The 115,343-nt window shown below is 59.1% G+C and carries 102 protein-coding genes, 2 tRNA genes and 1 riboswitch (2 of these 105 only partly in view); of the genes, 50 read left to right on the top strand and 54 right to left on the bottom strand.

The features are described from left to right. The 3 genes from I6L40_RS10470 to I6L40_RS10460 all read right to left on the bottom strand — a co-directional run. Positions 1-3,342, bottom strand: the 5' portion of a protein-coding gene (locus I6L40_RS10470; protein WP_216995391.1) for an alpha-2-macroglobulin. The gene continues 1,548 nt to the left of window position 1, outside the view; 3,342 of the gene's 4,890 nt are visible here — the first part of the coding sequence; its start codon is at positions 3,340-3,342; the stop codon falls past the left edge of the window. A 166-nt stretch (positions 3,343-3,508) separates the two neighbouring features. Beyond that, on the bottom strand, positions 3,509-4,171 hold the full coding sequence (locus I6L40_RS10465) for a DedA family protein (RefSeq protein WP_215807707.1): 663 nt from the start codon (positions 4,169-4,171) through the stop codon (positions 3,509-3,511). Positions 4,172-4,357: 186 nt separating this feature from the next. Beyond that, on the bottom strand, positions 4,358-6,046 hold the full coding sequence (locus I6L40_RS10460; protein ID WP_216995390.1) for an FAD-dependent oxidoreductase: 1,689 nt from the start codon (positions 6,044-6,046) through the stop codon (positions 4,358-4,360). 135 nt (positions 6,047-6,181) lie between these two features. Here I6L40_RS10460 and I6L40_RS10455 point away from each other — a divergent pair, with 135 nt between their 5' ends. From I6L40_RS10455 to I6L40_RS10445, 3 genes are all read left to right on the top strand, one after another. Further along, the gene (locus I6L40_RS10455) at positions 6,182-9,118 is read left to right on the top strand and encodes an EAL domain-containing protein (protein ID WP_216995389.1); all 2,937 of its coding nucleotides are present in this window, start codon (positions 6,182-6,184) and stop codon (positions 9,116-9,118) included. Between the two features lie 65 nt (positions 9,119-9,183). Beyond that, entirely contained in the window at positions 9,184-9,981 is a 798-nt protein-coding gene (pflA, locus tag I6L40_RS10450; RefSeq protein ID WP_042033423.1) for a pyruvate formate lyase 1-activating protein, read from the top strand. Between the two features lie 95 nt (positions 9,982-10,076). Next, a complete protein-coding gene (locus I6L40_RS10445; protein ID WP_042033493.1) occupies positions 10,077-10,718 on the top strand; it encodes an energy-coupling factor ABC transporter permease in 642 nt (213 codons plus the stop codon). An 82-nt stretch (positions 10,719-10,800) separates the two neighbouring features. On the opposite strand, the gene I6L40_RS10440 is transcribed toward I6L40_RS10445, so the two are convergent. Further along, positions 10,801-12,093: an NAD(P)/FAD-dependent oxidoreductase gene (locus I6L40_RS10440; protein ID WP_033113394.1), complete on the bottom strand. Its 1,293-nt coding sequence runs from the start codon at positions 12,091-12,093 to the stop codon at positions 10,801-10,803. A 75-nt stretch (positions 12,094-12,168) separates the two neighbouring features. Then, on the bottom strand, positions 12,169-12,708 hold the full coding sequence (gene ycfP / locus I6L40_RS10435; protein ID WP_033113393.1) for an alpha/beta hydrolase YcfP: 540 nt from the start codon (positions 12,706-12,708) through the stop codon (positions 12,169-12,171). A gap of 479 nt (positions 12,709-13,187) precedes the next feature. Here ycfP and I6L40_RS10430 point away from each other — a divergent pair, with 479 nt between their 5' ends. Then, on the top strand, positions 13,188-14,594 hold the full coding sequence (locus I6L40_RS10430; protein WP_071911567.1) for a nucleobase:cation symporter-2 family protein: 1,407 nt from the start codon (positions 13,188-13,190) through the stop codon (positions 14,592-14,594). Positions 14,595-14,650: 56 nt separating this feature from the next. Here I6L40_RS10430 and I6L40_RS10425 read toward each other — a convergent pair whose 3' ends face one another. Both I6L40_RS10425 and I6L40_RS10420 read right to left on the bottom strand, forming a co-directional pair. Next, complete coding sequence (locus I6L40_RS10425; protein WP_216995388.1) at positions 14,651-16,453, bottom strand: M3 family oligoendopeptidase; 1,803 nt, start codon at positions 16,451-16,453, stop codon at positions 14,651-14,653. Between the two features lie 84 nt (positions 16,454-16,537). Continuing rightward, positions 16,538-17,452 (bottom strand): DUF808 domain-containing protein, encoded by a 915-nt coding sequence (locus I6L40_RS10420; protein WP_156852071.1) that lies wholly within the window; start codon positions 17,450-17,452, stop codon positions 16,538-16,540. A gap of 251 nt (positions 17,453-17,703) precedes the next feature. On the opposite strand from I6L40_RS10420, the gene I6L40_RS10415 reads away from it, so the two are divergent. Then, the gene (locus tag I6L40_RS10415; protein ID WP_216995387.1) at positions 17,704-18,306 is read left to right on the top strand and encodes a DUF924 family protein; all 603 of its coding nucleotides are present in this window, start codon (positions 17,704-17,706) and stop codon (positions 18,304-18,306) included. A gap of 88 nt (positions 18,307-18,394) precedes the next feature. Here the strand turns inward: I6L40_RS10415 and I6L40_RS10410 are convergent, their stop codons facing one another. From I6L40_RS10410 to I6L40_RS10395, 4 genes are all read right to left on the bottom strand, one after another. Further along, entirely contained in the window at positions 18,395-19,654 is a 1,260-nt protein-coding gene (locus I6L40_RS10410; RefSeq protein WP_124242816.1) for a dicarboxylate/amino acid:cation symporter, read from the bottom strand. 204 nt (positions 19,655-19,858) lie between these two features. Further along, complete coding sequence (locus I6L40_RS10405; protein ID WP_216995422.1) at positions 19,859-20,290, bottom strand: hypothetical protein; 432 nt, start codon at positions 20,288-20,290, stop codon at positions 19,859-19,861. 168 nt (positions 20,291-20,458) lie between these two features. Further along, positions 20,459-20,535, bottom strand: a tRNA-Pro gene (locus I6L40_RS10400). A 113-nt stretch (positions 20,536-20,648) separates the two neighbouring features. After that, entirely contained in the window at positions 20,649-21,992 is a 1,344-nt protein-coding gene (locus tag I6L40_RS10395; RefSeq protein WP_042033408.1) for a dihydroorotase, read from the bottom strand. An 80-nt stretch (positions 21,993-22,072) separates the two neighbouring features. Between I6L40_RS10395 and I6L40_RS10390 the strand changes: the two genes are divergently transcribed. Next, positions 22,073-22,948, top strand: coding sequence for a 6-carboxytetrahydropterin synthase (locus I6L40_RS10390; protein WP_201967564.1), 876 nt, complete (start codon positions 22,073-22,075; stop codon positions 22,946-22,948). Positions 22,949-23,017: 69 nt separating this feature from the next. Here I6L40_RS10390 and I6L40_RS10385 read toward each other — a convergent pair whose 3' ends face one another. Beyond that, positions 23,018-25,030, bottom strand: coding sequence for a methyl-accepting chemotaxis protein (locus I6L40_RS10385; RefSeq protein WP_216995386.1), 2,013 nt, complete (start codon positions 25,028-25,030; stop codon positions 23,018-23,020). A gap of 240 nt (positions 25,031-25,270) precedes the next feature. Here I6L40_RS10385 and hinT point away from each other — a divergent pair, with 240 nt between their 5' ends. The 12 genes from hinT to tyrA all read left to right on the top strand — a co-directional run bounded on the left by hinT (position 25,271) and on the right by tyrA (position 37,553). Further along, positions 25,271-25,621: a purine nucleoside phosphoramidase gene (hinT, locus tag I6L40_RS10380; protein ID WP_071911579.1), complete on the top strand. Its 351-nt coding sequence runs from the start codon at positions 25,271-25,273 to the stop codon at positions 25,619-25,621. Continuing rightward, positions 25,621-27,057, top strand: coding sequence for a COG3014 family protein (locus I6L40_RS10375; RefSeq protein ID WP_071911581.1), 1,437 nt, complete (start codon positions 25,621-25,623; stop codon positions 27,055-27,057). Before hinT ends, I6L40_RS10375 begins: the two co-directional genes overlap by 1 nt. A gap of 62 nt (positions 27,058-27,119) precedes the next feature. Then, positions 27,120-27,518, top strand: a complete 399-nt coding sequence (locus I6L40_RS10370) for a YcfL family protein (RefSeq protein ID WP_071911584.1) — start codon at positions 27,120-27,122, stop codon at positions 27,516-27,518. After that, a complete protein-coding gene (lpoB, locus tag I6L40_RS10365; protein ID WP_033113381.1) occupies positions 27,518-28,114 on the top strand; it encodes a penicillin-binding protein activator LpoB in 597 nt (198 codons plus the stop codon). Before I6L40_RS10370 ends, lpoB begins: the two co-directional genes overlap by 1 nt. Then, positions 28,104-28,949, top strand: coding sequence for a phosphotransferase (locus I6L40_RS10360; protein ID WP_239693807.1), 846 nt, complete (start codon positions 28,104-28,106; stop codon positions 28,947-28,949). Before lpoB ends, I6L40_RS10360 begins: the two co-directional genes overlap by 11 nt. 3 nt (positions 28,950-28,952) lie before the next feature. Further along, the gene (locus tag I6L40_RS10355) at positions 28,953-29,810 is read left to right on the top strand and encodes a DUF6279 family lipoprotein (protein WP_071911588.1); all 858 of its coding nucleotides are present in this window, start codon (positions 28,953-28,955) and stop codon (positions 29,808-29,810) included. A 97-nt stretch (positions 29,811-29,907) separates the two neighbouring features. Further along, positions 29,908-30,327 (top strand): hypothetical protein, encoded by a 420-nt coding sequence (locus I6L40_RS10350; protein WP_071911590.1) that lies wholly within the window; start codon positions 29,908-29,910, stop codon positions 30,325-30,327. 157 nt (positions 30,328-30,484) lie between these two features. Beyond that, the gene (gene secD / locus I6L40_RS10345; RefSeq protein ID WP_071911592.1) at positions 30,485-32,287 is read left to right on the top strand and encodes a protein translocase subunit SecD; all 1,803 of its coding nucleotides are present in this window, start codon (positions 30,485-30,487) and stop codon (positions 32,285-32,287) included. A gap of 155 nt (positions 32,288-32,442) precedes the next feature. Then, positions 32,443-33,360: a protein translocase subunit SecF gene (gene secF, locus I6L40_RS10340; protein WP_192849737.1), complete on the top strand. Its 918-nt coding sequence runs from the start codon at positions 32,443-32,445 to the stop codon at positions 33,358-33,360. A gap of 288 nt (positions 33,361-33,648) precedes the next feature. Further along, positions 33,649-34,926 (top strand): glucose-1-phosphate adenylyltransferase, encoded by a 1,278-nt coding sequence (gene glgC / locus I6L40_RS10335; protein ID WP_071911594.1) that lies wholly within the window; start codon positions 33,649-33,651, stop codon positions 34,924-34,926. A 355-nt stretch (positions 34,927-35,281) separates the two neighbouring features. Further along, entirely contained in the window at positions 35,282-36,355 is a 1,074-nt protein-coding gene (locus I6L40_RS10330; RefSeq protein WP_071911596.1) for a 3-deoxy-7-phosphoheptulonate synthase, read from the top strand. Positions 36,356-36,425: 70 nt separating this feature from the next. After that, positions 36,426-37,553 carry a bifunctional chorismate mutase/prephenate dehydrogenase gene (gene tyrA / locus I6L40_RS10325; RefSeq protein ID WP_071911598.1) on the top strand — a complete coding sequence of 376 codons (1,128 nt, stop codon included), beginning with the start codon at positions 36,426-36,428 and terminating at the stop codon, positions 37,551-37,553. 950 nt (positions 37,554-38,503) lie between these two features. On the opposite strand, the gene I6L40_RS10320 is transcribed toward tyrA, so the two are convergent. Beyond that, positions 38,504-39,541: a porin gene (locus I6L40_RS10320; protein WP_216995385.1), complete on the bottom strand. Its 1,038-nt coding sequence runs from the start codon at positions 39,539-39,541 to the stop codon at positions 38,504-38,506. A gap of 400 nt (positions 39,542-39,941) precedes the next feature. On the opposite strand from I6L40_RS10320, the gene dinG reads away from it, so the two are divergent. The 4 genes from dinG to I6L40_RS10300 all read left to right on the top strand — a co-directional run bounded on the left by dinG (position 39,942) and on the right by I6L40_RS10300 (position 43,810). After that, positions 39,942-42,014, top strand: a complete 2,073-nt coding sequence (gene dinG, locus I6L40_RS10315; RefSeq protein ID WP_071911602.1) for an ATP-dependent DNA helicase DinG — start codon at positions 39,942-39,944, stop codon at positions 42,012-42,014. Continuing rightward, the gene (locus tag I6L40_RS10310) at positions 42,011-42,154 is read left to right on the top strand and encodes a hypothetical protein (protein WP_158025281.1); all 144 of its coding nucleotides are present in this window, start codon (positions 42,011-42,013) and stop codon (positions 42,152-42,154) included. Before dinG ends, I6L40_RS10310 begins: the two co-directional genes overlap by 4 nt. Positions 42,155-42,171: 17 nt before the next feature. Beyond that, a complete protein-coding gene (locus I6L40_RS10305; protein ID WP_071911604.1) occupies positions 42,172-42,831 on the top strand; it encodes a DUF2057 domain-containing protein in 660 nt (219 codons plus the stop codon). 82 nt (positions 42,832-42,913) lie between these two features. Continuing rightward, positions 42,914-43,810 (top strand): histone deacetylase, encoded by an 897-nt coding sequence (locus I6L40_RS10300; protein WP_071911606.1) that lies wholly within the window; start codon positions 42,914-42,916, stop codon positions 43,808-43,810. A gap of 134 nt (positions 43,811-43,944) precedes the next feature. Here the strand turns inward: I6L40_RS10300 and I6L40_RS10295 are convergent, their stop codons facing one another. Together I6L40_RS10295 and ylqF are read right to left on the bottom strand one after the other, a co-directional pair. Then, positions 43,945-45,093, bottom strand: a complete 1,149-nt coding sequence (locus tag I6L40_RS10295; protein WP_216995384.1) for an MFS transporter — start codon at positions 45,091-45,093, stop codon at positions 43,945-43,947. Positions 45,094-45,387: 294 nt separating this feature from the next. Further along, entirely contained in the window at positions 45,388-46,338 is a 951-nt protein-coding gene (gene ylqF, locus I6L40_RS10290; protein ID WP_203977751.1) for a ribosome biogenesis GTPase YlqF, read from the bottom strand. Between the two features lie 332 nt (positions 46,339-46,670). Between ylqF and I6L40_RS10285 the strand changes: the two genes are divergently transcribed. The 8 genes from I6L40_RS10285 (at position 46,671) to I6L40_RS10250 (ending at position 55,301) form a co-directional block, all read left to right on the top strand. Continuing rightward, positions 46,671-48,068 carry an alkaline phosphatase gene (locus I6L40_RS10285; protein WP_216995383.1) on the top strand — a complete coding sequence of 466 codons (1,398 nt, stop codon included), beginning with the start codon at positions 46,671-46,673 and terminating at the stop codon, positions 48,066-48,068. A 23-nt stretch (positions 48,069-48,091) separates the two neighbouring features. Further along, on the top strand, positions 48,092-49,486 hold the full coding sequence (locus I6L40_RS10280; RefSeq protein ID WP_216995421.1) for an alkaline phosphatase: 1,395 nt from the start codon (positions 48,092-48,094) through the stop codon (positions 49,484-49,486). Positions 49,487-49,536: 50 nt separating this feature from the next. After that, positions 49,537-50,220, top strand: coding sequence for a hypothetical protein (locus tag I6L40_RS10275; protein ID WP_216995382.1), 684 nt, complete (start codon positions 49,537-49,539; stop codon positions 50,218-50,220). Between the two features lie 76 nt (positions 50,221-50,296). Beyond that, the gene (locus I6L40_RS10270) at positions 50,297-51,028 is read left to right on the top strand and encodes an ABC transporter substrate-binding protein (RefSeq protein WP_216995381.1); all 732 of its coding nucleotides are present in this window, start codon (positions 50,297-50,299) and stop codon (positions 51,026-51,028) included. 226 nt (positions 51,029-51,254) lie between these two features. Beyond that, positions 51,255-51,650, top strand: a complete 396-nt coding sequence (gene rnk / locus I6L40_RS10265) for a nucleoside diphosphate kinase regulator (protein WP_005334070.1) — start codon at positions 51,255-51,257, stop codon at positions 51,648-51,650. Between the two features lie 181 nt (positions 51,651-51,831). Beyond that, the gene (uhpA, locus tag I6L40_RS10260; protein WP_033114395.1) at positions 51,832-52,422 is read left to right on the top strand and encodes a transcriptional regulator UhpA; all 591 of its coding nucleotides are present in this window, start codon (positions 51,832-51,834) and stop codon (positions 52,420-52,422) included. Then, positions 52,419-53,939, top strand: a complete 1,521-nt coding sequence (gene uhpB / locus I6L40_RS10255) for a signal transduction histidine-protein kinase/phosphatase UhpB (RefSeq protein WP_216995380.1) — start codon at positions 52,419-52,421, stop codon at positions 53,937-53,939. The genes uhpA and uhpB overlap by 4 nt, the downstream gene beginning before the upstream one ends. A 27-nt stretch (positions 53,940-53,966) precedes the next feature. Then, positions 53,967-55,301 carry an MFS transporter gene (locus I6L40_RS10250; protein ID WP_216995379.1) on the top strand — a complete coding sequence of 445 codons (1,335 nt, stop codon included), beginning with the start codon at positions 53,967-53,969 and terminating at the stop codon, positions 55,299-55,301. 18 nt (positions 55,302-55,319) lie between these two features. Here the strand turns inward: I6L40_RS10250 and I6L40_RS10245 are convergent, their stop codons facing one another. Then, the gene (locus I6L40_RS10245; protein ID WP_216995378.1) at positions 55,320-56,456 is read right to left on the bottom strand and encodes a GGDEF domain-containing protein; all 1,137 of its coding nucleotides are present in this window, start codon (positions 56,454-56,456) and stop codon (positions 55,320-55,322) included. 499 nt (positions 56,457-56,955) lie between these two features. Here I6L40_RS10245 and I6L40_RS10240 point away from each other — a divergent pair, with 499 nt between their 5' ends. The 4 genes from I6L40_RS10240 (at position 56,956) to I6L40_RS10230 (ending at position 59,645) form a co-directional block, all read left to right on the top strand. Next, positions 56,956-57,756, top strand: a complete 801-nt coding sequence (locus I6L40_RS10240; protein ID WP_041209881.1) for a transporter substrate-binding domain-containing protein — start codon at positions 56,956-56,958, stop codon at positions 57,754-57,756. Positions 57,757-57,852: 96 nt separating this feature from the next. Continuing rightward, a complete protein-coding gene (locus I6L40_RS10235; RefSeq protein WP_033114390.1) occupies positions 57,853-58,812 on the top strand; it encodes an amino acid ABC transporter permease in 960 nt (319 codons plus the stop codon). Next, positions 58,796-58,918 (top strand): hypothetical protein, encoded by a 123-nt coding sequence (locus tag I6L40_RS21115; protein WP_255933075.1) that lies wholly within the window; start codon positions 58,796-58,798, stop codon positions 58,916-58,918. Before I6L40_RS10235 ends, I6L40_RS21115 begins: the two co-directional genes overlap by 17 nt. Further along, positions 58,902-59,645 (top strand): amino acid ABC transporter ATP-binding protein, encoded by a 744-nt coding sequence (locus I6L40_RS10230; protein WP_071911625.1) that lies wholly within the window; start codon positions 58,902-58,904, stop codon positions 59,643-59,645. Before I6L40_RS21115 ends, I6L40_RS10230 begins: the two co-directional genes overlap by 17 nt. Before the next feature lie 130 nt (positions 59,646-59,775). Here the strand turns inward: I6L40_RS10230 and I6L40_RS10225 are convergent, their stop codons facing one another. Next, positions 59,776-60,567 (bottom strand): ABC transporter substrate-binding protein, encoded by a 792-nt coding sequence (locus tag I6L40_RS10225; RefSeq protein ID WP_071911627.1) that lies wholly within the window; start codon positions 60,565-60,567, stop codon positions 59,776-59,778. Positions 60,568-60,748: 181 nt separating this feature from the next. Here I6L40_RS10225 and I6L40_RS10220 point away from each other — a divergent pair, with 181 nt between their 5' ends. After that, positions 60,749-61,588, top strand: a complete 840-nt coding sequence (locus tag I6L40_RS10220; protein ID WP_071911629.1) for a sterol desaturase family protein — start codon at positions 60,749-60,751, stop codon at positions 61,586-61,588. A gap of 97 nt (positions 61,589-61,685) precedes the next feature. Here the strand turns inward: I6L40_RS10220 and I6L40_RS10215 are convergent, their stop codons facing one another. The 9 genes from I6L40_RS10215 to tadA form a co-directional block, all read right to left on the bottom strand. Further along, a complete protein-coding gene (locus tag I6L40_RS10215; RefSeq protein ID WP_071911632.1) occupies positions 61,686-63,101 on the bottom strand; it encodes a basic amino acid/polyamine antiporter in 1,416 nt (471 codons plus the stop codon). 9 nt (positions 63,102-63,110) lie between these two features. Continuing rightward, positions 63,111-64,013 carry a homocysteine S-methyltransferase family protein gene (locus tag I6L40_RS10210; RefSeq protein ID WP_071911634.1) on the bottom strand — a complete coding sequence of 301 codons (903 nt, stop codon included), beginning with the start codon at positions 64,011-64,013 and terminating at the stop codon, positions 63,111-63,113. A gap of 272 nt (positions 64,014-64,285) precedes the next feature. Further along, positions 64,286-64,828 (bottom strand): hypothetical protein, encoded by a 543-nt coding sequence (locus I6L40_RS10205; RefSeq protein ID WP_071911637.1) that lies wholly within the window; start codon positions 64,826-64,828, stop codon positions 64,286-64,288. Between the two features lie 18 nt (positions 64,829-64,846). Continuing rightward, on the bottom strand, positions 64,847-66,169 hold the full coding sequence (locus I6L40_RS10200; RefSeq protein ID WP_041209873.1) for a hemolysin family protein: 1,323 nt from the start codon (positions 66,167-66,169) through the stop codon (positions 64,847-64,849). A 192-nt stretch (positions 66,170-66,361) separates the two neighbouring features. After that, entirely contained in the window at positions 66,362-67,072 is a 711-nt protein-coding gene (phoU, locus tag I6L40_RS10195; RefSeq protein WP_033114383.1) for a phosphate signaling complex protein PhoU, read from the bottom strand. Between the two features lie 84 nt (positions 67,073-67,156). Then, on the bottom strand, positions 67,157-67,975 hold the full coding sequence (pstB, locus tag I6L40_RS10190; protein WP_033114382.1) for a phosphate ABC transporter ATP-binding protein PstB: 819 nt from the start codon (positions 67,973-67,975) through the stop codon (positions 67,157-67,159). Between the two features lie 109 nt (positions 67,976-68,084). Beyond that, positions 68,085-69,734, bottom strand: a complete 1,650-nt coding sequence (pstA, locus tag I6L40_RS10185) for a phosphate ABC transporter permease PstA (protein WP_033114381.1) — start codon at positions 69,732-69,734, stop codon at positions 68,085-68,087. A 16-nt stretch (positions 69,735-69,750) separates the two neighbouring features. After that, positions 69,751-71,988: an ABC transporter permease subunit gene (locus I6L40_RS10180; protein ID WP_198506333.1), complete on the bottom strand. Its 2,238-nt coding sequence runs from the start codon at positions 71,986-71,988 to the stop codon at positions 69,751-69,753. A gap of 205 nt (positions 71,989-72,193) precedes the next feature. Beyond that, positions 72,194-72,676: a tRNA adenosine(34) deaminase TadA gene (gene tadA, locus I6L40_RS10175; protein WP_041209930.1), complete on the bottom strand. Its 483-nt coding sequence runs from the start codon at positions 72,674-72,676 to the stop codon at positions 72,194-72,196. Positions 72,677-72,986: 310 nt separating this feature from the next. Here tadA and I6L40_RS10170 point away from each other — a divergent pair. Next, positions 72,987-73,063 (top strand) — tRNA-Pro (locus I6L40_RS10170). Positions 73,064-73,322: 259 nt separating this feature from the next. Continuing rightward, positions 73,323-73,466 (top strand): hypothetical protein, encoded by a 144-nt coding sequence (locus I6L40_RS10165; RefSeq protein ID WP_198506334.1) that lies wholly within the window; start codon positions 73,323-73,325, stop codon positions 73,464-73,466. A gap of 209 nt (positions 73,467-73,675) precedes the next feature. On the opposite strand, the gene I6L40_RS10160 is transcribed toward I6L40_RS10165, so the two are convergent. After that, positions 73,676-73,846, bottom strand: a complete 171-nt coding sequence (locus I6L40_RS10160; protein ID WP_158025282.1) for a hypothetical protein — start codon at positions 73,844-73,846, stop codon at positions 73,676-73,678. Between the two features lie 315 nt (positions 73,847-74,161). On the opposite strand from I6L40_RS10160, the gene aceB reads away from it, so the two are divergent. Together aceB and aceA are read left to right on the top strand one after the other, a co-directional pair. Further along, a complete protein-coding gene (gene aceB / locus I6L40_RS10155; protein ID WP_216995377.1) occupies positions 74,162-75,769 on the top strand; it encodes a malate synthase A in 1,608 nt (535 codons plus the stop codon). Between the two features lie 73 nt (positions 75,770-75,842). Then, the gene (gene aceA / locus I6L40_RS10150; protein WP_005344572.1) at positions 75,843-77,156 is read left to right on the top strand and encodes an isocitrate lyase; all 1,314 of its coding nucleotides are present in this window, start codon (positions 75,843-75,845) and stop codon (positions 77,154-77,156) included. Positions 77,157-77,274: 118 nt separating this feature from the next. Here the strand turns inward: aceA and hda are convergent, their stop codons facing one another. The 3 genes from hda to upp all read right to left on the bottom strand — a co-directional run bounded on the left by hda (position 77,275) and on the right by upp (position 79,871). Next, on the bottom strand, positions 77,275-77,976 hold the full coding sequence (hda, locus tag I6L40_RS10145) for a DnaA inactivator Hda (protein WP_033114378.1): 702 nt from the start codon (positions 77,974-77,976) through the stop codon (positions 77,275-77,277). 102 nt (positions 77,977-78,078) lie between these two features. Then, complete coding sequence (locus I6L40_RS10140; RefSeq protein ID WP_124242399.1) at positions 78,079-79,098, bottom strand: DUF2066 domain-containing protein; 1,020 nt, start codon at positions 79,096-79,098, stop codon at positions 78,079-78,081. 146 nt (positions 79,099-79,244) lie between these two features. Beyond that, on the bottom strand, positions 79,245-79,871 hold the full coding sequence (upp, locus tag I6L40_RS10135; RefSeq protein WP_033114376.1) for a uracil phosphoribosyltransferase: 627 nt from the start codon (positions 79,869-79,871) through the stop codon (positions 79,245-79,247). 175 nt (positions 79,872-80,046) lie between these two features. On the opposite strand from upp, the gene purM reads away from it, so the two are divergent. Both purM and purN read left to right on the top strand, forming a co-directional pair. After that, entirely contained in the window at positions 80,047-81,084 is a 1,038-nt protein-coding gene (gene purM / locus I6L40_RS10130; RefSeq protein WP_071911649.1) for a phosphoribosylformylglycinamidine cyclo-ligase, read from the top strand. Beyond that, positions 81,081-81,719, top strand: a complete 639-nt coding sequence (gene purN / locus I6L40_RS10125) for a phosphoribosylglycinamide formyltransferase (RefSeq protein WP_216995376.1) — start codon at positions 81,081-81,083, stop codon at positions 81,717-81,719. Before purM ends, purN begins: the two co-directional genes overlap by 4 nt. A 112-nt stretch (positions 81,720-81,831) precedes the next feature. Here purN and I6L40_RS10120 read toward each other — a convergent pair whose 3' ends face one another. From I6L40_RS10120 to I6L40_RS10100, 5 genes are all read right to left on the bottom strand, one after another. After that, positions 81,832-82,593 (bottom strand): Nif3-like dinuclear metal center hexameric protein, encoded by a 762-nt coding sequence (locus I6L40_RS10120; protein WP_042033345.1) that lies wholly within the window; start codon positions 82,591-82,593, stop codon positions 81,832-81,834. Between the two features lie 158 nt (positions 82,594-82,751). Further along, positions 82,752-84,095 (bottom strand): sigma-54 dependent transcriptional regulator, encoded by a 1,344-nt coding sequence (locus tag I6L40_RS10115; protein ID WP_071911651.1) that lies wholly within the window; start codon positions 84,093-84,095, stop codon positions 82,752-82,754. A gap of 76 nt (positions 84,096-84,171) precedes the next feature. After that, positions 84,172-85,206, bottom strand: a complete 1,035-nt coding sequence (locus I6L40_RS10110; RefSeq protein ID WP_042033343.1) for a PAS domain-containing sensor histidine kinase — start codon at positions 85,204-85,206, stop codon at positions 84,172-84,174. A gap of 106 nt (positions 85,207-85,312) precedes the next feature. After that, positions 85,313-86,734, bottom strand: a complete 1,422-nt coding sequence (locus I6L40_RS10105) for a sigma-54 dependent transcriptional regulator (protein WP_041209864.1) — start codon at positions 86,732-86,734, stop codon at positions 85,313-85,315. Between the two features lie 242 nt (positions 86,735-86,976). Beyond that, on the bottom strand, positions 86,977-87,864 hold the full coding sequence (locus tag I6L40_RS10100) for a DUF2726 domain-containing protein (protein ID WP_071911653.1): 888 nt from the start codon (positions 87,862-87,864) through the stop codon (positions 86,977-86,979). A gap of 190 nt (positions 87,865-88,054) precedes the next feature. On the opposite strand from I6L40_RS10100, the gene I6L40_RS10095 reads away from it, so the two are divergent. The 3 genes from I6L40_RS10095 to ppx all read left to right on the top strand — a co-directional run bounded on the left by I6L40_RS10095 (position 88,055) and on the right by ppx (position 92,197). Next, positions 88,055-88,567, top strand: coding sequence for a glycine cleavage system protein R (locus I6L40_RS10095; RefSeq protein WP_033114369.1), 513 nt, complete (start codon positions 88,055-88,057; stop codon positions 88,565-88,567). A gap of 80 nt (positions 88,568-88,647) precedes the next feature. Further along, positions 88,648-90,717, top strand: coding sequence for a polyphosphate kinase 1 (gene ppk1, locus I6L40_RS10090; protein ID WP_041209862.1), 2,070 nt, complete (start codon positions 88,648-88,650; stop codon positions 90,715-90,717). Next, positions 90,707-92,197: an exopolyphosphatase gene (ppx, locus tag I6L40_RS10085; RefSeq protein ID WP_071911655.1), complete on the top strand. Its 1,491-nt coding sequence runs from the start codon at positions 90,707-90,709 to the stop codon at positions 92,195-92,197. The genes ppk1 and ppx overlap by 11 nt, the downstream gene beginning before the upstream one ends. 63 nt (positions 92,198-92,260) lie before the next feature. On the opposite strand, the gene mgtE is transcribed toward ppx, so the two are convergent. The 14 genes from mgtE to I6L40_RS10015 form a co-directional block, all read right to left on the bottom strand. Further along, positions 92,261-93,604 (bottom strand): magnesium transporter, encoded by a 1,344-nt coding sequence (gene mgtE / locus I6L40_RS10080; RefSeq protein ID WP_071911657.1) that lies wholly within the window; start codon positions 93,602-93,604, stop codon positions 92,261-92,263. A gap of 121 nt (positions 93,605-93,725) precedes the next feature. Then, positions 93,726-93,895, bottom strand: a riboswitch (M-box (ykoK) riboswitch). 183 nt (positions 93,896-94,078) lie between these two features. Next, the gene (gene flgL / locus I6L40_RS10075; protein WP_071911659.1) at positions 94,079-95,287 is read right to left on the bottom strand and encodes a flagellar hook-associated protein FlgL; all 1,209 of its coding nucleotides are present in this window, start codon (positions 95,285-95,287) and stop codon (positions 94,079-94,081) included. Positions 95,288-95,291: 4 nt separating this feature from the next. Next, positions 95,292-97,295 (bottom strand): flagellar basal body rod C-terminal domain-containing protein, encoded by a 2,004-nt coding sequence (locus tag I6L40_RS10070; RefSeq protein ID WP_071911661.1) that lies wholly within the window; start codon positions 97,293-97,295, stop codon positions 95,292-95,294. 3 nt (positions 97,296-97,298) lie between these two features. After that, positions 97,299-98,354 (bottom strand): flagellar assembly peptidoglycan hydrolase FlgJ, encoded by a 1,056-nt coding sequence (flgJ, locus tag I6L40_RS10065; RefSeq protein ID WP_071911663.1) that lies wholly within the window; start codon positions 98,352-98,354, stop codon positions 97,299-97,301. A gap of 43 nt (positions 98,355-98,397) precedes the next feature. Continuing rightward, positions 98,398-99,495, bottom strand: coding sequence for a flagellar basal body P-ring protein FlgI (locus I6L40_RS10060; RefSeq protein ID WP_071911665.1), 1,098 nt, complete (start codon positions 99,493-99,495; stop codon positions 98,398-98,400). 8 nt (positions 99,496-99,503) lie between these two features. Then, on the bottom strand, positions 99,504-100,175 hold the full coding sequence (flgH, locus tag I6L40_RS10055) for a flagellar basal body L-ring protein FlgH (protein WP_071911667.1): 672 nt from the start codon (positions 100,173-100,175) through the stop codon (positions 99,504-99,506). Between the two features lie 17 nt (positions 100,176-100,192). Then, positions 100,193-100,981 (bottom strand): flagellar basal-body rod protein FlgG, encoded by a 789-nt coding sequence (gene flgG, locus I6L40_RS10050; RefSeq protein WP_043850558.1) that lies wholly within the window; start codon positions 100,979-100,981, stop codon positions 100,193-100,195. Between the two features lie 14 nt (positions 100,982-100,995). Beyond that, positions 100,996-101,742: a flagellar basal-body rod protein FlgF gene (gene flgF / locus I6L40_RS10045; RefSeq protein WP_071911669.1), complete on the bottom strand. Its 747-nt coding sequence runs from the start codon at positions 101,740-101,742 to the stop codon at positions 100,996-100,998. A gap of 145 nt (positions 101,743-101,887) precedes the next feature. After that, positions 101,888-103,255, bottom strand: coding sequence for a flagellar hook protein FlgE (gene flgE / locus I6L40_RS10040; RefSeq protein WP_071911670.1), 1,368 nt, complete (start codon positions 103,253-103,255; stop codon positions 101,888-101,890). Between the two features lie 10 nt (positions 103,256-103,265). After that, positions 103,266-104,018: a flagellar hook assembly protein FlgD gene (locus tag I6L40_RS10035; RefSeq protein WP_043850556.1), complete on the bottom strand. Its 753-nt coding sequence runs from the start codon at positions 104,016-104,018 to the stop codon at positions 103,266-103,268. Positions 104,019-104,033: 15 nt separating this feature from the next. Further along, positions 104,034-104,453: a flagellar basal body rod protein FlgC gene (flgC, locus tag I6L40_RS10030; RefSeq protein WP_033114356.1), complete on the bottom strand. Its 420-nt coding sequence runs from the start codon at positions 104,451-104,453 to the stop codon at positions 104,034-104,036. After that, positions 104,453-104,854, bottom strand: coding sequence for a flagellar basal body rod protein FlgB (gene flgB, locus I6L40_RS10025; RefSeq protein WP_071911672.1), 402 nt, complete (start codon positions 104,852-104,854; stop codon positions 104,453-104,455). The genes flgC and flgB overlap by 1 nt, the downstream gene beginning before the upstream one ends. A gap of 243 nt (positions 104,855-105,097) precedes the next feature. Then, the gene (locus I6L40_RS10020) at positions 105,098-105,922 is read right to left on the bottom strand and encodes a protein-glutamate O-methyltransferase CheR (RefSeq protein ID WP_033114354.1); all 825 of its coding nucleotides are present in this window, start codon (positions 105,920-105,922) and stop codon (positions 105,098-105,100) included. A gap of 17 nt (positions 105,923-105,939) precedes the next feature. Then, on the bottom strand, positions 105,940-106,851 hold the full coding sequence (locus tag I6L40_RS10015) for a chemotaxis protein CheV (protein ID WP_033114353.1): 912 nt from the start codon (positions 106,849-106,851) through the stop codon (positions 105,940-105,942). A gap of 144 nt (positions 106,852-106,995) precedes the next feature. On the opposite strand from I6L40_RS10015, the gene flgA reads away from it, so the two are divergent. The 3 genes from flgA (at position 106,996) to I6L40_RS10000 (ending at position 108,515) form a co-directional block, all read left to right on the top strand. Next, entirely contained in the window at positions 106,996-107,679 is a 684-nt protein-coding gene (gene flgA / locus I6L40_RS10010; protein ID WP_083593419.1) for a flagellar basal body P-ring formation chaperone FlgA, read from the top strand. A 93-nt stretch (positions 107,680-107,772) separates the two neighbouring features. Then, on the top strand, positions 107,773-108,102 hold the full coding sequence (gene flgM, locus I6L40_RS10005) for a flagellar biosynthesis anti-sigma factor FlgM (RefSeq protein WP_033113408.1): 330 nt from the start codon (positions 107,773-107,775) through the stop codon (positions 108,100-108,102). Then, positions 108,099-108,515: a flagella synthesis protein FlgN gene (locus I6L40_RS10000; RefSeq protein WP_041209848.1), complete on the top strand. Its 417-nt coding sequence runs from the start codon at positions 108,099-108,101 to the stop codon at positions 108,513-108,515. The genes flgM and I6L40_RS10000 overlap by 4 nt, the downstream gene beginning before the upstream one ends. Positions 108,516-108,559: 44 nt before the next feature. On the opposite strand, the gene yfcE is transcribed toward I6L40_RS10000, so the two are convergent. Together yfcE and I6L40_RS09990 are read right to left on the bottom strand one after the other, a co-directional pair. Continuing rightward, complete coding sequence (yfcE, locus tag I6L40_RS09995; RefSeq protein ID WP_071911674.1) at positions 108,560-109,102, bottom strand: phosphodiesterase; 543 nt, start codon at positions 109,100-109,102, stop codon at positions 108,560-108,562. 10 nt (positions 109,103-109,112) lie between these two features. Beyond that, positions 109,113-110,750: a peptide ABC transporter substrate-binding protein gene (locus tag I6L40_RS09990; protein WP_216995375.1), complete on the bottom strand. Its 1,638-nt coding sequence runs from the start codon at positions 110,748-110,750 to the stop codon at positions 109,113-109,115. A gap of 156 nt (positions 110,751-110,906) precedes the next feature. Here I6L40_RS09990 and I6L40_RS09985 point away from each other — a divergent pair, with 156 nt between their 5' ends. Beyond that, positions 110,907-111,806 carry a DMT family transporter gene (locus tag I6L40_RS09985; RefSeq protein WP_201906910.1) on the top strand — a complete coding sequence of 300 codons (900 nt, stop codon included), beginning with the start codon at positions 110,907-110,909 and terminating at the stop codon, positions 111,804-111,806. 13 nt (positions 111,807-111,819) lie between these two features. Here I6L40_RS09985 and rsuA read toward each other — a convergent pair whose 3' ends face one another. After that, entirely contained in the window at positions 111,820-112,512 is a 693-nt protein-coding gene (gene rsuA, locus I6L40_RS09980) for a 16S rRNA pseudouridine(516) synthase RsuA (protein WP_216995374.1), read from the bottom strand. Positions 112,513-112,678: 166 nt separating this feature from the next. Here rsuA and I6L40_RS09975 point away from each other — a divergent pair, with 166 nt between their 5' ends. Next, positions 112,679-113,878 (top strand): HD-GYP domain-containing protein, encoded by a 1,200-nt coding sequence (locus tag I6L40_RS09975; protein ID WP_041209843.1) that lies wholly within the window; start codon positions 112,679-112,681, stop codon positions 113,876-113,878. Between the two features lie 11 nt (positions 113,879-113,889). On the opposite strand, the gene I6L40_RS09970 is transcribed toward I6L40_RS09975, so the two are convergent. Together I6L40_RS09970 and fsa are read right to left on the bottom strand one after the other, a co-directional pair. Beyond that, positions 113,890-114,078, bottom strand: coding sequence for a hypothetical protein (locus tag I6L40_RS09970; protein ID WP_043850551.1), 189 nt, complete (start codon positions 114,076-114,078; stop codon positions 113,890-113,892). A gap of 98 nt (positions 114,079-114,176) precedes the next feature. Further along, positions 114,177-114,827, bottom strand: a complete 651-nt coding sequence (gene fsa / locus I6L40_RS09965; RefSeq protein WP_216995373.1) for a fructose-6-phosphate aldolase — start codon at positions 114,825-114,827, stop codon at positions 114,177-114,179. Between the two features lie 128 nt (positions 114,828-114,955). Here fsa and I6L40_RS09960 point away from each other — a divergent pair, with 128 nt between their 5' ends. Next, positions 114,956-115,343, top strand: the beginning of a protein-coding gene (locus I6L40_RS09960) for a glycyl-radical enzyme activating protein (RefSeq protein ID WP_216995372.1). The gene runs 509 nt beyond the window's last position; 388 of the gene's 897 nt are visible here — the first part of the coding sequence; the start codon lies at positions 114,956-114,958; its stop codon lies off the right edge, out of view.

Here is a 115,343-nt window from a genome sequence, read left to right as displayed (position 1 = left end):
GTAACGCTGGCGAGTCTCGGCCGGCCAGGGGGAGCGCAGCGGCAAAGTCCAGTCGCGACTTATCGCAAAATCCTTGCCGCTGGCCGCCAACTGCAGGCTTGCTACGCCGCTCGCCCCGGTCACGGTGAGCGGCAGGGTCAGCCACTGCTCCTCGCCGTTTTTAAGGGAAAGGGTGCCGGGCAGCTCGCCATTTGCCTTGAGCCCGCCGTTGAGGGTCCAGACAAGGGAGAGGGTCTGATCCTCGCCGCTCATGTTGCGCAGCTGCACCAGCGCCCGGGTCTCATCGCCTCTGGCGCCAAAGCGCGGCCAGCCAATTTCGGCTACCAAGGGCGCTACTACCTTGACGGCGCGCTCGGCCTCCCCAACTTGCTGTTCGTTCCAGGCCAGCGCCATCAGCGCCAGTTCACCGTTGAAGTTGGGCAAATCGAGCGGGATCACCGCTTTGCCCTGCTGGTCAAAACTCACCTCGCCGCTCCACAGTGCGGCTATTTCGACCCGGCTCTCCAGCGCGCCTCCCTTTTTCAGCGGCGCCCGATCGCCGCCGTAGTTGAGGCGGGCCAGCTTGCCATCCTGCGGCGGGATCACCTGGCCGTAGTTGTCGAACAAATCTTGCGCGAAGCGCTTGCGGCCAAAGAAGATCTCGAACGGGTCGAGGGGCTGGTAGTCGCTGATATTGAGCACGCCCCGATCCACCGCCGCCAGCACCACCCGTCCCTGACTGTTGGGGGTGGAGGTAGCGGTCACTTCCAGCCGGGTAAGCGGCACCGCTTTATCAGGCGCGCTCAGGGTGAGCGGCAGACGGCGCGCTTCCCGATCCAGGGTGAGCGGCACCAGCCCGACCGAGCGCAGGCTCTGTCCCTGCTGGCTGCTGACCGGTTTGGAGGCGCTGTCTGGCGCGGCGATCTGGGCCGAGATATGCAGATCGTGGCGCTGCCACTCGGGGCTGACCGGGATCTCGAACTCGCCGCGGGCATCCTTGGCATCGCCACCGGCCCCCTTGAGTTCGATGCGCTGCCACCAGCGCAGGCCGTCGCCATCTTCCACTAGCAGCAAGCCCTTACCGGGGCGCGGCGCCACCAGAGTCACTTTGGCCTTGTCACCCGCCTGATAGGCGCGCTTGTCGAGAGTGATGGCAATCTTGTCGGGCCGTGCCTGCTCGCCACCGCCGCCCCAGGCGTAGCTGCCGATCTCTACCCGCAGGCTGGATTGATGGCCCTGACTGTTCTCCACCTCCAATCGATACCAGCCCGCCGCCAGTTGCAGCGTGAGCGGGGTCGGCCCCTTGCCATCCAGCTGCAGGGTCTGCTCCTGCTCCAGATAGGGCTGGCTGTTGAATTCGTACTTCCACCCCTCGCCATCGGCGTAGTGCCAGTAGTAGTCGCGGTACTCGTTGATAAGGCGCACTTTCACCGCCCCCGTCACCGGTTGGCCCTTGTCATCGAGGTTGAGGATCTGGAAGGGGAGCGGCTTGCCCCCCTCTACCCGATCGGCCACGAAATCGGCCTTGAGTGCCGGCCACTGGCTGCCTGCAGGCCAGCCATACTGGGTGCGGCTGCGATTGACAGCGCGGCCACCGGGCTCGGCGAGCGACACTCGATAGGCCACCTCCAGCGGCCCGAGACCGCGTACCCCATCGAGCTCATCAGCTAACGAAAAAGTCCCCTGCCCCTGCGCATCGAGGGTGAGATTGAGAGGTTCGAGATCCTTTGCCTGCTCGGCAAGCAGCACGTCACCCAGAGTGAACTCCTGCCACTGGGTAAAGGGCATGGTGGCGCGGCTAATCTTGACCTCAGCCTTGGCCTTGGTGGCACTGGCCGGCGCGCCGTAGAGATAGTCCCCTTGCAGTGGCAGGCTGAGGGCGGCGTCCAGACTCGTCACTTCCCCATCCGGCCCCTTGCCAAGCTGCAGTTTCAAGCGCTCAGGCAGAAATTCTTCCACCAAAAAGGGCCACTCGAAGCGGCTACCGGCGGCGGTCTTGAGGCTGATGGTCCAGCGCCCGAGCGGCGCATCATCCGGCAGGCGCAGACCGTAGTGGGCCGCGCCCAAATTGTCCGGCAGCAGCCGTTTCTGTTCGAGCAGCTGGCCGTCCGGCTGCTTCACCTCCAGCTCCACCGCCATGCCCGGCAGCAGCTGGCCATCCTGCCCCTTGAGCAGGATCTCGCTGTCGAGCCGCTCGCCGGGGCGATAGAGATCGCGCCCGCTAAAGAGGTACAACTGCTGGGCCTGCCAGGGCTGGGTGCCGAGATCGAAGGTGGAAAGATCGAGCGCCGCCCCATCGAGGCGCAGCACCGCCAGATGGTTGCCCTGTTCGGCCAGCAACAAGCGAGCACCCTGCACCTGATCGAAGCGACGATGGCCCTGCGGATCGGTGGTTTGCACCTGCAACCGGTTGCCCTTCTCGTCGAGCAGGGAGAGCTGCACATCCTTGAGCGGGTCGGCGCTGGCCAGGGAGCTCACGAACACCTCCAGCTGATCGCGGTAGCGGCGGGCACTGAGCCCCATGTCGCTCACCGCAAAATAGGTGGTCTCCTTGCGCCAGTCGTAGTTGCCAAGGGGCGACATCACCGCAAAGTAGACGCCAGCCTCCGCCAGCTGCGGCTCCTTCACATTGATGAGGCGGGTCTCGCGCCGGTTGGCATCGAGCTCCAGCGCATAGCGGCCGCTAAACACCCGCTTGGCCCGCTTGGTGATCTGCTCAAGCTCCCAGTTGCCCATGCCGGAACCGGGGCGATACTCGGCCAGGAAGCGGGGTAGATATTCGGCATCGACCCGGAAGAAGTCGATATTGACCTCATCCACGTTGACCGCGCTGATAGGCAGGCGCAGCTCGTCACGCAGCGGCAATACCATGCCGCTGGCAGTAAAGGATGCCCCCGCCTCCAGCGGCCGGGTCTTGAGGGTCCAGCTCTGGGGGGATGGGCCCAGCCCCGCCTTGAGGCTCACCTCGTAGCTTTTGTCGGGCTGGACGTTCGGAAAATAGAGGGTGCGACCATCTTCAGCGAGGATCCACTCCCCCTGCACCTGCTTGCCCCCTTCATTGACCGAGAGCCAGCTCTGCCAATTGGCCTTGGGCGCCAAGGGGCCGGAGAAGACCAGCGCCAGTGCCGGGGCATCCCGATATTGGCGGGCATTGGCTTGTACCACGGCGCTTGGCGCGCCCGCTTCCTGCTGCGCGGCAGGCTTTGTAGTCGGCCCATTGGCGACAGGCTTGTCGGGGCCGCAGCCGGCCAGCAGCAAACCGGCCAACCCGGATAGCAACAGGGCCGACCAGCGGCGACGATTCAGAGGGAGTGCTCCTTGGGCAGAGCGACGGGAAACCGGGCGAGCGTGAAAGAGGCGCATAGATTCCATCCTGGCTGGGATCCGCTGCAACAGCAGCGAGGCAGCAAACAGGATAAAGCATCGAGCGCCCCTGACACAAAGAGGATTCTCGCGACAACAGGCAGAAGCCACCTTGCTGCGACAACGGCCGCCCTTTCAGAGCGGCCAAACACTCAGCAGACCGAAATCAACGGAGGGGGGATTGCTCTCTTTTGGCACCGCCCTTGAACCAGCGAAAGAGGATGGCCGAGACGGCGATAAGGAAGAGCACCAGAGAGGTGATGAGCAGCATGCGGGTCAGCAGTTCGCTGTGTGCCACAAAAAAAGGCACCGTCATCGCCAGCTTGCCCACCAGACTCAGACAAAGTGCCCAGAGCACGGCGCTGGCAAAGCTCGCCACGCACATGCGCAGCACGCTCAGGCGACCTATCCCCATCAGCATGGGGGTCAGCACCCGGACGAACGGAATAAAGCGGGAGGCAAACATGGCCAGAAAACCATACCGGTTCAGCAGCCGGGTCGCTTTGGGCAAACTGTCTGGCGGCAACATCCGCTCGATATGCTCCATAAAGCGGGTACGCTGCAGCGCCCTGCCCTGCAGATAGGCAAGCACGGAGCCAAACCCCGCCGCCAGCGGCAGATAGATGAGCGTCACTTCCGTCCCCAGAACGCCCATTCCCACCAGTCCACCAGCCAGCAGCACCAAGCTGTCTCCCGGCAGGGGGAGAAAGACAAACGCCGACTCCAGCAACAGCACCAGCATCAGACAACAGATGAGCATGGGCACCGCCTGCATCTGGATCAGGGCATCAAAGTCCTGATGCCAAATGGCCATCAACATATCCAGCATCTCTTACTCCCTACCACAACGTTCACCGTGAACGAGGCAGGGGTTATAGCACTCCCCCCATGAACAAAACGTTAATTTTGTCTCGCAGAGAGAAAAAAATGCGGCGAAAAGGCGCCGGGCGGCAAAAAGAAAAAGCCCCTCATCTTGCGCGCACAAGGGAGAGGGGCAAACAGGCACAGAAAGGGGTTACTCGGCAGTAGCCATCTGCCAGGTTTTAAAGCCGCCGGAGAGGTTCTTCACCTTGAAGCCATGCTGGCTCAACAGGCGGCAAGCGACGTGACCGCGCAGCCCAACCTGACAGCTGATCAGTAGCTCCTTCTCCTTGGGCAGCTCATGGAGGCGACCACGCAGCTCGTCGAGCGGGATATGCATGGCCCCCGGAATGCGGCCCAGCTTGTCAAGCTCGGAGCCGTTGCGCACATCCACCACCTGCTGGTGAGGATTGCGAGCCTGCACCTCGGCCACATGGCAGAGCAGGGTATCCCCCTTCAGGTGGTTGCTTGCCACAAAGCCCGCCATGTTGATCACATCCTTGGCCGAGCCAAAGGGTGGCGCATAGGTGAGCTCCAGATCCTGCAGATCGAACACGGTGAGACCGGCGCGCTGGGCCACCGCCAACACATCGATGCGCTTGTCGATGCCATCCTTGCCCACTGCCTGGGCGCCGTAAATCTTGCCATCGGGGGCAAACAGCAGCTTGAGGCTGACCGGATGGGCGCCCGGGTAGTAACCGGCATGGCTGCCCGGGTGGACATAAGCCTTCTCGAACGGCAATCCCAGCTGCACCAGTCGCTTCTCGTTGAGCCCGGTGCTGGCCACCGCCAGATCGAACAGCTTGCAGATGGCTGTCCCTTGCGTCTTCTTGTAGGTTTCGGCTCGGCCCAGCATATTGTCGGCGGCGATGCGCCCCTGCCGGTTGGCCGGGCCCGCCAGCGGGATCAGCACAGATTCGCCGGTGACGAAGTCAATCTCCTCCACCGCATCCCCCACCGCATAGATAAAGGGATCCGAGGTGCGCATGCCGGCATCCACCTTGATACCTCCGCGTGGGCCCAGCTCCAGCCCTGCTTTGGCGGCGAGCAGGGTTTCCGGTTTGACGCCAATGGCGAGGATCAAGAGACCGGTATCAAGATGGGAACCATCATTGAGGATCAGGCGCAGGCCACCGCTGTTGGCGGTAGCCACGGCGGCGGTTTTCTCGGCAGGCAGATCCAGACTCTCGATGGCGGTGAGGCCGGTGCGCAGGCGCAGGTCGATCCCCTCTTCCCGGATGCGGGCATGGAGCATGTTGGCCATCTCCCTGTCCACCGGTGCCATCACCTGATCGGAGAGCTCCAGCAGAGTGACATCCAGCTTGCGCTGGTGCAGCGCCTCCATCATCTCCAACCCGATAAAGCCGCCGCCCACCACGGTGACGTGACGCGGTTGATCGTGGTGAAGGGAGGCCAGAATCCGGTCCATGTCGGGTATATTGCGCAGGGTATGCACCCGGGGGCTATCGATACCGGGGAAAGGCGGCCGGATCGGCGCGGCGCCCGGGCTCAGCAGCAGCACGTCATAGGGTTCGCGCTGCTCTTCACCGGTTTGCAGGTTGCGCACCAGCAATGTCTTGCCTGCCCTGTCTATCTCGATCACATCGTGAAAGACTCGCACATCGACGTTGAAACGGCGCTTGAAACTCTGGGGAGTCTGCAGCAGCAAGGCATCCCGATTGGGGATATCGCCACCTATGTGGTAGGGCAGACCGCAGTTGGCAAAGCTGACAAACTCGCCCCGCTCGAACATCACGATCTCAGCCTCTTCACTCAAACGACGAGCGCGAGCCGCCGCCGATGCGCCCCCCGCAACCCCACCGATAATCAGGATCCGTTTCATCTGCAAGACTCCTCCTAGAAGATAATGACCAATAAATTAGCAATCTCTAATTTAGATTTCAATGAAATTTTGTTTCCCTCGATTTTGCAGTATTCTTGCAGCCCCGACGGTTGCTTAACAGGATGTTGTTCGTTCATGTCGTCTACCGCTCTCAGTCATCTTCCCCCTGCCCTCCAGACTCCCCTTTTCTTTCGTCTGGACCTGCGCAGCCAACGGCTGGTCGCCCTGACCGACGTGATGCAAACGCCGCTCTACTGGCTCGACGAACCGCGCGCCCCCTGGCCTGCCCAACTGCCCGCCGATCTGCGCCTGCCCATCGAGCAGATGCTGGCCAATGGCCATGGCGGCAAACTCTCCCTGCGCTTTGGCGGCCAGCTCTGGCACATTGCCATCGCCCACGAGCAGGATGGCTTCTGGCTTATCTGCCTGCAGCACCGACACCTGGAGCCGGTCTCCGAACTGGCGCTGCAACTGCCGCGCCTTAGCCAGATGGCGAGCCAGCAACAGTATGCTCTCCTGCTGGAAACCCTCAAGGATAGTCTGGGCGCCGATCGACTCATTCTCTGGCACTATCAGGCCAACGGCGATCTGGGCTGCGAGCAGCTCACGCCCGTCTTTACTCTGGGTGTTGATGGCATCTATCCCATTCGTGGCGACAGCCGCTATATCCGTGCCCTGCGCACCCGCAAATCCCTGAGCTTCTCGGAAGCGGCCCATCAGCCGATGCTGAGCAACCACCTCTATCTGGCCAGTGCCGGCGTCAGCTCGCGCCTCGACGGTGCCATGCTGGAGCAGGACAAGCTCTTTGGCGTGCTCAGCATCGAATATCTTGACCCGACTCCTCTTGGCGACGAGATGCTGCAACTGGTGCGCCACTGCGCCCAACTGCTTGGTCACTGGCAACCGGTGCAGGAGGAGAGCGCAAGCGACCTCGCCCTGCCTGCCGAGCTGCACCAGCTCACCGGCATCGACTACTGCAAAACGTTGCTGCAATGGGCCAAAGCCGCCAGCGGTGCTCGTGCCGGCTGGATCGGCGAGTTCCAGCCACGAGGGCAGGATCTCTGGATTATTCCTCGCTGCGTCCTCAACGAGGAGACCTTCTCCGCTCTCAAGCCCCTGCAGATGGATCCGGGCCCCGGCAGGGAGCTGTTCCAGCACGGGCAGGCCATCTATGTGGAAGATCTGGCGCTGCGTTATCCCAAGGCACACCGTCTGCTGGCCCTCAATGCCAGGGCCTATATCGGCATCCCGCTGCACAACGCGGGTGGCACCCCGACCGGCCAGCTCACCCTGCTGCTCGACGAAACGCTGAGTGACCCGGAACCCCTGCTGGATCTCTTGAGCAGCCAGCACGAGCGGGCCGCCATCGAGCTCAAGCGCCTAGCTACCGACGACGCCCTACGCCTGGCCGAAGTGGCCTTCAATACCCACGATGGCCTGCTGGTAATGGATCACAACGGCATCATCCTCAAGGTGAACCACTCCTTTACCCGCATCACCGGATTTGGCGAGGTGGAGGTGGTTGGCCACTCCATCCGCAAGCTGCGCCCCACCTACTATGGTGATCACCTGAAAGAGGATGTCAGCCGTGCCGTGGCCGAACAGGAGTTCTGGCTGGGTGAGGAGCGCTGCCTGCATCAGGATGGCCACCTCTTCCCGGTGCGCCTGATGGTGAGCGGCGTGAAGGATGAGCGGGGTGAACTCAGCCACTTCATCTGCAGCTTCTACGACATCACCGAGGAGAAAGAGGCGGCCAGACACATAGAGCAGCTCGCCTACTACGACGATCTCTGCGGCCTGCACAATCGCCGCAGCCTCAACACCATTTTGCAGCGCACGCTGGAGACGTCCGATGGTCAGTGGGGGGCATTGCTGCTGGTCGATCTCGACAACTTCAAGTCGATCAACGACTCTCTCGGCCACGCCTGTGGCGATCTGCTGCTGCAGGCGGTGGTACGCCGCTTCAAGGAGCTGCCGCAGGACAATCTGGTACAGGCTCGCATCTCGGGGGATGAATTTGCCCTGCTCTTTACCCAGCTTGGACAGGGTGAAGTGACCGCCAAAATTCTGGCAGAGCACTTCGCCCGCGAGTTGATGGGGCTGTTTCGCACCCCGTTCGAAATAGCCGATCACAAGCTGCACTGCAGCGCCTCGGTCGGGATCAGCCTCTTTGCCGGCAACGGCATGGATCACCTCACCCTGATGCAACAGGCTGACACGGCCACTCACATGGCCAAGCGTGCCGGTCAGGGCAACTACGTCTTCTTTACCGAAGCGATGGCCGAGCAGGAGAAAAACCGCCTCACTCTCACCAACCAGTTGCGCGATGCCCTGCGCCACCACGAGCTGCAGTTGCACTATCAGCCGCAATATCGGGTGGATAACGGCACCCTCTCGGGGGTCGAGGCGCTGCTGCGCTGGCAGCGCAGCGATGGCACCATGGTGCCCCCCGGCGAATTTATCCCCATCGCCGAGGAGACCAGCCTGATCCTCGAAATCGGCTACTGGGTGATGAAAACCGCCTGCGCGCAATACAGCTTCTGGCTCAACCGCGGCCTGCAGATCCCTCACCTGTCGGTCAACGTCAGCGCCCGCCAGTTCCACACCCAGGGCTTCGTCCAGCAGGTGGAGTACATTCTGCGCGATACCGGCATCCCGCCCTCCCGCCTGCTGCTGGAGGTGACCGAATCCGTAGTGCTGGAGAATCGCATCGAGAGCATCGCCCGCATGCGCCAGCTCAAGGAGCTCGGTATCCTCATCTCCATCGATGACTTTGGCACCGGCTACTCGTCACTCGCCTATCTACGGGATCTGCCCGCCGATGAGGTGAAGCTCGACAGAAGCTTCATCCAGACCCTGGTGCACAGCGAACAAGACAGGGCCATCGTCAAGGCAATCCTCGATCTGGCTCAGGTATTCCGCTTTACCGTCACCGCCGAAGGGGTGGAAGAGGAGGCGCAACTGGCCATTCTTCGAGAGCTGGGATGTCAGCATTATCAAGGGTTCCTCACCAGCCGCCCGCTCACAATCAGGGAGCTGGAACAGCTGCTGGACGGCAACGGGCCGGACTAAAGGTGTAGGATCAATAGGGGTTTATGTAATAAAATAACGGCCTGCTCGAATCGTTGGAGTTGTCTATGTCAGTCATTAACCGGATCCCTGCCGTTGAAATCAGTGAACAAGCCGAGAGTCACGGCGCCATTGGCCGGATCCATTCCGTTGAAACCTGCGGTACCGTCGACGGTCCGGGAATACGCTTTATCGTATTCATGCAAGGATGCCTGATGCGCTGCAAGTACTGCCACAACCGCGATACCTGGGATACCGAGGGTGGCCGCGAAGTGACAGTGCCGGAGTTGATGAGTGACATCACCAGCTATCGCCACTTCATGAATGCCTCCGGTGGCGGTGTGACCGCATCCGGCGGTGAAGCCATGTTGCAACCGGCTTTCATCACCGAACTCTTTACTGCCTGCAAAGAGAAAGGGATCCATACCTGCCTCGATACCAACGGCTTCGTCCGTCATCTCGACGAACAGGTGGACAAGCTGCTCGACCAGACCGATCTGGTGCTGCTCGACATCAAGCAGATCAATGACGAAAAACATATTCCGCTGACCCACGTCAGCAACAGGTACACCCTGGAGTTTGCCCGCTATCTGGCAGCCAAAGGCAAGACCATGTGGATCCGCTATGTGGTGGTGCCGACCTGGAGCGACGACGACGAAAGCGCCGAAGGGCTGGGTCAGTTCATCGCCGAGCTGGGCGAGAGCGTCGAGAAGGTGGAGCTGCTCCCCTATCACGAACTCGGCAAACACAAGTGGGATGTGCTGGGTGATCCTTACGAGCTGAGCGGGATCAAGCCCCCCAGCAAGGAGACCATGGAGCGGGTCAAGGGGATCCTTGGCAAGTACCACAACAACGTGAAATATTGATGTGCAAGCAGGCTGACTCGTCAGCCTGCTCTGTTTTCGGGTGGCAGGGATCTGGCTGCCCGGCGTAATCCGACTGCCTCGTGAGTGAACGAATGATGAGTGAAGGACAACTCGCCGCTCTTCTGATCTGGCTGCTGCTACTGACTTTCAGCCTGCGCCGCCCCCTGTGGCAACTGCTTCATGACAACCCCCTCTACCAGCATCTGCTGCTGGGGAGCGCCATCGCCCTCATCCCGCTCTGGACTCTGCGCGCCGGTCTGCACGACGGACTGGAGGTGCATTTTCTCGGACTCACCACCCTCACCCTGCTGCTGGGCTGGCGGTTGGCCCTGCTCGCCCCCTGCCTGACCCTGCTGGTACTCGACTACTTTGGCGTGACCAATCTGGCCGACTTTGGCTGGCAGGCGCTGGTTGGCATTGCCCTGCCGGTAGCCAGCAGCTGGCTGCTGTTTCTGGCCAGCTGGGCCTGGCTGCCGCGCCATCTCTTTGTCTATATCTTCGTTGCCGCCTTTCTTGGCGGCGCCCTCGCCATCTCGGTCAAGGTGGCAGCCAGCGCCCTGCTGATGGGGATAAGCGGCAGCTACCCCTGGCATACCATCACGGCAGACTACCTCTCCATCTGGCCGCTGCTGCTGTTCCCCGAAGCGCTGCTCAACGGCATGGCGATGACGGTGCTCGCCATCTACCGCCCCCACTGGGTCAACACCTTCTTCGATCGCACCTATCTGGGCAAATAACTCCTTTCCTCGATCTGCGCGCATAAAAAAGGAGAGGCCGTGGCCTCTCCTTTTGCTATTCCGAATTGTGGCAAATCCCGGCTTAGTGCAGCTTCAGGGTCGGACGCAGTACCCGGTTGATGCGACCCACCAGCATGATGAGGCCGGTCTTGACGTAGCCATGCAGGGCGATCTGGTGCATCCGGTAGAGGGAGATGTACACCAGACGGGCGATGTAGCCTTCCACCATCATGGAGCCGCGCATCAGGTTGCCCATCAGGCTACCCACAGTGGAGAAGCGGCTGAGGGATACCAGCGAACCGTGGTCGTGGTAGAGGTAGGGCTTCATCTCGCCGCCGTTCATCTTGGCCAGAATGTTCTTGAACGCCTGGCTGGCCATCTGGTGGGCAGACTGGGCGCGCGGCGGCACGAACTTGCCATCCGGCTGCGGGCAGGCGGCGCAGTCACCGATGACGAAAATGTTCTCGTCACGGGTGGTCTGCAGGGTCTCTTTCACCACCAGCTGGTTGATGCGGTTGGTCTCAAGACCAGCGATATCCTTCATGAAATCCGGCGCCTTGATACCGGCAGCCCACACCATCAGGTCAGCTTCAATCAGCTCGCCATCCTTGGTATGCAGACCTTCGGCGGTCGCTTCGGTGATCATGGTGGCGGTACGCACATCCACACCCAGCTTGACCAGCTCCTGATGAGCGGCGCCGCTGATGCGCTCCGGCAGGGCCGGCAGGATGCGGGGGCCTGCTTCCACCAAGGTCACCTTCAGGCTGTCGGTGGTCAGATTCTTGAAGCCGTAGGCATAGAGCTGCTCGACCGCGTTGTAGAGCTCGGCAGAGAGCTCGACGCCGGTGGCGCCGCCACCAACGATGGCAATCTTCACCTTGTCGCCCGGCTTATATTCGGTCGCGAACTGCAGGAAGCGGTTCATCATGCTGTTATGGAAGCGGTGCGCCTGGGAGGGGCTATCGAGGAAGATGCAGTGATCCTTGATGCCCTTGGTGTTGAAGTCATTGGAAACAGAGCCGATGGCCATCACCAGATAGTCGTAAGGCAGCTCGCGCTCGTTGACCACGATGTCGCCACTGTCGTCGTGGATCGGGGCCAGTACGATGCGTTTCTCGTCACGCTTGATGTCGGTCAGGGTGCCGAGCTGGAAATCGAAACCGTGGTTTTTGGCGTGAGACTGATAGCTCAGGGCATCGATGCCCGCATCCATGGAGCCGGTGGCCACTTCGTGCAGCAGGGGCTTCCACAGGTGAGTGCGGTTACGATCGACCAGAGTGATCTTGGCCTTGTTCTTCTTGCCAAGCTTGCGACCCAGACTGGTGGCCAGCTCCAGACCACCGGCGCCGCCGCCTACAACGACAATATTCATCATGATGATTTTTCCTCGGTTCCTCAAAACGAAAGGGAGCCATTGGCTCCCTAAAACGAAATCGGTCGACGTGATGGATCAGGCTTCTTTGAAGGCCTTCATCCGCTGCAGATGGTGCGAGATGTTTTTGAACTTATGGGTCTCGCGATCATCCCACACGATGTCGTAATAGTTCTTCAATTCACGTTCAGTGTCCCGATTATCGCGCACTTCATCCTGAACGGAAAGGATGCACAGGCAGTTTCCTGAATTTTTCTTACGAAATTCAGTTACACACTTGGTGCCAATATCCTCGTACTCCTCCGGCCGGTCGATCTTGCCCTGCATGTTCTCTTCAGGGTGCAGATTGGGGTTGAAGATCACCTGACGAATGCCGCACAAAAAGCCGATGCGCTCGCTCCAGTAGCCGCCGAGTCCGACACCGCAGATGAGGGGCTTGGGATCTGTGCTCATGTCGAGCTGCTTCTTCACTTCCTTGAGCAGGTGGCTCATATCGTGACGGGGGTGAACCGTGCTGTAGTGCACGAAACGCACATCATCATCAATAAACTGCAACTGCAGCACTTTCTCGTGATTGCCTGGGCTGGTGGCATCAAAGCCATGCAGATAGATGATCATGGATAAGACCTCAGGATCTGTGTCGGTTTTATCGAAACTACCCCAGCGGCGGCCCCGTGCGCCACCAAAACATCCAACTTTCTTGCTTTGGATCACGCCAGCCCCTGCAACAAGATGCTGCGCGGGAGCCCTTGCCAAGCGCAATACGCAGAGCAGCCCTATCAAAGTGAGAGGCTGTGGCCAAAAATGATACCGCCATTACCAATCTGAGATGCCCGGCAGTGCCCTTTGTCCCTCTTCTTGTGCCTGATCCCGATCCGGATGTGATTGATCCCTCAAAAAAGCCAAACGTTTTCACCACCAGTCACGATTGAGCATGTTTTGTGCACTGACCATGGCCTGCACCGGATCCCTCTCTCTTGCCCATCCCGATGAGTCCGGCGATCCACGCACTCGATAACATCTGTGACCGGGAAAGCCGCGGCTTTCGCTATCTTGCCCCTGCCCGTTGCCGGGGCTCGCCAAGGAGAGATCTGTTGATGAACGAGACCAATCCCCCCGCCTCCCGACCGGGAAAGCGAATACGTCCCGATGATGAAGTTGAGCGCATGCTCCCCGCTGGCCAGCTATTTACCCTCGGCCTGCAGCATGTGCTGGTGATGTACGCCGGCGCCGTCGCCGTCCCACTGGTGATAGGCGGCAGTCTGGGACTGCCCAAGGAGCAGATCTCCTACCTTATCAGTTCGGATCTCTTCTGCTGCGGCATCGTCACCCTGCTGCAGTGTGTCGGTATCGGGCGTTTCGCCGGGATCCGGCTACCGGTCATCATGTCGGTCACCTTTGCCGCCGTAATGCCCATGCTGGCCATCGGTGCCAATCCGGATCTGGGGCTCACCGGCATCTTCGGCGCCACCATAGCCGCGGGTATCATCTCGACTCTGCTGGTGCCCCTGATAGGCCGGTTGATGCCGCTCTTCCCCACCGTGGTGACCGGGGTGGTCATCACATCCATCGGGATCAGCATCATGCAGGTGGGGATCGACTGGATGGCGGGGGGCAAGGGCAACCCCGAATATGGCAGCCTGCGCTATATCGGCACCAGCTTTGTGGTGCTCGCCTTCATTCTGGCTGTGACCCGCTTCACCAAAGGTTTTTTCAGCAATATCTCGGTGCTGCTCGGGATCATCTTCGGCTTCATAGTAGCCATCGCCATGGGGGAGGTGAGTCTCGACGGTCTTGGTGAGGCGGCCTGGTTTGCCCCCATAGTACCGTTCGCCTTTGGTTGGCCCACCTTCGATCCCATCTCCATCGCCACCCTGACGGTGATCATGCTGATCACCTTCATCGAATCGATGGGGATGTTTCTGGCGCTCGGCGACATCGTAGGCCATCCGGCCAGTCGCGGCGATATCGTACGCGGGCTGCGGGTGGATGCCATCGGCACCATCATCGGCGGCGTCTTCAACAGCTTCCCCCACACCTCCTTCTCCCAAAATATCGGGCTGGTAAGCGTGACCGGGGTATCGAGCCGCTGGGTTTGCGTGATGTCGGGGGGGATCCTGCTCGCCTTTGGCCTTATCCCCAAGATGTCGGTGATGGTCGCCTCCATCCCTCCCTTCGTGCTGGGAGGCGCCGGCATAGTGATGTTCGGCATGGTGCTGGCAACCGGCATTCGCATTCTGGCGCGGGCCGACTACAACACCAACCGCCACAATCTCTACATTGTCGCCATCAGCCTCGGGATCGGCATGATCCCGACCGTCTCCGGCTCTTTCTTCCAGCACTTCCCGGCGGCACTGCAACCGCTGTTTCATAGCGGCATCCTGTTGGCCACCATCAGCTCGGTAGTGCTCAACCTCTTCTTCAACGGCTACCAACCGGATCTGACCCACCAGACCAAGCCATTGCTGGTCGGCCCGGTCAAACCGAAGCAGGAGCAAGCATAACCAACAGGCCCCGGACACAGGTCCGGGGCCAGTCACTCACATCACCCCTTACCCAATCAGGCTGGCAGCTGTGCGAAGCGCTCTACCGCCTGCGCCACTTGAGCCAGACTCCCCTGCCAGAAGGCCGACTGGCGAATATCCTGCCCCAGATGTTTTGCCACCAGCGCCTCGGCGCTCATCCGGCCGGTATCGCGCAGCAGGTCGCGGTACGCCTGCGCCACATTGTCGTCTCCCGCCGCCTGGCGACTCATCAGTTGCTCATACACACCGAGGCTGAAGAGATAACCGAACAGATAGGGATAGTTGTAAAAACCCAGCCCGGCGATGGAGAAGTGCGCCTTGGCCGCCCAGAACATGGGGTGATAGCGGCAGAGGCTCTTCTCATACCAGCGTCCCCACGCCTCATCGGTCAGCGCCTTGAGGCGGGCCGGCGCAACGTAGCCATGCTCCCGCTCGGCCACCAGCGCCCGCTCGAAGTCGAAACGGGCCGGGATATTGACCAGGAAGGTAGCTGCGGCATCGGCCCCGGCCCAGGCAATCGCCAACTGCTCTTCGGGACTTTCTGCCTGCTCGAACAGGGCGCTGCGCACCAGAGTCTCGGCAAAGATGGAGGCCGTTTCGGCCAGCGTCATCGGATAGCTGCGCTGACTCATCGGCAGATCGCGGATCACCCAGTTGTGCCAGGCGTGGCCCAGTTCATGGGCCAGCGTAATGACGTTGTCCATGGTGCCGGCATAGGTGACGAAGACCCGCGGCTCGACCGGTTCGGCAAATTTGGTGCAGTAGGCGCCGGTGCGGCGATTTGGCGTGGGCGCCGCATCAATCCACCCCTTCTCGGCCATCATCCGGGCAAACTCCCCCATCTCGGGATCGAAACGGCTAAAGGCATCGGCAATCAGCTCGATCGCCTCCTCGAACGGGATCTCGCGGCCGCTGGCAGCCGGAGGCGGCGCAAAGAGATCCTCGGCCCCCGGATCGTCGATGCCAAGGCGTGCGGCCATCAGCTCCAGCGCCCGCTGACCAAGGGTTCGGGCCTGCCAGGTCTCGCTCATCAGCGTATCCAGGGTGGCGCGCTCTATATGGCTCTGATGACAGGAGAGATCGAGTGCATCGAGCTGCCGCTCACTGCCACGCTGACGCGAGAGCTCAAGCCGCCAGCCGTTGATGGCATTGAGGATGGCGGCCACCGTCTCCTGCTCTCCCTCCCAGCCGGCGCTGATGGCATCGAATGCATCCCGGCGCAGGGAGCGCAACGGGCTGGAGAGCAGATTGCTCGCCTCCGCCAGTCCCATCTCGCGGTCATCGATCACCAGCCGGATCTTGCCCACCAGATCGTTGTAGAGGTTGCCCCAGGCGTGCAGACCATCGGTGCCCAGACCTATCACCAGCTGCTCTGCCGCCACCGGCAGACGCTGATCCTGCAATCTGCGTTCGTGACGCAGGCGATACTCCTCCTCACCAAGCAGGGGATCAGCCATCAACAGACCAAATTCGGCCTCCGGCAGCGCCAGCATCAGGTCTTCCACCGGCGCCAGCGTCTTGAACAGATCGGCATTGAGGGCGCGAGCACGGGATGCCAGCTGCTTGGCCTGGGTATCGCGAGCATCCTGACTGCCCCGGCAGGCGGCCAGAATCGCCACGTTCCAGCCGATATGACGAATGCGGCGGGCACGCAGGCGCACCTCCCGCAGGCAATCTTGCCGCGCCTCCCCCGCAAGGTCGGCCAGATTGGCGACCAGTGCCGCCAGTGGTGCAAGGGCAGCACGGGCCTCGGCCATGTCGGCCTCAAGCTCGGGACTGTCGAGAGCGGGATAGATATGGTGGTTGTGCCACTGCTGAAGGTATCGGGTTGCTTGCATTGAAGGCTCGTTATCAAGATGTCAAACAGGGAGAGATAGTCGCCAGCATCTGTCACTGGCGGCCCCGAAAGATAGTACAGACGCTTATTTGGCTGGCTTGAGTTTGCTTATCAGCGTCATCGCCAGCACCAGCACCAGGCCCGCTACCACACCGGCCACCGCGTTGAGCAGAGTCGGCGTCACCACTGCCAGTACGGCCCCTACAGTGGGCAGAGTGGCGACAACCGCGGCGGCGCCTTCAATGAGGTGATGGGCAAAAGGCCAACCATGCACCAGAATGCCGCCGCCCACCATAAACATGGCGATCGTCCCTACCAGCGCCAGCAGATGCATCAGCTTGGGCGCCGTACTCAGCAGTCCCTGCCCCACCGCGCGGCGCAGTGCCCCGCCATCCGGCTTTTTCAGGAGGTGCAGGCCGATATCATCGAGCTTGACGATAAGCCCCACCAAACCATAAACCCCGATGGTCATCAGCAGGGCGATACCCGCCACCACCGAGAGCTGCAGGGCGATGCTCGCCCCCTGTACTGTACCAAGGGCGATGACGATGATCTCGGCGGAGAGAATAAAGTCGGTGCGGATCGCCCCCTTCACCTTCTGCTGCTCGAAGGCCACCAGATCGTCAGGAATGGGGCCGGCATGATGTTCTCCCTCCTCCTGATGAGGCAAAAACTTGTGCGCCAGCTTCTCTGCACCTTCAAAGCAGAGGTAGGCGCCCCCCAGCATCAAGAGCGGGGTAATGAGCCAGGGCACCAGAGCACTGATGGCGATGGCGGCGGGCACCAGAATCAACTTGTTGCGAAATGACCCCTTGGCCACCGCCCACACCACCGGCAGCTCCCGCTCGGCACGCACTCCGGAGACCTGCTCAGCATTGAGGGCAAGATCGTCCCCCAACACTCCGGCGGTCTTCTTTGCCGCCATCTTGGTCATCAGCGCCACGTCATCGAGCACGCTGGCGATATCGTCGAGCAGGGCCAACAAACTGGTTCCGGCCATATCAGAGATTCCTTATATCAGTGAGAACAACCCCGGGAGAGAGGTGTGCGGTCTGATGACCACCAGGGTCAGCAGGGCCACCTCATGGCGATGGCAGGCCATCATCGGCCGCGCCAGGCAACCGTCGCTCGCCATCTGGGGTTACTTCTTTCGGGCAAAAGATGGCACAGTGTAACGAGAAGCTACCGTTTCGGCAGCAACCCGGAGCCATTTGTTATTGGCCCTCCTCAACACACCAGCAAGGAGTCCCCATGCAACCCTGGCAACCTCTGCTCGATTTCTGGTTTGGCGACCCGACCGACGACGCCCTGCGCGCCAAACGACAAGCCCCGCTCTGGTGGGGCAAAAGTCGCGAGACCGATGCCCTGCTGGCCCGGCGTTTTGGCGTGCAGGCAGAGGCGGCCGCCAACGGGGAGCTGGCCGACTGGGCCGATCTGCCCCACGGCAGGCTGGCGCTGATCCTGCTGCTCGACCAGCTGCCCCGCAATATCCATCGCGGTACCCCCACCGCCTTTGCCCGGGATCCGCTCGCCCGCGAGCAGTGCCTCAAGGGGCTATCCCTTGGCATGGATCGGCAGCTCTCGCCGCTGGAGCGGGTCTTCTTCTATCTGCCGCTGGAACACGCGGAGTCCCGTGAGCAGCAAGCCAGAAGCGTGGCCCTGTTTGAAGAGCTGGCGGCCGAGCAGGCGCATTCCCCAGCGAACGAGACCTTTGCCGGATTTGCCGACTTTGCCCGCCGCCATCAGGTGATCATCGAACGCTTTGGCCGCTTCCCCCACCGCAACGACATTCTGGGTCGCACCAGCACGCCGGAAGAGGCGGCGTTTTTGCTGCAACCCGGTTCGGGCTTCTAAACCGGCCAGCCATAAAAAAATCCCCGCCATGATCATGACGGGGATTTCTCTTTGCACCGGCCAACCCTCTGGTCAGCTCAAGCCATGGTTATGCCTTGGCGGGAGCACTCTCGCCCAGCTCTTCGGTCTCGCCCAGACTGTCTTCGGTCTTGGCGACCACGCTGGCGGCGATGGCGTTGCCCAGCACGTTGGTGGCAGAGCGGCCCATATCGAGGAAGTGGTCGATCCCCAGCAGCAGCAGGATGCCAGCTTCCGGAATATGGAACTGGTTCAGGGTCGCGGCAATCACCACCAGAGAGGCGCGCGGCACCCCGGCCATCCCCTTGGAGGTGACCATCAGCAGCAGCAGCATGGTGATCTGCTGGGCGGTGGAGAGCTCGATGCCATAAGCCTGAGCGATGAACATCACCGCGAAGGTGCAGTACATCATGGAGCCGTCGAGGTTGAAGGAGTAACCCATTGGCAGCACGAAACTGGCGATGCGTTTGTCACAACCGAACTTCTCCAGACGATCCAAGGTCTTCGGATAGGCCGCTTCAGAGCTGGCGGTAGAGAAGGCAAGCAGGATGGGTTCGCGGATCATCGCCAGCAGCTTGATGATGCGACCACGCAGGAAGGCGCCACCCATGGCGATCAGCAGCAGCCAGAGGCAGCCAAGGGCGATGTAGAACTGGGCCATGAAGCTGCCGTAGGTAACCAGAATACCCAGCCCCTCTTTGGCCACCATGGCGGCAATGGCGCCAAACACGGCGAACGGCGCAAAGTTCATCACATAGCCGGTCACTTTCAGCATGATCTCGGCAGCACTGGCCATCAGCACCACCACCGGTTTGGCCAGATCGCCCAGCGCCGCTGCGGCCAGACCAAAGAACAGGGAGAAGACCACGATCTGCAGGATCTCGTTGGTGGCCATCGCCTCGACCACGCTTTTCGGAATGGCGTGGGTCACGAAATCTTTCAGGGTAATCGCGCCTGCAGCAATGCCAGAGCTGGCGGTATCATTGGGCAGGGAGAGGGAGAGGCCCACACCCGGCTGCATCAGGGTGACCATCACCAGACCCAGGCTCAGGGAGAGCAGGGAGGCCAGCATGAACCAGCCGAGGGTTTTGGCACCGATACGACCCACAGTGCGGGTATCGCCCATCTTGGCGATGCCGACCACCAGGGTGGTGAAGACCAATGGTGCGATGATCATCTTGATCAGTCGCAGGAAGATATCGGTCAGGATAGTGATGTTGTTTGCAAAGTCTGCCGCCTGATCGGCAGCAAACAGGCGATAGCCCTGGCCGGTAAGGATGCCAAGCAACATCGAAATGAGGATGGCGACCGTCAGTTTATTCATTTTCATGGGGGAGTCCCGGTTTTGATTGGTGCAAGCCGTTGACAGTGGCATGGGAGCCACTACAGTCCGTTTTTGTGATCCGAGCCGTTGATTCCTGGCGGCTGGTATGCTGGGAGAATGCCTAAAAGCAGGGGGTAAATCTAGAGGCTTACTCCAGAATTTTATGCTGCTGTTAGATGTATGTGATATGGATCTTGCAACAAACCAATATTAATCACCGCTTATTTTAATATCAGCAAGATATTTGGTGGAAAGCGACTGTTCATTAATTGCCCGCGTTAGCAACCGGAAGGTAAGCAGGGCCGAGATGGTGTGTTGTACCTGCATCTGCGCCATGAAGGTGTCCGGCTCATCCTCGTCAAAGCCGAACATGGGGCGCTCCGGGGTCACCCTTATCACATCGCGCGCAATGGTCAGCTCCTCCACCTGCAGCATGGGGTAACCCTCCCGCTGCGCCAGCTCCCCTGCCCGCTTGAGCACATATTTGCGGGCCGTCTCCCTGTCCACCAGATCGTTGCCGACAAACTCCAGCTGCCACTTGTCGGGCGCAAGGCGGGTCTCGGAAAAGCCGGTGCGACCGTTCCAGAACGACTTCTCCTGCTGATATGGCGTGGCACAGCCACCGAGCAGCAACGAGAGCAAAACCAGAGATCGCCAGATGGATGCAGAGAGAGACACGATAACCCCCGTCAGGGCAGAACAGTGCCGCTACTACAACACAGCGCAAGGGGGATAGACAATCGCAGCAACGGCAAAGAGCAGAAAAGAAAAAAGGCCTTGTCGTTTGACAAGGCCTTTTCCGGGGAATGATGGTCGGCGTGAGAGGATTTGAACCTCCGACCCCTGACACCCCATGACAGTGCGCTACCTGGCTGCGCTACACGCCGACGAAGTCAGTCTGAGCTGACGGGGGCTGAGTTTATGGAGATGGCCCAGCCCTGTCAACAAAGAAACGCCGCCAATTCCCCGACAATGGTGCGTTCGCCTGCTTTGCGAACAATCAGCGGTTAAAGGTCAGCCGCTTGCCCAGGATCTGGTCAGTGACCTGCCCGTTTTGCCAGGCGATCTGGCCGTTCACCAGCGTCATCTCCACCGTGCTGTGGAAACGGTAGCCGTTGAAGGGCGACCAGCCACAGTGGTAGAGGATGTTGTCATCGTTGACCACATAGGGCTTGCCCAGATCCAGCAGCACCAGATCGGCAAAGTAGCCCTCGCGGATGTAGCCGCGATCCTGCACCTGAAAACGCTCGGCCACCGCATGGGAGGTCTTCTTGACGATGGTCTCCAGGGTGAACACGCCGTTATGGTAGAGCTCCAGCAATGCCTGCAGGGAGTGCTGCACAAGCGGCACACCGGACGGCGCCTTGAAGTAGCTGTTCTGCTTCTCCTCCCAGGTATGGGGGGCATGGTCGGTGGCGATGATGTCGAGTACGTCATTGCGCACCGCATCGAGAAGCGCATGCTGATCGGCCGCGCTCTTCACCGCCGGGTTGCACTTGATCTGGCTACCGAGGGTGTCGTAATCGGCTTCGTTGAAGAACAGATGGTGAACACACACCTCGGCAGTGATGTTCTTGTCTTTCAGTTCACTCAGATCGTGACTGGCGGTAAAGAGCGACAGCTCCTTGGCTGAGGTCAGATGCAGCACATGCAGCTTGGCGCCGTACTGCTTGGCCAGCGCTACCGCCATGCTGGAGGATTTGTAGCACGCCTCGTCACTGCGGATGCGGCCATGCTCGCCCATCGGCACATTCTCGCCCCACTTGGCCCGCGCCGCCTCTTCGGCTTTGGCGATGGTCGGGGTGTCTTCGCAGTGGGTGACGATCATCACCGGACTCTCGCGGAAGATGGCCGCCAGGGTCTCCTGATTGTCCACCAGCATGTTGCCGGTCGAGGAGCCCATGAACACCTTGACCCCGCAGGACTGCTTGGGATCAAGACGCTTGATCTCTTCCAGGTTGTCGTTGGTAGCACCCAGATAGAAGCTGTAGTTGGCAACGGAGGAGTTGGCGGCGATCTGATATTTGGCTTCGAGGGCGTCGAGGGTGGTGGTCTGGGGATTGACGTTGGGCATTTCCATGAAACTGGTGGTACCACCGGCGACGGCGGCCCGGGATTCACTGGCGATGGTCCCCTTGTGGGTCAGCCCCGGCTCCCGGAAGTGGACTTGATCATCGATCATTCCGGGGATGAGGTGGCGACCTGCGGCATCGATCACCACCGCATCGTGCGCGTCGATATCGGGTGCGATGCGGGCAATCCGTTCCCCCTCGATCAACACGTCGGAGGCATAGATACGGCCTTCGTTGACCAGGGTGGCATTCTTGATAAGCAGTTTGTTCATGGGGGGTTCCAGTTCCTTTGCCGATAATCGCGGGTCATAATAGCGCAAAACTGCCCTTTCTCTGTAGCAAGGCCTGACTGATGAAGTTATTTGTAAGAGATTTGACCGTGATCGACTCCAGCTACCTCTGCGAACGCCGCGGCATGGTAGGTGAGAGCTGGCTGGTAGATATCGAAATGAGCGGCGAGCTCAACGAGATGAGCATGTTGCTGGACTTCGGCCGGGTAAAGAAGCTTATCAAGTCGATCATCGATGACGAGGTGGATCACAAGCTGCTGGTCCCGACCGAGAGCTCTCTGGTGCATGTCGAGACGCTGGAAGATGGCGAGAGCTGCGTCGATCTGCTGCGCCCCGGCCGCTCCATCCACCTGCGCTGCCCGACCCAGGGTTTTGCCTTTATCCCAGCCCCGCAGGTCGACAAGGAGTCGGTCACCCGCTACCTGCTGGCTGTACTGGCCAAGCGGCTGCCGGGCAACATCAAGGATCTGTCGCTGACCCTGCGTCAGGAGGCCATCGACGGCCCCTTCTATCACTACAGCCACGGCCTGAAGAAGCACGATGGCAACTGCCAGCGTATCGCCCACGGCCACCGCTCTCCCATCGAGATCCACATCGATGGCGAGCGAGATGGCGAGCTCGAACAGCAGTGGGCCGAACGCTGGGCCGATATCTATCTCGGCACCGATGAGGATAAAGTTGCCCTCGAAGAGCTGGCCCTCAGTGCCCGTGCCAACGTGCAGCTGGGTGAACACCACACCGGCTTCAAATATGTGGCGCCACAGGGGCTGTTCCAGCTGGCCATCCCCACCACCGAGGTGGAGATGATCGACACCGACACCACGGTCGAGCTGCTGGCTTGCTACATCGCCCGCGAAGTGAAGAAGATGGTAGGCGACAAGTTCGTCAAGATTGTTGCCTATGAAGGGGTCGGCAAGGGCGCCATCGCCTACGCCTGATCCTCTTGTCACTGCCGCAAACAACAAGGCCCCGCAACTGCGGGGCCTTGTTGTTTCAGCCTGTTGCCATCAGGCGCTCAGGCGGAAGCGCTTGACCAGGCTCTCCTGCTGCTCGGCGAGGGAGTCGAGCTGCTGGCTGGTCTGGGCCACCCGCTCGATCCCCTGGTAGTTGAGATCCGAGATATCGGAGATACGGTTGAGGTTGGTAGCGATGTCGGCGCTGGTCGCCTGCTGCTGCTCGGCGGCGGAGGCAATCTGGCTCGACATGTCGCTGATGAGCACCACGATCCCCTGCACCTCCTCCATGGCGTTGTTGGCGTGGGAGCTCTGATCCATGCAGCTGTCCATCTCGCGCGAGCACTCCTGCATCACGGTCACCGCTCTGGCGACCCCCTGCTGCAGGTTCTCGATCATGGTCTGGATCTCGCTGGTGGATTGCGCGGTGCGCCCCGCCAGACTGCGCACCTCGTCGGCGACCACCGCAAAACCGCGCCCCTGCTCGCCAGCACGCGCCGCCTCGATGGCCGCGTTGAGGGCCAACAGGTTGGTCTGCTCGGCGATGCCGCGAATGACGTCGAGAATGTTGCCGATCTGGCTGCTCATGCTGCTCACATCGCCAATCACCTTGCCGGTCTGTTGCAACTTGCCCGCCAGCTGATGGGTGGTGGTGATATTGCCCGCCATCACCTTGCGCCCCATCTCGGAGGCCTTCTCCACATCCATCACCCGCTCCAGAGTCTGGTTGGCAGCCTGCGCCACCTCGCGTACCGAAGCTTCCATCTGGGTCATGGCGGCGGCGACCGAGGCTGTCTCCTGCCGCTGTTTCTCCAGATCGGCCCGCACCGATTCGGTGGTATGGCGGTTGCCATGGGCGGCATCGTTAAGCTGGGCTGATGCGTTGGAGAGCTGGGCCAGCACTTCCCCCATCTGCTCGATCAGCAGGTTGAGCTGGCTGCCCAGCTGACCAAATTCGTTCTTGCTCTGAAAGCCGATGCGCTGGGTCATGTCGCCGCGAGTCACCTCGGAGAGGACTCGCAGCAGCTCCCGCAGCGGACGGCGGATCGCCTTGCCCAGGGTGTAGGCCACCAGCATGGCGATCAGGATGGCAACCGCGATGCTCGCCCCCTGAGTCAAAGTGCTCTGGCGCTGCACCTCTTTGGCATGCTGGATACTGCCGTTCATCAGCTGCTGGCTGCTCGCCGTCATCCGCTCCAGCCGGTTCTGGATCTCGACGATAAGAGCGCTGGCCTGCTTGCTCTTCTCCCGCATCAGCTCCTGCTGCTTCATCAGCGCCAGATACTGGGCCAGCACCCCTTCGCTGGCGGTGGTGTCGCGCACGAAGCCGTGAACATAATGGCCCATGTCGTTCTCGAAATTCTTGAGCTCACCCTGCAGATCCTTGATGGTGCTGTTGAACCCCTCGATCTGCATCTTGTTGCGCTTGAGCGCCCCTTCGATGGGAGCCGGGATGGTCTGGTTGAGCGCATCCATGGTGGAAAGTTCGATGGCGGAGAGCTTGGTGGTCAGGGTCTCGGAGAGCATCTTGATGAAGCTGTCGTCGATGGTGATCATCATGTCACCCAGATTCTTCTTGAACTGGGGCAGACTGACCTGAAACTGCCCCTTGGCCAGATTGACCTTGTGCAATCGGGTGAGCAGCGCCTCGTGCTCACCCGGCAGGGTATCGGTCAGTTCCAGATAACTCGCCACCTGCTCGCCAAGGGCGGTCATCTCGCCCTGCAGCTCGGGGTGTTCGGCCACCTGCTGACGCAAGGCGGCCAGGGTCTTGTCGACCTGCGCCTTGGCCTGTTTCAGCTCGGCCACTTCGGCCGGCAGCTGTTTGGGGTCCTGCTCGGTCAGCACATCCCCGAGCCACTTGTTGGCACTGAGTAGGCTGATCTGGGTCTGACTGCTGGCGATCACCAGCGGCATCGACTGCTGGGTAACCTGTTCCAGCGCCCCGCCGAGGGTCTCCTGACTACGAAATGTGAGCAGTGAGCTGGCCACCATCACGGCCACCAGAATAGCGAAGCCGAGATAGACCCGCTGCAAGATGGAGAGATCCGACATTGATTGTTTCATTATTATCCCGCTGTATATGCAAAAGTCCCTTGCCTGAGTACCCCGTCCTTTTGATACCCTGCAGACCACCCTGAACAGGCGCTACAGATGACGTCCCTCCGGCTATCGGTATTTTTAACAATAACTGAAGGGAATGGGACATCAGCTGTGTCAAATCTCGGCTTGTGTCACACTTGCCGTGCAGCGCGGAGCCGCTTGGGATCCAAATTCGATTTTCTTTTTCTCATAAGGGAGTTAGCCATGGCGCAAGAAACCATTTTCAGCAAAATCATCCGCAAAGAGATCCCCGCCGACATCCTTTATCAGGACGATCTGGTGACCGCTTTCCGGGACATCCAGCCCAAGGCCAAGACCCACGTGCTGATCATTCCCAATGTGCTGATCCCCACCGTCAACGATGTGGAGCCGGAGCACGAGCAGGCCCTTGGCCGGATGTTCACCGTGGCCCGCAAACTCGCCGCCGACGCAGGTATTGCCGAGGATGGCTACCGCCTCATCATGAACTGCAACCGCCACGGCGGGCAGGAGGTCTACCACATCCACATGCATCTGGTCGGTGGCCAGCCGCTGGGACCGCTGCTCAGCCTGTAATGACTCGCTACATCACTACCTGCCGCAGCGCCCTGCTGCTCTGCGGCGCCCTGCTGTTGCTGGGGGGCTGCGCCTCCCGCTGGCAAGACATGTTCGTCTCCTACTCCGATCAGATGGTGCCATTGCGCAACCAGCTGCTGCTGGGCCATGCCGCCGAAGCGCTGCCCGAGGTGCGCGACTCCACCCTCGGCGATGACACCTTTGTCCTCGATCGCCTTGAAGAGGGGCGCATCGCCTGGCTCGCCGGTCAGGATGCGGGCAGCAAGCAGGCGTTTTCTGCCGCCGACAGCCGCCTTCAGTGGGAAGACAATCAGGCCGAATACCGGCTGAGCCACGGTCTGGATCAGGTGGGCAGCCTGCTCACCAACGACCAGTCGATGGCCTACCTCACCCCCGATTACGAACGCACCATGCTGCACCACTATCTGGCCCTCAACTACCTGCAACGAGGGGATGCCGATGGCGCCCTGGTGGAGGTACGCCGGGCCAATCAGGTGCAGGAGCAGGCCCTGAAACGGCGAGCTGACGAGGTGCGCAAGGCAAAGGATGAGAGCGAAGAGGCCGAGACCGAGGGGGAGATGCGCCAGCTGATGTCGCGCGGTGCACCCGAGCTCGACCGGCTGATCGGCAAGGTCAAGAACGGTTTTCAGAACGCCTATACCTTCTACTTCTCCGCCGTGCTCTATGAGGCAACGGGGGATCTCAACGACGCCTGGGTCGATTACCAGCGCGGCTACCAGATAGCTCCGGACAACCGCAGCCTGCAGGATGCCTTGCTGCGTCTGGCGGTGCTGCGCGGCGCGCCGGACGAGATCCGCGCGACCGAAAAAAAGGTGGGTCGCAAAGCGCCACCCTCCGCTAAAAATCAGGGCCAACTGGTGGTGCTGTTTGAAGATGGCCTGATCCCGGCGCGGCGCGAACTCTTCCTGCCGCTGCCCATCTCCACCTCCCGCGGCGATTTTCGCACCTTTACCGTAGCCATCCCCTATTACGATAATCGGGCCAGCGATACGGGGCCGCTCACGGTCACGCTCGGCAAACGGGTCGAGCAGACCAGCGAGCTGGTCAGGCTGGAAGCGCTGGCCGCCAAGGATCTGCAGGAGCGGCTGCCCGGTATGCTGACCCGCCAGGCGCTGCGGCTGGTGGCCAAGGAGCAGATGCGCCGCACCGCCACCAAAGAGGGGGGCGATGTGGGCAATATTCTGGTGGGGATCTTCAACACCCTCTCGGAGCGTGCCGATACCCGCAGCTGGCTGACACTGCCGGCGCAGGCATCGAGCTGGCAGGGGATGGTGCCAGCGGGTGAGGTGAACCTCACTCTGGGAGCGGGTGCTGCCCAGCGCCAGTTGCCGCTGACCATTCATAGCGGCCGCACCACCCTGGTCTGGGTTCAGCGCCTCGGCGCCGGCCTGACCACCCGGGTGATGCCGCTCTGAGCAAGACGATTAACCGGGCAGCCCCCAGTGCTGCCCCACTCACTCCAATCAAGGAGAGCAAGATGAAAGCATACGGGTTGGCCCTCGGGCTCGCGCTGCTGCTGACCGGCTGCGCCACCAACACCTCCGGCGTGGCGCTCTATGGAGCACCGGGCGCCGCAGCGGTGGCGGAGCAGCATCAAAACGTCAACGTCACCCTGACCGAGCTGAGCCGCCGTGAACAGAACGGACTGCTGCAGGTCAATGTGGCCGCCGCCAGCACCCAGCGTGGCGACAACAAGCTGCAATATATGTTCTATTGGTATGATGAGGCCGGTCAGGAGGTCGCCAACGACGGTCGTGGCTGGACACCGCTCAAGCTGCATGGCTATCAGACCCGCACCCTGTCTGCCCTGGCGCCGAGCCCGACCGCCCGCGGTTACCGGATTTATGTACGTGAAGTGATTGAGGAATCCTACTGATGAAAATGAATCATGCCCTGCTGATCCTGACCGGCGCCCTGCTGCTGGGCGGCTGCTCCAGCACCACGGTCAGCTACGGTGATCCGACCGAAACCGAAACGGTCACCGTCGATTACGGCTCAAGCGATCTGCAGGCTATTGCCGACAAGATGGCGGATTCCATGCTGGCCTCCCCCGCCACCAGCGAGATCACCGCCGGCGGCCGTCCGGTTATGTTCATGGACTCCATCCGCAACAAGACCTCCGAGCACATCGATACTGAAGCGATCACCGACACCATCCGCACCAAGCTGCTGCGGGCCGGCAAGTTCCGCTTCGTCGACATGAGCAAGGTTGCCGCCGTCAAGCAGCAGCTCGAATATCAGCAGAGCAGCGGCATGGTTGACCCGGCCTCCATGGTACGACTGGGCAAGCAGACCGGTGCCCGCTACATGGTCTATGGCAACCTCGCCAGCATCGTCAAGGACAATGGCAAGGTGAAGGATGTCTACTACCAGATGACCATGAACCTGATGGATCTGCAAAGCGGCGAACTGCTCTGGGCTGACCAGAAAGAGATCCGCAAGCAGGCGAAGAAGTCCACCTTTGGCTGGTAAGGCTAATCCGGTGATGCTCGCCCCCGACGTTTTGCTCGCCACGCTGCCCGTCCCATGGCGGGACGGGACTCTCGAGCCGCTCGGCGCGGGCCTCACCAACAGCAACTATCGACTGCGCCTCCCTTCGGGGCGCAGTTACTTTTTGCGCCAGGGCCACCCGGACCCGGTGCGCCTTGGCATCGACCGTGCCACCGAGTGGCGGCTCTATCAGGGCGCCATGAAGTCGGGTCTGGCACTGCCCTGCCATTACCAGGATCCCGCCAGCGGCCTGATGCTGCTGGAGTGGTGCGACGAGCCAAACTGGCTAGAGGCTGCGCCCTCCGTCGCCGAACAGCCCCGTCTGCTGGCTGAGGTGCTGCGCAAGCTGCATCGCCTCCCCCTTCCCTCTGTGGTGATGGCGGTACGTGCCCACGCCGCCGGTTATCGCGCCCGGCTGGCTCAGGTACCGACCTGGTTGCCGGCACTGGAGCGCAGCCTGCTTGCCAGCCGCGAACCCGACGATTGCTGGCGACCTTGCCACCATGATCTCAATCCGGCTAACTTGTTGGGTCACGCGCCCTGGGTTATCGACTGGGAGTACGGTGCGGCAGGCCATCCCGGCTTTGAGGTGGCCAGCATCCAGCGCACCCACGACTGGCCCGAAGAGCAGCGCCTGGCGCTGGAGGAGCACTATCTGCGCTCGCTACCACGTCATCAGTGGCCTGATTTTCAGAGTGAGGCGTTCATCCCCTGGGTCGACTATATCGGTCTGCTCTGGGCCCTGCTGATGGCGGAACAAGACGCTTCGCCCGACTACGACACACTGATTGCCCTCAACCGGCAACGACTGGAGTGACAGATGATCAACAAGGTGCGCTGGCACAAGCCAAAAACCTGGGGTCTGCTACTGCTCGGCCTGCTGCTGACCGGCTGCTCGACCCGGGTCATCTACTACTGGATTGATACCGCCATCATCTGGCAGCTGGACGACTATTTCGTCCTCACCTCCCCCCAGAAGGATCTGCTGAGCCGCGAGGTCAAAGGGCTGATGGCATGGCACCGCCAGCACGAGCTGCCCCGCTACGCCCGGGATCTCGATACCCTCGCCAAAGCGGTGGCCAGCCCCATGACACCGGAGCAGATCTCCACCAATCTCGATGCGGTGCAGCAGAGCCTGACCCGCACCCTGGAGAATGCCATTCCCCGTACCGTCAGGCTGGCGAGCACCCTGAGCGATGAGCAGGTGACCCGCTTCATGGCCGATCGGCTCAAGCGCCAGCAGGAGCGGCAGCAGGAGTTCGCCAGCGAACCCAAAGAGAAGATGCTGGCGGAGTTTCGCGACAAGATGAACCAGCGCCTCGAGTACTGGATTGGTGAAGTGAAACCGGCGCAAGCGCCACTGGTGGCCCAATGGGCCGAGTGGCAGTACGAGCTGATGCCCCCCTGGCTCGAGTTCCAGACCTCCTGGACCAAAGAGCTGGACAGGCTGATGCAGCAGCGTCAGAGCCCCAACTTCACCCGCGAGCTGACCGAGCTGCTGGCACAGGGGGATGGCATGATGGATGGCCGCTTCACCGGTTATACCGAGCAGTCGCGCCAGCGCACCGTCAACTGGCTCTGCGCCATGAGCCAGTCGCTGGATCTGGCCCAGCGGGCCCATCTCTACTCCCTGCTCAAGGGCTATGCCCGCGATTTCCAGCAGATGACCGGGAGCTGACCAAGGGGTTTCAGAATAATCCTAATTGGGCGGCAAGGGTTGTCCCGCCTGCGCCGCCTGTGGTAGTTTCCCCTTTCCATTTATCGGGAATACCCTTTTGCGCCTTATCGACAAAGTCAAACTGGGGCTGGTGGCACTCGTTGTCTCGCTCACTCTGCTTTGTTCCATCAATGTGATGGAAGGCCCGCTGCTACCCGATCAGCAACAGACCCAGAGCCTCTCGCAAGCGAGCGAGAGCGACGATGGTGTCATCAAGTTTGTTGCGACCAACCAGAATCACCTGCTGCGTTTTGAGCAGTCCCTGCGCAGCGACAACCAGCCCAAAAATGTGGTCTACGAACTGATCCAGAGCTGGTCTGCCCAGGCAATTCTGCTGGTGCTGCTTGGCTGGCTGTTGCTCGCCGCCCAGCTCTACCACAAGCAGCGCTTTCGCGATCCCTTCGCCACCATTCACCGCCACCGGCTGCAGCGCCAGTATCTGCAGTACCGCTTCACCCAGAGCTATCTGAGCGCCTGACCCCGAGGGGTTGGCGCATCCACTGTTTGCTCATCTCCTCCTTCTGACGGATCCCGCTTCGGCCTGATCCGCACTTGATGCATCCATTTTTCTGCGCCTTGCCGAGCCTTGATGCTATCGGCCTGCGCACCATTCTCCTGACAGAGGCCAATTTGCCATGAGAAAAACCAGTCATACCCTTCTTAACCGCATGAGCAAGTGGCAGTACGCCCTACTGCTGCTCATGCTGCTGACCTTTACCTTCTATTCGCTGCCCACCTTCTTTGGCGAGCAGCCCTCTCTTGGTCTGCACGGTCAGCAGAGCCTGACCACCAAACAGCAGATGCTGCTGACCGACAACCACCTGACCCCGGCCAAGATCATCGAACAACCGGAGCGGGTCGAGCTGGTCTTTGCCAGCCAGAGTGAACAGCAAAGAGCCAAACAACTGCTGGAGCAGCAGGGCCTCGACAGCGCTGCGCTGACGCTGGAGTTCCACTCCAACGCCCCGACCTGGATCAGCCGCCTTGGCGCCGACCCCATCAAGCTCGGGCTCGATCTGCGCGGTGGCTCCCAGCTGCTGATCGGGGTCGATGTCGATTTCGTCCTCGACGCCCAGACCAAGAATCTGGTCGACACCCTGCGCACCCGTTTCCGTGAAGCCAATCTGCGCGGAGCCGGCGTGGCCCGGGCCGATCTTGGCAGCGTCAATGTCACTCTGCCAGAAGCTGACGATCAGAGTGGCTGGCTCACCATCATCAAGGAGAGCGCCGGTACCCGTCAGGATCAGTGGAAAATGACCCGCAGCGGCAACCAGCTCAAGCTGGTGCTGAGCGAGGCCGAGCGCACCCAGCTCATCAACAACGCCGTGACCCAGAACCTCTCCATCCTCAAAAAGCGGATCAACGAACTCGGCATCGTCGAAGCTTCGGTACAGCGTCAGGGGCAGGATGGCATCCGCATCGAGCTGCCGGGCGTGCACAACCCCAAACAGGCGAAAGAGGTGATCGGGGCGACCGCGTCACTGGCATTCTACGAGGCCAAGGCTGACAGCCACTTCTACATCGCCGATCGCAACGGTCAGGCCGTCGGCATGGCGCGTCGGCCAGTGCTGACCGGCGAGCACATCGTCGATGCCCGCGCCAACATGGGCGAGATGGGCCAGCCACAGGTCAACATCGTGCTCGACACTCTGGGCGGCAACAAGATGAACCAGTTCAGCCGCCAGCATGTGGGCAAGCCGATGGCGACCGTCTTCACCGAGTACAAGACCAATGCCCAGGGCAAGCTGCGCGCCCAGAGCGAGGTGATCAACGTCGCCACCATCCAGACCGCCCTTGGCAACCAGTTCCGCATCACCGGGATTGGCAGCCTGCCGGAAGCGCAGGAGCTCGCCATGTTGCTGCGCGCCGGAGCCCTCACCGCACCGCTCAAGATCCTGGAAGAGCGCAGTATTGGCCCGACCCTCGGGATGCAGAATATCGAAGCGGGCTTCACCGCCCTCGGGTTCGGCATGGCGGGCATGATGCTGTTCATGATGGCCTGGTATCGCAAGTTCGGCTGGGTCGCCATCACCGCGCTGGTCGCCAACCTGCTGATGCAGGTCGGCATGCTGGCGGTGCTGCCGGGGGCCGTGCTGACCCTGCCGGGGATCGCCGGTCTGGTGCTGACGGTGGGGATGGCGGTGGATACCCACGTGCTCATCTTCGAGCGGATCAAGGATCGCCTGCGTGACGGCGGCTCGCTGGCCAACGCCATCGACTTTGGCTATCGCTCGGCATTTCGCACCATCTTCGATGCCAACATCACCACGCTCATCTGCGCCGTGGTGCTCTACTCCATCGGTTCCGGGCCGTTGCAAGGCTTCTCCATCACTCTCATTTTGGGGCTTATTTCCAGCATGGTGACCGGGATCTGGGGCACACGCGCCATCATCAACCCCCTGTGGGGCCGCAGCAGCGAGCGCACGCTGAAGGTGTAACGGGGCGAAGCGCCCCCTGATGAGCGGATCCGGCACCGCCGCCGGCCATGGAGATGGCCAGCCAAATGCGCCGGATCAGAGACATTTCCCCCGCAGTGCCAAGGCACGTCGGGATGCGGCCGCCAGCCAGGCGCTGGCAGGCCAAGGAGAGAACTATGTTTAGAATGATTGTTGCCATGGGGCTGACCCGCTGGCGTTATATCGGCCTGTGGGCCTCTATCGTACTGACAGTGGCGAGCATCGCCATGCTGCTGGTCAACGGCCTTGCCCTCGGCCTCGACTTTACCGGTGGCACCCTGCTGGAGTTTCATATCCAGACCCTCAAGGAGGCCCATGAGCTCAACGCCATGCTCACCTCCCCGCTAGCAGGCGCGGTGGAGCTCAGCTCTGCCGGTGTCCCCGGCGAGTGGCTGATCAAACTGCCACCGCACGAACTGCCCTGGCAGGCCACCGAGCTTGCCACCATGCTGACCCAGCAACTGGGCATGCCGGTCGAGCTGCTGCGCACCACCATCGTCGGCCCGCAGGTGGGCGCCGAGCTGTTCCAGCAGGGGATGCTGGCGGTACTGGTCGCCTCCCTCGCCATCTCGGCCTATCTGGCGTTTCGCTTCGAGTGGCGTCAGGCCATCGGCATCCTTATCTCGGTGATCCACGATGCCATCGTGGCGCTGGGGTTGCTGGCGCTGTTCAACATCGAGTTCGATCTCAACGTCATCGCCGGTCTGATGGCGGTGATCGGCTACTCCCTCAACGACAGCATCGTGATTTCGGACCGTTTGCGGGATCTGCTGAGCTCGCGCACCCAGATGGGGATCCACGAATGTTCTGATGTCGCCATCAAGGCCACCTTCAGCCGTACCATGATCACCTCGGGTACCACCCTGTTTACCGTCGGGGCACTGCTGCTGTTTGGCGGCGATACCCTCTACGGTTTCTCCTTCACTCTGTTCACCGGCATTCTGGTGGGGACCATCTCCTCCATCACGGTGGCCTCGACCGTGCAGGAGCTGCTGGGTCTGAGCCCGCAGGCCTATCAGAAGAAGGGTGAGGAGCCGCTGGCAGAGGCGGCATAGCCGCCTTTTTTGCGGTTCTTTTTACGATCTGTTTTACCTCCCACCTTCCGGCCCCTGCACACAAGCAGGGGCCTCTTTCCAGCCCCCTCTGTTAACGCTGTTAGCTTCTTTTTGCGAAGAAAATTTACGAGTGAGTAGATTGACAGCAAAAGATGAAAAAACAACCACACCTTAATAACAAAAAAGTCATTTTATTACGGCGTACCCCGCAAAAGTGTGACTGAAAGCACTTTCTTTAGGTCTCAAAAGCGGCAAGATTGTAGTGATTTATCTACAAAGGGATACAAGATGTTGTTACAACCTGCCAATACAGCAAAGGCAAGACAGTTGCTGAACGAGACCATGGCTTTGGTTCTCGCCGGAGGGCGGGGTAGTCGCCTCAAACAGTTAACTGATAACAGAGCGAAGCCTGCAGTCCACTTTGGCGGAAAATTCCGCATCATCGATTTTGTGCTCTCCAACTGCATCAACTCCGGCATTCGCCGCGTCGGTGTGGTAACACAGTACAAATCCCACAGCTTGCTGCGCCACCTTCAGTCAGGTTGGTCTTTCTTGCGCTATCAGATGAACGAGTTCATCGACCTGCTGCCCGCGCAGCAGCGCGTGGACGAGGTCAACTGGTATCGGGGCACCGCTGATGCGGTCTATCAGAATCTGGACATCATCCGCGACCACGGTCCCAAATATATCGTCGTACTGGCAGGCGACCACATCTACAAGATGGACTACGCCGCCATGCTGCTCGACCACGTCAACATGGGCGCCAAGGTGACCGTTGCCTGTATCGAAGTGCCGCGCAGTGAAGCGAGTGCCTTCGGGGTGATGGCGATCGATGGCGATCGCAAGATCAACGCCTTTGTGGAAAAGCCGGTCAACCCGCCTGCCATGCCGGGCAAGGAAGATACCTCCCTCGCCTCCATGGGGGTCTACATCTTCGATGCCGACTATCTCTATCAGCTGCTGGATGAAGACATCACCAACGACGAATCCCACCACGATTTCGGGATGGACGTGATCCCCCGCGTGGTGCGGGAAGGGACGGCATACGCTCACCCGTTTGGCATGTCCTGCGTCGGCTGCAATGCCGAGAAGCGTCCCTACTGGCGCGATGTGGGTACTGTGGACTCCTTCTGGGAGGCCAACATGGATCTCGCCTCCGTCACTCCGGAGCTCGATATCTATGATCAGGACTGGCCCATCTGGACCAGCCAGACCATGACGCCGCCTGCCAAGTTCGTGCAGGACAGAAACGGCCAGCACGGCATGACCATCAACTCGATGTTCTCTGGCGGCACCATTGTCAGCGGCTCCTTTATCCTGAGCTCGGTGCTCTTTACCAATGTGCGGGTTCACTCTTTCTGCACCCTGGATCAGGCCGTGGTCTTCCCCGGGGTCGAGATCGGGCCGGGCTGCCGCCTGCGCCGGGTGGTGATCGACAAGGGGTGCAAGCTGCCGGAAGGGATGGTGATCGGTGAAAACGCCGATGAGGATGCCCGTCGCTTCTATCGCTCCGAACAGGGCATTGTGCTGGTCACCAAAGAGATGCTGGATAAACTCAAGGCGTAATATCACGTCTTGAACGGGGCTCTGGCCCCTATTCGAAGGGGCCATCAGGGCCCCTTTCTTGTTTCTCTTCGCTGTCGAGCCAGCTCCCCTTTATGCTTCTTTTGCCCTCCCCCTTGCGCAACCGTAAACATTTAATTACAAAAACTACTCCCCATCACGCGATGCCTCGCTATTTTATTACCATAACGACTATGTCAACGCGTTTTTATCTGCATAAATGGCAGTAAACCCGCTTGTTTCACTTGATTGTTTGTTTTTACTTGGTAAGGTGAGGGCGGTTGCGTAACAAAGCACGTACCAATGTAAACATAAATGTACGATTGCTTTTAGAATTCAGTCCAGAGAGAACGACATCATGCAAAGAGATCCCCTGAACAACATCCATATCCAGTCCGAACAAGTGATGATCACGCCTGCCCAGCTCAAGGAGAAATTACCTATCTCCGCCAAGGCGCTGGCATTCGTGCAAGGGGCCCGCAATACCATCGCCGATATCATCCACCGCCGTGACCACCGCCTGCTGGTGATCTGCGGCCCCTGCTCCATTCACGACATGGAGGCCGCCAAAGAGTACGCAACCAGACTCAAGGCCTTGCATGATGCCTATCAGGACTCTCTCTACATTGTGATGCGGGTTTACTTTGAGAAACCCCGCACCACGGTGGGCTGGAAGGGCTTTATCAACGATCCCAATCTGGATGGCACCTTCGACGTAGAGCTGGGGCTGCACCGTGCCCGCGAGCTGCTCTGCTCGCTGGCCGAGATGGAGCTGCCGCTGGCGACCGAAGCACTCGACCCCATCAGCCCGCAATACCTGGCCGAGCTCTTCTCCTGGTCGGCCATCGGCGCCCGCACCACCGAATCCCAGACCCACAGGGAGATGGCCTCCGGCCTCTCCATGCCGGTCGGCTTCAAGAACGGCACCGACGGCAATCTGGGCACTGCTATCAACGCCCTGCAATCGGCCTCCTCTCCCCACGCCTTTATGGGCATTAACCAGCAGGGCCAGGTCGCGCTGTTGCAGACCCAGGGCAACCCGGATGGCCATGTGATCCTGCGCGGTGGCAAACATCCCAACTACGACTCGGTCAATGTATCGCTGGCGGAAGAGGCGCTGGAAAAAGCGGGCCTGCAACCGGGGCTGGTGGTGGATTGCAGCCACGGCAACTCCAGCAAGGATCACCGTCTGCAGCCCAAGGTGGCTGACAACGTCATCCACCAGATCCTGGAGGGGAACCGCTCCATCATCGGGGTGATGCTCGAATCCAACCTGTATGAGGGCAACCAGTCGAGCGAGCAACCCAAGTGCGAGATGCGCTACGGTGTCTCCATCACCGATGCCTGCATCGACTGGGAGACCACAGAGGCGCTGCTGGCCCGTTGCCACAGCCAGCTGGCGGCGCCACTCAAGAGCAGAACTGGCGGTTAAGCCGTGATATCTTGATGCAACATATTGAATCACAAGGTGCTGCCGCTGGCGGCACCCACAGGGACTGAAGATGGCTGAAGAGTTGAATGCCCTCAGGGACAAGATTGATGTGGTAGACCGGCAGCTGATCGATCTGCTGGCAGCCCGTCTGGCGCTGGTGGGAGAAGTGGGCGAAGTGAAGAGCCGCCACGGCCTGCCCATCTATGCACCGGATCGGGAGGCCAGCATGCTGGCCCGCCGCCGTACCGAAGCCGAGGCACTGGGCGTACCGGGTGACCTCATCGAAGACGTGCTGCGCCGAGTGATGCGCGAATCTTACGCCAGTGAAAAAGATACCGGCTTCAAGTGCATGAAGCCGGATCTGGGCAAGGTGGTGATCATCGGTGGTCAGGGCCAGCTTGGCCGCCTGTTTGGCCATATGTTCACCCTCTCGGGCTATCACGTCGATACCCTCGAACAGGCCGACTGGCCGCGCGCTGACGAGATCCTCGCCGGAGCCGGTCTGGTGATGGTAGCGGTGCCCATCGACATCACCTGCCAGATCATCGACCGGCTCGGCAACCTGCCCGCAGATTGCCTGCTGGTGGATGTCACCAGCGTCAAATCAGCGCCGCTCGAGCACATGCTGGCAGTACACCGGGGGCCTGTGCTGGGGCTGCACCCCATGTTCGGACCGGATGTGGCGAGTCTCGCCAAGCAGGTGATCGTCTGCTGTCAGGGACGTGACGCTGCCGCCAGCCAGTGGCTGCTGGAGCAGATGACCATCTGGGGCGCCCGCCTGCAGCAAGTGGAAGCCAAAGCCCACGATGAGGCGATGACCTTTATCCAGGCGCTGCGCCACTTTGCCACCTTTGCCTACGGCTGGCACCTCTCGCGGGAAGGAGCCAATCTGGAGCGGCTGCTGGCGCTGAGCTCCCCCATCTACCGGCTGGAGCTGGCCATGGTGGGGCGGCTGTTTGCCCAGGATCCCCACCTCTATGCCGACATCATTTTGTCGTCGCCACAGAACCTCGCGATGATCCGCCGCTACTACCAGAACTTCGGTGAGGCGCTGGGTCTGCTGGAGCGTGGAGACAGGGACGGTTTTATTGAAGCTTTCAGCCAGGTTTCCGGCTTCTTTGGTGACCATGCCGACCAGTTCCTGCGTGAAAGCCGCACCCTGCTGGCACAAGCCAACGATCGCCGCCAGCACAGCTGAGCGAGCCTGCACCAATCGATTGCCAAGGGAAGATGCCTCTCATCTTCCCTTTTTATTGATACGCCCTTAATTGCCACGCTGTTTCTTGGCTCTCCATTTCTTGACTCGCCATCCAAAAGCCCTGGCCTAAACGCAGGTTGGTGATCCTGTTGCAGACCGCACTCTTCCCTTACCAGCACATCAACTGAAAATAGCGACATCGGTTTTCTTGCCTACTGCCAATGGTCGCTCGCTTGCTATCCATCTGACGGCAATCGGCAATCGGCAATCGGCAATCGGCAATCGGCAATCGGCAATCGGCAATCGGCAATCGGCAATCAAACATCGAATTGCAATACAACCGAACGGCCAAGCCACAGGCCCAATCAGCCATATCGGCTATTGGCCTCTTCTGCCACAGATCTGAGGTGGACTAAACCATTGCAGATACACGAAAAGCGATGACGTCCGTCCAACAGCTTCTCAATCAGACAACCCTTTAAGGTCGGCCAGCCCCCTCACTACGTTGAGCGTAACGCTCCAAACCCCGTCAACAGGCCGAGAAGATCGCCATAAATTTAATTTATGCATTTTCACCAAATGACCAAATTTTTGTTTATACCGCACATATATTTCTCCCCCAGCTCCTTCGCAGCCATTCTCCACCGGATAGAGGCCGTGCCCGAGCTTGGGCGGTTCACTCAACAGAACGTAACGCCTGTTAGCCTGAATACATTGATGAGATGCAGGAGCAGGAGCAGGAGCAGGAGCAGGAGCAGGAGCAGGAGCAGGAGAGATTAATCGTGACAACAGCTTTGGCAACTTGGGCAGCAATATGGCTTACCCAGCCACCCATTCAATCGCCACCAAGACAGCAAGAGGCCAAAAAGAAAATGGCCGGATATCAATCCGGCCATTTTATCGCTTGGTCAAAGACTCAAGCTTGGATATCGCTTGTCAGCAACTTCTTATTAGAAGTTGTACTGCAGAGCAACAGTCCACTCGTCGTCCAGCTTCTCGATACCCTGGATTTTGTACTCGGTGTAGGCTTTCAGCTTCGGAGTGAAAGCGTACTGAACACCCAGCAGGGTTTCGTCAACTTGATCTTTGTAGCTAGAGCCTGCCTTCTGGGCATTCTCTTTGGCTTCTTTGAAGTTATAACCAGCAAGGAAGGTCCACGCATCTACGTTGTAAGAGGCAGCGAACTCGTAGCCGCGGCCTTCATCTTTCACGCCTGAGCTCTTGTTCTTAACTTCACCTTCGGTGTAAACACCTGCGAAGTAGAAGCCATTGATTGCATAGTGTGCGCCAACAGCCCACTCGTCTTTCTTACCAGTTTGGCCGTTGACTTTATTTTGCAAGTCAGAGTATGCATAACCTGCATTGAAGCCCAGACCGAAATCGAAGTCATAACCAGCTGCTGCGGCATAAGCTTTCTTACGCTTAACGTCTTTACCCCAAACAGCATCTTCTTTAACTTTCTGACCGACGTCAGTTACTACAACAGCAACATCATCATTGGTTTGGTAGGAAACTTTGCCTTTGAAGCCACCGATAGCGTTGGAGTAAATGATCTGACCTTCTTGGCGACCATCGTAATAGTTACCGGCATCACCCCATTCGTTGAAGATATCGGTCGGCTCCAGAACGTCGTAGAAGGCAGTGTCGGTTTGACCGAAGATGATCTTACCGTACTGAGAACCGTCAAAACCGGCATAGATATGACGCGGGTCGATATCACTAGTTTTGCTACCAGAGTTTTCGGCAGCTACCTGCCATTCGGTCTTGGCGATAGCCGCCCAAGTATTGTTCAGAGCTACTTTACCGGACCAACCCAGACGAGTAGAACCAACCAGCTCAGCTGGTTTGTCGTTAGCATCGCCATAGTAGTTAGCCTGTACACGGCCGTATACGTCGAAATTGGTACCGTCTTTGTCATAGATCACAGCTGCGTTAGCTGCGGACGCAAACAGAGCCGGGATAGCAATAGCCAGAATTGTCTTTCTCATAGTTTCCAATGCCTACTGTAATTAAACACTAAGTCTTTGTTATTCCCTGTGTTAGCGATGTACTTTGCATCACTATGACGGCGAGACTAGCACCGGGTTTTCACAACCGCAACGAAAAAACTTGGAACTTTTTATGAAAAGCATAGTCACCGAGGCAGAAATGTGAGCCAGCTCTCACATTGTCTACCCACCAAAGGAAAACGTTTACAATGCTTTTTGCTGTTTTTTTATACTTGCACAGCCTGTTTTTTAGGTAATTGCAGCTAACTCCCTGATAAACAACCAACCTCATCAGACCAGTGCGAAATGAGGGTGATGAAAGAGCGCCCCTCGACCCCGACAAGGGGATACGGGTATCCTTGGCCTTTCCCCGCGCAACAACCAAACTGGCCTCCTCTTTATGCTGTCAACTCGCCTCAAAGCCACCATTCGTCAAACCTACCGCCAGATTTCGGATGGCTTGCCCGGTTTTGTGCCGCGTAAAGAACAGAATTTTCTGGTTGCCGAGATAGCCAAGACGCTGACCGGGGAGTATGACAAACAGCGCCGTATTCTGGTGGCCGAGGCGGGCACCGGTATCGGCAAGTCCCTCTCCTATGCTCAGGGAGCGATCCCCGTCGCGAGATTGACCCAGAAAAAGCTGGTGATCTCCACCGCCACCGTGGCATTGCAGGAGCAGCTGATCCACAAGGATCTCCCCTTCTATCACCGCCACAGCGAGTTGCCGTTTCGCTTTATGCTGGTCAAGGGGCGCCAGCGCTACTGCTGCGAACATCTGCTGGAGCAGGCTGCAAGCGGTAGCGAGATGGCCAACTTCGAATTCGACTTCGGCGCCCTGAGCAAACACAAGCCGTCCGAAGCCGACAAGAGTTGCTATCAGGCGCTATGGCAGGCCTACACCGAAGGCAAGTGGGATGGTGATCGGGACAACTGGCCCAAACCCATTCCCGACCTTTGTTGGGATCGTATCGCCGCCGATCGCCACACCTGCAACAAAGCGCTGACCCATCATCAACACTGCCCCTTCCACCGCGCCCGCAACGACATGGATGCGGCCGACGTGCTGGTGGTCAACCACGCGCTGCTGCTCTCTGACCTCACCATGGGTGGCGGCATCATCCTGCCGCCACCCGACGAGTGCATCTATGTGCTGGACGAAGCGCACCACCTGCCTACCATCGCCCGCGATCACGGCGCCTCCTCGGCCAGCGTCAAAGGCTCGCGCCGCTGGCTGGAAAAACTGGTGCAAAGTGCCGGCAAGCTGACTCGTACCCTCAATAAAGAGAGCCTCATCGACCCGCAATTGAAGTTGCAGGATGCCCTCGCCTCAATTCAACCCGACCTCAAGGCGGTGGAGCAGTGGCTCGCCAGCAATGACCGGCTGTTTGGCAGCGAGATGCACTACCGTTTTGGCGAAGGAGTATTGCCAGACCCGCTGCCGATGCTGGCGGAAAATCTCAAGGAGTCGAGCAAGAAGGCGCTGCGAGCGCTGGACAGAATGCAGGCAGCCATCGGTGAAGCCATGAAAGATGGCGAGATCCGTCGCAAAGAGGCCGAGCCGCTACTGGCCGAGAGCGGTTTTCATCTGCAGCGGCTGGAGAGTTTCTGCGCCCTGTGGGAGATGTTGGGGCGCCATATTCCCGAGGGGAAGACCCCGCTCGCCCGCTGGATGGCCAAGAGTGACGATGGTGACATCTGGCTGCATGCCTCCCCTATCGAGGTGGGTTATCTGCTGGAAGAGTGGCTCTGGTCCAGGTGCCTTGGCGCCGTACTGGTCTCGGCCACCCTGACCGCCCTCTCCTCCTTCAGCTATTTCCGCCACCAGGTGGGTTTGAAGGAGCACGACGGCACCCGCTATCTGCGCCTGCGCTCCCCCTTTGATTACCAGAAAGCCGAACTCTATCTGCCCAAGATGGCCCATGAGCCCAACTCCCCAGCCTTTACCGACGAGCTGATTAGCGCCCTGCCACGCCTGCTGGCAGGTAAAGAGGCAAGCCTGGTGCTCTTCTCTTCCTACCGGCAGATGAACGAGGTGGCCATTGGTCTCAGGGCAAAGGGACTCTCTTTGCTGGTACAGGGCGAAGCCTCCCGTAACGCCCTGCTCACCCTGCACAAGCAGAAGTGCGACGGCGGTCAGGCCAGCATCCTGTTCGGTACCGGCAGCTTTTCCGAGGGGCTGGATCTGCCCGGTCACTACCTCACCAACCTGGTCATAACCAAGCTGCCGTTTGCGGTGCCCAACTCGCCGGTGGAAGAGGCCACCGCCGAGTGGGTCGAGAAGCGGGGCGGCAATCCCTTTTTGCAACTGACGGTGCCGGAAGCATCGCGCAAGCTCATTCAGGCCTGTGGTCGCCTGATCCGCAAGGAGGCCGATCGGGGACGGGTCACAATTCTCGATCGTCGCCTGCTGACCAAACGCTATGGCAAGGGGCTGCTCGATGCCCTGCCCCCGTTCAAACGGCATATTGAATGACAAACCTAATCACGGTGCTACTCAATCCTAATGAGAAAAAAGATGATATCTGGGTTGATTTTGACCAACTCAAAGAGCAATTGCCGCAGTGGGCCAAACCTGTAAAAATGAGCCCCTGTTTTCAGCAGGCAATCGTCTGACTGTTCAAGGAGATGAAATGAAACTGACTGTTCTGGTACCGGCACTGGCTGGTCTGTTGTTTGCGGGTAGCGCTCTGGCCAATACCCAGGTCGAAGTAAGTGCCCCTTATGTTGCCCAGCTGATCGACGGCCAACCGATCAACCCCAAACTGCTCGACAAAACCAGCACTTTCCCGCTCAGCGCTGGCAAGCATCAGCTGGTTGTTGCTTTTGAAGGAAACTACTCAAGCCGCAACGACATCAAGCTGGTAACTGCCGAACCGCTGGTGCTCAACTTTACTGCCGCCGACAACCAGAAGCTGGTGCTGGACTTCAAAAAGCCCCGCAATGAAATGGAAGCCAAGCAGTTTGTCAAGGATCAGAAAGTCGCTCTGAAAGACGCCGCCAACGGTCAGACCGTGGCCAGCGAGCAGTTCGTGATGCCGAAAGTCGAAGGCTTCCAGCTGACTCGTGACTACCAGCAAGAGCTGATCAATATGGGCAAGGCATTCAACCAGCCCAAGACTGTCGCCATCTCCTCTGCTGCTGTTATGGCTGCCGCCAGCGCACCGGTACAGGTAGCGCCGAGCAAGGCCGAGAGCAATCCGGAAGCCCTGACCCAGCTGCAAAACTGGTACAACAAGGCTGATGCGGAGACCCGCAAAGCGTTCCAGATCTGGGTTATCCAGCAGCAGTAATTGGATGATTCATCCCGCATCGCCGGGAGAGACAAGGGGGAGCCAAGCTCCCCTTTTTCATATCTGCAAAGGCCCTGCCGTCATGTCACTGCGCATCTTCTATCACCCCCTCTACTCTGCCCTGGCCCTGCCGGAGCGCCATCGCTTCCCGCTGGCCAAGTATCAAGCGCTGTTTGAGCACCTTGGCAGCCTCTGCTATCCACTGGCTGAGGCAGCGCCCGCCAGCCGCGCACAGATAGAGAGCGTGCATGATACGGCTTATGTTGAAGCGGCCCTCGCCGGCACCCTCGATGCGAGCGCCATCCGCCAGCTTGGTTTTCCCTGGTCTCCCTTGCTGATTGAACGCACCCTGCGCTCGGTGGGTGCCACCATTGCCGCCAGCCGCCACGCCCTGGATCAGGGTTGCGGCCTGCAAATCTCCGGCGGTTATCACCACGCTCACCGGGATGTTGGCAGCGGCTTTTGTCTCTTCAACGATCTGGTGATCGCCGCCCAGACCTGTCTGGACGAAAAACGCTGCGAGCAGGTGCTGATCATCGACCTTGATGTCCATCAAGGGGATGGCAGCGCAGCCCTGTGCCAAGGGCGGCGGGACATCATTACCCTCTCCCTGCACGGGGAGCACAACTTCCCCCGTCACAAACCCGCCTCCCACATGGATTTCCCTCTGCCAAGCGGCATGGTGGACGATGCCTACCTCACCACGCTGGCAGAGGCGCTCAACCTGGCGCTGCGGCTCTACACCCCCGACCTCATCCTCTATCAGGCTGGCGTGGACGTACACCGGGGCGACGAGCTTGGCTATCTCGCCTTGAGCGATGAGGGAGTGCGCCTGCGTGATGCCATGGTCTTTGAGTGCGCTCGGCAGCACGGCTTGCCCATTGCAGCCGTACCGGGTGGTGGCTACCGGCGCGACTGGCAGCAGTTGATCCCGCTGCATATGTCATTGTTTGCAGAGGCAAAAAAGCGTTACGGCTAGCCGTTAATCTCTGATAACCACCGTTGCAGACAACAACAAGGCGGCTCAAGGGCCGCCTCTGCGTTATATCGCGCGTCATTGCGCCGTATTTATCCCTTATTCGGGAATCGAGGATGGCGCCCTGCTGCTCTCGTTCAGGCGTGGGCCACCGGCGTAGGATGTTTCCCCATGGGGCGCAGCAGCATCAGCAGATAGATAAACGACACGCCGGCGATCATGATGAAGAGCAAGTTGTCCGAAAGGTGCTGCATCAGGAGCGCAGTATAGGCTGGGCCGAGCAGGCTGCCGATGGTATAGCTCAGCAGCAGTGCCTGATTCATCGCCACCAGCTGATGGTGTTCGACCTTCTCGCAGGCCCAAGCCATGGCCACCGGATAAAGAGTAAAACCGGCAGCGCCCAGGATAAACAGGGCCGGCCCCATCGCCACGCCGCCGAGCATGGCTGCGCAACCCAGGATCACCACCAGCACCTGCACCCGCAATACCGGCAGACGCCCGAAGCGATCCGCCAGACGGCCGACCGGCCACTGCCCCAGAATGCCGGCACTCACCATCACCGCCATCCAGTAGCCGATCTCTCCATCGCTCACCCCCTGATGATTGAGGTAGAGCGGCATCAGGCCATAGAGCGACCCCAGCACAATGCCGGAGATGATGCAGCCATCGACCCCGAGCCGCGCCTGCCGCAGCCGTAGCATCGGCCAGACCCGGGTCGTTCCCTGTGCTTCGCTGCCCTCACTGACGATGCGGGTGAACAACAGCGGCAGAATCGCCGCCAATACCAGTCCGGTCGCCCAGGGCAGCACGTCCATCAGGCCGGTCGGCAGCTTGCTGACCAGCAGTTGCCCAAGCACTGTCCCCAGGTAGTAGACCATCATGTAGGCGGCCAGCAGTCGCCCCCGATTGTGCGCGTTGCCGCTGCACATCAGTGCGCTCTCCACCACCACCCAGATCATGGCGCAGCCGATACCGGCAATGAATCGCCAGGCGAGCCAGCTCCAGAAACCGAGGGTGATACCGAGCCCGATACAACCTGCGGCAAAGATAACGGAGGAGAGGTAGTAGCTGCGGTTGAAGCCAAAGCGCTTGATCAGGGTGCCCGCCAGCAGGGTTCCCAGCAGGTTGCCGCTGAAATAGGAGGAACCGACCATGCCTACCTGCCAGGTCGGCAGATTGTCATGGGCCAGCCAGAGCGGCACCAGAGTATTGAGCACCGCGATGGAGAGGGTCAGCAGCAACAGGCCACAGAGCAGCAACAGCACTGGCCGGGTGTATGTGGTCATGGGTAGAACCGTGAGGAGAGTCAAAATGCGAGCGCATCATGCCACTGCCAAATCCATTGTCAATCGGCGCTGCAGCCAAGTCGCAAGGTTTTGTTGCACGCAGTGATTGCTGCGTGATATGCCCCTATTTAACGCCAGCGGTATCCTTTTGATTAACGAGAGATTTGGCCATAAAACCGGGATATGGTCAGTTGAAAATCACCCCCTTCGGCCACCTTGGCTCGCTTTTGCGGCCATAAACAGAAGAGGCGGCCCCGTGGGCCGCCTCTTCTTTAATACCGAGCTCAATGCCGGTTAGCGCTGACGCTTCTTGGCGTACTTGCGACGAGCCCGCGCCTGGCGCTCCTCTTCCCGCTCCGCCTTCTCTTTGGCCTTCTGCTCGGCCTCGGCATCAGCTTCCACGATTTCTACGCTCACCATCTCCGGGGTCTCCAGCGAGATGCGGCCCAGCATCCCCGAGCGGAATTCGTTGACCAGGATCTCGGACGCCTTGTGCAGATCCGCCAGCCCCCCCTTGCGCATGAAGCCGCGCTGGCGGGCGATCAGATCCAGCAGCTCGATCTCGGTCTCGGGCAGCTCTTCAATCTGATAACGCGCCTTGACCCGCTCCGGATACGCCTTGAGGAAGTAATCGGCGGCGAACATGGCGATGTCCGCATAGTCATAGACGGTATCCTTGATAGCCGCCGTGATGGCCAGCCGATAACCGCAGGAGGGCGGGTTGAGCTTGGGCCACAAAAAGCCCGGGGTATCGGTCAGGATGACGTGGTTGTCGAGCTTGATCCGCTGCTGGGACTTGGTTACCCCCGCCTCGTTGCCGGTGCGGGCGATGATGCGCCCGGCCAGGGTGTTGATCAGGGTGGATTTGCCCACGTTGGGAATACCCATGATCATGGCGCGCACGCCGCGCAGCTCCAGATTGCGCTCCGGCAGCATCTCGTGGCAGAGGGTCAGCAGTTGCTTGATCTTCTCGGGCTCCTGCTGGGTCAGGGGCAACGCCTTGATCCCCTTCTCCTTTTCCATGTGGGCCACCCACAGCTCGGTGATCTCGGGATCGGCGAGATCCGCCTTGTTGAGCACCTTGATCACCGGAGTATCGCCACGCAGCTCGGGCACCAGCGGGTTCTCGCTGGAGAAGGGGATGCGGGCGTCGAGCATTTCGATGATGACATCGACCTGGGGCATGACCTCGGCAATCTCTTTGCGGGCCTTGTGCATGTGACCGGGGAACCAGTTGATGGACATATCCGTTACTCTCATCTAGGGACTGCGGGCGCGGGCTTGCAATGAAGCGAGCGGCGAGCGGTGGTGGACGCAGGGCGTCGCAAGGGGGCGCATTTTACCTGCACCCGCCCCGATTTGACAGGCCATTCTAGCCCGCAGGTCCTAAACCGGCCAGATTTCCTCCCGTTTGTCAGCCTTAGCAGGCTGCGCTGCAGAGCCCGATTATTGATAGATAAGTTATTGATACAACATCACATTCAGATATCACTTTCACCGGATTGTCATTCACTCTCACTAAAAGTGTCATCTGCGACCTCTAGGCTGCGCTCAGGTTTTACAAGGAGCGAACCTCGATGAAAAAAATGGCAGGTGTTGCAGTGATGATGGGGGCCGCACTGGTCGCCGGCTGCAACTCAGAAAACAACTCGCAGGAGAACAAACCCGGCTCTGGCGCCCGGAACGTGATCTTCTTCCTTGGCGACGGCATGGGGCTCAACACCCTGACCGCCGCCCGCATCTACGGCGTCGGTGAAGAGGGCAGCCTAACCATCGATACCCTGCCGGAGACGGCCTTCATCAAGACCTTCTCTCACGACTCTCAGGTAACCGACTCGGCCCCCTCCATGTCCGCCTACATGACCGGGATCAAGAGCAACAACGGCGTCATCAGCATGGACAGCGACGCCACTCAGGAGAGCAACTGCAGCAAGAGCGCCGGCAAGCCGGTCACCACGCTGCTGGAGCTGGCCAAGGCCGCCGGCCGCGGCACCGGCGTGGTCACCACCACCCGGGTGACTCACGCCACCCCGGCTGCCACCTATGCCCACCTCTGCAACCGGGATCTGGAAGCGGACATCGCCGCCCAGCTGGTACCCGGCGGAGCCGGTTACAACAGCGCCCTTAAAGGGGGGATAGACGTAGTGCTCGGCGGCGGCAGCAGCTTCTTCTTGCCCAAGGCCGACAAGGGCAAGCGCGAGGATGGCCGCAACCTCATCTCCGAGATGAAGGCCAAGGGCTACCAGTTTGCCGGCAATCTGGACGAGCTGAACAAGGCCGAGGCGGGCAAGCCGCTACTGGGGCTGTTTGGCGCAAGCCACATGAAATATGACCTGGATCGCCCCGCCAGCGAGCCCTCCCTGGCCCAGATGACCCTGGCCGCCATCAAGCAGCTCAAAGACAAGAAACAAGGTTACTTCCTGATGGTGGAAGGGGGCCGCATCGACCACGCCCTGCACGACACCAACGCCAAGCGTGCCCTGCAGGACACCCTCGCCTTCGACAACGCCATCAAGGCGACCCTCGACGAGGTGAAGAAAACTGATCCCGAGCTGAAAAACACCCTGATCGTGGTCACCGCCGACCATGACCACACTCTGGTACTCAACGGCTACGCCAAGCGTACCGGCAAGACCACCGCCGACAACCCCGGCGTGCTCGGGCTGGTGAAGAACTATGAAACCGGCGAGCCGAGCAAGGATGCCGACGGCATGCCCTACACCATCATCGGCTTTGGCAACGGCTACAACCGGGTGGACGGGCCGCGCAGCAGCGTGGCACCGCTGGATGACGCCACCGTCTCCGCCAGCGACTATCACCAGGAGGTAGTGGTCAAGGTGGGTGAAATCGGCAACGAGACCCACGGCGGCACCGACGTCTTCCTCGGCGCCATCGGTCGGGGAGCGGAGAGCTTCCACGGCTCACTCGACAACACCGCCGTGTTTGGCAAGGTCAAGGCTGCGGCCGGGCTGTAAGGAGCATTCCCATGAAAAGAGCCATCAACCAATCCATGAAGCAGAACCTGCATAAAACCCTGGTCAGCACGGCCCTGCTGGCCGCCCTCTGTGGCGCGACCCAGGCACAGGCCGCCGATGCCAAGAACGTCATCCTGTTTATCGGTGACGGCATGGGCCCCACCGTGCTCACCGCTACCCGTCTCTACAAGGTGGGGGAAGAGGGCAATCTGGAGATGATGAAGCTGGCCCGCAGCGCCCGCATCAAGACCTTCTCCAACGATGCCCAGACCACCGACTCGGCCCCCTCCATGGCGGCCTACACCACCGGGGTCAAGATGAACAACGAGGTGATCGCCATGAGCAGCGACACCAAGGCCGTCGCCCCCGGCAAGGACGCCAACGGCAACAAGGGCGTCAACAACTGCGCCAGCGACAACGGCAAGCCGGTGCCCACCATTCTCGAGCTGGCCAAAGCAGCGGGCAAGTCGGTGGGGGCTGTCACCACCACCGAGCTGACCCATGCCACCCCGGCGGCCACCTACTCCCACATCTGCCATCGGGATGCCGCCTACGCCATCGCCGCACAGGCGGTACCGGGCGGCGCCGGCTTCAACCAGGCTCTGGGGAACGGGGTTGATGTGCTGATGGGGGGCGGCGCCAACCACTGGACGCCCTACAACGGTACCAGCAACAAGGGCGGCCGTGCCGACGGGCGGGATCTCACCGCCGAGCTGACCGCTCAGGGCTATCGCTACGTCACCACTCGCACTGACCTTGCCAAGGTCGAGAGCGGCAAGCTCATCGGCCTGTTCAGCGCCAAATCCCACCTCGACTACGAGCTGGATCGGGTCGCCAAGGGGGCAGCCAATACCCAGCCGTCGCTCTCCGAGATGACCGCCAAGGCGATCGATCTGCTGAGCCAGAACAGTCAGGGTTACTTCCTGATGGTGGAAGGGGGCCGTATCGATCACGCCCTGCACGGCACCAATGCCAAGCGCTCGCTCACCGACGCGGTGGCGCTGGACGACGCGGTCAAGACGGCGCTCGGCAAGGTGGATTTGAAAGATACCCTGATCGTGGTCACCGCCGACCATGACCACACCATGACCATCAACGGCTACTCCGCCAAGGGCAACAAGGTGCTGGATCTGGTCAAAAATGGCGACGGCTCGACCCAGAACGACGTGGATGGCAAGCCGTTCACCACCCTGGTGTTCGGCAACGGCCCCAACCGTCCCGACGTGCGCCCCACCCTCACCAGCGATCAGGTGATGGCGGACGACTACCTGCAAGAGACCGGGGTCAAGCTCGGCTCCGAGACCCACGGCGGCGGCGATGTGATGCTGTTTGCTGACGGCGCCGGCAGCAGCCGCTTCAAGGGGACGCTGGACAACACCCGGGTGTTCGGCAAGCTGAAGGAGGCGCTCGGCCTGTAAACGGCAGGGCCCGGCGAGGAGCCGGGCCCTGCTCGTTCGAGCGATCACTCATGATGCGATATTTACTTCCGTTGTGGCTGCTCGCCAGCAGCCTCTTTTTTCCCCTCCTTGCCGATGAAGTCCCCGATCTGGCCGCCCGCATCCGCTATCAGGACAGGGTGACCAGCAGCGACGGCATCAGCAAGGAGAGCCAGTGGCAGGAGAAGTGGCTGCGGGTTGGCGATCAGGTGTGGAGCCAGCGGCTCATCCCGCTGCCCCTTGCCCGTGCTTACCACGCGGCTCACGATGCCACCCCGGGCCACAAGCACTTTACCCACCAGATGGCGGCGCGCTGGGTAACCCGCGACCAGCAGGGGATGCTGCAACTGCGCTACGCCGACAGCTGGCACAACCAGCTGGTGGAGGTACCGGAGGAGGAGTACGGTCAGGTGGCTTTCAAACCCGACTGGCCGCGGATCCGCCACCTCATCAATCCGGCCCTGCTGCAAGAGATGACGCCCCTTGATGAGATGGCCCCCGAACAGGCGTGCTGGTATGAAAAACGCGAGGGCAACCAGCACACCCGTATCCTCTGGTCGAGTCGCTGGCAGCTGCCGCTGGTGGTGGAGTCGGCGAGCCTCGACGGCTATCGCAGCTACCGGATGGAGGTGACCCTAAAAACGCTGCCCAAGAATTTGCCCTGGCAGCAGCTGGAGGGGTATCAGACGCTCGATCTGCGGGACTTCTTCGATTGAGATGAGGCTCCATAGCGGGCTGACTTGTCTCTGCGGGATGTTACACTCTGTGTACTCATCCCGGATCAGGTCTGCCATGCGTCTCCCCTTGCTCCTGCTGCTCTGCACCTCGCTCCTGCCTGCCTTTCACGCCCGGGCCATGGTGGTGGTCGCAGCTGAAATTCCCCCTTACGTGATCCGCTCTCATCAGGGCGCCCCGAGCGGCATGGCCATAGAGGTGCTGGAGGAGGCGGCCCGTCGCCTCAAGGAGCCGCTGACTATCGAGCTGATGCCGCTGGCTCGCGCCCTCAGCCAGACCCAGCACCGGCAGGATGTGCTGCTGGTGCCGCCGGTGAGAAGCCCCCAGCGCGAGCCGCTGTTTCTCTGGATTGCCCCCTTGCTGGACGAGGCCTTTGTGCTGGTGACTCATCGTCAGCACCATCCCCAACCGCTGACAACCGGCGAACTGCCCGGTCTCACCATCGGCGTGATGCGCAGCTCCTATGGCCAGAGCCTGCTGCTCCCGTTCAAACGGATCAAACAGGAAGAGGTGGCCGAAGAGGTCAACAACGCCAGCAAGCTGGCTCGTGGCCGCATTCAGGGCTGGGCGGTGGCCTGGAACAGCGCCCGCTACAACCAGCTGCAGGCAGGCTTGCCGCTGACGGATCTGGTGCGCGGCGAAACGCTGAAACAGGCTGCGCTCTACCTGGCGGCCAGCCCCCATTTTCCAGCCAAAGAGGCAACACGCTGGCGCGACACCATCGCCGCCATGCGCGATGACGGCAGTCTGGCCCGCATCATCAAGCAGTACGATTACCAGGCCCCCTGACAAATTTGTCAGGATAATTGCCAAAGCCGTCCAGAATGGTTATGGTAGCCCCATGAAAAGATTCACTATTTCCTCTCACAAGCTCACACCCTGCTGAGCCCCCGCCTCGCTCCTTCGGCCGCGAGTCGCTTGGGGGCATGGCACTTTCTCGATCTCTCGACACCCTTGTGATGGCCAGCCTGCGTGAGTGGGCTTGGCCCTGTAAGCTATTGATAAGGATTATCTTATGAAACAACCGCATCTCGTTATCTCCAGCCTTGACCTGGATCGGATTGAACAACTGCTCGGCAACCATCCCCAGCACCTTGCCCTGCAAGAGGAGCTGGATCGCGCCGAGATCCGCGAACCGGCCGACATGCCGCCCGATGTCGTCACCATGAACAGCAAGGTACGCTTCAAGATGCAGAGCAGCGGCAACGAGTTCTGCCTCACCCTGGTCTACCCGCGCGATGCCAAGGGTGACGAGAGCAACATCTCGGTACTGGCACCGGTGGGCAGCGCCCTGCTTGGTCTGAAAGTGGGCGACAGCATCGCCTGGCCCGGCCCGGCCGGTCGCACCATCGAGGTGGAGATCCTTGAAGTGGTCTATCAGCCGGAGCGTGCCGGCGAGCTGCACCGCTGAACCCGGTTGCGGGCAGGCCAACCCGGGAGGCCAGCCCGCCCAGCCTGATCCCGATCAAGCTTCCCCTGCTTATCGGGTCGATTTTCCCCCTATTCCCCCCCGCCCCTTGAGCCTGACTCGGGGGGCAGGTATCTTGTTGGCCGCGTCATGGTCATGACGCACCGAATTTCAGGCTGACATCATGATAAACATTGCCCTCATCGACGATCATCAGATCGTCCGTTCCGGTTTTGCCCAACTGCTCAATCTGGAGCCCGACCTGCAGGTGGTCGCCGAATTTGGCTCCGCCAGCGAGGCGCTGGCCGGCCTGCCCGGCAGTGGCGCCCGGGTCTGCGTCTGCGACATCTCGATGCCCGACCAGTCGGGGCTGGATCTGCTCAAGCAGCTCCCCTCCGGTCTGGCAGTGGTGATGCTCTCGGTACACGACAGCCCCGCCCTCATCGAGCAGGCGCTGCAAACCGGTGCCAAGGGATTTCTCTCCAAACGCTGCAGCCCGGACGAGCTGATCGCCGCAGTGCGCACTGCCGCACTCGGCGGCTGCTACCTCACCCCCGACATCGCCCAGAAGCTGGCCAGCAGCAGCCGGGATCCCCTCACCAACCGGGAGCGGGAGATTGCCCAGCTGCTGGCGCAGGGGCTGGAGGTGAAGAGCATCGCCGAGCAGCTTGGCCTCTCCCCCAAGACGGTGCATGTGCACCGCGCCAACCTGATGGACAAGCTCAAGGTCAGCAACAACGTCGAGCTGGCCCACCGCATGCTGGATAGCTGGTGATCCACCGTCTTGCCAGCTATGTCGCCATCACGCTGGCGGCCTGCTTCATCTTTGCCGCCGGCTGGTTTTGTCTGTGGAGCATCAGCCTGCATCTGGCGGGCGGCCCGGCACTGGCGGTGCTGCTGTTCCCCTTCGGCCTGCGTCTCGGCCTGCTGCTGCAAAGTCCCGGTCGCTACTGGCTGCCGCTGCTGCTCTGCGAAGGGGGGCTGCTCTACTGGATCAATCTGGAGGTCGGGCTGCCCCACTGGCAGTGGTTGCTGATCGGCAGCATGCTCACCCTGCTGCCGCTGCTGATTGCCCGCCGCCAGCCGGTGCGCAACGACTGGCAGCAACTGCTGTTGCTGCTCGCCACCGTCTCGGTGGCAGCCCTGCTGCAATCCCTGCTCTGGCATCTGGCGGGAGAAGATGGCCTCTCGGCCCTGCTGCTCACCCTCACCGGCGGGCTCACCCTCACCTCCACCTGCATGCTGATCTGGCACTACCTAACCCGCGCCACCTGGGTGCCGCTCGGCCCTGCACTGGTGGATCAGCCGGTAGACTGGCGCTTTCGCCATCTGGTCTGGTATCTGCTGTTGTTCGTGCTGAGCCTCTGGCTGCAGCTGGGGCTGCCCAACTCGCTGGTGCGCTTCACCCCGTTTTGTCTGGCCATCCCCATCATCGCCATGGCGTGGCGCTACGGCTGGCAGGGGGCGCTGCTCGCCACCCTGATGAACACCATCGCCCTGCTGGCGAGCCAGGCCTGGCACGATCATCCCCTCGATCTGCTGCTCTCCCTGCTGGCCCAGAGTCTCACTGGCCTGCTGCTGGGCGCCGGGATCCAGCGCCAGCGCGAGCTCAATCAGGCGCTGACTCGCCAACTTGCCCACAATCGCCAGCTCACCGAGCGACTGCTGGAGACCGAGGAGAGCATCCGCAAGGAGGTGGCGCGCGAGCTGCACGACGACATCGGCCAGACCATCACCGCCATTCGTACCCAGGCCGGCATAGTGCGCCGCCTCGCCCCCGACAATGCGGGAGTGGGTCAGAGCAGCGCCCTGATCGATACCCTCTCCCTTGGCATCTACGACGCGGTGCGCGGTCTGCTCGGTCGCCTGCGCCCGCGCCAGCTCGACGACATGACCCTGGAGCAGGCGGTGCGGGCACTGCTCAGAGAGCTGGAGCTGGAGCGCCACGGCATCGTCACCCGGCTGGAGTGGCAGCTGGCGGACAGCGATCTCTCCGATGCCCAGCGGGTCACCCTGTTTCGGGTCTGTCAGGAGGGGCTCAACAACGTGGTCAAGCATGCCAACGCCCACTCGGTGACAATCCGGACGCGGCACGGTGAAGAACAGCTGCAACTGGTGCTGGAGGATGATGGTCGCGGCCTGCCGCAAAGCCGCACGGCGCAGGGCTATGGTCTGCTCGGTATTCGCGAGCGGGTGCAGGCGCTGGGAGGCACCTTGCAGCTCTCCTGCGTCCACGGCACCCAGTTGACGGTCAATCTCCCCTGCCGCAAACGGGAGGAGAACCATGAGTAACCTCGTCCTTCATCAGGGAGGAGCCCCATGCTGAGCTTTATGAGAAGCGCACCGGCGCAACCGCCGATCCGCGAGCAGGCCGAGATCGACGCCACCTATCGTCACTGGCGGTTGCATCTGCTGCTCACCATGTATCTGGGCTATGCGGTTTTCTACTTCACCCGCAAGAGTTTCAACTTCGCCATGCCGGACATGCTGGCGAGCGGCATGCTGGACAAGTCAGACATCGGCATGCTCTGGACCCTGTTCTACATCACCTACGGCTGCTCCAAGTTCTTCTCCGGCATCATCAGTGACCGCGCCAACCCGCGCTATTTCATGGGGATCGGGCTGATGGCCACCGGCGTCATCAATATCCTGTTCGGCCTCTCGTCCGCACTCTGGATGTTTGCCGCCCTCTGGGTGGCCAACGCCTTCTTTCAGGGCTGGGGTTGGCCCCCCTGCTCCAAGCTGCTCACCAGCTGGTATTCGCGCAGTGAGCGGGGTGTCTGGTGGTCGGCCTGGAACACAGCCCACAATGCCGGCGGGGCGCTCATCCCCCTTATCGTCAGCACCCTGGCCCTGCAGCATGGCTGGCGCTACGGCATGATAGTGCCCGGCCTTATCGCCATTGCGGCCGGTCTGCTGCTCTGCTGGCGGCTGCGGGATACCCCGGCAGCCATGGGACTGCCGTCGGTGGGCGAGTGGCGCAAGGATACGATGGAGCTGGCCCAGCAGACTCAGGATGCCGGGCTCTCCCATCGCCAGATCCTGCGCAAATATGTGCTCGGCAACCCCTATATCTGGCTGCTGGCCTGCTGTTACGTGCTGGTCTATGTGGTGCGCACCGCCATCAACGACTGGGGCAACCTCTACATGACCGAGCAGCGCGGCTTCAATCTGATGAGCGCTAACTCGGCCATCTCCATGTTCGAGGTGGGGGGCTTTATCGGTGCCCTGGTGGCGGGCTGGGGATCGGACAAGCTGTTCAACGGCAACCGTGGCCCGATGAACCTCATCTTTGCGGTGGGGATCCTGCTGGCGGTGGGATCGCTCTGGCTGATGCCCTTCTTCAGCTACGTGATGCAGGCAGCCTGCTTCTTCACCATCGGCTTTTTCGTGTTCGGCCCCCAGATGCTGATCGGCATGGCGGCGGCGGAGTGCTCTCACAAAAACTCGGCGGGAGCGGCCACCGGCTTTGTCGGCCTGTTTGCCTACATGGGGGCGGCGCTGTCAGGCTATCCGCTGGCCAAGGTGATGGAGATCTGGCACTGGAACGGCTTCTTCGTGGTGATCTCGGTGGCGGCGGGCGTCTCGGCCCTGCTGTTGCTCCCCTTCCTCAAGGCGCAGGCACCGCGCCTCAAACCTGCCGACACTATGTGATACCGGACTGAGCGGGAGTTACGCCTCCCGACCAGCCTGACAGACCCGGTTCTTGCCCTGCCGCTTGGCGCAATAGAGCGCATGGTCGGCCTGAGTGAACAGAGGATCAAAGTGCCACTCCCCGTGCCAGTGGGAGAGCCCCATGCTGACCGTGATGGAGAGGCCGCCCATGTCACGGTTCGCGACCGCCTCCAGCAATCCCTCGCAGCGCTGCAGCGCCAGCACACCGGGCTGCGAGAAGAGCAGCACAAACTCCTCGCCACCGAAACGGCTGCACATCAGATCGGGCTGACTACCCAGATAGGCGCCGAGCTCGGCCAGTACCCGATCACCCACCTCGTGGCCATACTGGTCATTGATCTGCTTGAAATCATCGATGTCGAGTACGGCCAGCGCGCCGCCGTCACCCAACTTCTGCTGCTTCAGCTGCTCCATAAAGCCGCGCCGGTTGAGCAGGCCGGTGAGAGGGTCGTGGCTCGCCTGCTGGTGCAGCGCCAGCGCCCGGTACTGGGTACAGAGCAGCAGCACCCCAAAGGTGGAGAGATAGCTCCCCATCAGCATGGAGAGGAAGGGCAACACATTGACCCCGCTCTTATCCATCAGCATCTGCACGTTGTCCTGCCACAGGAACCAGAGCCGCATCAGGTAGAAGGCGTAGAGCAGGATGTTGACCACGGTAAAGACCATCACCGCCGGCAAATAGTCGGGGTAGCCGTGACGCCAGACCAGATAGACGATCACCGCCCCCAGCACCATGTAGCTCAGGCAGGCCAGCATCACCCGGGACTCCATCCCCCCCTTCACGATGCACCAGCTCAGGATCAGCAGATAGACCAGCATGAATAGCACACCGGCACGCCAGTTCGGGGGTTGGCCGAAAAAGCGCTGCAGCGCCAGCGGCATCAGCGCGATGCAGAGCGTGATCAGGGTGTTGGCCAGCCAGATGCCGGATGGGCTGGGGAAAAATGCCTGCAACGAGAAGAGCGTCTGGGCCACCAGCGCACAGAGTGCAGACCACCACCAGTAACCGATACCGGGGATCTCCCTGTGGGTAGACCAGATGATGGAGAGGGTGATAAAGCCAAGACTGTAGCCACCCAGCGCCATCAGCATCAGGGTAAAAACGTCCAGTTTCAGCAGCAGTGAGAGCGCCATACAAGAACCAGTTTCAGAAGGTAACTGAGTATATGAGAAGCGTTTGCCAAGACCCAGAGGGGACTGACTGTTTTCACAATAAAAACATATTGTTTACTGTCTCTGTGGCCTGCTTTCCCTGTCGGGATCGCACCACCGCAGGTACAGAAAACGTCAGAGTACAAAACAAGTCACAAGCGAACCCCATCATATGTAACAAAAGGTATTGAACACAATTTGGGCTTGAACCGGCCACGTTAGATAGATATGTTGTTTTCGTGTGATTTTATGAGTGAAGCGGTGAGCAAAAAGCGTCTCTAACCTATTGAGTATTCTGACACAATTGGTTTTTGGTACATTTTTCGCTCAATTTCGATTCATAGCATCCCATATGGGGCTTTCCCCCGACCCAAGACATTCATCCTGTCTTGCCTGTTGCCGGATGCAGCAGTCTCTTGTGCCACGGAGTCGCACGGGATCAGGTTCAAGGCCGAACACAACATCGACAGAGACGTCACCCATGATCAAAAAACTGATTCTTTCTACCCTGCTCTTCTGCGGGCTGGCGACCGCCGCCCCCGCCACTACCCCCACCTCAACCCTGGATGCCGTGCTGGAGCGCGGTGTGCTGCGGGTTGGCTTCGACGCCGGCTATCAACCTTTCGAGATGACCAACAAACAGGGCCAGTACATCGGCTTTGACGTCGATCTTGCCAAGATGGTCGCCAAGGAGATGGGCGTGAAGGTCGAGTTCGTCAACACCGCGTGGGACGGCATCATTCCCGCGCTCCTGACCAACAAGTTCGACGTCATCATGGGCGGTATGACCGTCACTCCGCAGCGCAACCTGCGGGTCAACTTTGCCGATCCCTACATCGTGGTCGGCCAAACCATAGTGGTGCGCAAGGACAAGGCTGCCGAGATCAAATCCTTCACCGACCTCAACGACCCGAAATACAAGATTGCGGTCAAGCTCGGCACCACCGGCGAGCAGGCGGTCAAGCGCCTCATCCCGAAAGCCACCCTGCTGCAGTTTGAAACCCAGGATGACGCCAAGCTGGAAGTGATCAACGGCAAGGTCGATGCCTTCGTCTACGACCTGCCCTACAACGCCATCTTCGCCTCCCAGAACAAGGGCGCCGTGGTACACCTCGACAAGCCATTCACCTTCGAGCCGCTGGCCTGGGCCATCCGCAAAGGAGATCAGGACACCCTCAACTGGTTCAACAACTACCTGCGCCAAATCAAGGGCGACGGCAGCTACGACCGCCTCTACAAGAAGTGGTTCGAATCCAACGCCTGGCTGAGTCAGCTCAAATAACCTCAAAAGGGGGCGCCTTGCCGCCCCCTCTCGCAACACCCCACACAATAACGAGAAGAGGTTGTGACTGTGCACACACCCAAACCGACAAGACAGATGGAAAAACAGCCCAACCCGCTGCTCTGGCACGGCGTCTTTTTGCTGATGCTGCTGGTGGCCGTGTTCGGCATCTACAAGGCGGTGCAATCCGTTGACTACACCTGGCGCTGGGAACGCATTCCCCAGTACATCGCCTATCAGGCCGAACAGAAGAATTACGCCGAGTTTGACGGCACCGTGGTGGCCGGCACCACTGCCGCAGAGAAAGGCAAACTGTTCCTGCAAAACGATCTCGACCCCAACCAGCGCCAGCCCATCGCGACCAGCGGTGTGCAAGTCAGCGAAGGGGATACCGTCTTTCGCGGCGATGCCCTCGATATCCAGCTGAGCTGGACCGCCGGCCCCATCGCCTGGGGCGTCTGGATGACCATCAAGCTCTCGCTGGTGGCGGGCATCTTCGCCATTTTGCTCGGCACCCTGGCCGGACTGGCCCGACTCTCCCCCAACCCGGCCCTGCGCAATCTGGCCGTCACCTATGTGGAGCTCATTCGCGGCACCCCGCTGCTGGTGCAGATCTTCATCGTATACTTCTTTATCGGCACCGTGCTGAACCTCGATCGCTTCACAGCCGGGGTCGCGGCACTGGCCGTCTTTACCGGTGCCTATGTGGCGGAGATCGTCCGCGCCGGCATCAGCTCCATCCACAAGGGGCAGATGGAAGCGGGTCGCAGTCTGGGTCTCACCTCGGCCCAGACCATGCGCTACGTCATCCTGCCGCAGGCGTTCAAGCGGGTACTGCCGCCACTGGCGGGGCAGTTCATCAACCTGATCAAGGACTCTTCGCTGGTGTCGGTCATCTCCATCACCGATCTGACCAAGGCGGGGCGCGAGGTGGTGAGCTCTACCTTCAGCCCGTTCGAGGTGTGGTTCACCGTGGCGCTGCTCTATCTGGTGCTGACCGGTACTCTCTCCTTTCTGGTGCGCCGTCTCGAGGTGAAATATGCGAAAAGCAACTGATCCCATCATCAAGGTGCAACAGGCGTCGAGAAGTGCAGCCATCAACGGCACCCCCTTCGCCTTCCCGGTTCGTTTTCTGGAGGCGAAATATGCGTACAGCAACTGATCCGATTATCAAGGCGACCGGTGTAGAGAAGTTCTACGGCAGCGAAGTGCATGCACTGAAAAACGTCAGCACCGAGGTCGCCGAAGGGGAAGTGGTCGTGATCGTCGGCCCCAGCGGCTCCGGCAAGTCCACCTTTCTGCGCACCCTCAACCAGCTGGAGACCATCAACGATGGCGATATCGTGGTGGACGGCATCTGCCTCACCCAGCCGGGCGATGTCAACAAGCTGCGGGAAGAGGTGGGCATGGTGTTCCAGTCCTTCAACCTCTTTCCCCACCTGACGGTGCTGGAGAACATCTGCCTCGCCCCGCAAAAAGTGCGCAAACTGCCCCGCAAGGAGGCCGAAGATCGCGCCAAGGCCCTGTTGCTGAAAGTGGGGCTCTCGGCCAAGGCGGGCAGCTACCCCTCCCAGCTCTCCGGTGGTCAACAGCAGCGGGTGGCCATCGCCCGGGCGCTCGCCATGCAGCCGCGCATCATGCTGTTTGACGAGCCCACCAGCGCGCTCGATCCCGAGATGGTGGGGGAAGTGCTGGATGTCATGAAGGGTCTAGCCCGCGAAGGGATGACCATGGTGGTGGTGACCCACGAGATGGGCTTTGCCCGGGAAGTGGCGGATCGGGTGCTCTTTATGGAGAGCGGCGAGCTGCTGGTGGATGAGAAGCCAACGGAGTTTTTCGACAATCCCCCCTCCCCGCGCCTGCGCCAGTTCCTGAGTCAGGTGCTGTAAACGCAGACCCACAGCCAGTTAAAATGGCCAGTAAAAAAGTGAGAGGAACCATGGTTCCTCTCACTTTTTCTTTGCGGATCGGATGACACCACACCCACTCGCTGCTGAAGCCGCTCCCGCGGTTAGCGGTTCAGCGCGGGGACTTTCCCAGATAGCGCTCGACGATGGGCTTGATCCCGTCGCGCTTTTTGAGCTGATAGAGCCCCTTGTCAAACTGCTCGATAAAGCTCTCCTTGTAGGGAAAATCCCCCTTGCGACTGTAACCGAGAAAACCCTGCTCCCGACTGAGCACGGGCCCCTGTTTGAGCAACGAGATATCGGTCACCGCCAGCTGATCCCCCTTGATCATGGCGAGCAGTTCATAGAGCAGAGAGAGGCGATCGTTGATGGTGCAATCCACCCGCCCCCGCACAATCTTGAGCAGGTTCTCCCGGTTGCTCTTCACCTCCTCCACATCGATTTTCTTCTCCTTCACCGCCTGCCAGAAGGCATCGCCACCGACGGCAAAACCGGCATTCATGCCAAAACGCAACCCTTGATAGTCGAGCGGAAACCTTGCCTGCGGGGTATTGGCAGCCACACTGGCGCCGCACATCACTACCAGCTCTTCATCAAGCAGCGGCTGGGAGTAGGGCCAGATATAGGGGCGAGTATCCGGCATATAGTAGGGTGGAAAAATAGCAAATGCGCTGCCCTGCTCCACCATGCTCAGACCGCGGCGCCATGGCATCGGTTTGAGCACCACCTCATAGTCGGGCATGGCGGAGGTTACCTCACGGATGATATCGGCATAGATCCCCCGCACCTCTTTGCCCTCCTGCCAGGAGTAGGGGGGATAGCTGGCATCCGCCACTATCTCCACTCGGGTTTTAGCCTGTGCCAGCAGGCAGAATCCCAGCAACAGATAAACACAGATACGCATCGCCCAATCCTCTGACGCTCAATCTGCATCAAGCATAGTCAGCGGTCACCATCCACCGGATTGAATTGCGGCCTCACTGCAAACTCGCCAGAGCCATCGGGCAAGAGGCTCGAAAATGTTAATGAAATATTGCTTTCATCCTTTATGCTGGAGAGCAATTGCTCTGAATGGATACCTGCTCATGGATGTGCAACTGATCCTGCTCTACCTATCCCCGATTTTTCTGGCTTTTATCGGCTGGGAGATGGCCTATCTGCGCAAACATAGCGCAGCTTTTCCAACCGCCACCTACCAGTGGAAAGATCTGCTGGCCAACGCCACGCTGGCCCTGATGCATCAGGGGGGCGATGCATTGGCAGCCATCGCCATCGCTTATCTGTATGACACCCTCTGGGGCTGGCGACTGTTCGATATCGAGCTGAACTTCTGGAGCGTATTGCTGCTCTTCCTGCTGCAGGATCTCTGTTACTGGCTGTTCCACTTCACCAGCCACCATGTGCGCTGGCTGTGGGCCTCCCACGTGGTACACCACAGCTCGGAGCGGCTCAACCTCTCCACCGCCTTTCGCCAAAGCCTGATGTATCCGGTCTCCGGCATGTGGCTGTTCTGGATCCCGATGATTGTCATCGGCTTCCCGCCCGAAGCGGTAGTGGCCACCGTGCTGCTCAGCCTGGGTTTTCAGTTTTTCGTCCACACCCAGGTGGTGGGCAAACTCGGCTGGCTGGAGTGGATCTTCAACACCCCCTCCCACCACAGGGTGCACCACGCCAGCAACGCCAAATACATAGATCGCAACTTTGCTGGTGTGCTGATTATCTGGGATCGGCTGTTTGGTACCTTCGTGGAAGAAGACCCGGCCGAGCCATGTCGCTTTGGCATCACCAAGCCGATCCACAGCTTCAACCCCCTCACTCTCACCTTCCATGAGTGGCGCGACATGCTGCGTGACGCCCGTGGCCTGCCGTGGCGACAAAAACTCGCCGTGCTGTTTGGCAAACCGGCCGGGCCTGCCAGCCGCTGAACCTTCGCCCCGAATAGCAAGTCCCTAATAACCAATCCCTGATAACAAAAAGAGCGCCCTGTGGCGCTCTCTTTTATGGTCAGTCACCTCTTCGGTGTCAGAGATGGGCGAACGACCAGACTGCGGGGATCAGGCTCAGCAAGGTCACGCCGGCCAACAGCCGCTCGCGGCCACTCAGGCAAAGATCTGTGCCCAGCTGACGACGGCTGTAGAGAAACAGCAACAGACCCGGCCCGTAGAGCAGCAAGGAGAGCAGCAAATACTCCACCCCGGCGGCATAGAGCAGCCAGAAACCGTAACCGCTCGCCACCAGTGCCACCGCCAGCATTAACCTCCTGCCTTGCATGCTCTCACCCTTCCTGCTGAACGAGAGCTTGAGCAAGAACAACCCGATCAGCAGGTAGGGCACCAGGATCATCGAGGTGGAGATAAGCAGCAGACTGGTGTAGCCCTTGCCGAGCAGCCACACCAGCAGCAGGCATGTCTGCACCGTCAGGCTGGTGAGCCAGAGCGATGCAATGGGAGTGCCGTTGCGGTTCTGGCGCCGGAAGATGGCAGGAAACGCGCCGTGGCGGGCCGCGCTGAACGGCACCTCGGCCGAGAACAGCGTCCAGCTCACATAGGAGGCGAGCACCGAGACGATAAGACCGACACTGATGAGCAGCTTGCCCCAGGAGCCGGTCATCTGGGCCATCAACCCAGCCATGGAGGGGTTGGGCAGGGCCGCAAGCTCCGGGCGGCTCAATATTCCCAGCGCCAGCACCGAGATGAGCACATAGAGCAGCAGCGCCAGTACCACGCCGAGCACGGTGGCCGTCCCCACATCCCGCCGGTTTCTGGCGCGGGCCGACAACACCGCCGCCCCCTCGATGCCGGTAAAGACCCAGAGGGTAATCAACATGGTGTTGCGCACCTGCTCGGAGACCGGCACCGCCAGAGTGCTGCCCTGCTGATCCGCCGCGAAGGTGACCGGGTCGAACCAGTAGCAGGCGAACAGGATAAACAGCAGCAGCGGCAGGCTCTTGGCCAGAGTCGCCACCAGATTGAACAGCGCCGCCTGCTGCACGCCACGGGCCACCAGCAGGTGTACAGCCCAGAGGATGCAGGACTCGCCGACAAACGCCGCCAGAGTATTGCCACCACCAAACCAGATCTGCTCGGGGGTATCGATAAAACTACCCAGCGCCGCAAAGGCGATGACCAGATAACCCACCACACCGATGGTGGCACAGAGCCAATAACCCCAGGCGGAGAAGAAGCCCACCAGATCGCCGAAACCGGCGCGGGCATAGCTGTAGATGCCGCCGTCAAGATCCGGCCTTAACCGCGACAGGTAAAGGAAGCTCATGGCAAGCGCCAGGATGCCCACACCCGTCACGCCCCAGCCGATCAGCACGGCGCGGGCGCCTGCCACCTCGGCCATATTCTGCGGCAGGCTGAAGATCCCCGCCCCCACCATGGAGCTGAACACCAGCGCGGTGAGAGACCAGAGCCCAATCTTGTTCTCTTTCATGGGGACTCCTTAGCGCAACCGGCTGCTCAGCGCCTGAATATGCTCGGGGCCGATACCACAGCAACCGCCGATCAAATTCGCTCCGGCCGCGCGCCAGCGCTCGGCCCAGCCGAGATAATCCAGCGGCCCCAGATCTTCGCGGATCTCGTCCAGCCCGTCGTTGGCGGTGGCCTCTTTGGGCTGCGGCGGGAAGGCGTTGGCATAGGCACCGAGGCGAATGTCGATGCGACCCAGCGCCTGCAATCGGGTGCGGGCAACCTTGAGCGCCCCTTCGATCACCTCGGGCTGACAGCAGTTGAACAGGATGGCGTCCACTCCGGCCGCCACCAGCGCGCTAACCGCATCAGCCACCCGCTCGCCGGAGCGCAGTCGCGGCTCGTTGCCCGGCGCCTCATCTTCCAGCGTGAAGGAGACCCAGAACGGCTTGCCGTCATCAGGCAGCAGCGCTTTGAGGGCCAGTGGCTCGGCAATCAGGCTCATGGTCTCGGCCAGCCAGATATCCACATAAGGGGATAGCGCCCGGATCAGCGGGATAGCCAGCTCGCTCACCTTGTCCGCCTTGAACAGATCGGCACGGTAAGAGCCAAACAGCGGTGGTAGGGAACCCGCCACCTGCACGCTGCCCTTCTGCTCGTCAGCCACCTCGCGGGCCAGTTGCCCAGCCAGCGCTGCCAGCCCCTCCCCATCGGCAAAGAAACGTTCATCGCCGATATGAAATGGCACCAATGCATAGCTGTTGGTGGTGATGACCCGGGCACCGCTCGCCACATAGGTCTGATGCACCTCGCGCACCGTCTCGGGGGCCTCCATCAGGGCCAGCGCCGACCACTCCGGCTGGCGAAACGGCGCTCCTCGCCGTGCCAGCTCGCGCCCCATGCCCCCATCCAGCACCCACAATTCCCTGGTTTCCATCTGTCGTGTCTCTTTGTTATTTGCGTATGTGTCTTGCTGATCTGCGGTTTCATGTTGAATCGCAACAGATCGTCCGGCTTCATCCGGGTGAAGTACCCGACGATATGGCCATAAAAACATATAGATGTTTAGATGGCCAAATCAAGATAAAACAAAGTGCCACTAACGGCAATCCGTCGCAGCAGAAATCAGCATGCACACGGCGAGACAAACGCAGAAATGCAAAAGGCCACCCGAAGGTGGCCTTTGTGGCGATATGGTGAGCTGGCCGCTTAATGTCCGGCCAGTACCCGCTTGATCTGTTTCACCCAGTCGGATACCCGACCATCCTGCGGCAAGCGGCGCCAGATCTGCTCCCACTGGGCAGGGCTGAGCGGGCGGCCCAGACGACGTTGCACACCGGCATAGAGGTAGTCGTGCGCCGTGGTGGTGGCATGGGTCGAGGTGAGGAACTTGTAAACCGGATCGGTCAGCCGCACATCTCGCATACCGAGCAGCGGATAGTCATTCTTCACCGCCGCCAGCATGGTTTCACGCATGGCCGACTCGATGTAGCCACGGGCAAACAGGGCGGTCACCGACTCCAGCGATCCCTGCTCCGGCCCGTGATACTCCTCGTCAAACACCGGGCTGGGCTCAGCCACAGCGCTCTGCACCACCGCATCGGGGTCCGGCTGCGGCACAACCACGGCGGGCTTTGGCGCCACCGGTTTGGCAGTAACGGTCGCCTTGCGCGGTGCACTCTGGCTACAGGCGCCGAGTGCCAGAGCGAGCACCACACAGGCGATCGCACGGGAATGAGACTGCATTTTCATGACTCCTGAAAGCTCCTTTTACGCATCCTGAGCAAGCTTGTCGGTAACGACAGCGGGTTCAATCCGGGTGACCAGCAGCTGATCGATCTTGTAGCTGTCGATATCCACCACTTCGAACTTGTAACCCGCATATTTGACCGAATCGGTCCGTTTGGGGATCTTGCGCAGCATGTACATGATAAAGCCGGCGATGGTCTCGTAGTTCTGATCGTCAGGGAACTCTTCAATATCGAAGGCACGCATCACGTCGGAGATAGGGGTGACCCCGTCCACCAGCCAGGAGCTCTCGTCCCGCTGCACAATCTGCTCTTCCACCACGTGGGTAGCCCACTCGCCCATGACGGTACTCATCAGGTCGTTCATGGTGACGATACCCACCACCAGCGCGTACTCGTTCATCACCACGGCAAAGTCGCCTCTGTGGTTCTTGAAGTACTCCATCGCCTCGTAGAGGTTGAGGGTATCGGGAATGATGATGACGTTCTGCACCAGCGAGCCGCTGTTGAGATCGATGCTCTGGCCACCGATGACGCGGATCAGCAGCTCTTTGGCATCGACAAAGCCCTTGATGCTGTCGAGGTTGTGGTCACAGACCAGAAACTTGTTGTGCGGGTGCTCGGCGATCTTGGCCTTGATGCTCTCTTCATCCTCTTGCAGGGTGAAGTAGATGAGGCTCTCGCGCGCGGTCATGGCGGAGGTCACGCCAAGGGACTGCAGCTCGAACACGTTCTCGATGAGCTGATGCTCCTCGCGCTGGATGACCCCCGCTTCGGCACCGGCATCCATCACTGCATAGATATCATCCGAGGTGATCTCGTCGTTGCGCACGGTGGAGACCCGCATCAGACGGAACAGGGCGTTGGCCAGTCCGTTGAAGATCCACACCAGCGGCATCAGCACGGTGACAAAGAAGAGCATGGGACGCACCACCACCACGGCGATCTGCTCGGGCATGATCATGGCCAGGCGCTTGGGCATCAGGTCGGCGATGAGGATAAACATACCGGTGACGAACACGAAGGACGCACCGGAGCTGATCTCGCCAAGCCAGGGGCCCTGATAGAACTCGGAGACGATCCCCTTGATGGCGGGGTTGAGGGCAGACTCACCCAGGATACCGCCCAGAATGGCAACGGTATTGAGGCCAATCTGCACCACGGTAAAGAAATTGCCCGGCTGGGCCTGCAGTGCCAGCACCTTTTCGGCCTGACGATTGCCTTCATCAGCCATCACCTGCAATTTGATTTTGCGGGAGGCCGCGAGGGAGATCTCGGAGAGGGAGAAGAACACACTGCCGCCAACCAGCAGCATCAGAAAGAACAAACTATCGGCAAAACTCATGATTAACCTAATTGCTACGCCCGCCTTAGCACAAGACGGCAAACTGGGCCCGGGAGACCGGACCGTGAGTCCATCCGGGACTCACACAGGGGGAGTATTCTATCAGAAAACAGCCAGTTGGGGGCTTTATCTTACTCCGACCAGTTATGCAACAAAAAAGGCGCCTGACGCGCCTTTTTATTCACTTTTCGCTTAGCCCTTGCCCAGCAGGGTGCCCAGATCGTCCGCCTTGGTGTGGCGCACGTCCTTGCCCTTGACGTAGTAGACGATGTACTCGCAGATGTGCTGGCAGCGATCGCCAACCCGCTCGATAGCCCGCGCTGCCCACAGCACGTTGAGCACCTGCGGTATGGTGCGGGGATCTTCCATCATGTAGGTCATCAGCTCGCGGATGATGGACTCGTACTCGCGGTCTACCTTGTCATCTTCCTTGTAGACCGCCAGTGCCGCGTCCAGATCCATCCGGGCGAAGGCATCGAGCACGTCGTGCAGCATCTTGATGGTACGGCGGCCCATGTTCTCCAACGACACCAGCGGCGGCTGCGGCTTGTTGGCGTTGTCGGTCAGCATGCGGGCGATCTTGTCCGCCACATCGCCAATGCGCTCCAGATCGGTGATGGTCTTGATGATGGCCATCACCAGACGCAGGTCGGAGGCGGTCGGCTGGCGCTTGGCGATGATACGGGTGCACTCCTCGTCGATCGCAACTTCCATGGCGTTGACCTTGTGGTCATTGGCCACAATCTTGCGCGCCGCTTCCAGATCCTGGTCGTGGATCGCCGCGATGGCGTCGGTGAGCTGCTGCTCTACCATGCCACCCATCACCAGCACCTGGTTGCGCACACTCTCGAGCTCGGCATTGAACTGACCGGAGATATGTTTATTGAGGTTCATATTGTCCATACAAATAGTCCTTGATGCTCCGATTATGCCTTAGCCGTTGAATTGACTGCCAATCTGTTTGTGGTGGTTCATCCTCTCCTCTCCTTAACCGTAGCGACCGGTGATGTAGTCTTCGGTCTTCTTCTTGGCCGGGGTGGTGAAGATGGTGTTGGTATCCGAGTACTCAATCAGCTCGCCCATGTACATGAAGGCGGTCTGATCCGAGACCCGCGCCGCCTGCTGCATGTTGTGGGTCACGATCACCACGGTGAACTGGCTCTTGAGCTCGTTGATCAGCTCCTCAATGGTGAGGGTGGAAATCGGGTCGAGTGCCGAGGTCGGTTCATCGAGCAGCAGCACTTCCGGCTCGATGGCAATGGCGCGGGCAATCACCAGACGCTGCTGCTGACCACCTGAAAGACCGAAGGCGTTGTCGTGCAGACGATCCTTCACCTCATCCCACAGCGCCGCGCCGCGCAGGGAGCGCTCGGCGGCATCGTCCAGGGTACGGCGATCGTTGATCCCCTGCAGACGCAGGCCATAAACCACGTTCTCGTAGATGGACTTGGGGAAGGGGTTGGGGCGCTGGAACACCATGCCCACCCGACGACGCAGGGCGGAAACATCGACGCTCTTGTCATAGATGTTTTGACCATGCAGCTGGATCTCGCCATCGATGCGGCAAATTTCCACCAGATCGTTCATCCGGTTGATGCAGCGCAGCAGGGTCGATTTACCGCAACCGGAGGGGCCGATAAAGGCGGTCACCTGACCTTTGGGGATCTTCATGTTGACGTTGAACAGCGCCTGTTTGCTGCCGTAGTACAGGTTGAGATCCTTCACCTCCAGCGCGGTCTGCTCCGGGCTCAGGTTGAGCAGGTCGGTCGCGGTATGCTGGGTCGCGGCGGTCGTTACGTTGATCATCTGTTACCTCAAAATCTGTCGGTGGCGGCGGGCAATCTCATCGCCCGCGGCCGGAACGCTTGGCTGGCAGGGGACCTGTCTCCTGCCCGTCTCTGTGGTGGCTGGCCTATCAATGTTCCAGCGACCGGAATTTCTCGCGCAGGTGGTTGCGAATACCGATAGCCGTCAGGTTGAGACCAACGATCACCGTCACCAGCAGGAAGGAGGTGGCGTAGACCAGAGGACGCGCCGCCTCGACGTTGGGGCTCTGGAAGCCGACGTCATAGATGTGGAAGCCCAGGTGCATGAACTTGCGCTCCACATGCAGATACGGGAAGTTGCCATCCATCGGCAGGGTCGGTGCCAGTTTCACCACCCCCACCAGCATCAGCGGCGCCACTTCACCGGCCGCACGGGCAATCGCCAGAATAAGGCCGGTCATGATGGCCGGGCTCGCCATCGGCAACACGATGCGCCACAGGGTCTCGGCCTGGGTAGCACCCAGCGCCAGCGAGCCCTGACGGATGGTGCTCGGGATCCGCGCCAGCCCCTCTTCGGTGGAGACGATCACCACCGGCAGGGTCAGGATGGCCAGGGTCAGCGCCGACCAGATCACGCCGGGTGAGCCAAAGGTCGGGCTCGGCAGCGCTTCCGGATAGAAGAGGCGGTCGATGCTGCCCCCCAGGGTATAGACGAAGAAGCCCAGACCAAACACGCCGTAAACGATGGAGGGCACGCCCGCCAGGTTGATGACCGCGATGCGGATAAGCTTGGTCAGGCTGTTCTTGCCCGCATACTCGTGCAGGTAGACCGCCGCAATCACGCCGAGCGGGGTCACGATGATCGCCATCAGGAACACCATGAAGACGGTGCCGAAGATGGCCGGGAATACCCCGCCCTCGGTGTTGGCTTCACGGGGATCGTCGGAGACAAACTTGCCGATCTGGTGGAACCAGTAACCCACCTTGGCCAGCAGGCTCATGTCATTGGGCCACACCACATCCAGTACCTTGGACATCGGCATGGTCACCAGCTCACCACGCATATCCTTGACGGTGATGCTGTCTCGGTCAGCCTGACTGCGCAGGGAGAAGAGCTCCTTCTCCAGCACCTGATAGCGATCGTTGAGAGCCTGACGCTCGCTCGCCAGCTGGGCTTTGAGCTGATCGGTCAGGTTATTCTCAAGCTCGGCCTTGCGCTCCTTGAGGCGCAGCCGCTCCAGCTGATAGTTGATGCTGCCGATGTCCCCTTTCTGCAGGTCGTTCGCCTGTTCGGAGAGGCCATTGGCCCGCGCCAGCACCCGCTGCAGAGCGGCGTGCAGATCCGTGGTGATCTCGCGCCCATCCTCTTTGACCGAACTGATGTAGCCGTAGAAGTTGCCGTTGGTGGCACGCTCAATCATGGCGAGCTCGACCGGCTGACTCTGTGACTTGATGTCGGTCTCCAGCACCCAGCGGAAGTCCAGATCGACAAACTCGCGGTTGCCGGTCTTGACCAGATAGCGGGTCAGCAGCTCGCGCTCCTCCCCCTTGAGCGGCAGGCCTGCGGCGCGCAAGCGCTCCACCGGCACCAACTCGCGATCATTGATCTCGCCGATCAGCACGCTCTTGTTGCCACTCGCATCTTCCAGCTGCCACTCATAGATGGGGTGAGGCCAGAAGTAGACCAGACCACGCCAGCCGATGAGCAGCAACAGCCCCAGTACCGCGACCAGACTCAGGCTGACGGCGCCGCCGGTCATCCAGATCCACGGGGCCCCTGATTTAAACCACTTACCCATTGTCATTCCTTGGTCCTTACAGAGAGCTGTATTTTTCACGCAACCGCTGACGGATGAACTCGGCCAGGGTGTTGAACAAGAAGGTGAACACGAACAGGACGAAGGCTGCGAGGAACAGCACCCGATAGTGGGAGCTGCCCACTTCCGACTCCGGCATCTCTACCGCAATGTTGGCGGCGAGGGTACGCAGCCCCTGGAACATGGAGAAGTCCATGATGGGGGTGTTGCCGGTGGCCATCAGCACGATCATGGTCTCGCCCACGGCGCGGCCAAGGCCCATCATCACCGCCGAGAAGATGCCCGGGCTGGCGGTGAGGATCACCACCCGGCTCAGGGTCTGCCACGGGGTGGCACCGAGGGCCAGCGAGCCCTGGGTCAGGTGCTTGGGCACCGAGAAGACCGCATCTTCAGCGATGGAGAAGATGGTCGGAATGACCGCAAAGCCCATGGCGATACCAACCACCAGCGAGTTGCGCTGGTCGAACTTGATGCCCATGTCGTGGGTCAGCCAGATGCGCGAATCACCGTGCATAAAGGCATTCTCGATAAGCGGGCTCAGTGCGAACGCCCCCCAACCGATGAAGAGCAGCACCGGAATGAGCAGGATGGCGTGCCACCCCTCCGGCAACCAGGTGCGGCTGCGCTCCGGCAGGTAGTTCCACACCAGCGCAGTCAGCAGCATTCCCGCCGGCAGCAGGATCAGCAGCAGCACCACGCCGGGCAGGGAGCCCTCGATGATGGGCGCCAGCCAGAGACCAGCCAGGAAGCCGAGGATAACGGTCGGCAGGGCCGCCATGATCTCGACAGTCGGTTTGACATATTTGCGCAGCCCCGCCGACATGAAGTAGGCGGTGTAGATGGCGCCGGCGACGCCGAGCGGCACCGCAAACACCATGGCATAGAAGGAAGCTTTCAGGGTACCGAATACCAGCGGCACCAGACTCAGCTTGGCTTCAAAATCGTTGCTGGCGGAGGTGGATTGCCACACATACTGGGGCTCGGGGTACCCTTCGTACCACACTTGTTGCCACAGGGCAGACCAGGTCACCTCGGGGTGCTCGTTCTCCACCGCAAACAGCTTGAACGTATCGCCCTGCTGGGTCAGCAGCAGGTTGTGGCGCGGCGAAATGGCCAGCGCAGAGAAGGCGCCGCCATCGACATGCTCGCTCAGCAACTTGGTCTCGCCGGTGGCATGGAAGAAGCTGACGGTGCCATCCTTGTCGGCACTGATGAAGCCCTTGCGAAAGTGCTCCGGGGTGAGCTGCGCCACGGCGCCATCACCCTTGAAGTCACGGATCTGGGTGAACTGGCGTTTGCCATCCTTTGCCACTTCAAACCACTGGGAGATAACGCCATTGTCGTTGCCCACCAGCAGGGAGGAGGCGCCGGAGAGCAGCTCGACCCGGGTCACGTTGGCATTGGGGGCGTTGATCTCCAGCACGTTGCGCACCGAGATATCGCTCAGGTTCTGGATGTCGTAGACAGAGAGGCGGTTGCCCTCGCGCACGAACAGAATGCGCAGGTTGGGGGTGAGCAGCATCTGATCCACATGGCGCGGCAGGGAGGGAATGGTGTAGTTCTGGGCACTCCACTCGATCTCGCCGGAGAGGAAGTTCTCCTCACCGCTCATCACCGTCATCACGCCACGACCATCTTCGGTCACGGCGGCGGCGGCCATCTTGTCCTTGGTGGCTTCAAACACCATGGTCTTGAGCGCCTTGCCCTCGGGATCCACTACCACCGGCTCTTCGCCGAAGGGGTACTGGAGGCTGGGCTCAATGACACGCACATCGTTGGGATAGGAGACCTTGAAGGAGGGCTGAACCACCTGTGCCTTGCCGTCGGCAAAACCGTAGGCGATCAGCTTCTGACCCGGCGCGGGTGGCGCCACGGCAGTGACGTCACCGGCTACCTCAGCCTGACCGAGGGATTGACCGACCTTGATCTTGCCATCGCCCTGCACGGCGAAGAAGTTGACCTGCCCGTTGTCGCTGAAGCGATAACCGATCTCGTTCTGCTCCTCCACCCCGAGCCAGGCGGTCTTGCCGCTTGTCGGCAGGGTAAACGAGGCGGTCGGCTCCATCGTGGCGCCATTGAAAATGGGCTTCACCACATAGAGCAGGTAAAAGAAGATAAGCAGGAGCGCCACCAGCACCAGCGCCCCACCCGTGGTGACGCCGTACTTGGCCAATTTGTCCTTGATGCGGCGTTTTCGACTCCCCGCCATACCCAGGTGTAACGATTCCGATGACATGCAAAACCTCAATGTAAGCTAGGCTTGGCGGCATTATATGGCGGTTGCATGACAGTTTTGTTACACCAGCCACCTTAAATAAGCAGGATAAACAGGGGACGGAATACCAAAGTAGAGAGGGAGTGAAGGCCTAATAACTGATTGTTTTTTTAAAGTGATTAAAAAATTACAAGCGGCGGGTTAGTGCATCCCGCCGCCAACAGGCTCAGGCGGAAGCCTCACCCGATTGTTGCAGCGCCAGTTTGGCCGCCTTTTTCTCGGCGCGGCGCCGCTTGAAGAAATCGGAGAGCTGGGTCGAGCAGGCCTCGGCGAGCACACCAGCGGTCAGCTCGACCCTGTGGTTGTGACGCGGGTCCTGCAAGATCTCGAACACCGACCCCGCCGCACCCGTTTTGAGATCCCGGGCGCCAAAGACCACCCGCTTGACCCGGCTATGGATGAGGGCACCGGCACACATGCAGCAGGGCTCCAGCGTCACATAGAGGGTGGTGTCGAGCAGGCGGTAGTTCTCCAGCCGGCTACCTGCCGCGCGGATGGCCATCACTTCGGCATGGGCGCAGGCATCGTGCTCGCTGATGGAGCGGTTCCACCCCTCCCCCACGATCTCGTCACCCAGCACCAGCACGGCCCCAACCGGGATCTCACCGATCCCCTCGGCGCGGCCCGCCAGTGCCATGGCATGGCGCATCCACTTCTCATCCGTTGCGGCCTGTTCCGGCGCATCGGCCCCCTCTGCTGGTTTCACGGCCATGCCTCTCTGTCTGTTCAATCTCTGCATTGGTATTCCATACTTCCACACCTTTCAGCCGACATCATGAATATCTTGCATGAATAGTGGCTGCTGCGGGGCGGCGATTATGCCAAAACTCCCTCCTCCGCCCAAGCCGCATCTTGGCTGCGCAATAATGAAGCAGTCGGCATCTCTATGATAAAAAAGGAGTTGCACCCATGAGTGCAGATCATTAGACTTCCTCCCCGTCAGCTCAGACTGACCTTGTCGGCGTGTAGCGCAGCCAGGTAGCGCACTGTCATGGGGTGTCAGGGGTCGGAGGTTCAAATCCTCTCACGCCGACCATTATTCCCCGAAAATAGCCCAGTCAAACGACTGGGCTATTTTTTTGCTCCCGTTTTTGCTCTGACCAGCCTTCCCTTTCCCGGCCTTTTGCCCGGTTCAACCCGCGCCATCATCGTCAGGAACAAAAAACGTACAGAATCGCTTGAATCTTTTTGATGCGATCATTAATATGCGCAACTTTCCGCCGGTATCAAGACAGGGAGGTGGAGGCACAAGTGAAGGGATCACTGGCCGGCTTGCATTCAACACGGGAGCAAGCATGAACCAGACCACCGATTTCACCCCGCTCATTCCGCTCTACCCTGTTCCTCACGACAACTCCTGCCCCCCGCAGGGTGAAGAGGAAGAGTTGGTCATCCAGCTGGATGTCATCGATCTGGCCGAACCTGACGATGACTACTGAGCCCGCCTGCGGGCGATTTTCCCTCTCTTTGCCTGATTTTTTCCCTGCTTTTCCCCGTCTTATGCCTCTTGAGACGTACCGCCTTAAAAAAAACGACAAACCACTACCAAAACATGATTACGCAGTGTAATTGACTGCCATTTAACCACCGCTCCCCGCCGGGTTAATCCCCATCAGCTGATACAAACCTACGTTATTGCGCTCCACTTTCAATGCGGCAAGCCGTCAGCGCCAACAGAGCCCTGCGAAAGCCAGACAGTTTTAAACGAACGTTCACTATCCAGCATCAACGCCATCAGCCTATTGATTGAAATATTTAAACGCACTTCATACAGCTGTTTTTCAAAAGCCTGGAGTAAGGTCGGGATTTGTTTTTGCATTTGTAATTTTATTACGTAATAAGTTACGAATCACATGACAAGAAGGGCGACCGGACGAGCCATCGCCCGGACAGAAAAACCAGGAGCATAACCATCTGTGTAGAGCTTTTATACCAATCCAATAACTCAATTAAAAACATCAACTTAAACATCGACCCCAAACAGGCGTTTTAAAAAAACTGTTGACGTAATCGACAATATTTCGCACCTTATCAATCGTGTTATCCCGTTGTTGCGGGAACGTTTCAGGAACAGGGATTCGACTTTAGTCGTAGTTAGTTAGTTCAAAATGTAATTCTCAAAGGAGTGAACCTTATGTCGGCACCGGCTCAGACCCACTGTAGCGCCCGCCTTCGCATCCAGGGCGAGATGCTGCCCGAATACGCGCAAATTCTGACGCCGGACGCGGTGGCTCTGGTCTCCGAACTGGTGGAACGTTTTGCTCCCCAAAGAGGGGAATTGCTGAAACAACGTGTGGCACGTCAGGCCCGTATCGATGGTGGCGAGCTGCCGGACTTCCTGCCGGAAACCGCCCACATCCGTGACGGTGACTGGACCATTCGCGGCATTCCCGCCGACCTGCAAGATCGCCGTGTGGAGATCACCGGCCCGGTCGAGCGCAAGATGGTGATCAACGCCCTCAACGCCAACGTCAAGGTGTTTATGGCGGACTTCGAGGACTCACTGGCCCCCGCCTGGAACAAGGTGATCGAGGGTCAAATCAACCTGCGCGATGCAGTCAACGGTACCGTCTCCTACACCAGTCCGGAAGGAAAGGCTTATACCCTGAACCCCAATCCGGCCGTCCTCATTTGCCGGGTTCGTGGTCTGCACCTGCCGGAAAAACATGTCACCTTCGATGGCGAGCCCGTCCCCGGCGGCCTGTTCGATTTTGCTCTCTACTTCCTGCACAACTATCAGGCGCTGCTGGCCAAAGGCTCCGGCCCCTACTTCTATGTACCCAAGCTGCAGAGCCATCTGGAAGGGCGCTGGTGGAGCGAGGTATTCGCCTGGACCGAGGACAAGTTCGGTCTTCCCCGCGGCACCATCAAGGCCACCGTGCTGATTGAAACCCTGCCGGCCGTATTCGAGATGGACGAGCTGCTCTATCAGATGAAGGATCACATCGTTGCGCTGAACTGCGGCCGCTGGGACTACATCTTCAGCTACATCAAGACCTTGAAGAACCATCCGGATCGGGTCCTGCCGGACCGCCAGGTGGTAACCATGGACAAGCCGTTCCTCTCCGCCTACTCGCGGCTGCTGATCAAGACCTGTCACAAGCGCGGTGCGCTGGCGATGGGTGGTATGGCCGCCTTTATTCCGGCCAAGGACGCGGCCGTCAACGAACAGGTCTTTGCCAAGGTTAAAGCGGACAAGGAGCGCGAAGCCAATAACGGCCACGATGGCACCTGGGTGGCCCACCCTGGCCTCGCCGATACTGCAATGGCGGTGTTCAACGCCACCATTGCGGCGGGTGCCAAGAACCAGATCGGCGTGCTGCGCGAGCAGGATGCTCCCATCACCGCCGCCGACCTGCTGGCCCCCTGTGAGGGGGAGCGCACCGAGGCCGGCATGCGCACCAATATCCGGGTTGCCCTGCAATATCTGGAGGCCTGGATCAACGGTAACGGCTGCGTGCCCATCTACGGCCTGATGGAAGATGCCGCCACCGCCGAGATCTCCCGCACCTCCATCTGGCAGTGGATCCGCCACGGCAAGAGCCTCGCCAACGGCAAGGTGGTGACCAAGGAGCTGTTCCGCCAGATGCTGGCCGAGGAGCAGGAGGTGGTCAAAGCCGAAGTGGGTGCCGAGCGTTGGCAATCGGGTCGCTTTGCCGAGGCGAGCGAGCTGATGGAAGAGATCACCTGCGCCGATACCCTGATCGATTTTCTGACGCTGCCCGGTTACGAGCGGCTCTGAACTCCGGGCCCCGGGCGGGGCTCGCCAATAACAAGTCAATGGAAACGTGAAATCAATGAAAGAGGGAACTGATATGGCACTGACCCGTGAGCAACAGATCCAGGCTATCGAGAAAGACTGGGCGGAAAACCCCCGCTGGAAAGGGATCAAGCGCGGCTACAGCGCCGAAGATGTGGTAAACCTGCGCGGCAGCTTGCAGCCGGTGCACACCCTGGCCCAACGCGGTGCCGACAAGCTGTGGGGGCTGATCCACGGCGACGCCAAGAAAGGCTACGTCAACTGCCTCGGCGCCCTGACCGGTGGTCAGGCGGTGCAGCAGGCCAAGGCGGGGATCGAGGCGATCTACCTCTCCGGCTGGCAGGTGGCGGCGGACAACAACTTGTCCTCCACCATGTATCCGGATCAGTCCCTCTACCCGGCCAACTCGGTGCCGTCAGTGGTGGAGCGCATCAACAACTCTTTCGCCCGTGCCGACCAGATCCAGTGGGCCAACAAGGTCGGGCCGCAGGATGAGGGCTTTATCGACTACTTCCTGCCCATCGTGGCGGATGCGGAAGCCGGTTTCGGCGGCGTGCTGAACGCCTTCGAACTGATGAAGGGGATGATTGAAGCAGGTGCCGCCGGCGTGCACTTCGAAGATCAGCTGGCATCGGTGAAAAAATGTGGCCACATGGGCGGCAAGGTACTGGTGCCGACCCAGGAAGCGGTGCAGAAGCTGGTTGCCGCCCGTCTGGCAGCCGATGTGTGCGGCACCACAACTCTGGTGATCGCCCGTACCGACGCCAACGCCGCAGACCTGTTGACCACCGACGCTGACCCGTACGATGCAGACTTCCTGACTGGCGAGCGCACTGCCGAAGGGTTCTACAAGGTACGTGCCGGTATCGATCAGGCCATTGCTCGCGGTCTGGCTTACGCCCCTTATGCCGACATGGTGTGGTGTGAAACCGCCAAGCCGGATCTGGACGAAGCGCGCAAGTTTGCCGAAGCGATCAAGGCCAAGTTCCCGGATCGCATCCTGGCCTACAACTGCTCGCCGAGCTTCAACTGGAAGAAAAATCTGGACGATGCCACCATCGCCCGCTTCCAGCAGGAGCTCTCAGACATGGGCTACAAGTACCAGTTCATCACCCTCGCGGGTATCCACAACATGTGGTTCCACATGTACGAACTGGCCTACCAGTACGCCCGTGGCGAAGGGATGAAGCACTACGTCGAGATGGTGCAGGAGCCGGAATTTGCCGCAGCCAGCCGTGGCTACACCTTCGTGGCCCACCAGCAGGAAGTGGGTACCGGTTACTTCGACAAGGTGACCACCGTCATTCAGGGTGGCCAATCCTCGGTGACTGCGCTGACCGGCTCGACCGAAGAAGATCAGTTCCACTAATAGGCAGAACTGTTTGAGAGAGTCCTTGAGATAGCAAAACCCCGGCCTGAAGCCGGGGTTTCTTTTTATCTGCCACTCAAACGAAAGTCAGGCGCACAACCGCACACCGCCGAGAGGATCAGAGCTCGAGGATCTCTTTGACAAAGGGAATGGTCAGCTTGCGCTTGGCGCGAAATGAGGCGTTGTCGAGCTGATTGAGAGTGGTAAGCAAGGTGCGCATATCGCGCGAGAGACGGTTGAGCAGGAAGCGGCCCACATCGATGGGCAGTTTGAAGCCCCGCAGCTCGGCACGCAGCTGCAGGGCACTGAGCTTGCCTTCATCATCCAGCTCTTCAAGATGGAAACTCACCCCCCAGTCAAGGCGCGAGGCGAGATCCGGCAGCTGCAGCCCCAGCTTGCGCGGCGCGCTGCAACCGGTGACGATCAGCGTCCCTTCCCCTTTCTCCTGCCAGCGATTGTAAAAATCAAACAGCGCCCGCTCCCAAACGGCATTGCCGGCGATAGCCTCAATGCTGTCGAGGCAGACCAACGGCAGGCTTTCGAGGGCATCAAGCATGCTGGGGTCGAGCTGTTCAAACTGATCGAGGGAGAGATAGGCCGCCGCCGCATCGCGGGCATTGACCTCGGCACAGGTGGCATGGAGCAGATGGGAGCGCCCGGAGCCCTTGGCTCCCCAGAAATAGAGGAAAGGCGACCCCTGACCGATGGCCGCATTCTTGAGGGCGGTGATCAGGTGAGCATTGGTGCCGGGATAAAAACTGACGAAGGTTTCATCATCCGGTAGTTGTACGGCTAGGGACAGTTGGGCCGGTTGCTTCACTCGTTGGGCTTTGACTGTGACATTTGTGGCTAAGTGTACCATCGCAATGGCAGATAGAGAACCGCCCGGACAAGCCGGGCGGTAGACAAAAGCCTTGTGAAATCAGGGCTGCGACCATTGGTAACGCAGATTGCTGCCATTATCGTCAACCTTGTGCAAGCGGCTCTCCAGCTGCAGGGCGCGCACCAACTCGCTCTGCTCCCCCTGCAGGGTGAAATTGAAGGTGACCTGATTGCCTTCCAGCTTGCCGATCTCCACCTTGCTGACGTTAGCCATCCCCTGCAGCATCTTCTGCACGGAGATCATGCTGTCCACATCGGAGAGACCATCCACCACCAGGGTCTGACTGGTTGCCGGCCCCGAGATGCGGGCGCCGTAGTTTTTCACCAGCCAGGTAGCCAGGGTATCGGCAAGCCCTTGCGCCACTTCGGCCTGGGTACCCGTGGTGTTGCCTCGGGTCAGTTCGGCCACTTCACCAGCAGCCTTGGGACCGTAGAGCCCCCAGTCGATGCTCCACTTGTCCCCTTCCGGGGTCAGCTTGCCCAGCACCACCATCTCGGCACCATAACGCTGGCTCGCCTTGAGGATGGGATCGGCAAAACGGCCCCACACGTCGGTGGCACTGACCGCCATGTTGTCGTCGAGATCCATCAGGGGAATGCTGACCGGCAGCCCCAGCGCCAGGGTCTGTTCGCGCAGTGCCTGTGCCCAGCCATCGGTAGACTGGTCTGCCAGCAGATGGCGCTCACCCTGATCCACCACCAGCCAGAGAGCCATCTGGGGACGAGCCGGGCCAAGCAGGGCGAATTTGCTCTCGGAGACCAGGCTGTTGACCTTGTCGCTCTTGAACTCGGCCTTCAGATACTTGACCGAATCCACATCCTGATAGCCATAGCTCTTTACATAGTCGCCCGGCGCAGCCAGCGCCTTGACCACGGCAGGCTGGGTCAGAATATCCCGCTTGCCGGTCACCTTGATCAACACCTCGCCCAACGCCTGACCCTGAGCAGCCACCATGTCGCCGGTGGTCGGGGCCTTGCCCTGATAGAGGTCGGTCACCTGAGCGGCCGAGGCGATGAATGACAAGCCGCAGCAGAGGGCGGTCACAACACGTTTGAACATGAACAGAGTCTCGAAATGGGAGATGGTGCTTATGGTAGCGGCAAGGCGCGTCCTGCGGCAAGGCTGGGACAAAGGCCATAAACAGCGAAGCCGGCAGGACGCCGGCTCCGTCAGCCACCTCGGCAGAGGCGGCGTATCACAGCAACTTACTTGGTACCGAAGATCTTGTCGCCGGCATCGCCCAGACCCGGCACGATGTAGCCTTTCTCGTTCAGGCCCTGATCGATGGAGGCACAGAACAGCTCCACATCCGGGTGAGCGGCTTCCAGCGCCTTGATGCCTTCCGGCGCGGCAACCAGCACCAGCACCTTGATGGACTGGCAGCCTTTCTTTTTCAGCAGATCGATAGTGGCGATCATGGAGCCGCCGGTGGCCAGCATGGGGTCGATGACCAACGCCAGACGCTCTTCGATGTTGCTGACGATCTTCTCGAAGTAGGGAACCGGCTGCAGGGTCTCTTCATCGCGGTAGATACCGACCACGCTGACGCGGGCACTCGGCATGTGCTCCAGTACGCCATCCATCATGCCAAGGCCGGCACGCAGGATCGGTACGACGGTTACCTTCTTGCCCTTGATCTGGTCAACTTCTACTGGCCCATTCCAGCCATCGATGATAACCTTCTCGGTTTCGAAGTCAGAGGTAGCTTCATAGGTCAACAAACTGCCCACTTCTTTGGCCAGTTCACGGAAACGCTTGGTGCTGATATCGCCTTCACGCATCAGACCGATCTTGTGTTTGACCAGGGGGTGTTTGACTTCAACGACTTTCATTATTATCTCCTCTAACCTGCCGCAAAAAAATCGCGGAATCATACAACAAAAGCCGCCGCTTGTAGAGCAGTTTTGCGCAAAAACGCGCAAACGATTTCCTTTCTGGTTTTTCACCGCCACTGTTAGAATACGCCCCGAATTTTACCCTCCACTTCTCACATGACGGGGACTACTCGTGACTGACAAAACCTCACTGAGCTACAAGGATGCTGGCGTGGATATCGATGCCGGCAATGCACTGGTTGAACGTATCAAGGGCGTGTCAAAGCGCACTCGTCGTCCTGAAGTCCTTGGTGGTCTTGGCGGCTTTGGGGCCTTGTGTCAAATCCCTGCGGGCTACAAGGAGCCGGTGCTGGTCTCCGGCACCGACGGTGTGGGCACCAAGCTGCGCCTCGCCATCGATCTGAAAAAACATGACACCGTGGGTATCGATCTGGTGGCCATGTGCGTCAACGACCTGATCGTACAGGGTGCCGAGCCCCTCTTCTTCCTCGACTACTACGCTACCGGCAAGCTGGATGTGGACACAGCAGCGGCCGTGGTCACTGGCATCGGTGCCGGCTGCGAGCAGTCAGGCTGCGCCCTGGTGGGCGGCGAAACCGCCGAGATGCCGGGCATGTATGAAGGGGAAGACTACGACATCGCCGGTTTCTGCGTCGGCGTGGTGGAGAAGAGCGAGATCATCGACGGCAGCAAGGTCGGCGAAGGGGATGCCCTGATCGCGCTGGCCGCCAGCGGCCCCCACTCCAACGGTTTCTCCCTGATCCGTAAAATTCTCGAGGTCTCCAAGGCAGATGTTCATCAGCCGCTGGGTGACACCACCTTGGCCAACGCCCTGCTGGAGCCGACCCGCATCTATGTGAAACCTGTGCTCAAGCTCATCAAGGAGTGCGAGATCCACGCCCTCTCCCACATCACCGGCGGTGGCTTCTGGGAGAACATCCCCCGCGTATTGCCCGCCAAAACTCAAGCGGTGATCGACGAGCAGAGCTGGCAGTGGCCGGCGGTGTTCAGCTGGCTGCAGCAGGCTGGCAACGTCACCCGTCACGAGATGTATCGCACCTTCAACTGCGGTGTCGGCATGATCATCGCCCTGCCTGCCCATCAGCTGGAAAAAGCCCTGACCCTGCTCAAGGCAGAAGGCGAGAACGCATGGCACATCGGTCATATCGCCAAAGCAGCAGACGGTGAGGAGCAGGTCGTCATCAAATGATGCGGATCCTCGTCCTTATCTCCGGCAGCGGCAGCAATCTGCAGGCGATCCTCGACCACTGTGCCAGCGGCAAGATTGCCGGTGAGGTGGTCGGCGTCATCAGCAACAAGGCCGACGCCTATGGCCTGATCCGCGCACAAGAGGCAGGGGTGGCAACCACCACCCTCAGCCAGCAGCAGTTTGCCAACCGGGAGGAGTATGACGCCGCCCTGCTGGCGCTGATGGCTGACTATCAGCCGGATCTGGTGGTACTGGCCGGCTTTATGCGCATATTGAGTGGTGATCTGGTTCGCCACTTCGCCGGACGGATGATCAATATCCACCCCTCCCTGCTGCCGAAATATCAGGGGCTGCACACCCACCAGCGCGCTATCGATGCTGGTGATAGCGAGCATGGCGCCAGCGTCCACTTCGTTACCGAAGAGCTCGACGGTGGCCCGGTGATCCTGCAGGCCTGCGTTCCCATCTTCGAAGGAGATGAGGCCGATGAGGTGGCAGCACGGGTACAGGTGCAGGAGCACAGTATCTACCCGCTGGTGGTGCAGTGGTTCTGTGAAAGGCGCTTGCAGATGCGAGATGGGTCTGCCTTTCTCGATGGCAAGCAACTTGGCCCGGCAGGCTATGCCTGCGAGTAACCGCTAACCACAGCAAGCAAAATACAACAAGGGAGGCCCAGGCCTCCCTTGTCATTTCCATAGATCAACGCAATGACCACGTTCATCTCCGATGACGCCGCTACGCGGCTAATCAGACCGGATTGTCGATATCGATAAAGGTGACATCCAACCCGTGCACGGTCGCCAGCCACTCTCCCAGCGCCTTGACGCCGTAGCGCTCTGTAGCGTGATGACCGGCGGCGTAGAAGTGCATCCCCATCTCGCGAGCGGTGTGGATGGTCTGCTCGGAAGCCTCGCCAGAGATAAAGGCGTCGATGCCCTGCTCTGCCGCCAGATTGATGTAGCTCTGGCCGCCGCCAGTGCACCAGGCCACGGAACGGATTAGCTCGGGGCCGCTGTCGCCACAGTGGAGCGGCTCACGACCGAGACGCTCGGCAATCAGTTTGGCAAAATCGCTGCCGCTCATCGGCTCTTCCAGCTTGCCCACCATGGCGACGCTCTTGCTGTTCCACGGCTCCAGACCGCGACGCACCTTGATATCGAGCAGCTTGGCGAGCTGGGCGTTATTGCCCACCTCGGGATGGACATCCAGTGGCAGATGGTAGGCAAACAGGTTGATATCGTGGGCCAGCAGGGTCTTGATGCGACGCTGCTTCATACCGGTGATCTGGGCCGGTTCACCGCTCCAGAAGTAGCCGTGGTGAACCAGAATGGCATCGGCATCGGCAGCCACGGCCGCATCTATGAGGGCCTGACTGGCGGTCACACCGGTCACCACCTTGCGAATGCGCTCGCGCCCCTCGACTTGCAGACCATTGGGACAGTAATCCTTGATGGCGTGGGGCTCAAGCAGGTGGTTGAGTACGGTTTCCAATTTTCGATGAGAGATCATAAGGGTCCCTTTATAACGGCGCGATTCCCTGTTTTACCAATAAAAACAAGGCCCCGGCTCAAAACGCCAAGGGCCCTATGATAATCGAGAGCCGCCATCAAGACCATGACGGTTCCCACACAGTGGTACATCCCCCCTACGAAGGCTACCAACCTGACTCAGGCGGGCAAGTCGATACCGGCATCCCGCATCTGGGCCAGCTTGTAGCGCAGAGTGCGCGGGCTGATCCCGAGCCGGTCGGCCACATCCTTGCGACTGCCATTGCACTCTTGCAGGGTGTCGAGAATGATCTGGTGCTCCTGCTGCTTGAGTTCGCTGCCGAGACGATCACAGCCATAAGCGCGCTCTGCAACGGCAAACTCCATCTCCTGCTCGTCCACCTCTTCCAGAATGAGGTGGCCGCAATCGATCACTCCATCAGGGCTGAGGATCAGCGCTCGCTGTACCACGTTGTCGAGCTCGCGCACGTTGCCGGGCCAGGGATGAGAGAGCAGCCGCTCGCGCGCCTGCGGCTCCAGCTGCGGGGTGGGCAGCCCTTGCTGGCTGGCATGGAGAGCCAGCAGATGTTCAGCCAGTGGCAAGATATCTCCGGGTCGCTCGCACAGGGCTGACCAGCGCAGCGGAAAAACGTTGAGACGGTAGTAGAGATCTTCGCGAAACAGGCCATCCTGTACCGCCCTCTTGAGATCCCGGTTGCTGGTGGCGATGACCCGCACATCCAGCGGGATCATCTTGCGGCTGCCGAGCCGCTCTACCTCTTTCTCCTGCAGCACCCGCAACAACTTGGCCTGCAATCCCAGATCCATCTCGGTGATCTCGTCGAGCAGCAGAGTCCCTCCCTGTGCCTGCTCGAACTTGCCGGGGCACCCCTGCACCGCGCCGGTAAACGCCCCCTTCTCGTAGCCAAACAGGGTCGCCTCCAGCATGTTCTCCGGAATGGCGGCGCAGTTGATGGCGATAAAGGGCTGCTCGGCGCGGTTGGAGTTGTCGTGGATGTAGCGGGCAAGTACCTCTTTCCCCGTACCACTCGGGCCGGTCACCATCACGGTGGCCTCACTTCTGGCCACGCGGGTCGCCAGCTGGAACAGCTCGGCGCTCTTGGGGTCGCCATACACCACGGCTCGCTTTTCTACCTTCTGGGCCGGCACATAGCGACTCACCTGGTTGAGCAACACCTCGGGCGAAAAGGGTTTGGCCAGATAGTCGATGGCCCCTTCCCGCATGGCACGCACCGCGCCGTCGATGTTGGCGTAGGCAGTCATCAGGAGTACCGGCACCTGCGGATACTGCTGGCGAATAGTAGCCAACAGAGTCAGGCCATCCATTCCTCCCATCTGAATATCGGAGATCACCATGTCAAACGGCTGACGGGAGAGCGCCAGCAAGGCCCGCTCGCCGCTGTCGACTTCACGGCACTCATAGCCGCCAAGCAACAGGGTATCGACCAGCGCCTCGCGCAGGCCATTGTCATCTTCCACTACCAGGATCCGGGCCTGAGTCATGCTACACCTCCCACGACAGCCAACCTGGCCGCATTGATATGGCTCCCTCTCGGCCGGCACAACTCCTTAACAAGGCTCATGCTGCACCTCCAAGTTGAACCTGCTGCTGATGCAGGGGGAACGACAGAGTAAAACAGGTGCCCTCTCCGGGAACCGAGGCCACACCGACCTCGCCCTGATGGGCACGCACGACGGATTGCACCACCGCCAGCCCAAGGCCGGTGCCCTGGGAGCGAGTGGTAAAGAAGGGTTCGAAAATCTGGCTGAGCAGGTGGGCAGGCATCCCCTTGCCATTGTCGATCACCCGCATCTCGACCCGGGCACCGCTGCGCACCGCGCTCACCAGAAGTGACGTTGCCCCCGCCTGCTGGGCGTTGGCGATGAGATTATTGATGGCTCCGGAGAGGGCACTGCTGTTGGCCAGCAGGCAGAGATCAGGCTCCGGCGCCTCCATGTGCAGCTCGCAACCCTGCTGGGCGCAGAACGCCTCTGCCCCCGCCTGCACTTCAGCCAGCAGACCCTGCACCGAGATGGGGGTGACCACCTGGTTGTCGCCATTGCGGGCAAACAGCAGGATGTCGTTGATCTGCTTCTCCAGGTCCTGCAGCCGGGCCATCAGCTTTTGCTGAAACTGGGTTCGGGATTCGGGCTTGAGGGTGCGGTTGGCCAAGTTGGCGGCATAGAGCATGGCGGCAGAGAGCGGGGTGCGGATCTGGTGGGCCAGCGAAGCGGCCATATTGCCAAGGGCCGACAACCGCTTCATGTGGTTGATGCGATCCTGCAGCTGACGGGTTTCGGTCAAGTCGTTGATAAAGACCAGCTGGCCCGCCTGATCCTGCAGCGGCTGAGTCGAGAGCTGGACCCGGCGACCATCGCGCAGGGAGATCTCGTGACCATCATCCTCGCGCGGCTCGAAGCAGCGGGTGATGACATGACGCCAGAGCTCCCCCTCCAGCGGCTCTCCCAGCAGGTCTATCGCCGCCGGATTGGCACGGGTGATGATGCCAGTGCCATCAAGCAACAGCACCCCGGTCGGGAGCGCCTTGAAGATGGCGTAAAGCTGGCTCACTTCGTGAGACTGGAGTGGGATATCCTGCTGTTGGGCTGTCATAAACCTGACCTCAAACTGGCGACCTGGTCAGGTTATTCAATTTCCATGCCACTAAATTAATCTATTAAAACCAATAGATTACTGCTCTGCGTCAAGGCTTTGACCCTCAGACGTCCTTGCTCATCCCGTACTTTTTCATCTTCTCGACCAGGGTAGTACGACGCATGCCGAGCAGATCGGCGGCGCGGGCCACCACCCCGTCCTGCGACTCCAGCGCCTGGCGGATCAGCTCCACTTCGAGGTCGGCCAGCATCTCCTTGAGATTGACCCCCTCCTCCGGCAGCTGCATGGTACGGGGCGAGGAAAGCGGATGGTCGATCTCCGGCGGATCCTGAAACACCGCGGCCAGCGCATCCCGCTCATCCATCTCGGTCAACCTTTCATCACGCGGCTCGCTTGGCAGCAGGCGGTAGCGGCTCGGCAGATCGGCCACATCGACAATCTGCTGCGGATAGAGAATGAGCAGCCGCTCCAGCAGGTTGGAGAGCTCGCGCACGTTGCCCGGCCAGGGATACTGCATCAGCGACTCCATCGCCCGCTGGGTCAGACGGATGGTGCTGTGGTGCTGTTCGGCATGACGGTTGAGCAGCTCCTGTAGCAGCAGGGGGATATCGTCGATGCGATCCCGCAGCGGCGGGGTTTCGATGGGGAAGACGTTGAGGCGATAGTAGAGATCCTCACGAAAACCCTGGGTGCGGATCAGCGCCTCCAGATCCCGGTGAGTCGCGGCGATGATACGCACATCGGCCTGAATGGGCTTGCCACCACCGACCCGATCAAAGAGCCGCTCCTGCAACACCCGCAGCAGCTTGACCTGCATCGGCATCGGCATGTCGCCAATCTCGTCGAGGAACAGAGTGCCCCCCTGCGCCAGCTCGAAGCGGCCACGCCGCGCGGCGATAGCGCCGGTAAACGCCCCCTTCTCGTGGCCGAACAGCTCGCTCTCCAACAGCTCCGCCGGAATGGCACCGCAGTTGATGGGCACGAACGGCCCCTGGCTGCGGCCAGAGAGTTCGTGAATGGCGCGCGCCACCACCTCTTTACCGGTACCCGACTCACCGAGGATCAGCACGTTGGCATCGGTCTCGGCAACCTGGCTGATGAGGCGACGCACCTCCTGAATCCCCTTCCCCTTGCCCACCAGCAGGCGCAGTAAAGCCTGCCCCTTGTCATGGGTCTGCTGACGGGGATGCAGAGAAACAAACGCCTGACAGAAGTGCAGGTGGCGAGTCAGCGACTCATAGGTAAACGGCGCCTCGGCAACCCCGATGAAGTTGCTGTTGGGCAGGTCGGCCTCGACCAGAGAGATAAAGGGGGTTCGGGGAAATGCGGCCAGCAGATCCGGCAGAACACGGGTGCCGAGCTCGCCGGCCAGTACACCTTGCAGGGGGCCGGAGGAGTCGATGGCGACATCCAGATCGCCTTCAGCCACCTCTTGCCACGGGATCCCCATAAACGAGAGCACTGTTCCCAACTGCTGACGCCGCTGCGCATCGGCATCAACAATCAACACGCCCATCTCCACCATATCAATCCCTCGCGACGACCGAATATAATTCATTGTTTTATATAGATATAAAACATATATCACTTATTTTATTTCAGACAGACAAAGTGCCAAAATTCCGACACTTTGTCAAAAATTGTCGTATTCAGGCTAAGTGTATCGACATAAAACGGGGATAAACGAAATGGCTACGGCATTTTTTTCGCAGGGAATATTCAGGTGATACCGCCTTGCCGGCGGCGGTATCACTCAGATGCAGCAGTTCAAGGGTGGATATGGTGGCGCGGGGTCGCGTAGCGGCACTCGGGGAAACGGCTGCAGGCCAGAAAGAGGCGGCCGGCATGGGGCCCTTTCTTGGCTTCACGCTCCACCAGCGGCGCATCGCAGCGAGGACAGTGGTGCACCTCTTCATCTTCGTCTTCAGACGGATCGGCAAACAGGTTGTCGGCAAGCTCCGGCTCCATCGCGGGAACTGCAACGCTCGGCGCAGGGCGCTCCAGAGTTGGGAAGTGAAGCGGCTCTTCATCAATCGGGCGAACAGTTGCCTGTGGCGAGCCACCGCGGAGCGGCGTGCCAAGGTCGACCCCGTCCAGCAACAGAGGATTGAAGGTGGGTTCGCGCCGCTGGCCCGGCAGCAGATCATCGACCACCGGCTCGCTGGTTTTGACCAGCAACGGCAGAATCTGTTCGCGCAACTCTTCCACCTGATAACCGCTGCTGGCCGGAATTTGCAGCAGGGGCAGACCGGCGCTGTCGCAGGCAGTTTTCAGAAACAGATCTCGCGCCTTGCGCTTCTGATGACGGTGAGAGCTGTCATCCAGCTCGATGGCGCAGATAAACGAGAGGTCGGTCGGATGGCAGAGCAGATAGTCAAAATGCTTGCCGCTGATCTTGTTGAAGTGTTGCTGCCATTTGCTCTTGCCGAGTCCCGCTTGCGGAGTCAGCACATCGGCCACCCGCACCTTGGCAAGCACTCTGGCCTTGTCGCCTACCGCCAGATCCAGAACCCCGAGAAAAGAGCGCTCGGCCGGAGTGAAGAGAGTCTCCTGCAGATCGTAGGGCAGCTGCTTCTGCTCCTTGTTTCTGCTCCAGAAAATCGCCAGCACCAGCAGGGCCAGCAGCAGTAATCCCGACAGGATGAGGGTATTCATGAGAGCACAATCCAGTTCACAACACGAAAGGGGGAACACTTTACCACAGCCAGCGTCACGCAAGGCAGCAGGCAAGCGTATGGAAAGTGTAAAAGTCCCTGCTTTTTCTCCATTTGCCAGCGGACGGGGCTTCATATGACCAGCCACAGCAGGCACAATGCTGGAGAAACCCAATTCCAAGGAGAGCAGGATGCAAAAGCAATTGGTGGTCACCGTGATCGGTGCAGACAAACCAGGTATCGTTGAGAGTCTGGCTGCCGTCATCAGTCGCGAGCAGGGCAACTGGCTGGGCAGTGCCATGAGCGAGCTGGCCGGCCAGTTTGCCGGCATCCTCCATGTGGCCGTGCCCGAGGAGCACTACCGCAGCCTGTGCGAAGCGCTGGCCCTGCTGCCCGGCCTCACCATCAGTTTTGCCGAAGGGACCCCCACCGCCGAACCGGCCCATCAGGTGATGATGACGGTCACCGGCAATGATCGCCCCGGCATCGTCCACGAAGTGGCGAGCATCCTGCGGCAACTTGATATCAATGTGGCCGATCTCACCACCGGCTGTGAACCTGCCCCCCACTCCGGCGCATCGCTCTTCTACGCCCATGCACTGGTTGCCCTGCCAGACGGGCTGGAGATGGAGAGTCTTGTCTCTGCGCTGGAGTCTCTCTCCGATGATCTGGTGGTCGATATTGACGAGGCGATGCCCGAGTAATATTGCTGTCACTTTTCTGTCATATATTCACGTCATACCTGCCGCGCAGAGGCGAACTGATTAGAGACCAGAGGCATAACATGAGCACCGACAAGCTGTATGAAGAGAAAGAGCTGAGCTGGCTCTCATTCAATGAACGGGTGTTGCAAGAAGCGATGGACAAGACGGTCCCCCTCATCGAGCGGGTCCGCTTTTTGGGGATCTTCTCCTCCAACCAGGATGAGTTTTTTAAAGTTCGGGTGTCGGACGTCAAGCGCCGCATTCTGATCAACGAAGTACATGGCGGCGACGATGAAGCCAAGGTCCTGCTGCGCGCCATCCAGCAGAAGGTGATGGCCCTTGGCGAGGCATTCGACAATACCTACAAGGAGCTGCTGATCGCCCTGGCTCGCCACAACATCTTTCTGGTCAACGAAAACCAGCTCTCCGACGCCATCCAGAAGTGGCTGCGGGTGTTCTTTCGGGAGAAGGTGCTGCGCCACATCATCCCGATCTTGCTCAACAAGGAGGTCAACCCGGTCAAGTTCCTGAAAGACGAGCACACCTATCTGGCCATCGAGATGAAGAAGAATGGCCAGGTGATCCAGTACGCGCTGGTGGAAGTGCCGACCGATGACCTGCCCCGCTTCTTCCAGCTGCCGCCGGAAGGGACCCGCCGCAAGAAGCAGATCATCATTTTGGACAATGTCATCCGCTTTTGTCTCGACGAGATCTTCAAGGGATTCTTCGACTACGACGAGATTGCCGCCTATGCGGTGAAGCTGACCCGGGATGCTGAATATGACCTCTCCGACCAGCTGGACTTGAGTCTGGTCGACAAGATGAGTGATGGCTTGAAGCAGCGTCTCACCGCCATGCCGGTGCGTTTCGTCTACGAACGGGAGATGCCGGCGGCTATGATAAGCTTCCTCAAGCTCAAGCTGCAGATCAGCTCCTACGACGCCATCATGCCGGGTGGGCGCTATCACAACTTCAAAGATTTCATCGGCTTCCCCAACGTGGGCCGCGACTATCTGGAAAACCCCAAGCTGCCGGCCATCGATTGCCGCGACTTTGACGGCTTCGTCAATGCCTTCGATGCCATCACCAAGCAGGACATCCTGCTCTACTACCCGTACCACAAGTTTCACCACTTTACCGAGCTGGTGCGTCAGGCAGCGTTCGATCCAGCGGTCAGCGCCATTCGCATCAATATCTACCGGGTCGCCAAGAAGTCGCGGATCATCCACTCCCTCATCGATGCGGCCAACAACGGCAAGAAGGTGACCGTGGTGGTGGAACTGCGCGCCCGCTTCGATGAAGCCGCCAACATCGACTGGGCCAACATTCTCACCGATGCAGGGGTCAAGGTGGTGTTCGGGGTGCCGAGCCTCAAGATCCACTCCAAGCTCTGCCTCATCACCCGCCACGAAAACGGCGAGGCGGTGCGCTACGCCCATATCGGGACCGGCAACTTCAACGAGAAGACCGCCAAGATTTATACCGACTTCTCACTACTGACCCGCCATCCGGACATCACCGCCGAGGTGGAGAGTGTGTTCGAGTACATCGAATACCCCTACCGGCGCTACAAGTTCAACCACCTGCTGGTCTCCCCCATCAACAGCCGGCGTCAGCTCTATCGCCTCATCGACAACGAGCTCTCCAACGCCAAGGCGGGGCAACCGAGCGGCATCACCCTCAAGATCAACAACCTGGTGGACCGGGATCTCATCAACCGGCTCTATGCCGCCGGTCAGGCCGGGGTGCCGATCCAGATGATCATCCGCGGCATGTGTGCACTGCGCCCGGGCGTGCCGGGCCTCAGTGACAACATCAAGGTGATCAGCATCATCGATCGCTTCCTCGAGCACCCACGGGTGATGGTGTTTCACAACAAGGGCAACCCCCAGCTCTATATCTCCAGCGCCGACTGGATGAGCCGCAATATTGACGGCCGGATCGAGGTGGGCACTCCCATCTATGACGAGCGGCTCAAGCAGCGCATCATGGATATTCTCGAGCTACAACTGAGTGATACCTGCAAGGCGCGGGTGATCGATGCCGACCAGCAGAACGAATATGTGAAGCGGGGCAACCGCCGCAAAATCCGCTCTCAGGTCGCGATTTACGACTATCTCAAACGTATCGAGTCAAACAATGGACAATAGCCTCTACGCCGCCGTCGATCTCGGCTCCAACAGTTTTCATATGGTGATCGCCCATCTGAGCGAAGGGCGTTTTCGCATCGTCGATCGCATCAAGGAGCGGGTACGGCTGGCGGAAGGAATGGATGCCCAGAAGCGAATGAGCCCGGAGGCGATGGAACGCGGCCTCGCCTGCCTGTCACTCTTTGCCGAGCGGCTCACCAACATCAAACCGGATCAGATCCGCATCGCCGGCACCTACACATTGCGCCGGGCCAGCAACGCGCGCGAGTTCGTCAGCGAAGCGGCCAAGGTGCTCAATCACCCCATCGAGATCATCAGCGGGCAGGAAGAAGCACGGCTCATCTATCAGGGTGTCGCCCATACCCAGCATATCGAGGGTCAGGTACTGGTCATCGATATCGGCGGCGGCAGCACCGAGCTCATCATCGGTGAAGGGTTTGAGCACAAGGTCCTCACCAGCCGCAAGATGGGCTGTGTCAGCTTTACCCAGAGCTTCTTTGCCAGCGGCAAGCTGAGCGACAAGCACTTCACCAATGCCGTGCTGGAGGCGCAGCACCAGCTCGCCCCCATCGTCAACCAGTACCGCAAGCTGGGCTGGCAGAGCTGTCTTGGCAGCTCAGGTTCGATCCGCACCGTGCGCGACGTGCTGCAGGGTGAAGGACTGACCGATGGCAGCATTACGCTGGAGGGGCTGGAGCGCCTCAAGGCCCTGATGATCGAACACAAGCGAGTCGATAACCTCAAACTGGTCGGGCTCACCGAGGAGCGTCAGGAGGTGTTTGCCGCCGCGGTTGCCATCCTGCTTGGCCTGTTTACCTCGCTGCCCATCGAGCGGCTCGACTACTCTGACGGTGCCCTGCGTGAAGGATTGCTGTATGAGTTCGAGGAGCGCTTGCAGCACCACGATATCCGCGAACGGACGGCGCAAGCGCTCGGCACCCACTACCGGATGGACAAAAAGCAGGCCGCCCGGGTGGAGCAGAGTGTGCTGACCCTGTTTGATGCCTTGCAAGGTCCCTGGCAGATGGAGATAGAGCCCTATCGCGCCATCCTCGGCTGGGCGGCACGACTGCACGAAATTGGCCTTGCCATCAACTACAGCGGCATCCACCGCCACTCCGCCTATATCCTGCAACACACCGACCTGCCCGGCTTCAACCAGGACGATCAGGCATTGCTGGCCGCGCTGGTACGCTTCCAGCGCAAGGGGCTAAAACTCTCCGAGCTACCGCCCCTGCCCAACCACGACCTGCAAACCGTGCTGCGCTGCATCCGCATTTTGCGCCTCGCAGTCGCCGCGCACCACAAGCGCCAGGACAACCTGCTGCCTGAGTGGAAAGTCGCGGTACAAGGGGATCAGCTGGTAGTGACCCTGCCAATCGACTGGTGTGAGGAGAACCGTCTCCTGATGCAGAATCTGGAGAAGGAGCATCGTTATTGCCAGGAACAAGGCTGGCCTCTGTTGTTCCAGCTCGGCTGAACCGCAAAGAGAGATGTAAAAAAGGCAGCCCGTGGGCTGCCTTTTGCATTCTCAGGTTCTGACTTACTGCAGCTCGGGCAGCAGCAGCTTGGCAATCTCGAAGTAGATGATAAGACCGGTACCATCCACCAGCGTCGCGATAAAGGGAGCCGATACGACCGCCGGGTCGATACGGAAGCGGCGCAACACCATGGGGATCACCGACGCCACGGTGGCGCTCCAGAGCACGATGGCGATGATGGTCAGAGTAACTACCATGCCAATCTGGGGCCCTACCCCCAGACTCCAGGCTCGCACCCAGGCCGCCAGCGCAATAGCGGCCGAAATGAGCAGACCGGTGGAAAGCTCCTTCTTCAGCACGGTGCCGAGGTTGCGCAGACTCACCTCCCCGACCGCCATGGCACGCACTATGGTAGTGGTGATCTGGGTACCGCTGTTACCACCGGTACCGATCAGCAGAGGGATAAAGAATGCCAGGGCGATGGCAGCTTCCAACTGCTCCTCGAAAGCCCGTAGCACTGTGCCGGTATAGGCTTCGGCCACAAACAGAATGAGCAACCAGCCCACCCGCTTGCGCCACAACTGCCAAGGCGTTGCCTGCAGATAGGGGGTATCCAGCGGCGATGAACCACCCTGCATCTCGGCATCCTCGGTGGACTCGAGCTCCAGAATATCGGCGGCATCATCAACGTGGAAAATACCGACCAGCCTCCCCTGATCCTCGACCGGCAACACCGACAAGTCGCGGTCAATCAGCAGGCGCGCAGCCAGCTCCTGATCCGCCCGGGCGTTGATCCGCACTGTTTCACGGTCCATCAGAGTTGCGACGCTGGCCAGCGGGTCGGCGATCAGCAGAGTCTTGAGCGAGATGCTCCCCTGCAGACGCCCATCCGTGTTGACCACATAGATGTGGCGAAACAGCTGGGCATTGTCCCAGGCATCGTGGATCAGCTGCTTGGCCTTGCCCACGGTATCCTGTTCGCTCACGGCCAGATATTCATGACGCATGTTGGCCCCGACCGACTCGGTAGGCCAGTCGAGCAGGGAGTAGTACATGGCCTGAGCCTGGGTCGGAAAACGAGCCAACAGCATGGTGCGATCCTGACGGCCGAGCTTGCGCAGGATAGCCACCATCTCACGACGGGGAATGGCTTCTTGCAAGACACTGACGATGCTGCCATGCATGCGCTGCAACAGACGTCCCGCACTCTCTGCCGAGAGAGAGGCGATAAGTTCAGCCCCCTGCGGCACAGGCAAGGTATCAAAGATGCAGTTGAGCTCTTCCGGACGCAGGGTCAGCAGTTGATCGGCGCGCTGAACCGGATCCAGATTGTGTTCCAGCCAACCCTGAAGGCTGGCGAGATCGAGCAGTTGATGACGGTTGAGAATGGTGTGTGTTTTCTTCATCACAAATAATCCCATGTGATTTCAGGCGAGCCTGAGCGCGAACGGAGATCCGTTCGCCATCTGAAAGAAAACAGCAATTTGATTGACGAGTAATAGGCAGGAAATGACGCCGTTCGGCGTGTCATCATCCCCACGTACCAGCTTTAGCACTGCATAACGTATCCGGCATGCCGGAAGCCACTTGGGTTTACACCTTAATCCGATGAAAACTGTCCTGATCTTGGGCGTCTCTGGACGTCGTGAGATCAGTGGCCTGTGTTTATACAGGAGCCTCGCCTAACGAGATGCTGCAATTAAACTTGCACAACGCTCTGTTGTGCGGGCGGCATAATTGTCCAATCACACAACAAGGTCAACCCCGGTTTAGCCAGAAACCGCCATAGGTAACAGCTTGTTACAATTACTGGCTCAATCATGGCTCAACGATGGGATAGCCCAATATGCAAAAAGGCCCTGATAGGGCCCTTTGTAGATTCAGCGGATGTAATCAAACAGGGTCAACCTGCTTATCTTGCTGAAGGAGAGTTGTGACGCACTCAGCGCTGCATCCTCTTTCGCCAGCGTGGATATTACCTCGTAGAGATCGGCCTCAGAAACCTTGGCTCTCGCCTCGGTGTTCAGGTTACTCAACCCTTCGTTGGAGCTCATCACCTGTTCAAGGCTGTTCATCCGGCCGCCCAGTTCACCTAGTCCATGATCAATGTTCTGCCGAGCATTCTTCATATGAACGGTTACATCGGCCACCTTGCTCTGAAACGTATCGGCAGATACGCTCGGATCACGCAGCGTATTGATAAAGTCAGACATGCCATTGAGGATGTTGTCATTCTTTGGCGGATTGAGCGAAAACTGCTGTGCCGTCCCACCTGCTGGCAAATCGAGCGTCAACTCGAGACCGTTAAACGGAATCTTGGTACCGGGCGTGTAATTTCCCGTCTGCAACGTAGCACCACCGGAATCCTTGATCTGATAGGTATCGGGAGGCCCTATTGTGGTGGAAACGGTGTAGTCATTGCTGGCCAGCGCCGAGTTGTAGTTTGCCTGAAAAAAGTTATCAAAATTGCCTTGGTCCGCGATGCCCACCTTGATATTGGCAGTCCCTGCACTGGCTGTGCGCCTGGTCGCCACGATCTCGAAGAGATCCTGCCCTGAGTCATTGGCGGCAATTTTGACGGTCGGCGAGACCTGGATCTCGCGCTGCCCGGTATCTCCCTGATAGATGAACTTGCCGTTGGTATCTCTCACGTAGGGCTGGGTCTTGCTCTGGTTGCCCCCGAAGATATATTCCCCCTGAGAGTTCTTGCTGTTCATCAGATCAAACATCTGCTGTTGCAAGCCCTCCAGTTCGCTGGCAATCGACTTGCGATCTTCCATGCTGATGGAGCCGTTATTTGACTTCTGGATCAGAGTTTGAGCACTCAGCATGGCGTTATTCAGAGAGGTCAACACCGTCTCTTCATGGCCAAGGCTGTTCTCCAGCAGGCTGCCATTAACTCCATATTGTTTGAAGAGGTCAATCTCCTTGGTCAGCGCCATTTTTTGGCTCATGCCAGCCGGGTCTTCGCCCGCCGTCTGGAACTTATTGCCGGTCTGCAGCTGCTGATAAGCGGTATTAAGCCGCTCATTGGCACTGTTGAGGGAATAGATATTCCGGTCGTAAATCATGTTGGTCGTAATGCGCATGACGTTACCTCACGGAAGCAAGCAGTGTATCGAAAATGGTTTTGGCGGTACTGACGATCTGGGCTGATGCCGCATAGGATTGCTGGAACCGGATCAGATTGGCCGCCTCCTCTTCAAGGTTGACCCCGGAGACGCTCTCGTAAATACCGCTACTCTGGATCAGCTTGGACTCATTGGCCTTGAGCAAGGTCTTCGCCTGGCTGGTATTGTTACCCACCGACATAACCAGACCTGAATAGGCTTCATTGAAAGTCATCTTGTCATTGGCTGTACCGCCACTACTGCCTTTGCGCACCAAATCCTTGTTTTGCAGCTCCGCCAGTGCGAGACCGTTGCTGTTATCGGCAAAGCCATTACTATTGTAACTGAGTGTGAAACTGTCACCCGCGTTGACAGTACCGGTAATGCTGAACTCGTAGCCAGGAGTCTGTTTGGGATTGGCATAGACTGCCGCCCCAGCAGGGAAAGGGTTGACGATTGCCGACATCAGGTTCTGCCCCTTGCTGCTCGCAGGGGCCGTGCCGATCAAGGTGGTACCATCGGCTTGAAATACCTGATAGTTACCACTGGCATCAATTTTGACTACCTGAGGCGCCGTCGCACTCAGGCTATTGGTACCAAAACCGGAACCGGCTCCGGTATTGAACACCCCACCCAGCTTGATATCTGCACTACCACCGTTATTTGTGGTCTTTTGCGCTTTGAGCGGAGAAGCCAAAGCCAAATCTTCCGGTCTGGTTATATTTTGCGTTATGCCAGCGGCGGCACTCTTGGCTGGTTGCAACAGCAGCTTGTCGCCGGCAACTGGCGCGCCGGTCAAATCCACCGAAATACCGTGGCCCGGGATCTGGAAAGTGGCTGGTGGCATACTCCCCGTTGCAACCGAAGTTGCATTGCCATCCTTGTCCAGTGAAAAGACCTCATAACCTGTGGCGCTGCTAAAGCGGATCTCGTAGTCAAACGGGGTCACTTCTGTTCCCTTGCCGGGAACAAAACTGACCGTAGCACCTGCAGTACCGCCGTTGGAGTTGTAAGGCAACCCCTTGCTGGTGGGCAGGGTGAAAATATCGCTACCCAGCTCGTTATCCAGATCCATCCCCAGCCGGTTTTGCTGGTTCATGGCATCGGCCATGGCAATAGAAAGTTGTCCCAACTCGCGCTTGGTCGGCTCCAGATCAGTACGAGCCTTGAACAGCCCACCTACAGTCCCCCCGAAGGTATCGTGATCGATAAGCGCCTGATTATCACCCAGGGTCAGTTGCAGCTCCTGGTTGCGCGAGTCAGGATCCCCTGCCACCACCTTGAACTGAGCCACGCCACCATCGAGGATTAATGAATGACCAGTGCTCATATTGACCAGCATACTGCCGTTGGCCTGGGGGATGGTGCGAATATCCATCTTTTCGGAAAGCTGACGAATTGCCTCATCACGCTGGTCAGACAGCATCAGGTTCTCTTCCGGTGAGCCCTGGGTCCGTATAATAGCCTGGTTCAGGTCATTGATGCTGGTAAGCAGGCTATTGACCTGCTTGGTCTCGTCCTCAATGCGGGTGCTGATGGTGTCACTCTGCTTGTCGAGCTGGGCCGAAAGGGTGTGAAACCGGTTAACCATGCCGCTCAGTTCGGTCATGGCGACTTTGCGGCCACCAGTGTCGGCTGGTGACTCATTGGCAGAGTGGAAAGCATTGAAATACGAGGTCATAGCAGCCCCTACGCTGTTGCTGGTATCCCCAAGCAACCTGTCCACGGAGGAAAGCTGATCATAGTGAGTCAAGGATGCATAGTAAGCAGAGGTATCACGACGCACCTCCCCCTGCATATAGCTGTTGAGGATCCGCTCGGTCTTGATGTCGCCAGTACCCAGCCCAACAGAATTGGTATACACCAGCGTACGCTCACGCACATAGCCCTGGCTATTGACGTTCACTATGTTGTTACTGGTGCTCTGCAGCAGGCGCTGCTGTGCCAGCACACCTGATGAACCAATTCCAAGCAGATCGCTTGCCATATGTTACAGCTCCATCTCGTTGTATTGCGCAATGGCATCGCTGCGCAATACCTGTTTCAGTTTGTTGGCGTAGTGAGGATCCGTGGCATAACCGGCCTTTTGCAGCGCTTCAAAATAGTGATCCGGGCTGTCTACCTTGGCCAACGCCCCCTTGTAACGGGAGCCAGAGGTGAGAAAATCCACGTAATCGTTGAAGCTCTCTTCAAAAGAGTCGTAGGAGCGGAAGGCCGCTTTTTGGCGCGATGCAACCCCTTCCTCATACTCGAGCGTACTCACCACTGCCTTGGGCCCCTCCCAACGGGGATCAGCCTTAATGCCAAACAGGTTGTGAGTTACGTTCCCCTCGCCATCCTTGATCACCCGCTTGCCCCAGCCACTTTCCAGCGCGGCCTGAGCCACCAGTACCGCCGGACTGAGCCCCAGCTTGTCAGCCGCTTTCTTGGCCAGTGGCATCAAGCGCTGCACAAACTCTTCCGGGCTATCAAACTCTTTGCCATCGGCACTGCTACCAGCCTGGGCGGCAATGCCCATCGGCGGCACGGTACGGTGAGGGCGTACCGGCATGGTGAGCGCAGGTTTATCCTCTGCCATCCCCTTTTCAGCAAAATCCTTGCCAACTTTAGAGGCTTCAATCAAATCATTGGCAGCCCCGGTGGGCGGTTCGTAGGGTTTGTAGGCACGCTCCGTGCGCTGCGGCATCTTGAGCACCCGTCCATCCTTGTGGGTAAAGGTGGCTGGCGAAAGCTGCCTGGCCACCATATCAGCAAGACCTAACCCACCTTTATTGGTCATATCGGAAACACGCTGCTCATCCAGCATCCCTTCATAAAACTGGGTATAGCTGCTGTTGAACGGGCTATCCTGGGTCAACACCTGATTGGCCTGCCGCATCCCCTGAAAAATCATCTGGGTGAAAATTGACTCGAACTGGCGCGATGCACTCCGGAGCGCTTCCGCCTGCCCCTCTTTGCTGTTGCTCATCTGGCGGAGACGATCCAGGTTTTTGACGTCCTGTACGACCCCGAGATTGATACCGCTGTTAGTGTCAAAGTCCGCCATTTTGCTTACCTCTTTGCCGCCCGTGGCAACCCCTTGCCGCTTGTTACAATATGATCAGCTGTCCTTCGATAGCGCCTGCCTGCTGCAGCGCCTCGAGGATGGCCATCAGGTCACCGGGAGCAACCCCGACCTGGTTGACGGCCCGAACCAACTCATCCAGCGTGGCGCCGGTATCAAACTTGAACATCCGCCCCTGCTCCTGCTTGACGTTGATGGTCGAACTGTTGGTGGTAGTGGTCTGCCCGCCAGAGAGCGGATTGGGCTGGGAGACCTGCTGGTTTTCAGCAATGGTGACGGTCAATCCACCATGGCTGATAGCCGCCGGTTTCAACCTGACTTCACTGCCAATGACGATAGTGCCGGTTCGCGAGTTGACGATGATCTTGGCCGCTTCATTGGCCGGATCCACTTCCAGATTCTCGATGGTCGCGAGATAGGAGACCCGCTGACCCGGATCTCGCGGCGCATAGACCTTGACCGATGTGGCATCGAGTGCCTGCGCGGTATTGGGGCCGACCAGATCGTTCACCACATCAGCCAGTCGGCGTGCAGTAGTAAAATCCGGGCGATTCAGGTTGAAGGTGATGGTATCGCCCTGACTGAACGCATTGGGGACTTCCCGCTCGACGGTTGCCCCGTTGGCAATGCGTCCGACGGTCGGGGTATTGATCACCACCTTGGAGCCATCCGCCCCTTCGGCGCCCAGACCACCAACTACCAGACTGCCCTGGGCAACCGCATAGACCCGACCATCCAGCCCCTTGAGGAAGCTCTGCAGCAAAGTACCGCCACGCAGGCTTTTCGCCTCACCAATTGCCGACACTGTAACGTCAATGGTCTGGCCCGGCTTGGAGAAGGGCGGCAAGTCGGCATGAATAGCCACCGGTGCCACATCCTTGATCTTGGGCTTGATGTTGTCCGGCACCTTGATGCCAAAGTTGTTGAGCATGGTACGGAAAGTCTGCTCGGTGAAGGCGTTGTTCTTCTCGCCAGTACCGGGCAGACCGACCACCAGCCCGTAACCAATCAACTGGTTGGTGCGAACCCCTTCAACCGAGCTGATGTCCTTGATCCGGGCGGCATGAGCCATACCCAGCGGCAACAGACAGCAGAGGAGTGCGGCAAGACGGAGTGACTTCATAACATCTCCTAGAGCGGCCACCAGGGACCATTGAAAAAGCTGGTCAGCCATCCCTGTTCCTGGGTATTGGCCAAATCACCGGTACCACCGTAGTAGATACGGGCATTGGCAACTTTCTGTGATGAAACGCTGTTATCAGACGTCACATCTTCTGGCCGGATAAGACCGGTAATACGGATATATTCGTTGCCATTGTTAAGCATGATCCACTTCTCGCCACGCACCAGCAGATTGCCGTTGGGCAATACCTTGGCCACGCTGACCGAGATATTCCCCTGCAGGCTATTGCTCTGATCCGCCTTGGCTTGTCCCTTGAACGCGCCGGTTTGGCCGATGCTGGCCGAGAGGTCATAGGGCCCCGCCGTCACCGGCACGCCGCCCAAATTGACCCCATCCAGATTGAACTTGTTGTCTTTGCCACTCTGGGTGTTGGCTTTTTTGGATGCCGAGGTCGATTCGGCCAGCTGGATGGTGATGATGTCACCCACCTTGTGCGCCTTGATATCCGAATAGATGCCGTTGACCTGCTCCGGCTGAAAGATCGCCCCTGTCGGTCTCACCGAGACCGGCTCCGACTCCCCGTAAACGGGGGAAAACTCGGGATCATCGGGTTTGGGAGTATTGGGGGTCGAAGTACAACCACCCAGCACCAGCAAGCCCAGCATCCATACGGCTTTCATCATGCACCTCCTAATACTTAGGTACGCTGGATAAGGAATGACATCATACCGTCCACCGCCGAGATAACCTTGGAGTTCATCTCGTAGACCCGCTGAGCCTGGATCAGGTTCACAAGCTCCTCGGTCACATTGACGTTGGAGGTCTCCAACATCCCCTGTTTCACCACGCCCATACCGTCGGCACCCGCAGTCCCCTGAATGGCCGCGCCACTGGACTGGGTTTCCACAAACATGTTCTCCCCCATCGGCTGCAGACCGCTAGCGTTGACGAAATCGGAGAGCGTGATCTGACCGACAACCTGAGAAGCACCATCCCCTTTAAGTTGGACAGAAACCTGACCATCTTCGCCGACAGTCACGCTCTGGGCATTTTCCGGGATCTGAATCTCCGGTTGCAGGGTGTAACCGTTGCCAGGGGTCACGATAGTCCCTTCACTATTGAGGGTGAATTGACCATTGCGAGTGTAAGCAGAGCTGCCATCCGGCAACTGAACTTCAAAGTAACCGCGACCACTGATCATCAGATCCAGAGAGTTATCTGTGGTTTGCACGTTACCCTGGCTGTGATCTTTCTGAGTCGCCACCACTTTGGCACCGGCCCCCAGCATCAAGCCTGAGGGGCGTTCGGTATCAGCCGAGGAGCGGCCACCGGGCTGGTTGATGTTCTGATAAAGCAGATCTTCAAAGATGGCCCGCGACTTTTTAAAGCCCACGGTGCTGGCGTTCGCCAGGTTGTTCGAGGTAACCGAAATATTGGTCTGCTGAGCATCCAACCCGGTCTTGCTGATCCAGAGTGCAGGATTCATAGGTAACTCCTTGATTAGCTGATACGCAGCAGCTGGGTTTGGGCCTCGTCATTCTCTTCGGCCGTTTTCATTAATTTGATCTGGGTTTCGAACTGGCGCTGCAGTTGAATAAGGTTGGTCATCTCATCCACCACATTGACGTTGCTTCCTTCAAGAGATCCGGCAATCAGACCGACAGCGGCAGAAGCTGGCTCATTCTGACCATCCTTGCGGCGAAACAGGCCATCACTCCCCTTCTCTACCGCATTGGCAGCCGGGTTAACCAGTTTGATCCGCTGAAAATCCTCTGACAGGTTAGCCGCAGCACCTTCGGGACGACCACTGATGGTGCCATCACGGTTGATCTCAAGCTTCTCCATCGGCATCGGCAACACGATGGGTTGGCCACCATCATCCACCACGTTCAGACCGGTTGAGGTCTGCAGATTGCCAGTCGCATTCACCTGCAAATTCCCCATGCGGGTATAGGCCTCACCCCCTTTGGGGTCCTGCACTGCAATCCAGCCCGGGCCATCAACAGCCACGTCAAGATCCCGACCCGTTGTCATCAACATGCCATGCTGCAAGTTCTGACCGGGACGCTCCGTCATGGCAAATACCCGGCTAGGCAAGCCTTCCCCAAAGGCCTGCATGCTGCGGGCCTGCTCGAAGTCGGACTTGAAGCCGGTGGTATTGGCATTGGCGAGGTTATTGCTGCGAATAGCCAGGCTATTCATGTTCTCTTTGGCCCCGGACATGGCGATGTAAAGCAGGTGATCCATGGGATTCTCCGTCAAACAGATGACTCTGATGAGGAAGTAGCAATTTGAGTGCCAACAGGAGAAATTTGAGGGATATTGTGGGGAGCCTAGAGTCAGAAATACAGAGGGGGACATCAGTCCCCCTCTTAAATGGTCAGTAGACCAATTAACGGATCTGCAGGATGGTCTGTTGCAGCGAGCTGTTGACTTCCAGAGAGCGGGAGTTGGCTTGGAAGTTACGCTGGGCTGTGATCAAATCCACCAGCTCTGAGGTCAAATCCACGTTGGATTGTTCCAGTGCCGAAGACTTGATGGTACCGAATGTGCCCGAGTTGGGGGTACCCGGCAAGGCATCGCCAGAGAGCAGCGACTGCCGCCAGGAAGTATCGCCCACCTGAGTCAACCCTTGCGAGTTGGCAAACTTGGCCATCGCGACCATGGCAACCTTGATAGTGGTGGCGTTGCTATAGGTGGCAGAGACAATCCCATCTGGAGTGATCTCAACCTTGGTCAAACGACCGACGGTCGAACCATCCTGTGACAACTTGTTGACTTCAAACGGTGACGCATACTGGGTCACTGTACCAAACGAAATATCAACCTGCTGGGTAGGATCTGCACCGTTAGTGATAATACCGGCGCCAGCAGGGGGCGCAACACCCAACTGCTCTGTCTTGATGGTTGCCGGAACTGTCGGTGTGATCATTTTACCATCAGCACCAAACGTAATCTGTGCGCCCTGCGGGGCCTGGTTCAAGCCCGCAGCCATAGTCGGGGCAGCACCACCAACGATATCGATCGGTTTATCTCCTTGATACAGATACATCCGCCAAGAAGTAGGGGTGGTCGGCTTGCCCGGGTTTGCAGGATCAGCCTCTTTAACAAAATACTGGGTTATTGTATGAGGCTCCCCCAACGAGTCATAAATCACTACAGAAGTCGATGATGAATAGGTCTTTGAATCCTTCGGGTCAAATGTTGATGCTGGGCCAGCACCGAAGCCGGATGGTAAAGGATCTGCTGTAGATGGCAGGTTGAAACTGGCCTCAATTTTGCTGGTTTTCACCGGCTCACCTGCACGATCCGGAATCTGGATCGGCTTGGTTGCATTGATACTGACTGCCTTCGGGGTACCATCCGCATTTATCTCATAACCTTGCAGATATGAACCTTGGTTGTTGACCATATAGCTATTTTCATTGAGCTTGAAAGCACCTGCGCGGGTATAGGTGCGATCCAGATTGGTCAGACCATCGGAAGTAACAAAGAAACCGTTTCCTTGGATCGCCAGATCTAGCCCATTATTGGTAAATTGCAGCGCCCCTTGGTGGAACTGCTGAGCAACGGCACCGGTAGCAACACCATTACCGACCTGAGTCTTGCCATTGACAAAAATGGAGTTGGCGTAAACGTCCGCAAACTCGGCTCGAGACTCTTTAAAGCCCATGGTATTGACGTTGGCAATGTTGTTAGCGGTGACGTTCAAGTCTTTTTGTGCCGCGTTGACACCGCTTAAAGCATTGTTAAATGACATATCCAGCTCCTTAGATCGATGATGTCGACGTGGTCTTGGATGACGTTGTCTTGGAGGACGTGGTCGTCTGATTTGAATTAATTCCTGACACCTGCAGGATGTTGTTTAAATACTCTCCACCCAGTCCCTTCAAATTGAGACGGGTCGGGCTTGTAGCGGTTCCCAAGGCAACACTCTCCACCTTGCCATAAGCAAAAGTGGTAATACTTTCCGACTTGCCATCAAGGTTGCCACTGGCTTTAAGTACATATTTTCCTGATGCAACCCGCTTACCATTTTTATCTGTTCCATCCCATGCAATCTCGACGTTACCCATCTGATCACCTTCAAGGGGAAACTCTTTGATAACCTGCCCCTTCTCGTCTTCGACGGTAATTTTGACACTGGCATACTTGTTCGTCGTACCAACCGCAACGACACCAGTTAAAGAACCTTCCTTATCCAAAAATCCGGTACTGCTTTGCAGCAACACATTCTGTCCAACTAGGGAAGAGGCTTGCAGAGCTTGGCTGGAGATCATCTGTTCATTAAGCTTGCCCATCTGAGTGGATAAGCTGCTAATCCCCTCCGAGGTGGACATGGACGCCATCTGAGAAAGCATCTGGGCATTATCAACAGGCTTGAAAGGATCCTGATACGAGAGCTGCATCGTCAGCAATTTCAGAAATGAAGCCTGATCCAGCTCCTTCTTTGGCGCTGTTGTCGTACCATTTGCCTGAGTGGACGCATAGTTAACGCCACTCACACCATTTGTATTGGCCATGTTGCCTTCCCCTTATCAGGACTTGCCAAGATTCAGCGTCTGCTGAAGCATTTTCTTGGCCGAGTCTGCAACCTGAACGTTCGTTTGATAGCTGCGCGAGGCGTTGATCATGTCTGCCATCTCTTCAACCATGTTGACGTTCGGCTTGAAAATGAAGCCATCCTTGTCCGCCATGGGATGATTGGGATTGTACTCCTTGAGCAATGGCGCCTTGCTCTCGACAATCCCTTTCACCTCAACCCCAACCGAGCCCTGATTATCCGACATAGCCTGATCGAGCTGAGCGGCAAAAATTGGCCGCCGGGCATGGTAAGTTTTTTCCACACTGGAGCTGACGCTATCTGCGTTGGCCATGTTGCTGGCAACAGTGTTGAGCCGCACGGTCTGCGCGCTCATGGCCGAGCCGGCTATGTCAAAAACCTTGAACAAACTCATCACTGTTCTCCTTTCAGCGCCTTGAGCAGGCCGCTGATCTTGCTATTCATGAATTCAAGGGAGGTCTGATACTCAAGGCTGTTACGCAGAAACTCTGTGCGCTCCTGCTGCACATCCACCGTATTGCCGTCACCGGTATCAGGCTGCAACGGGTTGCGATATTGAACCGAACCGGGCGCATCCATATTCAAGGCAAAGTGTTTTTCGCTGGTGGTCGCCAGACCAAACCCCTGTTGTTGGTGCTGTGCATCCTGCAATGCCTGTGCAAAGTCGATATCCTTGGCCTTGTAGCCAGGGGTATCGGCATTGGCAATGTTGCTGGAGAGCACTTCTGCACGCTTGGCACGAACCCCCAGCGTGTATTGATGAACACCAAATGCCTTGTCGAATGAAAGAGCCATAGCTCACCTCCTGCTTGATACTGTTTCCAAGCAAGAGCTATGCCACAAAAGACTGGTAATGAGAGGTACGCAAGGAAGAGGTTGCAATACTCGGAAACACGGAACGCGCCAATAAACAGGCTGACGATAGAGAATCCACGCACTGAGGGTTTCTCAGCCTAAATAAAGAAGGAGGCATTGTGCCTCCCTCTGACGTGATATTGCCGCTATTCTGTCAATCCAGCTGGAGTGCGGATTGAAGGCCTATTTCACCTTGTAAACAATCCCCGGATTGCAACGGATCATCTCGAATCGATCAGTCAAACCGGCCAGTGACTCTGATGCCCCCAGCATCAGATATCCTCCCGGATTGAGGCTTGCAGCAAACTGGTTGAGGATCTTTGACTTAACTTCCGGAGCAAAATAAATCAGCACGTTACGACAGAAAATAATGTCAAATTTACCCAGCAAGCTATAGCTTTCCAGTAAATTCAAGGGACGGAACGTGGTCAATTTTCTGACTCGTTCCACCACCCGCATTTTATTGTCACCGTAGGGTTCAAAGAACATCTTCTTGCGCTCAGGTGACAAGCCCCGTGCCAAAGCAAGGCTGTCGTAGACACCCTCTTTGCACTGGTTGAGCATGGTGGTCGAAATATCCGTCCCCACGATCTGTACACCGCCAGGCAGGGTGCCAGGTTTTTTCATCTGCTGTTCCAGCGCCGTCATGGCAATGGAGTATGGCTCCTGTCCGGAAGATGACGCCGCAGACCAAATCTTGACGGGGCGGCCACTTTTACCCAATTCTGGGAAAATCTTGTCGGTCAACAACTGGAACGGATAGGTGTCACGAAACCAGAGAGTCTCGTTGGTCGTCATGGCATCTACCACTGCCATTTTCAGGTCACGCTCTCGCACACTCATTGCACGGGTAACCAAGTCAGACAGACTCTCGATGCCAAACTGAGCCATCAAAGGTGAAAGACGGCTCTTCACCAGATACTGTTTGTTATCACCCAGCACGATTCCGCTCTGTACTGCCAGAAAGTTGCTGAACTGTTTGTATAAGTCGTCCGAAAGTGTCTTCATGCAGCTGTTCTTCTTTATTAGAGTGCGTTTTGTACGGCCTTGGCCAATTCATCCGGTTGGAACTTGGCGATAAAATTGTTGGCCCCCACTTTCTGCACCATTGCCTGGTTGAATACTCCACTGAGGGATGTGTGCAGAATAACATGCAAATCTTTGAGGTTGGGATTATTGCGGATCTCGGCAGTGAAGGTGTAACCATCCATCTCCGGCATCTCGATATCCGAAATCACGAGAGCAATCTGCTCTTTGATCGGTCCATTTTTGGTCATTTCGAGCAGCATGTTCAATGCTTCACGGCCATCTTTTGCCAATACACACTCAACTCCGATCGCCTCAAGTGCACGCTGAACCTGTTTACGAGCAACCGATGAGTCATCAGCTACCAGCACAGGGCGTCCGAGAGTGGGGTGTTCAACACTTGCTTCAACCAGCTCTTGGCTAACCTCGGTGGAGACCGGAGAGATCTCGTTGAGAATGCGTTCAACGTCGAGAATTTCAACCAACTCACCGTCCACTTCGGTAACAGCCGTCATGTAGTTGATACGGCCTGCGCCCTTCGGCGGCGGTAGAATTGATTCCCAGTTCATATTGATGATGCGCTCGACCGAGTGGACCAAAAATCCCTGAATGGAGCGGTTGTACTCGGAGATAATAATGAAGCACTTGCTCAGGTCTTCAATGGGACGTTTGCCCATCGCCATGCTCAGGTCAATAACCGAAATAGTCTGACCCCGAATATGCGCTACCCCGCGAATGCAGGAGTTCAGCTTGGGCATCACGGTCAAGGGAGGACACTGCAACACTTCACGCACTTTGAATACGTTGATGCCAAATCTTTGACGTCCATTGAGACGAAACAACAACAATTCCAGCCGGTTTTGCCCCACTAGCTGGGTACGTTGGTTGACCGAGTCCAGGATACTGGCCATAAACACTCCCTAAAAACGCTTGGCATTAATCATGCATGCGTGATGGATTGCGTCAGACTATCGATGTGACAACGAACAGATTCTGAAGCAATCATAGTTAAATATGGTGATATGCGTGAACAACTTATCGACCAACGAGCAAAAATGATTAACCGACTTTTACTCATCAGCCTCTTTTTTGGCAGCATCTCTTCCAGCCACGCCTCGGACGTCACCACCTATTTGCAAGAAAAAGCACAAGAGTTCGTGTTTAACCAGCTCGAGGTGCCATTAGATGCCAGGGCTGAAGTAACGGCGGCAACCCTTGATGACCGACTTCCATTGACCCGCTGCGACGATCTATTGACAATCAGTTTACCTGGGAAAATGGAAATTCGCCGTAATACAACAGTTTACCTGAAATGTGAGGAAGACAAACCCTGGGATGTCTATCTTCCGATACGAGTGAGCATCCAGAAGCCCTATGTAACGGTCAACGCTCCGATTGCCAAAGGCGACCTATTGAGTGAAAGCCAGCTGCAACTGGGTTATCAGGATCAGACGCTGATCCGCGGCGACTACCTGACCGATATGAGCATGCTGGTCGGCGTACGCAGCAAACGAGAAATCAAACCGGGGCAACCAATCCGTTTGAGTCAGGTGTGTGTTGTATGCAAAGGTGATCAGGTCACTCTGACAGCCGAAAATAGCAGCTTCCAGATCAAAACCATGGCCCGAGCCTTGCAAGATGGCAGCTTCGGAGAGATCATCAAGCTTGTTAATATTCGCTCAGGAAAAACTGTCGAAGGAAAAGTCAGTGCAGTCGGTGCCGTAACGGTCGCTTTTTAAATGTCGGGTTTATCACCAACTTTTTTCTAAAGTTTTGACCTGCCGCACCGATAAACAGGTAAGCAAACCTTAAAGCAGACGAAGGTAACTCAAATGGCCATCAACAATATCAACAACTTGGCGAATAATCGGTTGCAAAACACCGTTAGCAGCCAGGGGACAGGCAGCAAGTCAGTCACCTCTTCTTCGCCAGAGCCCGAAAATAAAGCGGCTGCAGTCAAGCTGGACTCCGTCTCCTTGACCAGTGAGGCCCAACAATTGCAAAAGATGCAGCAGAATCTCAATACGGCCTCTACCGGCAACGAAAGCAAGGTCGAGCGGCTCAAGAAAGCCGTTGCCAGTGGCGAATATCAGGTAAACAGCGAAGCTGTGGCCAAGAAGATGTTCAGCTTTGAGACCAATCTGGACAAAGTTCTCGGATGATGGATCTGCCTTCGTTACTGCACACCCAAGATGAACACCTCAGCCAGATGCAAAGCATTCTGGAAGAGGAGTTCTCCTTGCTCGAAAAGCATCAGGCACTGGCCCTGCCCGAACTCACCGAGCGAAAACAGCTGCTGCTTGCTGAAATAGAGAGTCTGGATAAACAGCTGGCCCAATTGCCTGAGTTGGCTCAGCAACTGGCAGCTTATCCTGACGAGATGACCCGGATCCGGGAAAAACTGGATGCCTGTCAGGAACAAAATGACCTCAACGGTCGACTGCTGGAGCTCAGTATTGTCTCCAATCGCCGTCTGGCGAGCTTTCTGAGCCAGCTGCGCGATCGCAACAGCCTCACCTACGATGCCAAGGGCAATACCCGCTCAGGCACCCGCTCCTTCGGTATCAAGGCCTGACTCTCGACAAGTCGGGCCTTGTCACTTTCTGCAATCAATAAGACCTACAGCGCCAGTCGCAGTAATTCTCGCCCGTCGACACAACTCTTGACGCTCAGGACGCCCGCCTCATAGCAGCCATAACTGGCCGGCAGTTCACCGCGTGGAAAACAGATGGAGCCCGGATTCATCAAAATCTGGTCTCCCTGCCGCTCCAGTACCGGAACATGACTATGGCCGCTCAAAAATACACTGTCCGCAGGCAGTTGCACCTCATCGGGGCGGTAGAGATGACCGTGGCTCATAAACCAGCGGCGCCCATCAACCAGCAGCTGGTTGTAAGGGGCTGTGATGGGAAACGCGAGCAGCATCTGATCCACTTCGGAATCGCAATTTCCCCGCACCGCCATGATATAGGGGGCCAGCTCGTTGAGCCGCTCGGCAACTGCAGCCGGGTTGTATCCTTCAGGCACGGGATTGCGCGGGCCATGGTTGAGCAGATCGCCGAGCAACAGGTAGTGGTCGGGCTGCCAGGTGTCCAGCCGTGACAGCACCTGATCCAGTGCCGTGATGCTGCCGTGAATGTCGGAAATAATGGCAAGTTTCATTAGGTGCTCCTTACAGCGGGCCGAAATAGAGATCCTTGGTGGCAATCGTCCCTTTCAGATTCTGGCTGGGCAGCCCGTGCAAAGTGGGATCAACCAGTCGCATCTGGTTGTAATGATACACGGGGATGATGGGCGCCTCTTCCATCAGCAGCTGTTCGGCATGCTGATAGAGTGCAACCCTGCTCTTCTCATCCAGAGTGCTGGCAGCCTGTTCCAGCAACAGATCAAAATCGGGATTGCAGTAACCGCTTTCGTTGCGCAGATCCTGGCAGCGGAAACTGCTCAGCATGGCGGAAGGCTCGACGTAATCACCGAACAGAAAGCTTCTTGCCACCAGAAAATCACCGCTATCCTTGGCGACCTGATAGTTGTTCCACTCCAGATTGTTGAGCGTGACCTCAACCCCCAACTGACGCCACATACCGGCAATCAAGGTGGCTATCTTCTTGTGGGTGTCTGCCGTGTTGTAGGTAATGCTCAGCCTGAGTGGATGAGCACTGCTGTAACCGGCTGCGGTCAGCAATGCAACGGCCCTGGCCTGACGGGTCATCTGGTCCTCCAGTGCAACAGGGAGAGAGAGGTGGGAGTAACCCGGCATATCAGGCACCAGAGACCAAGCCGCCAACTCCTCCTGGCCGATCACCGACTTGGCCAACTGATAGCGGTCGATGGCAATGGAGAGCGCCTGGCGCACCCGCACATCCTGCAGCTCGGGGCGGCGCATATTGAAGGTGTAGAGATAGGTGCCCAACAACGGCGATCCCCAGACTCGCAGCGGATCGCTCTGCTTCATCTTCTGGTAATAGTCGGGCGATACCCGGTTGGTCAGCTGTATCTCGCCCGCTTCATAACGCAAGCGCTCGGCATGTTGTGAGGCAATGGGCAGATAGGTGACTCGCTGAATGCGGGTATGGCGATCATTCCAGTAATTGCTGTTGCGCTCCGCTTCAAGCCGCTCGTTGGTCACCCGGTTTGCCAAGCGGTAAGCGCCATTGCTCACCAGCTTGCCGGGCTCGGTCCACTGCTTGCCAAAACGGGCGATCGCCTGCTGATTGACCGGCACGAATGGCAGCTGGCTGATGAGCTGCAGGAAATAGGGAACCGGTCGCTCCAGAGTAACTTTCAGGATCTGGGCGCTCTGCGCCTCGACCCCGAGATTGGCGGGCTCCAGCGCACCGGCATAGATGGACTGGGCATTGTTGATCCCGGCAGTCAGCAGCAAGGTCGCCGAGGGGGAGCCGAGGGCAGGATCAAGCAGCCGGCGCCAGGCGTAGACAAAGTCATCGGCAACCAGCGGATCACCATTGGACCACTTCAACTGGGGACGCAGGAAAAACCGCCACTCGAGGCCATCTTCGCTCACTTCCCAACGCGCAGCCTGGGCAGGAACAATGCGCCCCTGGCCATCCTCGCTGACCAGACCTTCAAAGAGATCCACCAACACCTCCTCCCCGGGAAAACCGCTGCGCATCAGCGCCGGATCCAGAGAGTCGGGTTCACCGCCATTCCCCTTGACCAGCACCTGCCGATCCGACAAGCGGGGCGCCATCTCCACCGTAGTGGCGTATGCCGGCGGCAACGCCAGCACACCGAGTAAAAGCGGGGAAAGCCAGCGTTGCGCCAGCCGGGGGAAGAGACCATACCTCATTACAAAACCTCGAATAAAACCACTGCAGGAGGGGAAGGCCGACGGCGCGCCTGATGAAAGCCTGATGCCGCCCTTGTTATCCCCGAAAACGCCCCGTATTGTATCGGGCTTGCCCCGGAGATGGAGTCTTTAGGGTTAATTTTTTCGGGAGTTTTTATGGGTTATGAGTGGCTGGCTCTCGCATCGGCCAGTTTATGGGCAGTTGCCGCCCTGATTTCGGTCAAACCGGCCCGCCATCTGGGCCCGTTTGCCTATAGCCGCTGGCGGATGTTTCTGGTCAGCCTGATGCTTGGCAGCATCAGTCTGCTGACTGGCGGCTGGCACACCCTCTCCGGCAGCACCCTTCCCTTGCTCGCCCTGTCCGGACTGATCGGTATCTTTATCGGCGATACCGCCCTCTACGCCTGCATGAACCGGCTCGGCCCGCGGCGCAGCGGTTTGCTCTTCTCCTGCCATGCCCTCTTCTCTGCCCTGCTCGGGCTCTGGATCTTCAACGAGCAGTTGACCGGCTCACGGCTGACTGGTGCCCTGCTGGTCTTTGCCGGCGTCATGCTGGCCATCCTGTTTGGCCGGCGCAGCAGTGGTAGCGAATGGGAGCGGATACGGGGAAGTTTGACCATCGGTGTGGCGCTTGGCCTCACCGCCGCCCTCTGTCAGAGTCTGGGTGCCATTATCGCCAAGCCGGTCATGATGAGCGGCAACGTCGATGCGGTGAGTGCATCGGGAGTCAGGATGGTCAGCGCCCTGCTGGCCCATTGCGCATTGCGGCTGACAGGATTGCCGCTGACCCGAGCATTTCGTCCCATCAACCGTCAAATCTTCGGCATGATCGCCATCAACGGTTTTCTGGCCATGGCGCTAGGGATGACGCTGATCCTGCTCGCATTGCGACACGGCGACGTGGGAATGGTGGCGATCCTCTCCTCCACCACGCCGGTGATCCTGCTGCCGCTCTTGTGGTGGCACTCGGGGGAACGGCCTTCGGCGGCGGCATGGTGCGGAACCCTGCTCGCCACGCTGGGCACAGTGCTGGTACTGGGTGCCAGCGGCCACTGACACCCGGGAGGATTTAGAAGAGAGCAATCTCGTCTGCGGTGAGTTCACGGTACTCGCCGGGTGCCAGCTCTTCATCCAGCGCCAAGCCACCGACCCGCTCGCGGTGCAGACCCACCACCTTGTTGCCGATGGCGGCAAACATCCGCTTAACCTGATGGTACTTGCCCTCATGAATGGTGAGACGCGCCTCGCACTCACCCAGCAACTCCAGCTGGGCGGGACGAGTCTTCTCGGTTTCACTGCGCAGCAGCACACCTTCGGCAAAGAGGGCGATGGCATCCGGGCTCACCGGATCGGCCAGCCAGACGTGATAGGTCTTGGCACACTCGTGGCGGGGAGAAGTGATGCGATGGGACCACTGGCCATCATCGGTCACCAGCACCAGTCCGGTGGTGTCGAGGTCAAGGCGCCCCACCACGTGCAGCTTGCCCATGGAGGGCTCATCCATCAGGAAGAAGACGGTCGGATGATCGGGATCCTCGTTGGAGCAGACATATCCCTCGGGTTTGTGCAGCATGAAGTAGCGATTGCGACGATCCAGCGTCAGGACGACGCCATCGAACTCGATCTGGCTCTCTTCATTGATGTGAAACGCCGGCTGCTTGACCACGATGCCATCCACCATGACCTCACCCTGACGGATCAGTTTGCCAGCGAGCGAACGGGTCAAATCGGAACAGTCGCACAGAAATTTATCAAGCCGCATTCACAACCTCGGAGTCCAAAAAGTAAAGGGGCGACATTATATCTGGCGGGGGCAACAACGCCACTGTTAACGGGCGGCCAATTGTGACGAAGTGGCCATCCAATGTTACACTGCGCTATGACCCATCACGGGCGATACTCATAATAATAAATCTCGGGAAGCCGCCATGAAGTCTCAAGCATCCTATCCTGTCATCCCCGTCAATCAGCTGAAACCCGGCATGTATGTCATCGCCATTGCCAGTCAGACCGGCGGAATGGAAATTGCCCAGATGGGGTTGGTCACCACTCAGGGACAAATTGCCAATCTGGTTCGTCAGGGTGTTCTCACGGTGCGGATCGATCTCTCCCGCAGCAAGCTGGGTCATGCCGAGAGCGAAGCGGTCGCGTCGCCCGAACTTGGCAACGGCAGCGATCAGGCCAGACGCCGGGTCAGTGCCAACGGTGAGGGCAAGGAGCTCAAGATCCGCCGCCTCTATCAGGAAGCGCGCGAGCTGCAAGGCAAGTTTATCAGCCACCTCAAGGCGGGCGAACCCATCGATATCACGCCGCTGGCCGAAGTCGCCGAAGAGATGGTAGACACCATGTTTACCCACGGTGACGCCATGCTCTGCCTGGCCCGCATCCGCGCCAAGGATGCCTACCTGATGGAGCACTCCATGAACGTCGCCATCCTGCTGGCCAACTTTGGCCGCTATCTGGGGCTGGAGCGCAGCGTGCTCAAGGAGCTGACGCTGGGGGGACTGCTGCACGATGTGGGCAAGATCATGACACCCGACGAGGTACTCAACAAACCGGGCAAGCTGACCGATGAGGAGTTCGCCATCATGCGCCAGCATGTAGTGCACAGCTACGAGATATTGAGCAACACTCCCGGCATCACCCCCACCATGCTGGAAGTAGCCGCCAATCACCACGAGCGGCTGGATGGCACCGGTTATCCACAGCGGCTCAAAGGCGATCAGCTCTCGCTCTATACCCGAATGAGCGGCATTGTTGATGTCTATGATGCAATCACTGCAGATCGGGTCTACAAGGCGGGGATGCAACCGACCCAGGCGTTTCGCATCCTGCTCAAGGGGCTGCACAGTCACTTCGATGCCGAGCTGGTCACCAAGTTCATCAAATGCATGGGGGTCTATCCGGTGGGTACGCTGGTGCAGCTGTCAAACCAGCGGCTGGCCATTGTCATGCAGCGCAATCAGCAGGAACCGCTCAAGCCGGTGGTCAAGGTGATCTATCACGCGACCCAGCGCCACTACCTTGATGTGCAGTGGCTGGATCTCGCCAAAAACGGGGTTCAGGAAACCATCGAGAACACGGTTGATCCCAAGGAGTTTGGCATCAATCTGGCCAACTTCGTCTAAATCCGCTCCATCTAGCCCGACTCGCCTTCTCGCCGCCGCTCGGCGCAATGCTGGATGAGAAACTCCTCATCCAGTGGCGACAAATCAAAACGGATACACGCCTCTTCGATGGCTCGAATATCGTGTTGATGGTGCTCGCTGAGCCAGCGCACGGCGCGGCGCAGATCTTCACCATGGGGCAGCAGGGAGTGGTCGCTCATGGGGCACCTCCGATCAGCCATCGACACCAGCCCGTCACGTCGGGCGCACCCTTATAGCTTAGCCCTCTGCCACCCCGTCATCTTGCCTTCAATCAGGTTCAGGCAAATGCCTGCTGCCAATCCTGATCGAATTTCGCCAGCGCCGCGTCCACCGCCGGTACTCTCAGCAGCTGCTCGGCCACGTCGAGCGGCAGAGTGATGGACTGGCAGCCCGCCAGCAGGCAGTCGAGCGCCTGGCGGGGCGTACGGAACGACGCCGCCAGCACCTTGCTGCCCGGAACATGCAGCGTCAGCAGTTGCTGCAGCTCCTGCACGGTGGCAATGCCATCGCCCCCCTGCGCATCCAGCCGGTTGACGTAGGGCGCCACGTACTCAGCCCCCGCCACCGCCGCCAGCCAACCCTGCAGCGGGGTATAGACCGCCGTCCCCAGCGTCGGCACCCCGTTGGCGGTCAGGGTCTTGATGGCCGCCAATCCCTCTTCACATACCGGGATCTTGATCACCAGGTCGCGGTCCAGTTCACGCAGGGCAAACGCCTCACGCACCATCTCGGTCTCGGTTTTGGCCATCACCTGGGCAAACAGCCGTGCCTTGGGCCCAAGCACCTCCCGCAAGGCTGGCAGCAACTCGGTCAACGGCATGCCGCCTGCCGCGGTAATGGACGGATTGGTGGTGACGCCAGCCAGCGGCAGGATCCGTGACCAGCGGCGCACCGCAGCCACATCGGCAGTATCGAGATAAAGCTCCATCTCTGACTCCTTAAAGGGATGTTCAATCTGTTGCCATTTTAGCCAGATAACATCCGCAACTTAGTTGATCAAAATCAAATCAACTTTCGAACGAAAGCAAATAGAATGCAAATACAAAAGGAGGCGGTATGATTTTCGACCTGCAACGCTATTCAACTCACGATGGCCCCGGCATTCGCACCCTGGTATTTCTCAAGGGGTGCTCGCTGGCCTGTCGCTGGTGTCAAAACCCGGAAAGCCGCTCTCCCAAGCCGGACATACTACTCGACCGGCGCCAATGCATCGAGGGATGCCGGCTCTGCAGCGATGCCTGTCCGGCAATCTTGCGTGACAGCCAGGGTGTCCAGCTCGCCCGCTCAGCCCTCGGCAATCAGGATGTGGAACGGCTGCGCGGCCTCTGCCCCAGCGAAGCGCTGCAGGTGTGCGGTCAGGAGGAGAGCCTGGACACCCTGATGGCCACCATCTTGCGGGACCGCCCCTTCTTCGAGCGCAGCGGCGGCGGAGTGACCCTCTCTG

This window comes from Aeromonas sp. FDAARGOS 1410 (assembly GCF_019048745.1).
In the GTDB taxonomy this organism is placed as follows: domain Bacteria; phylum Pseudomonadota; class Gammaproteobacteria; order Enterobacterales; family Aeromonadaceae; genus Aeromonas; species Aeromonas jandaei.
The sequence above is the reverse complement of the archived record's forward strand: the minus strand, read 5'-3'. Positions and strand labels throughout refer to the sequence as shown.

Coding starts and splice junctions, on each gene's coding strand:
- I6L40_RS10465 (WP_215807707.1), bottom strand. CDS start 4,171: ATGCTGGATATGTTGATGGCCATTTGGCATCAGGACTTTGATGCCCTG.
- I6L40_RS10460 (WP_216995390.1), bottom strand. CDS start 6,046: ATGAAACGGATCCTGATTATCGGTGGGGTTGCGGGGGGCGCATCGGCG.
- I6L40_RS10455 (WP_216995389.1), top strand. CDS start 6,182: ATGTCGTCTACCGCTCTCAGTCATCTTCCCCCTGCCCTCCAGACTCCC.
- pflA (WP_042033423.1), top strand. CDS start 9,184: ATGTCAGTCATTAACCGGATCCCTGCCGTTGAAATCAGTGAACAAGCC.
- I6L40_RS10445 (WP_042033493.1), top strand. CDS start 10,077: ATGAGTGAAGGACAACTCGCCGCTCTTCTGATCTGGCTGCTGCTACTG.
- I6L40_RS10440 (WP_033113394.1), bottom strand. CDS start 12,093: ATGATGAATATTGTCGTTGTAGGCGGCGGCGCCGGTGGTCTGGAGCTG.
- ycfP (WP_033113393.1), bottom strand. CDS start 12,708: ATGATCATCTATCTGCATGGCTTTGATGCCACCAGCCCAGGCAATCAC.
- I6L40_RS10430 (WP_071911567.1), top strand. CDS start 13,188: ATGAACGAGACCAATCCCCCCGCCTCCCGACCGGGAAAGCGAATACGT.
- I6L40_RS10425 (WP_216995388.1), bottom strand. CDS start 16,453: ATGCAAGCAACCCGATACCTTCAGCAGTGGCACAACCACCATATCTAT.
- I6L40_RS10420 (WP_156852071.1), bottom strand. CDS start 17,452: ATGGCCGGAACCAGTTTGTTGGCCCTGCTCGACGATATCGCCAGCGTG.
- I6L40_RS10415 (WP_216995387.1), top strand. CDS start 17,704: ATGCAACCCTGGCAACCTCTGCTCGATTTCTGGTTTGGCGACCCGACC.
- I6L40_RS10410 (WP_124242816.1), bottom strand. CDS start 19,654: ATGAAAATGAATAAACTGACGGTCGCCATCCTCATTTCGATGTTGCTT.
- I6L40_RS10395 (WP_042033408.1), bottom strand. CDS start 21,992: ATGAACAAACTGCTTATCAAGAATGCCACCCTGGTCAACGAAGGCCGT.
- I6L40_RS10390 (WP_201967564.1), top strand. CDS start 22,073: ATGAAGTTATTTGTAAGAGATTTGACCGTGATCGACTCCAGCTACCTC.
- I6L40_RS10385 (WP_216995386.1), bottom strand. CDS start 25,030: ATGAAACAATCAATGTCGGATCTCTCCATCTTGCAGCGGGTCTATCTC.
- hinT (WP_071911579.1), top strand. CDS start 25,271: ATGGCGCAAGAAACCATTTTCAGCAAAATCATCCGCAAAGAGATCCCC.
- I6L40_RS10375 (WP_071911581.1), top strand. CDS start 25,621: ATGACTCGCTACATCACTACCTGCCGCAGCGCCCTGCTGCTCTGCGGC.
- I6L40_RS10370 (WP_071911584.1), top strand. CDS start 27,120: ATGAAAGCATACGGGTTGGCCCTCGGGCTCGCGCTGCTGCTGACCGGC.
- lpoB (WP_033113381.1), top strand. CDS start 27,518: ATGAAAATGAATCATGCCCTGCTGATCCTGACCGGCGCCCTGCTGCTG.
- I6L40_RS10355 (WP_071911588.1), top strand. CDS start 28,953: ATGATCAACAAGGTGCGCTGGCACAAGCCAAAAACCTGGGGTCTGCTA.
- secD (WP_071911592.1), top strand. CDS start 30,485: ATGAGAAAAACCAGTCATACCCTTCTTAACCGCATGAGCAAGTGGCAG.
- secF (WP_192849737.1), top strand. CDS start 32,443: ATGTTTAGAATGATTGTTGCCATGGGGCTGACCCGCTGGCGTTATATC.
- glgC (WP_071911594.1), top strand. CDS start 33,649: ATGTTGTTACAACCTGCCAATACAGCAAAGGCAAGACAGTTGCTGAAC.
- I6L40_RS10330 (WP_071911596.1), top strand. CDS start 35,282: ATGCAAAGAGATCCCCTGAACAACATCCATATCCAGTCCGAACAAGTG.
- tyrA (WP_071911598.1), top strand. CDS start 36,426: ATGGCTGAAGAGTTGAATGCCCTCAGGGACAAGATTGATGTGGTAGAC.
- I6L40_RS10320 (WP_216995385.1), bottom strand. CDS start 39,541: ATGAGAAAGACAATTCTGGCTATTGCTATCCCGGCTCTGTTTGCGTCC.
- dinG (WP_071911602.1), top strand. CDS start 39,942: ATGCTGTCAACTCGCCTCAAAGCCACCATTCGTCAAACCTACCGCCAG.
- I6L40_RS10310 (WP_158025281.1), top strand. CDS start 42,011: ATGACAAACCTAATCACGGTGCTACTCAATCCTAATGAGAAAAAAGAT.
- I6L40_RS10305 (WP_071911604.1), top strand. CDS start 42,172: ATGAAACTGACTGTTCTGGTACCGGCACTGGCTGGTCTGTTGTTTGCG.
- I6L40_RS10300 (WP_071911606.1), top strand. CDS start 42,914: ATGTCACTGCGCATCTTCTATCACCCCCTCTACTCTGCCCTGGCCCTG.
- I6L40_RS10295 (WP_216995384.1), bottom strand. CDS start 45,093: ATGACCACATACACCCGGCCAGTGCTGTTGCTGCTCTGTGGCCTGTTG.
- ylqF (WP_203977751.1), bottom strand. CDS start 46,338: ATGTCCATCAACTGGTTCCCCGGTCACATGCACAAGGCCCGCAAAGAG.
- I6L40_RS10285 (WP_216995383.1), top strand. CDS start 46,671: ATGAAAAAAATGGCAGGTGTTGCAGTGATGATGGGGGCCGCACTGGTC.
- I6L40_RS10275 (WP_216995382.1), top strand. CDS start 49,537: ATGATGCGATATTTACTTCCGTTGTGGCTGCTCGCCAGCAGCCTCTTT.
- I6L40_RS10270 (WP_216995381.1), top strand. CDS start 50,297: ATGCGTCTCCCCTTGCTCCTGCTGCTCTGCACCTCGCTCCTGCCTGCC.
- rnk (WP_005334070.1), top strand. CDS start 51,255: ATGAAACAACCGCATCTCGTTATCTCCAGCCTTGACCTGGATCGGATT.
- uhpA (WP_033114395.1), top strand. CDS start 51,832: ATGATAAACATTGCCCTCATCGACGATCATCAGATCGTCCGTTCCGGT.
- I6L40_RS10250 (WP_216995379.1), top strand. CDS start 53,967: ATGCTGAGCTTTATGAGAAGCGCACCGGCGCAACCGCCGATCCGCGAG.
- I6L40_RS10245 (WP_216995378.1), bottom strand. CDS start 56,456: ATGGCGCTCTCACTGCTGCTGAAACTGGACGTTTTTACCCTGATGCTG.
- I6L40_RS10240 (WP_041209881.1), top strand. CDS start 56,956: ATGATCAAAAAACTGATTCTTTCTACCCTGCTCTTCTGCGGGCTGGCG.
- I6L40_RS10235 (WP_033114390.1), top strand. CDS start 57,853: ATGGAAAAACAGCCCAACCCGCTGCTCTGGCACGGCGTCTTTTTGCTG.
- I6L40_RS21115 (WP_255933075.1), top strand. CDS start 58,796: ATGCGAAAAGCAACTGATCCCATCATCAAGGTGCAACAGGCGTCGAGA.
- I6L40_RS10230 (WP_071911625.1), top strand. CDS start 58,902: ATGCGTACAGCAACTGATCCGATTATCAAGGCGACCGGTGTAGAGAAG.
- I6L40_RS10225 (WP_071911627.1), bottom strand. CDS start 60,567: ATGCGTATCTGTGTTTATCTGTTGCTGGGATTCTGCCTGCTGGCACAG.
- I6L40_RS10220 (WP_071911629.1), top strand. CDS start 60,749: ATGGATGTGCAACTGATCCTGCTCTACCTATCCCCGATTTTTCTGGCT.
- I6L40_RS10215 (WP_071911632.1), bottom strand. CDS start 63,101: ATGAAAGAGAACAAGATTGGGCTCTGGTCTCTCACCGCGCTGGTGTTC.
- I6L40_RS10210 (WP_071911634.1), bottom strand. CDS start 64,013: ATGGAAACCAGGGAATTGTGGGTGCTGGATGGGGGCATGGGGCGCGAG.
- I6L40_RS10205 (WP_071911637.1), bottom strand. CDS start 64,828: ATGAAAATGCAGTCTCATTCCCGTGCGATCGCCTGTGTGGTGCTCGCT.
- I6L40_RS10200 (WP_041209873.1), bottom strand. CDS start 66,169: ATGAGTTTTGCCGATAGTTTGTTCTTTCTGATGCTGCTGGTTGGCGGC.
- phoU (WP_033114383.1), bottom strand. CDS start 67,072: ATGGACAATATGAACCTCAATAAACATATCTCCGGTCAGTTCAATGCC.
- pstB (WP_033114382.1), bottom strand. CDS start 67,975: ATGATCAACGTAACGACCGCCGCGACCCAGCATACCGCGACCGACCTG.
- pstA (WP_033114381.1), bottom strand. CDS start 69,734: ATGGGTAAGTGGTTTAAATCAGGGGCCCCGTGGATCTGGATGACCGGC.
- I6L40_RS10180 (WP_198506333.1), bottom strand. CDS start 71,988: ATGTCATCGGAATCGTTACACCTGGGTATGGCGGGGAGTCGAAAACGC.
- tadA (WP_041209930.1), bottom strand. CDS start 72,676: ATGCGCCATGCCATGGCACTGGCGGGCCGCGCCGAGGGGATCGGTGAG.
- I6L40_RS10165 (WP_198506334.1), top strand. CDS start 73,323: ATGAACCAGACCACCGATTTCACCCCGCTCATTCCGCTCTACCCTGTT.
- I6L40_RS10160 (WP_158025282.1), bottom strand. CDS start 73,846: ATGCAAAAACAAATCCCGACCTTACTCCAGGCTTTTGAAAAACAGCTG.
- aceB (WP_216995377.1), top strand. CDS start 74,162: ATGTCGGCACCGGCTCAGACCCACTGTAGCGCCCGCCTTCGCATCCAG.
- aceA (WP_005344572.1), top strand. CDS start 75,843: ATGGCACTGACCCGTGAGCAACAGATCCAGGCTATCGAGAAAGACTGG.
- I6L40_RS10140 (WP_124242399.1), bottom strand. CDS start 79,098: ATGTTCAAACGTGTTGTGACCGCCCTCTGCTGCGGCTTGTCATTCATC.
- upp (WP_033114376.1), bottom strand. CDS start 79,871: ATGAAAGTCGTTGAAGTCAAACACCCCCTGGTCAAACACAAGATCGGT.
- purN (WP_216995376.1), top strand. CDS start 81,081: ATGATGCGGATCCTCGTCCTTATCTCCGGCAGCGGCAGCAATCTGCAG.
- I6L40_RS10120 (WP_042033345.1), bottom strand. CDS start 82,593: ATGATCTCTCATCGAAAATTGGAAACCGTACTCAACCACCTGCTTGAG.
- I6L40_RS10115 (WP_071911651.1), bottom strand. CDS start 84,095: ATGACTCAGGCCCGGATCCTGGTAGTGGAAGATGACAATGGCCTGCGC.
- I6L40_RS10110 (WP_042033343.1), bottom strand. CDS start 85,206: ATGACAGCCCAACAGCAGGATATCCCACTCCAGTCTCACGAAGTGAGC.
- I6L40_RS10105 (WP_041209864.1), bottom strand. CDS start 86,734: ATGGTGGAGATGGGCGTGTTGATTGTTGATGCCGATGCGCAGCGGCGT.
- I6L40_RS10100 (WP_071911653.1), bottom strand. CDS start 87,864: ATGAATACCCTCATCCTGTCGGGATTACTGCTGCTGGCCCTGCTGGTG.
- I6L40_RS10095 (WP_033114369.1), top strand. CDS start 88,055: ATGCAAAAGCAATTGGTGGTCACCGTGATCGGTGCAGACAAACCAGGT.
- ppk1 (WP_041209862.1), top strand. CDS start 88,648: ATGAGCACCGACAAGCTGTATGAAGAGAAAGAGCTGAGCTGGCTCTCA.
- ppx (WP_071911655.1), top strand. CDS start 90,707: ATGGACAATAGCCTCTACGCCGCCGTCGATCTCGGCTCCAACAGTTTT.
- mgtE (WP_071911657.1), bottom strand. CDS start 93,604: ATGAAGAAAACACACACCATTCTCAACCGTCATCAACTGCTCGATCTC.
- flgL (WP_071911659.1), bottom strand. CDS start 95,287: ATGCGCATTACGACCAACATGATTTACGACCGGAATATCTATTCCCTC.
- I6L40_RS10070 (WP_071911661.1), bottom strand. CDS start 97,295: ATGGCAAGCGATCTGCTTGGAATTGGTTCATCAGGTGTGCTGGCACAG.
- flgJ (WP_071911663.1), bottom strand. CDS start 98,354: ATGGCGGACTTTGACACTAACAGCGGTATCAATCTCGGGGTCGTACAG.
- I6L40_RS10060 (WP_071911665.1), bottom strand. CDS start 99,495: ATGAAGTCACTCCGTCTTGCCGCACTCCTCTGCTGTCTGTTGCCGCTG.
- flgH (WP_071911667.1), bottom strand. CDS start 100,175: ATGAAAGCCGTATGGATGCTGGGCTTGCTGGTGCTGGGTGGTTGTACT.
- flgG (WP_043850558.1), bottom strand. CDS start 100,981: ATGAATCCTGCACTCTGGATCAGCAAGACCGGGTTGGATGCTCAGCAG.
- flgF (WP_071911669.1), bottom strand. CDS start 101,742: ATGGATCACCTGCTTTACATCGCCATGTCCGGGGCCAAAGAGAACATG.
- flgE (WP_071911670.1), bottom strand. CDS start 103,255: ATGTCATTTAACAATGCTTTAAGCGGTGTCAACGCGGCACAAAAAGAC.
- I6L40_RS10035 (WP_043850556.1), bottom strand. CDS start 104,018: ATGGCCAATACAAATGGTGTGAGTGGCGTTAACTATGCGTCCACTCAG.
- flgC (WP_033114356.1), bottom strand. CDS start 104,453: ATGAGTTTGTTCAAGGTTTTTGACATAGCCGGCTCGGCCATGAGCGCG.
- flgB (WP_071911672.1), bottom strand. CDS start 104,854: ATGGCTCTTTCATTCGACAAGGCATTTGGTGTTCATCAATACACGCTG.
- I6L40_RS10020 (WP_033114354.1), bottom strand. CDS start 105,922: ATGAAGACACTTTCGGACGACTTATACAAACAGTTCAGCAACTTTCTG.
- I6L40_RS10015 (WP_033114353.1), bottom strand. CDS start 106,851: ATGGCCAGTATCCTGGACTCGGTCAACCAACGTACCCAGCTAGTGGGG.
- flgA (WP_083593419.1), top strand. CDS start 106,996: ATGATTAACCGACTTTTACTCATCAGCCTCTTTTTTGGCAGCATCTCT.
- flgM (WP_033113408.1), top strand. CDS start 107,773: ATGGCCATCAACAATATCAACAACTTGGCGAATAATCGGTTGCAAAAC.
- I6L40_RS10000 (WP_041209848.1), top strand. CDS start 108,099: ATGATGGATCTGCCTTCGTTACTGCACACCCAAGATGAACACCTCAGC.
- yfcE (WP_071911674.1), bottom strand. CDS start 109,102: ATGAAACTTGCCATTATTTCCGACATTCACGGCAGCATCACGGCACTG.
- I6L40_RS09990 (WP_216995375.1), bottom strand. CDS start 110,750: ATGAGGTATGGTCTCTTCCCCCGGCTGGCGCAACGCTGGCTTTCCCCG.
- I6L40_RS09985 (WP_201906910.1), top strand. CDS start 110,907: ATGGGTTATGAGTGGCTGGCTCTCGCATCGGCCAGTTTATGGGCAGTT.
- rsuA (WP_216995374.1), bottom strand. CDS start 112,512: ATGCGGCTTGATAAATTTCTGTGCGACTGTTCCGATTTGACCCGTTCG.
- I6L40_RS09975 (WP_041209843.1), top strand. CDS start 112,679: ATGAAGTCTCAAGCATCCTATCCTGTCATCCCCGTCAATCAGCTGAAA.
- I6L40_RS09970 (WP_043850551.1), bottom strand. CDS start 114,078: ATGAGCGACCACTCCCTGCTGCCCCATGGTGAAGATCTGCGCCGCGCC.
- fsa (WP_216995373.1), bottom strand. CDS start 114,827: ATGGAGCTTTATCTCGATACTGCCGATGTGGCTGCGGTGCGCCGCTGG.